The sequence below is a fragment of the Acidovorax radicis N35 genome (assembly GCF_000204195.1).
Classification (GTDB): Bacteria; Pseudomonadota; Gammaproteobacteria; order Burkholderiales; family Burkholderiaceae_C; genus Acidovorax; species Acidovorax radicis.
On sequence record NZ_AFBG01000018.1, the window covers coordinates 445,311 to 557,121 of the forward strand.

Genomic DNA, 111,811 nt, shown 5'->3' on the forward strand with positions numbered 1-111,811 from the left:
GCCAGGCTGCGCAGCACCTCTCCCACCTGGGCGGCCAGTTCGCGCGTGGGCACCAGCACCAGGGAGCGCACGCGGCGCGGGCCGCTGGTGGCGCTCAGCTGCAGTTGCTGCAGAAGGGGCAGCGCGAAAGCGGCGGTTTTGCCCGAACCCGTTTGTGCTGCGCCCAGCAGGTCAGCCCCTTGCAGGATGGCCGGGATGGCGCCCGCCTGGATGGGCGTGGGCGCTAAAAAGCCCGCTTTTTCGGCAGCGTGGACAAGGGCAGGGGACAGACCGAGGGAGGCAAAGGGCATGGGTGCGGCGCTGGAGCGGCGTTGAAAAGGCAACGCACGACAGCGCGAACGGGAAAAGATGGAGAGATTGTCGCCGCAGTTGCCACTGTGGCCTGCGCATGGGGCCAGCAGTTGCCGCGCCGCTGGCGCATCGCGGGGTGTTGGGCTCACTGGGATTGGTTTTCGTCCTGTGCGGTCGCCACCGATAATCGAGCCACCGGCGGTTCGCCGACCTTTCCCCATTTTTCTACACCCATGGCTCTGACCCTCGACTCCTCTGCCATCACCCACGGCATCCAGCTGGCGGTGGCCCCTGTGTTTTTGCTCACGGCCGTGTCCGGCATGATCGGTGCCGTTGCGGGCCGCCTGGCCCGCATCATCGACCGGGCCCGCGTGGTGGAAGACCGCGCCCGCGCCAACACCGAGCCCGAGTTTCTGGCCCGCGCCTACAACGAGCTGGCCGACCTGCGGCTGCGCGGGCGGTTGGCAAACGGCTGTATCGGGTTGCTCACGTTCTGCGCGTTCCTGATTGGCACCACCATCATCCTGCTGTTCCTGGGGGAGACGACCGACTTTCAGTCCAGCCGGTTCGCCGTGGGGGGCTTTCTGGCAGGCGTAGCGTCGTTTTTGCTGGCGCTGGTGTGTTTTCTGACCGAGACGCTGCTGGCCACCCGGTTGCTCAACTTTCACATGTTGCAGCAAGAGGTGGAAGGGAAAAAGCCATGAAGTCGTTTGCCGACCTGGGCGGCCTGGTGTATTCCACCGAGTCGGGCCGCATGTGCCCCGGCTGCCGCCAACCCGTGGCGCAGTGCACCTGCCAGCAGAACCAACCCCTGCCCACGGGCGATGGCATTGTGCGTATCTCGCGCGAAACCAAGGGCCGTGGCGGCAAGGCCGTGACCTTGGTCAAGGGCGTGCTGGTGGACGGGGCCGCGCTGGAGCAACTGGGCAAGCAGCTCAAGGCCGCCTGTGGCAGCGGCGGCACGGTGAAGGACGGCGTGATCGAAGTCCAGGGCGACCATGTGGAGCGCGTGATGGCCGCCCTGCAGAAGCTGGGCCACAAGGTCAAGCGCGCGGGCGGCTGATGCGCGGGCTGCGTGAGAAGGCCCGCAAGGAGGCACCGTGATGGACACCGAAAAACTCCAGCGTCTGGTCACCCTGCAGATGCCCTATGGCAAATACAAAGGCACGGTGTTGGCCGATTTGCCGGGCAACTACCTGAACTGGTTTGCGCGCGAGGGTTTTCCCAAAGGCGAGCTGGGCCAGTTGCTGGCGCTGATGCACGAGATTGACCACAATGGTTTGTCAGACCTGCTTAAACCGTTGCGTGGGGCGCGCGGGCTGGAAAATTGATCGTTGGTTGCGCGGGGCGCGCGCCTGCGTGATGCACGATGCGCATCGGCCCGTGCCTTGGCCAGGGAACGCGGAGGATCTGCCAAGCCCGTGCAGGTCCTTGCACCAGCCACAGGCACCACGCGGGATGGGGCTGCGCGCCCGTCAGCCCTTTTGTTGGCCTGTGTTGCAGTACAAGCCAGCGTAGTTGATCGCAATGAGTTGCGCGATGGCGAGAATATCGGCGCGCGAGTGGTCGGCTCCGGGAAACAGATCCTTCGCCAGACTCTGGGCTTCTATCACCTGTTTCGTGGCGAGTTCGCTGGCGCGATAGAGCTCCCGCGCAAGGACGATGTCCGCGTTTTGGGTCATGCTGTTCTCCTGATTTTTTGAGAGCCTCAGTATGAACTCTCACCCGCGTTCGGGGCGTGGAGGCATGCCATTGGCGCCGCCGGTGGCGCGCTGCTGCCAGCTTCACGGTCTTGAGCTTTCGGGTCTCCAGTGCAGTCTGCATGCCGCCATAATCGCATCCCATACCAACTCACCACTCCGAGGGAATACACATGAAGGGCAATATTGCTGCGATCGTTCTGGTCGTGCTGGGCGTGTTTTTTCTGTTGACCAATCTCGGGCTGATCAGCATCAGCCTGCGCGAACTGCTGCGGGTGTGGTGGCCCGTGGCGCTGATTGCGGTGGGCCTGGCGTTGTTTTTCACACCGGGGACCAAGGGCAAATAGGCCTTGGCACAGGCGCGAAGATGTCGGCGGGGTAAAAGCCCCTTTGCCTTTCAGCCGTCCCGAGGCTGCGGCCCGTGCCCGTTGTCTTCGCTGAGGGGCGGCACAAACGCCGGATCGGTGCCAAAGTAGCCCCGGAACAGGTTGCGCGCAATCCCGTGTGCTGCCACTTGCAGGTCGCGCGCCACCTCGGGGGCAAACAGGCGGCTGGTGTGCTGCTGCCAGAGTCCCACCCAGGCGGCAAAGTGGGCGGGCGTGACGCCCTCCAGCGCCATGTGTTTGCCAAACACATCGCCTTTGAAGCTGCGCGTGCCCAGCGCTACCGTGCTCCAGAAGTCCACCAACCGCTGCAGGTGGGTGTCCCATTGGCCGTGCAGGGCTTTTTCAAACACAGGCCCCAGCAGCGGGTCCTGGCGCACATCGCCATAAAAACCATGCACCAGCCGCGTGATGCTTTCCACGCTGGGTGGTGCGTGTGCCCCAAGACCCTCGGGTGACGTGGTTTGCAGGTTCATGCCTGCAGTGTGCCCCCACCGCTGCAGGCGCAACCTGACGGACCGCAACCCTGCGAGGGGGCCGCGCTGGCTTCAAACTGGGGGAACAGCACGTTGTTTTCGAGGTGGATGTGGTTGATGAGGTCATCGCCCAGCTGGGCAATGCCCGCATACAGCGCGCGCCAGGTATTGCAGGCGCCTTGGGGGGGCGTGGCGTCGTTGGTCAAGGCGTTGAGCTTGTCCAGTGCTTCGCCGTGGTCCACATGTTCGGCGCGCATCATGCCAATGGGTTGGCCCACAAACGGGTTGCTGCCGGCCTTGAGCATGGGGAACAGCACCTGTTCTTCCTTGAGCATGTGCGACAGCAGTTCTTCGTGCATTTCTTCGAGGTGGTCGGCCAGCCCGGCCGGCACATGCGGGTTGTCGCGGTGCACGGCTTCCACGCGGCGGGCCATGCGGATCAGTTCGGGCAATTGGGCCCGGTGCACCTCGTGGTAGCGGACCAGGATGTGGTCGATGAGCGCGCTGGGCGATGCGGCTTCGGGCACGGCATCGCTGCGTTGCAGGGCTGCCAGTTCTGCCAGCACGGCGTTGGCATCCAGCCCCTTGTCGGCAGCCGCCTTGGCCAGGCTGACCTGGCCGCCGCAGCAAAAGTCGAGCTTGAGCCGCCGGAACACGGCGGTGGCGCCCGGCAGTTGCACCGCGATCTGGCCGATCTGCTGCTCGGTGCTGAGGGGGGCGGGGGCGAGAGGAGCGGCTTCCAGATGATCAACGCGGGCGTTCATGGTGGTCCTTTAAAGATTCATTTGATGTGAATATTTTATCCAATAAAATTCCAACGAGATACATCTTTTAATTGACCTGGGGCAAATTCCATGCGCCTGACCCAATGGACGGACTACACGCTGCGCGTGCTCATGTACTGCGCGGCCACCGAAGGCCGCGAGCAGCCGGTGACCATCACCGAGGTGGCCGAGGGCTACGGCATTTCGCGCAGCCACCTGATGAAAATCGTGCAGCAGTTGTCTGCACAGGGCCTGCTGGAGACCACCCGCGGGCGGGGCGGCGGCATGCGGCTGATGCTGCCCGCTTCCGCCATCAACATCGGTGCGGTGGTGCGCGCCACCGAAACCGATTTCAACCTGGTGGAGTGTTTTGACCCTGCCACCAACCAGTGCCGCTTGAGCAGCCATTGCCGCCTCAAAGGCGTGCTCTGGCAGGCCATGCAGGCCTATCTGGCGGTGCTGGATGGCGTGACGCTGGAGGATCTGATGGCCCCCCCTGCTGGGCCTGCATCGGCGGGCGGGGGCGCTGTGCGTGCCCTGCTGCCCACCGTGGCGCTGCCACGCAACGGCGCCACGCCGCGCCGGAGCTTGCCGGTGGCGGGGTTGTCATCGGCAGCATCAGAAATTGAATAAAAATGGCTGCTAGCGCTTGATGGATATGGGTTTTTAGCTATTTAATTTGTAGTTATCCACCGCTGGACGCAATGACCCCTGCAAAGGCCTGCCGATAGCGCGCGGGTGTCAGGCCCACGTGGCGGGCGAACTCGCGTGTGAAGTGGGGCTGGTCGGCAAAGCCGCAGGCGAACCCGATTTCTGCCAGGCCATGTGGGCTGTCCAGCAGCCACTGGGCCGCCAGACGCGCGCGTGCCTCGGTCACGATGTGGCGGCAGCTCAGGCTGCGTTCGGTCAGCGCCCGTTGCAGGCTGCGGCGGGCCAGGCCCGTGTGCTGGGCCAGTGCATCCACCGTGTGCTGCGCTGCCGGGTCCTGCAGCACATGGCGCGCCAGCTGGTGCGCCAGCGGCGGCCAGGGCAGGGCGTCGCACAGGTGGGTGGCGGGCTGGGGCTCCAGGGCGGGGGCGACGGGGGCCTTGCCTTCGTCTGTGTGCACTTCCCAACGCAAGGTCCAATGGCCCATCTGCCCTTGCGCGGCCAGCGGTGCCAGTTGCGCGTGCAGCTCGGTTGGCGCGGTGGCAGGGACTCCAATCCGCAGGTTCACGCGGTGGCCTGCGGCCTCGGGCGCGCCGATCTCCACCCGCAACCCGCGCTCGCCCAGGGCCCGGCTGGCACCCACCAGCACGCCGAGCACGGCGAGGCTTTCCGTGGGCAGGGGCGTTTCAAGCACGCCGGGGCGGGCATGGTGGTGCAGCGCCAGGGTGCCGGGTGCGCTGGCCAGGATGCTGACTTGGTGGCGCGAATGTACGTACCGTTCCAGCCGTTGCCAGCGTGTCAGCAGCTCGGGCACGCAGGTCGCGCCCAGCAGTGCGCGGTGCACGGGGTCGCCCGCGAGCAGGTCTACCCGCTGTGCCAGCTGGAGCAGTGTGCCCAGGCCGCCCTGGTGCAACACGGCTTCGACCACGCTGCGTTTGTAGACCAGCGGTACATGGCTGCCTTGCAGCCCGTCCAGGCCTGGCGGCGGCGGGTCCAGGCCCTGCGCGCGCATGGCGCGCACCAGCAGGCGGACCATGGCGGCGCTGGCAAAGTCTTGCATGGGCGGATTGTGCCGTTGCTTGTTGGGACGTTCAGCCGTGCGCGCCCAGGGCACGGAGTACATCCGCGCTGCGCACCGGCAGGCGGACAAAACGCACGCCGGTGGCGTCGCGCAGCGCGTTGGCGATCGCTCCGGCCCCGGCCACCATGGCGGTTTCTCCGGCACCGGTGGGCGGCGCGCTGCTGTCGATCAGGTGCACATGCAGCGGCGGAATGTCGCCCATGCGTGGCAGCGGGTAGTCGGCAAAGCTGGCGGCGGCCACGCCCGAGCGGGCGATGGGCAACTGCTCGTGCAGCACCATGCCCAGGCACCACACGAGGTTGCCCTCGGTCTGTGCGCGCACGCCGTCGGGCTGCAGCACCAGGCCGCAGTCGTGCGCGCACCACAGCGCCACCACGCGCACCTGCCCGGTGGCGCGTTGCACCTCCACATCGGCCACGGCGGCGGCGTAGCTCGCGCCCTTGTAGATGCCGCCCGCGATGCCGCGCCCGCGCAGGGTGGTGGCGTCGCTGGCGGGGCGCTCTGGCCATCTGGATTCAGCACCGGCACTGCGCAGCACCTGGGCCAGGCGTGCATCGGTGGTGTGTTGCAGGCGCCAGTCCAATGGGTCTGCCTCTGCGTGGCGCGCGCATTCGTCCATGGCGCTTTCCACCACCAGGGTGTTGGGCCCCGCACCCAGTCCGCGCCAGGGTCCGGTGTGCACGGGCAGGCGCTGGGCGGTGAACTCGATGCGCTGCTGGGGTACGTCATAAGGCAGTTGTGCGCCGCGTGCCACACCACTGTCGCCCACCAGGTCGGCCAGGTTCTGCATCCACACCGGCATGGCGGCGGGTGTGAACAGGATGTGGCTGCTGGCAAAGGCGTGCCACCAGTGCGTGATGCGCCCGCCTTGCACCCGTGCCCGCACGCGGTGGCTGGAGGGTGGGCGCTGAAAGCCCTGGGAAAACTCCTGCGCGCGGCTCCATTGCACCTTGATGGGCGCCCCCACAGCCTGGGCGAGCACGGCGGCTTCCAGCTCCACCGTGCACAGCGTGCGGCCGCCAAAGCCGCCACCGATGCGGCAGGCCTGCACATCGATGCGTTCCGCATCCAGTCCCAGCTGGCGTGCGAGCACATCGCGCATGTAGAACAGGTCTTGGGTGCCCGCCCATACCTTCAGGGCGATGCCCTCTTTGTCTGCGTCGGCCAGCCAGTGCGCCGTGGCGCTGCGGGGCTCGATGGGGGCGTGGGCGGCCAGGGGCACGTCCATGCGCAGGTCCAGCGTCCAGGTGGTGTCGGTGGGCAGGTCGTCCTTGCGCAGGCAGTGCTGCAGCGGGCCCCGGCGCAGGTGGGTGTCGATGTCGATGCGCTCGTCGATGGCGGCCTGCTCGAATGCGCTGCCATCTTCCACTTGCCATTGCACGGCCAGCGCGGCTTCGATGCGGTCGAGCGCCGAGGGGGTGCGGGCCACGATGCCGAGCCCCTGGCTGCCCATCTGCAACAGGCGCGGGTGCTGCACCACGGCTACGCAGGCGGGGTCGGCGCGGGCAGCGGTTTCGTCCCACGCCTGGGGGCGCGAGGTGATTTCGGCCGACACCGGTGCGCGCAGCACGCGGCCATAGAGCAGGCCGGGCAGGCGCGTGTCGCCCGCAAACAGCGGCTGGCCGGTGACGAGGGCGTGCAGCTGGCCCGGTGCCGCAGGCGTTGTTTTGGCCGCCCCGGTGCGCGGTTGCAGGCTGCGCAGCGCATTGGCCGGGATGTCATGCACGGCCAGCGTGCCCGTGGTCTGGCCTTGCGCCAGGGCCTCGCGCAGCGTTGCGCAGGCACGGGCCAGGGGCAAGGCAAAGTCCTGCACGCTGGCGCTGCCCACGGTGGCGCGCACGCGGGCGATGTGGCGGGTGCTGGGCAGTTGCAGATGCACCTGCGCGGGCGGCACGCCCAGCTCGGCAGCGGCCAGGCCCTGCAGCGCAGCACTGATCTGCTGGCCCATTTCGGCGCTGGGCAGCCACAGGGTGTAGCGGCCGTTTTCGTGCCGTATCCAGCCCAGCGCGTCATCGGCGGTGGAAGTGGGGCGCTTGGGGATCACCGGCACCAGGCTGCAGCCCGCGAGCGTGACGGTGAGTACCCCGGCGCCTGCCGCTGCCAAAAACTGGCGGCGCTTCATGGCTTCACACCCTCAGCAGCCTGGTGGATGGCCGCGCGCACCCGGTGCTGGGTGCCGCAGCGGCACAGGTGGGCCGACATGGCGGTGTCGATCTGCGCATCGGTGGGACGGGGGGAGGCGCGCAACAGGGCCACGGCGCCCATGATCTGGCCGCTCTGGCAGTAGCCGCACTGGGGCACGCGCAGGTCCAGCCAGGCCTGTTGCACGGGGTGCAGCGTGCCGTCGGGTGCCGCCAGGCCTTCGATGGTGGTGATGGAGTGCCCCTGCAGCCCGCGTGCCGTCTGCAGGCAGGCGCGCTGCGCCACGCCGTCGATGAGGATGGTGCAGGCGCCACATTGGCCCATGCCGCAGCCAAAGCGGGTGCCCGTGAGGCCCAGGGGCTCGCGCAGCAGCCAGAGCAGGGGTTCGTCCTCCCAGCCGGGGGGCACCGGCTGGGTTTGTTGGTTCAGGGTGATGTGCATGAGGCCTCCGTGGGTGTGACGGGGCCAGTGTGCAAAGGACGGGGGTGGCGAGTCTTGAAGATTTGCGCCAGACGCAGCGCGGGGCGCATCAGGGCATAGGGCGCCCGGCGGAGCAAAAAATAGTGGTCAAAATGGCCGTCTGCGCGCGTCCATCAAGCGCAAGCAGCTATTGTTTTGGAAGCAATGCATTCCACTGCGGCATGGTCTGCGCCCACCACAGCCGCAGGCGCATCGCCCATTCGGGCGTGTAGCCCGAGGTGGCAAACCGCACCTGGCCATGCGCGTCGATCACCACCAGCGCGGGCACGGAGCGCACGCCCCAGCTGCGCGACAGGGTGGCCTGCGGGTCCACCGCCGTGGGCCACGGCATGCCGCGCTGGCGTTGCACCTGGGCCACCCGCTCGGCGTTGCCCGACTGCATGGCCACGCCCAGCAGGGGCCAGTCGGAGGAGAGGCTGGCGATGCTGGGCTCTTCGAGCTTGCAGACTGCACACCATTCGGCCCAGAAGTGCACGGCCACGGCCTGGCCGGGGTGCTGGGCACGCCACTGGGCCAGGGTGGTGGGGGCGGCGGCGCCAGCGCTGGGGGCCATCACCAGCGCCACATCGGGCGCAGGGCCCTGGGGCAGGTCGCGCGTGCGCCAGGTGTCCATCGCCACGATGGCGATCCAGGCGAGCGCGAGGGTGGCCAGGTGCTGCCTCCAGCTTTTGCGCAAGGACTGCGCGGCACGGGTGGCAAGGGCCTTCAGCATGGCGGGGCTGTGGTGTTGCGAATCAGCGCAGCACTTCCAGCAGCCGGTCCAGCCCGCCCTGGTTGATGGCCACCTTGGCCTGCGCGCGCACGGCGGGCTTGGCGTGGTAGGCCACCGACAGGCCGGCCGCGCCCATCATGGGCAGGTCATTGGCTCCGTCGCCCACGGCAATCGCCAGCTGGGGCGAGATGCCCATGAGCGAGGCCACTTCCAGCAGCGTGCGGCGCTTTTCGGCGCCATCACAGATGTCGCCCCAGGCCTGGTCCACCATGCGGCCGGTGAGTTGGCCATCTTGCACTTCGAGCATGTTGGAGCGGGCGAAATCAATGCCCAGCCCGGCCTTCACGCGGTCGGCAAAAAAGGTGAAGCCGCCCGAGACCAGCAGCGTGGTCAGGCCTGCGGCCTTGGCGGCGGCGATCAGCTCCTTGGCACCGGGGTTGAAGCGCAGGCGCTCGGTGAACACCTGTTCCATGTGCTGCACCGTCACGCCCTTGAGCAGGGCCACGCGCTGGCGCAGGCTCTCTTTGTAATCGGTGATGACGCCCTGCATGGCCGCTTCGGTGATGGCGGCCACCTCGGCCTTGCGGCCTGCGGCGTCGGCGATTTCGTCCACGCACTCAATGTTGATGAGGGTGGAGTCCATGTCAAACGCGATGAGCTTGTAGCTCGACAGGGACAGCGGGGGCGTGATGCCCTGGATGACGAGGCCGGGGGCGAATTCGGTAGCGTGGGTCATGGCAGAACGTGGGGTTCGTTTTTATCGGGGGTGCACAACCCGCAATGGTATCGCCCGCGCCGATTGCCACAGGCGGCGGCGGGCGAAGGTCGGCATCTGCGTCCGGGTGCCCGCTACCTGCCCTTCGGTCTGCAATGTGTGCCCTGCTACAGCACGCTGGGCGGGAGCTTCAGGCGCAGCTCCAGGCGCGAAGCCCGTTCGCTGATGGCGCGGATGCGCTGGGCTTTCTCGGCCTCGGACAGGTCCTTGCTGCGATTGACCTGCTGCCACGCCACGAACATGTCGATGTCGCCAGCGGTGATGAGCTGGGAGTTTCGGGATTTTCTGAAGGCTGAAAGGTTGTTGACCTGTTTCAATACTTCCTCGTCCAGCGCATTGCGCTTCCCGAAAGAAGTAATCACCTGTTGAATCCTGCGGCGCAAATCCAGCGAAAGGGCTGTCGACCAGATCAACGGAGATTGTGGTATTACCGGCGATGTCCACAGGATATTCAGTTGACTGGCCAGGTCCGGATCTTTGGCCTTGAACATCTTGAGTTCTTCATCATTGGCGGTGGCCAGGTCCACCTTGCGTTGCGCGGCCAGGGTCAGATTGTCGATGTGGCTGCCGCGCCGCACCTCCTTGTAAAGGCTGGCCGGGTCGTTGATACCCCGCTTGACGAAGGCGTAGTACAGCGGCACCAGGTGGCCCGAGAAGCTCTTGGTCTCGCCATCGGCAAAGACCAGGCCCTTGCCGGGCTGCTGGGCCGCGTCCAGGGTCTTGAGGCCGCTGTCCTTGTGCGTCACGATGATGGCGTGGTAACCGGTACTGCCGGTGTCGGTCACCATCTGGGCAAAGACCTCGCCCACACCCCGCTCCACCACCGCCAGTGCTGCGGAGTTGCCCACCCAGGCCAGGTCGATCTCGCCATTGGCAAATGCGTTCGCCAACGCGGCTGAGTCGGGCGATACCCATGCCTTGAGGGTGATGGGCTGCCCCAGCTCCTGCGACACCCTTTTCACAAAGGATGTCCAGGCCGCCACAGCGGCGTCGGAGCCTCTGGGGGTGATCACTGCAAACACGAGTGGCGATTTGCGCGTGTCGCCTGTTGCAGCGGTGGCAGATGGCGACGATGGAGCGGCGTGGCCCCAAGGCGGCACCAACGACAACAGCCCGCCGGCAACCAGCCAGCGTCTGCGGCTCCAATGCGCGTCGACATGCACCATTGAAAATCTCCTCAAGATTATTTGCTGAAATCCGGCACGCCGGATAATGACTGCTTTAAATCCGTTGATCAGGTTTTTGGCATTGGTGTGGAATATAGTGGCAGTGGCGCCATGCGCGCAAATCGGTGAGAACCCTTGGATAATGGTTATCTTTCAATTGGCTTTCAATAATGCTTGGTATAAATACTGTGGTAAAGATGTTGGTGATTATGGGATTAATGATTGCCGCTCAATGCTGGCGGCGAGGGGGGCTGAGCGATTCGGCCGGGCTTGAGATCGACGCTGCGGACAGCATGTTTGTCAGGTAGCCTCAGCGGTGGTCCATGGGGGCCAGCCCCAATCAACCAACAAGCTAACAAGCCCCGATGAAGACCATTGACGAAATGCTGAACCTGGATTTGCTGACGAGCGAGCAGCACGGGGAGATCAGTGCATGGATCGCACGCTCTGCCTCGCCCGAAGAGATTCTTCAGATGCCCGCGCCGCTGTGGCAGGCCGTGGAGCGTGCCAGCCGGGTGATGGGCATCGACGAAGACCTGTTGCGCCCTCCGGCGCTGGATGCCGGCAGTCTGGCGCTGGGTTGACGCAGCCCGCCCTGTCGCTGGCGGGTTGACGCGCGCGCAGCGATACCGCCTGCCACGGGGGTATTCGCCACGTGGCTGTGGCCGTTTGCGCGGTGCTTTTGGCGGCAGGGCGGAGGTTTAGGCAGCCGCCGTTTCTGCTGGGGCATCGGCCGCTGCGAACACCTCGCGCGCCGCTGCCAGCCCGTTGAGTGCCGCAGGGAAGCCCGCGTAGACAGCCATCTGCATGATGACTTCCACAATTTCCTCGCGTGTGACGCCCACGTTCAGCGCCGCCTGCAGGTGCACTTTGAGTTGGGGTGCTGCGTTGCCGAGTGCCGTGAGCGCGGCCACCACCGCGATCTCGCGGCTGCGCAGGTCCAGCCCGGGGCGGGAATAGATGTCGCCGAAGGGGAACTCGATCAGATAGCGGGCGAAGTCGGGGGCAATGTCGGCAAGGCTGGCAATGACGTGCTCACCGGCTTGTCCGTCGATCTCGCGCAACTTGGCGAGGCCCTGGAGATAACGTGGATTGGTTTCGGGGGACATGGGTGCTTCCTTGGCTGGGTGACGGTTGTGGCGTGTGGCGAAGGGAAGCTTCCAGATCCCGGTAGTGCGCGATCTTGGCTTGAAGCGCCTGTGCGGCCTGCTGCATGGCACTGATCGTGGCGAGCACTTGCGCGAGATGCTGCTCCAGCAGCTCGCGCCGCTCGGGGGTGGTTGTGTTCCCTTCGCTGCGCAGCCGCGCGAAGGCCTGCATCTGCCCGATGGGCATCTGGGTCTCGCGCAGGCGCAGCAGGAATCCGATCCATTCCATGTCCGAAGCCGCATAACGGCGCTGGCCACCGGGCGCACGCGCTACGGGCGCGATCAGACCTGCGCGCTCGTAGTAGCGCAGGGTGTGCGCGGTCAGGCCGGTGCGTTTTGCGACTTCGGCAATGGTGAGGAGGGATGCCATGGGAACATTCTGAAAGTTGGAGTGCACTCTAAGTCAAGCGCTCATTGACGGCTTGTCCCGTCGCTGTCGATCAGCGTTGAGGGGGCACGGGGCCAAGTCTTCGTGACGGTGCAGGCAGTTGGCACAGCCGCTGCCCGGTGATTGCAGCCGCCAGAACAGGTTCTTACCGCAGCGCGGCTTCCAGGTCGCATGCCGCTTGCACACCCAGCGGCAGCACACACAGCATGACGCCGTCGAGCGTGAGCACCAGGCCCAGCTGGCCGCCCATCTGCACCACGCCGCTGGTGGTGGTGCGTGGAGCCACCGCGCCGGGCACGGCCATCGCGTGGAACCCCGCCAGCGCGCTGATCGGCGGCTGGTTGAGCATGGCCCACAGCGTTTGTGGGTCTCGCCATTGCAGTGACTGCAGGTAGCGCCGCAAAACCGTCTCTTCACCGGAGTCGATCTCGGGCTGCGGTGTGTCGCCCGACTGCCGCAGCCGCAGCAAGGCCCGCCGCAGTTGTTGGCGGCTGGCGGCCTCGGTCTTGCCGCTGGCCAGGGCGATCTCTGCATGGCTGGCCTCGAACACTTCGTGCAGCAGCACGGCGGCGCCCTCGGCCGGTGTCAGGTGGGCGGCCAGGTGGCGCAGCGCTCGGGTGGCCTCTTGCGCCAACGCTGCATCCTCTTCGGCAGAGGTGTGCGCGGGTTCAACGCCGTTGCGGGCATCGTTGGCCTCCGCCAGCCAATGCTGCATCCACTGGCGCCGCCGCAGGCGGTCGATGGACAGGTTGCGCACCACCGTGAGCAGCCAGGCCTGTGCGGCGTTGAGTTCAGGTGTGGCGCCCACTTCCAGTGCGCGGACATAAGCGTCCTGCACGGCATCTTCTGCCTCTGCCGGGCCCAGCAGGCGGGTGGCGGCACGCACCAAGCGGTGGCGGTTGGCTTCGATCAGGGGACGCAGGCGGTCATCGTGCATCGGCAAATCTTGCCATAGGCCAGCGGGCTGTGTGTCACGCAAGCCTCGTCTCGTTCGTCAAGGCAGTTCAACTCCCCGGACCTTTCCATGAACACCACCCCAGACACTCCCGAGCCATCCCGCAGCACCGAGCCACGCACGTCTTACCTGGAAGAAAAAGCCTTCAAGGCGCGCACCCTGTTGATCTTTGGCACCGTCACCGACGCCATGGCGGCGGATGTGACGCGCCGGCTCATTGCGCTGGACGCTGAAAGCGCCGATCCCATCGATGTTTTGGTGAGTTCGCCCGGAGGCCATCTCGAATCGGGCGATGCCATTCACGACATCCTGCGTTTTATCGCTGCGCCGGTGAACATGATCGGCACTGGCTGGGTCGGCAGCGCGGCCACCCATCTTTTTCTGGCGGCGCCCCGCGAGCGGCGGTATTGCCTGCCCAACACGCGCTTCCTGATCCACCAGCCCAGTGGTGGCACGGGTGGGCCCGCCAGTGACATCGCCATCCAGGCGCAGGAGATCCTCAAGGCCCGCGAGCGCATCGCACGCACCATCGCGCGCGAGACCGGCAAGCCGCTGGAAGTGGTGCTGGTCGATATCGAGCGGGACCGCTGGCTGCCGGCCGAGGAGGCGGTGGAGTATGGGTTGATCACGCGCATCATCGAGCGCAAGACCGAGCTGCGGGGCGCTTGAGCCCTTTGCCGCGTAGGAAATCGCTTGTCGAGGGTGTCCGCCGGCACGGTGCCATGCGGGGCCATCCGCAAGTCCCGTGTCCGTCTCGGCGGGCGTGGCCCAGGGCCGGTTTTGGCCGGGGCAGGGGCCGGGCGGCTCAGTCCTGCTCGGCCGCCGCCAGCAGGGCGGCGATGCGCTGCTGCAGCGCCAGGGCCGCCACGGGCTGGGCCTGCAGCCAGGCGTGCAGGGCGTGGCCCGCGCCGGGCAACTGGACCACATCCACGCTGCGTGCGGCGGTGGCGACCTGGCCGTAGCCTTGGATGACGGCGAGCGGGATCACCACATCCTGTGCACCCCAGACCAGCAGCAATCGGCCGCGAAAACGCCGCAATGCCGTCCAGGCCAGAGCGTCGGTGAAGTCCGTGGTGGTGCGCAGGGTTTGCTGGAAAGCCGGGCCGAAGGGCTGGTGCTCGGCCACCGGCGTGTAGGCCGCGGGGCAGAACAACACCAGGGCGCGGGGCCGCAGCGCATCCAGCAGTTGGCAGGCCGTGTGGCCACCCATGCTGGAGGCGATCAGGGCCAGGGGCGGTCGTGCGGCCCCCAGGTCCAGGTGGGCCGCCACGGCCTGCGCCTGGGCCTGGCGGTCGGCCAGGCTGGAGCCCAGCAGGCTGCCGCCCGTGGCGCCATGGCCCACGAAGTCGAAGGCTGAGCCGGCCCAGCCTTGGGCGGCCAGGGGCTGGAGCAGGTAGTCCATGCGGCGGTGGTCGGTGGCCGCACCGCCGCCGTGCAGGGACACCAGGCGCGGCACCGCAGCGGCCGTGCGGCCCCAGGTGCTGCCATGCAGCCAGTGGGCGCCATAGGCCACGGTAAAAGCCGTGCGCACGGCGGCTGGCGCAGCTGCCTCCCGGGCGTCAGTTTTTTTCGCCATGGAGGTACAGATCGTCCGACCAGGTAGCCAGCCATTCGGGCTTGAACGCCACGAACACTGCGCACAGCATGCCGGTGACCACCGCGTCCCCCCAGGCCATCAGCCAGCGCGCCACGAGCGAGAGCTGGCCACCCACGCCCGGCAGCGTGTGGCCGTTCCATTGCGACAGCGTGCCTGCCACGAACAGGCACAGCGCCGTACCCAGAAAGCCCCTCCCCAGCACATAGACGAAGGCGCGCACGCCCGCAAGCGATCGTGCCCCGGCCAGGCGGCGCAGCGCCACCCCCAGCAGCAGCGCCAGCGTGGCAGGCACCACGCCCTGCCACACGGCCATGCCCAGTGCATCCCACACGCCTAGGCCGGGTGAGACCAACGCCGCGATGGCGCCCACCGCCAGCAACGTCGGCACGGCCAGCGGCCAACCCAGCATGAGCAGCACCAGGCATGCGCCCGACCACTGCAGTTGCAGCGGCATGTGGTGCAGCGTGGGCAGGGCCCACATCCAGGGCAGAAACACCAGCGTGGCCAGCAGCGGTGTCCACAACGCAGATGGCGTGCCAAAGGCCTCGGGTGCCAGGGGCTTGCGGCTGGCCAATATGCGCCAGGGCCGCGCCGCCAGGGCGGCAACCAGAGCGACGAGGGCGAGGGCGGCTTCCAGCCACATGGTTCTGTTTACTACGCTATTGATAGCTAGCAGCGCTTTATGGATAAGCGCTAGAGGCCAATTTGATCCAAAAACCTTTAGACAGCAACCACCGGCTGCCCCAGCGACCGCAGGATGTCCCGCACCATCTGCGCGCGGTCCTTAGGCTCCTTCAGCTCGCGCTCGATGCGCAGCTTTTCGTTGCCCGCCAGCTTGATGTGCTTGTTCTTCTGGATGAGCTCGATGATGCGCATCGGGTCGATGGGCGGCTGGGGCTTGAAGGTGATGTTGATCACGCCCGGAGCGGCATCCACCTTCACCACGCCATAGGGCTGGCTCAGCACGCGCAGGCGGTGCACGTCGATGAGGGTCTGGGCCTGCGGCGGCAGCTTGCCGAAACGGTCCACGATCTCTTCGAGCAGGCCGTCGATCTGGTCGGGGTTCTTGGCGGTGGCCAGCTTCTTGTAGAACGACAGGCGCAGGTGCACGTCGCCGCAGTAGTCGTCGGGCAGCAGGGCGGGGGCGTGCAGGTTGATGTCGGTGGTGACCGACAGGGGCGAGAGCAGGTCCGGCTCCTTGCCGGCCTTGAGCGCCTTGACGGCTTCGTTGAGCATCTCGTTGTACAGCTGGAAGCCCACCTCCAGCATGTTGCCGCTCTGGTTCTCGCCCAGCACCTCGCCGGCGCCGCGGATCTCCAGGTCGTGCATGGCCAGGTAGAAGCCGCTGCCCAGTTCCTCCATCTGCTGGATGGCATCGAGGCGCTGGGCGGCGTGCTTGGTCAGGCCCTCGGTGTCGGGCACCATGAGGTAGGCGTACGCCTGGTGGTGGCTGCGGCCCACGCGGCCGCGCAGCTGGTGCAGCTGCGCCAGGCCGAACTTATCGGCGCGGCTCATGATGATGGTGTTGGCCGTCGGCACGTCGATACCGGTCTCGATGATGGTCGAGCACAAGAGGATGTTGTAGCGCTGGGCCACGAAGTCGCGCATCACGCGTTCGAGCTCGCGCTCAGGCATCTGGCCGTGCGCCACGGCGATGCGGGCCTCGGGCAATATCTCTTCGAGCTTCTGGCGCCGGTTCTCGATGGTCTCCACCTCGTTGTGCAGGAAGTAGACCTGCCCGCCGCGCTTCAGTTCGCGCAGTACCGCCTCGCGGATCACGCCCGTGCCCTCGTTGCGCACGAAGGTCTTGATCGCCAGGCGCCGCTGCGGCGCGGTGGCGATGACCGACAGGTCGCGCAGGCCTTCCAGCGCCATGCCCAGCGTGCGCGGGATGGGCGTGGCCGTGAGGGTGAGCACATCCACCTCGGCGCGCAGGGCCTTCATCTGCTCCTTGTGGCGCACGCCGAAACGGTGCTCCTCGTCGATGATCAAGAGGCCCAGGTTGTGGAACTTGGTGGATTCACTGAGCAGCTTGTGCGTGCCGACCACGATGTCCACCGTGCCGTCGCCGATGCCCTTGATGGCGGCGGTGATCTCCTTGCCCGAGCGAAAGCGCGACACCTCGGCCACCTTCACCGGCCACTTGCTGAAGCGGTCCACCAGCGTCTGGTAGTGCTGCTCGGCCAGCAGGGTTGTGGGCGCGAGGAAGGCCACCTGCTTGCCGCCCGTGACGGCCACGAAGGCCGCGCGCAGGGCCACCTCGGTCTTGCCGAAGCCTACGTCGCCGCAGACTAGGCGGTCCATGGGGCGGGGGCTGATCATGTCCTGGATCACCGCGTGGATGGCGGCGTTCTGGTCGGCGGTTTCTTCGAAGCCGAAGTCGTTGGCAAAAGTCTCGTAGTCCTGCGGGCTGTAGCGGAATGCGTGGCCTTCGCGCGCCGCGCGGCGGGCATAGATGTTGAGCAACTCGGCCGCGCTGTCACGCACCTGCTCGGCGGCTTTGCGCTTTGCCTTTTCCCACTGGCCGCTGCCCAGCTTGTGCAGCGGCGCTTCGTCGGCGCTCACGCCGGTGTAGCGGCTGATGAGCTGCAGCTGGCTCACGGGCACATAGAGCACGGCCTTGTCGGCGTATTCGAGGTGCAAGAACTCCTGCATGGCGGGCGTGCCGTCGGGGTTCTTATTGCCCACGTCCATGTTGACCAGGCCGCGGTAGCGGCCGATGCCGTGGGCGCTGTGCACCACGGGGTCGCCCACGTTGAGCTCGGCCAGGTCCTTGATCAACGCCTCGACGTCGCTCACCTGCTCCTGCTTCTTGCGCCGGCGCGTGGTGGGGCCGGCAGCGAAGAGCTCGGTCTCGGTGACGAAGTCGATGCCGTCCTCGATCCAGCTGAAGCCCACGGTGAGGCCGGCAGTCGCAATGCCCACCTTTTCGTCGGCCGTGCCCTGGAACTCGGCCAGCGAGTCGAAGGCCGGCGGGTTCACCCCGCTCGCGCGCAGAAAGTCGAGCAGGCTCTCGCGCCGGCCCGCGCTTTCGGCCAGCAGCAGCACGCGGTGCGGCGTGTTGCGGATGTGGGCATGCAGGCGGGCCAGCGGGTCTTCGGCGCCACGCACCACCGACAGGTCGCCCAGCTTCTGGAAGTGCGGGTTGTCGGCGATGTCCTCCACTCCGGGGCGGATGGACAGCTGGGCATGCTCCTTGGCGCGCGTGTAGAACTGGTCGGCCGAGAGGAACAGCTCTTCGGGCGGCAGCACCGGGCGCTCGGGGTCGCCCTGCACCAGGCGAAAGCGGTCTTTCGTGTCCTGCCAGAAGCGCTGGAAGGCGGGCTCCAGGTCGCCGTGCAGCACCACGGTGGCTTCTGACCCGAGGTAGTCGAACACCGTGGCTGTTTCATCGAAGAACAGCGGCAGGTAGTACTCGATGCCCGCGGTGGCCACGCCCGCGCCCATGTCCTTGTAGATGCGGCTCTTGGTCGGGTCACCCTCGAGCATCTCGCGCCAGCGGCTCCTGAACTTGGCGCGCGCGTCGTCGTCCATGGGGAACTCGCGCCCGGGCAGCAGGCGCACTTCGGGCACGGGGTACAGGCTGCGCTGGCTGTCGGGGTCGAAGGTGCGGATGCTGTCGATCTCGTCGTCGAACAGGTCCACGCGGTACGGTACCAGCGAGCCCATGGGGAACAGGTCGATCAGCCCGCCGCGCACCGCGTATTCGCCGGGGCTGACCACCTGCGACACGTGGCTGTAGCCCGCCAGCGTGAGCTGGGCCTTGAACTTGGCTTCGTCGAGCTTTTGCTTGACCTTGAAGTGGAAGGTATACCCCGCCAAAAAGGACGGCGGCGCCAACCGGTACAGCGCCGTGGTGGCGGGCACCAGCACCACGTCGGCCCCGGTGTCCTTGTCCTTCTGGCTGATGCGCCACAGAGTGGCCAGCCGCTCACTGATCAGGTCCTGGTGCGGCGAGAAGGTGTCGTAGGGCAGTGTCTCCCAGTCCGGGAACAGCGCGCAGCGCAGCGATGGCGCGAAGAACGCCATTTCCTCGATAAGGCGCTGCGCATCCGTGGCGTCGGCCGTGACGATGGCGGTGGTGCGTCCTGCGGCCTTGTCACGTTCGGCCAGGCGGGCCAGCAGCAGGGAGTCGGCACTGCCCACGGGGCGGGGCAGGGTGAAGCGTTTTCCGGGGGAGAGTTTGGGCAGTTCCATGCGGACGGTGTGTGTCGTCTGGGCCCGCCGCATCCCCAGGGGCGCAAAACGCGCACGGGCTGGATGGGTAGGCAACGGGAGATTTTAGAATGAGCGATCCATGACTGCTCCCTTGTTGCACCCCCCGCTCGCTCCTTTGTCTGCCCACGGGCGATTTTGGGCGCTGGTGCCCTGCGCCGGCATGGGCTCGCGTGCTGTTCCGGCTGGCGCCGCTTTGATGGCCCCGGCGCCGGCTTCAGGCAATGCTGTGCCATTGACATCGACGTTGGCCGCTTTCTCGGCCGTGGACGCTGCGCCAACCACGGCCCCGGCACCCCTGCCCAAGCAGTACCACCTGGTGGCGGGGCAGCCCATGGTGCTGCACACGCTGGCGGCTTTTGCCGGCGTGGGGCGCCTGCTGGGCACCCTGGTTGCGGTGGCCCCTGGGGACCGGTTTCTGGATGCACATGCACACCCAGCGTTTTTTGTGGTGGAGTGTGGTGGTCCGACACGTGCTGACACGGTGCTGGGCGGTCTGCGGGCCCTGCTGGAGCGGGGTGCGCTGCGTGATGACTGGGTGCTGGTGCACGATGCGGCGCGCTGCCTGGTGACCGCCGACCAGATCGACAACCTCATTGACCAGTGTGCTGGCGACAGCGTGGGGGGGTTGTTGGCCCACAAGCTGGCCGACACGCTCAAGACCTCCATCGACGGCCCGGGCGGCGTGCGCGTGGCTTCCACGGTGGATCGCAGTGATAAATGGCTTGCGCAGACGCCGCAGATGTTCCGCATCGGGCCGCTCATGGATGCCATGGACAAGGTGGGTTCCAACGTGACGGACGAGGCCAGCGCCATGGAGGCGATGGGCCTGCACCCGCGTCTGGTGCAGGGAGGGGCGCAAAACTTCAAGGTCACCTACCCGGACGATTTCGCGCTGGCTGCCGCCGTGCTTGCTGCGCGTGCGCACGGAACGACGCTGGAGCGTTTTGGTGGCGACCGGGGCCAGGTGACCACCGCCCCTGGCAAGAAGAATCTGTTTTAGAACCGTTTCCTCCGGTTCATCGACCCCGGCCTCACGGCGCAGTCAGGGGCGCAAGGCAACACAACGCCGCAAGGCACCCACAAACAAAGGCAAACGGATGAATTTCAGGATTGGTGAAGGCTGGGATGTGCATGCACTGGTCCCCGGCCGCCGTCTGGTGATTGGCGGCGTGGAGATTGCCCATCCCATGGGTCTGCTCGGCCACTCGGACGCCGACGTGCTGTTGCATGCGATTACCGACGCGCTGCTGGGCGCAGCTGCCCTGGGCGACATTGGCAGCCATTTCCCCGACACCGATGCAGCCTTTCGTGGCGCCGATTCCGGCGTCTTGCTGGCCGAGGCCGCGCGGCGCGTGCGTGCGGCCGGGTACGAAATCGGCAATATCGACAGCACTGTGGTCGCGCAGGCACCGCGCCTGGCCGCGCACATTCCCGGCATGCGGGCTGCCATTGCACGTGCCGTGGGCATCGCCGAGGGGCAGGTCAATGTGAAAGCCAAGACGGCCGAGCGCCTGGGGCCGGTGGGGCAGGGGCTGGCGATGGAGGCACGGGCTGCGGTGCTGATCTACGCGGCTGAACTTCAGCGCTGATCGGGCCGGGCGGCACGGCTTGTTCGCAACCCCGCGCGGGAGCCCCCGGCCGGGGGGATGTTGGCCTTGCCCACATTGCGAGGAGTGTGGGGCCTGAACCACCAGGAGAGAGCCGCGCACTCCACAAGCCGGTATCGAGAACGAAGTAAGAACGCGGGGCTGCATTGCACCCCCGCGTTCCCTCCCGCTTACGGTGCGACGTCACTCCATCGTGATCTGGGATGTCGTCACGATATCGCGGTACAGCGTTGCCTGCGGTCTGATAAATTTCTTGAATTCAGGTCCACTCAAGTAGGCGACCGTAATGCCTGCTTCCTGCAGCTTCTGCCGCAACTCGGGCTGTGCAAGAGCTTCCTGCAGTGCCTTGTCGGTGGCGTTCACCGTCGCTGCGGGGGTGCCTGACTTCATGAAGAGGCCTTGCCACAATGGCAGTGCCACGTTGGAGAATCCGTCCTCTTCGCCAATGCGTTTGACATCAGACAGCTGCGGCACCCGTGCGGTGTCGGAGACCGATAGCGCCCTGATCTTGCCGTCCTTGAGAAATGGCATGGCCGTGGAGAGCACCAACACGGCGCTGTCCACCTGTCCGCCGACCAGGTCGTTGGTGATGTGGGTGCCACCACGGTAGGGTACGTGCAGCATGGACACCTTGGCCTGCTTGTTGATCAGTGCGCCGTACAGATGCTGCATCGTGCCGATTCCCGGTGTGGCGAAGTTGATGCTGTCCTTGCCACCCTGGCGCAGCGCGGCAACAAGGTCTTGCAGGTTGGAGTAGGGCGACGCCTTGCGCACGGCAAAGATCATCGGGACGGTGGTCATGCGCCCCACCGGAATGAAGTCATTCTCCCAGTCGAGTTTGACCTTGGGGTTGACCATGGGCACGACCACTGTGTCGGTGCCTCCCATGTAGATCAGACTGCCATCGGCCGGTCCGTTGAGCACCCGCTGTGCGGCCAGCATGCCGCTGGCGCCCGCCACGTTCTCGATGATGACGGTACGGCCTAGCCGCTTGCCCAGCTCGGTCGCAACAATGCGCGCGACAAGATCTGCGCTTCCGCCAGCGGAATAGCCCACGATCAGTGAGATGGGTTTGGTATTGCCGCTGTCGCTCTGCGCCTGCGCGGTGTGGGTGACAAGGGTTCCCGTGCTCAGGATTGTCATCGCGGCGGCCTGACAGAGGAGTTGTCTGCGTTGCATGTGGTGACTCCTGTTCAGAATGTGTGCTTCACGCCAAAGTCGATGGCTGTGGTGCGTGTGAGGCCGTCGCGCTTGGCTGTGCCGAGGTTGGTGTAGAGCAAGGTGCGTTTGCTCAGGTCGTACTGAAGACCCGCGCCGATCATCTGCGAATCGAGTTGGGTGGCGGGTTTCAAGTGCCCAACCATGAGGTAAGTACGACCAAAACTCAGCGGCACCATGGCCGACACGCTGTAGGCCGTGGCATCGCCATTGACCCCGCCTTTGGCGCGGCTGTAGCTGGCCTTGGTGTGCACCACGCCGAAGTCGTACCCGCCTGCCACCAGAGCCAGGTGGGTGCTGGAGTCAAGCCGGTCGAACGCTGCGCCCACCCACACAGACCCACTTTTGTACTGCAAGTTGCCTGAGGTGGCGTTGCTCCGCGCGCCTTCGCCAAAGGCGCCAGAAATCTCCATGCTCACGCCAGAGATCACGGGCGATTTGTAGCCTACGGCGTTTGCCCAACGGATGTTGGATGCTTCTACGGGAGCCGCCACAGGCGTGTAGTTGGCATAGGTGTAAGCGGAGCCCAGCTGGCTCACGTAGCTCCAATAGGTGGGGTCCGCATTGAGGGCCACTGTGTAGGCTGCCGAGTATTCACGGCCCGCGTACACCTCGCCCCACTGGCTGCTACCCACCGCCACCACCGAGCGGCCGAGCCAGTAGATGTTGGCATTGCTTGGTGCGCCCGTGTCGGCGGCGAAGCGGTGCTCGATCTGAAAGCGCGAATAGAGACCGCCGCCCATGTCCTCGCGGCCCATGAAGCCCAGGCGCGACGTATTGCCCGCCTTCAGGGTCCAGACCTGTGGCGTCACGCCGCGCCCGGGCAGCAGGGCGCCGGGGGTGGTGCCGCCGTTGGCGCGGGCCAGGCCCTGGTCGACAATTCCATAGATGGTCAGCGAGGACTGGGCCTGCGCCGCGGTGCAGGCCCCGACGCTTGCCATGAGAAAGCTTAGTAGTGCGATGTGGGGTGCTGTAGCGGGTGGGCAAGCCTTGCTTGCCAGGAAATGCCGTGTCATGAGTTTGTCTCCGTCGATGGTTGTTTGGCAGTGGTTTTTGAATTGTATGTATTGAATTTGATTGATGCAATACAATGCAATCGAGAGAATTGCGTAAGTCCGGCTGAGAGGGCGGGGTAAAACGGAGATTTCTCCTCGATGGACAACGCGATACAACACAAATCTACGGATAAACCCGTAGTTGTATGGATGGAGTACACATGGCGATCGGTATGTTCGAATCTTTCATCACGGGTCACTGGTTTAGTGCGCCCGCAAAGGCCATTTGGAGCGACTCGGCCACCCTGCAGGGCTGGTTGGACGTGGAGGCTGCCCTGGCCCGAGCGCAAGCGGGGCTGGGAGTGATCCCGGCTGAAGCGGCGCAAGTGATCGCCACACACGCGAAGGTGGAACTGTTCGATCTACCGCAGTTGGCACAGGCGATCGCTTTCGCACAACATCCGCTGGTACCGGTGCTGCACCGGTTCGAGGAGCTGTGCGGTGAGCCTGCCGCCGGTTTCATCCACTGGGGTGCGACCACGCAGAACATCTTCGACACCGCCAGCGCATTGCAGATGGTGCGAACGCACCGGCTGCTGGCGGGGCACCTGGATGCTGCCATCGCCGCGCTGTCCGCGCTGGTGGTGGAGCACCAGTGCACGCCGATGGCAGGCCGCACGCATGGCCAACACGCACTGCCGATGACCCTGGGCTTCAAGTTCGCGGGCTGGGTCGATGAACTGGACCGTGGCCGCCGCCGCCTTGCTGAGCGGCTTGCACCCTCGTTTCCGGCCAGCATGGGGGGCGCCATCGGCACCTTTGCTGCCACAGGGCCACTCGGGCCCGCAGTGCAGGCGCTGATGGCGCAGCAACTGGGCTTGCTGTCGGCCGGTATGCCGCTGCGGTCGTCTTATGACCGGGCCAGCGACTATCTGGCCGCACTGGGTCTGCTGGCGGGCACGGCACAGAAGATCGCGCAGGACGTGGTCTTCATGCAGCGCACCGAGATCAGCGAAGTGGCGGAAGCCTTTCACATCGGGAAGGTGGGCAGCTCCACCATGGCGCAAAAGCGCAACCCCTCCACGGCACTGCTGCTAGTCAGTCTGGCGCGCATGCTGCGTACGCGGACTCAGGCCGCGCTGGAGACCATGGTGCGCATGGACGAGGGTGACTCATCGGCCACCAACGTGGCCGACACGCTGCTGCCCGAGATCGCCATCGTCGCCACTTCGGTGGCCGAGACACTGGCGCGGCTGGCTCAAGGCCTGGTGGTCAATCCGCAGGCGATGTCCCGCAACCTGGAAATGACGCGGGGGTTGATCGCCTCTGAGGCAGTGATGATGCGGCTCACCCGCCTCATGGGCCGACATGAGGCGCATCGCCTGCTTTACACGGCAGCGCAACGCTCGCAGTCAGAGGATGTGCCTTTCATCGATGCGATCCGCGCACAGCCGCCCTTCAATGGCGGGGCCCTGCCGGATGAATTGCTCCAGGCGCTGGATGCGCAGGCCTATGTGGGCGAATCGGCGCGGCTCGCGGTGGACACCGTGGCGCGCGTGGCACCCGGCTGCGTGGAGCCATAGCTACCGCGCAGGGGCTGCTACCGATGTGCCCGCACGGTGCGTCACCGGCGTCAGGCGCACGCCGTAGGGTGTCCCGGCATTGGCCCAACGCGTCGTGATGGCGCGGTGCAGGCCATCGACTTGGTCGGCCACGCTGCAACCGATAACCTCGAAAAAGTCAGCATGCTCGCTGGCCAGGTCTGTGCGGCCGAGCAATACCACGCTCAGCTGCGCGGGCACCGCAATCCCGCTGTGGGCCAGCAGGCGCTGGAATAGGGCGCCATCTTCGATGCCCCAGGCCACCAGGGCGGTGAAGGGCAAGGCACCCGCGCTGTCGGCACCGTTCGTGTGGGCCAGGACCTGTTCCACCAGCCGGGCGGTGTAGTCCTCGTGCGGCAGCGTGTCCAATGTGATTTCCTGGAGCCCCACGTCGGGCAGCGTGGCCTGCAAGTATTCGAAGCGCCGCCGTCCGAGTTGGGTGGCCAGGAAGGGGTGCGAGGTGCAAGCGTAGGCGATGCGCCGGTGGCCTTGCTCTATCAACAGGGCGATGGCGGCGGCCAGCGGCTCGCCCCACTCGGTACCCACAGCCTCGATATCGGCACCGACCAGCGCTGCACCGTCCACGGCCAGGACATCGCACTTGTCGCGCAGAGCAGCCAGCAGGGCGATGGGAATGGCCTTGAAGGTGGATTGCACCACGCAGGCATCGAAGCGCGGCAAGCCCTTGAGCACCGTGAGCGCATGGTCCGGGTCGGTGTACGCCAGCTCCAGCACCCGGTGCCCCTCGGCAGCCAGGCGGTGCTGCAGGCCTTCGATCAGCACGCGCCCGCGCGCAATGCTGATGGAGCGGCGCAACAGCAGCACCGATTTCACAGAGGAGGTGGCTGCCGCGGGGGCTCTGGGATGCGTACCCTTACTCGGGGGGAGACTCGTTTCAGTAGCCGTCGCAAGTTGTGAGCCTGCGCCCAGGAAATAGGTGCCCCGACCCACCTGGGCATCAATCAGACCTTTTTCCTTGAGGCCTTGGAAAGCCCGCTGAACCAGCATTTGCGATGCATCAAAGCGCTTCATCAGTTCGCGGATGGTCGGGAGTCGGTCGCCCGGACGGGCTTCGTGGGCGAGTTGGTCCAGGAACTGTTCGAGATCTGGCGAAGGGCTGCTGCGCATGGTGTTCATACAATACACCACAAATTGAACGGTATCGGGATGTGGCGAAACGCCAGAGTGTCCAGCTTGGAAGCCCTGCTGATGGAGGACTACCTGTTATGCGCTCTCGCGCTCAATGATCGAAAAACCGATGTCCACCACAGGCTCTGCCACTGGCTTGCCTTCGGCACGATCGGCAATGAAGCCTGCCGCCGTTTGGCCCATGCGGGTGCCGTCGATGCGCACGGTGGTGAGGCTCGGGATCACGGTCTGGGCGAACTCCAAGTCTCCAAAACCGACGACGGCCAATTGGTCGGGGACTGCCATTGCGCGCGCATGCGCTTCGGTGAGCGCCCCCAGGGCCAGCATGTCGGAGCTGCAGAACACAGCGTCGATATCTGGTTGCACCGCCAGCAATGCGGCCAGGCCTGCACGCCCTTCGGTATGGGATGTGGGAGACTTCTCCAGCTGTAGCGCTGGCTCGCGCAGGCCCAGCCGGTCCGCTTCGGCGTAGAAACCCTTGCGCCGCCGCGCGGCGCGTTCATCGTCTCCGCTGAGCAGCGCCAGCCGGCGCCGTCCTTTGGCATGCAGGTGCTTGCACACGGCGGCGCCCAGTTGTTCGTGCGACAGCCCGACCAGCATGTCGATGGGGGTGGGGGTGAAGTCCCAGGTTTCCACCACGGGGATGCCGGAGGCCTGCAGCAGGCGCCGCCCCTCTGGGGAATGCATGATGCCGGTGAGCACAATGCCATCGGGCCTGCGGCCCACGATGGCGCGCAGCAGTTCGTCTTCACGCGAATGTGCATAGCCCACCTGGCCCAGCATCACCTGGTAGCCACGCAGCTCCAGGGCATCGGTGAGCGATTGGACCATCTCGCCGAACAGCTGCCCCGTGGTGGTGGGCACGAGGGCCGTGACCAGATGGCTGCGTGCTGAACGCAGGCCCCCTGCAATGAGATTGGGCACATATCCCAGGCTGGAGACCGCTGCCTGCACCCGGGTGCGCGTAGGCTCCGACACCTGGTTCGGCGTATTGATCGCGCGGGACACGGTGATCATCGACACCCCCGCCTGTTCTGCCACCTCGCGCAGCGTCACTACGGGCCGGTCGCGGGTGGCTGACGATGCGGACGCGCGGGGGCTGGAGGGGTTAAGCGGCATGCGTCGAGTCTATATAAGGCAAAGGCCTTCAAGACCGCACCCCCAACCGGTGACCGAGGTCGCCGTAAAAAGCCTCCAGACCGCCACCAGGGTGTTTCGGAAAACGCCCCTCTTGCGTTGTGGAGTTACTTGGCTTCGTGCAGATAGGCCTCGAACAATTGTTGGTGCAGGGCGGTCGGGGTGGGCGTGACCTGCGGATTGCCAAGGTCATAGGGGTAAGTGGGCAGGGCGGTCAGGCCCAGACGCAGGAACCACTGGCGGGTCTCGTCGAATGTCCCGCCGTAGCAGCACTGGGTCAGGATGGCGCCAGCGATGTTTGAAGTTCCGCACAACGAGAACTGCCCTTCGCTGTCCAGTTGCACCACCACGCTTTCAGCAATGGGCTTCAACGACGGCTCACGCCAGTAGCCAAAATAGTTGCCTTCATCATCGGCCACCACAAAGGCAACGTGGCGGCAGACCTCGGCAATGGCCCGGATGTTTGCCGCAATCTCGGGGTCAGTCCGCTCGGCTTCAGTCAGGTAGCTGGTGTCCAGCCACGGCGTCCACTGGGGCTCTGCGCTCATCCGGACGCCCGTACGGCGCTGCAGTTCCTCCTGATGCAGGACAAGGACCGCAAGGTCCTGCGGCAGAGGTTCGCCTTGCAATCTGAGAAGGGAGAACTGTGTGTGGATGCTCATGGGCTGGGGTGTGCTGATTCAAGCCGAGCGTAACGCAGACCGCAGGCCCGATCACGCGAAAGCCCCATGAACGAGCCACCGGCATGGCTTTTGTTATCTCATGACATAGGGTTATCCACTATGTCTGATTGATTTGTTAACGTTAACATTTGACATATCTGCTGTTGTTAACAGGTTTTGAAATGAGTTCAGAGGCTGTTTACATGCCCAGGCTCCTGGGATAGGCGGCTTGTATGACCTCTTGATTTTCGCGGAACCGGTTCTATTGCGTTGGTTCCCGTTCGTTTGTGACCCCTGACCTGTTGATCTGACTGAATGACCATGAACCCGCAAGAACTCAAATCCATCATGGGCTCCGGCCTGCTGTCCTTCCCCATCACGGACTTCGACGAGCAGGGTGAATTCCGCCCCAAGACCTACATCGAGCGCCTGGAGTGGCTGGCCCCCTACGGCGCCAGCGCCCTGTTCGCCGCCGGCGGCACGGGTGAGTATTTCTCGCTGTCCGGCCCCGAGTACGGCCAGGTCATCAAGACCGCCGTGGATACCTGCCGCAGCAAGGTGCCGATCATTGCCGGTGCCGGTGGCCCCACCCGCACGGCCATCGCCCATGCCCAGGAGGCCGAGCGCCTGGGCGCCCACGGCATCCTGCTCTTGCCCCACTACCTGACCGAAGCGGGCCAAGAGGGTTTGATCGAGCATGTGGCGGCGGTCTGCAAGAGCGTGAAGTTTGGTGTGATCGTCTACAACCGCGACCGCACCAAGCTCACGGCCGATTCCCTGGCCATCCTGGCCGATCGCTGCCCGAACCTGGTGGGCTTCAAGGATGGCGTGGGCAACATCGAGACCATGTCTTCCATCTTCATGAAGATGGGCGACCGCTTCTCCTACCTGGGCGGCCTGCCCACGGCCGAGGTGTATGCAGCGGCCTACAAGGCGCTGGGCACGCCGGTGTACTCGTCGGCGGTGTTCAATTTCATCCCCAAGACGGCGATGGAGTTCTACAAGGCCGTGGCCAGCGACGACATCGCCACGCAGCACAAGTTGCTCAAGGAGTTCTTCATGCCTTACCTGGCGATTCGCAACCGGGTGGAAGGCTACGGCGTGAGCATCATCAAGGCGGGCGCCAGGATCGTGGGCCACGACGGTGGCCCGGTGCGGGCTCCGCTCACGGACTTGAAGCCCGGCGAGATGGAAGAGCTTGCCGCGTTGATCAAGAAGCTTGGGCCGCAGTAAGGACTACTCCCTCTCTGTCTGCCCCGCGCATCTCTTTGAACAAGGCCCCACAAGAGGGCCATCGAACACCCCCATCACCTCCGGAGACATCCGCCATGTTCCTCAAGAAACAACTGCTGCTGGTTGCCAGCGCCTGCACCCTGGCTTTTGCCGCAACGGCGCAGACCATCCCCTGGCCCGAGAAGCCCGTGACCATCGTCGTGCCGTTCCCAGCCGGCGGCTCCACCGACATGGTGGCCCGCGCCATGGCGCAGCACATGGGCGACAAGCTGGGCCAGAACTTCGTCGTGGACAACCGCCCCGGTGCCACAGGCACGCTGGGCGCGGGCATGGTCAAGCGTGCGCAGGCCGATGGCTACACGTTGCTGGTGTCTTCGCTGGGTGCCTTCGTCGTGGCGCCGCACCTGCTCAAGAGCGTGCCGTATGACGCGCTCAAGGATTTCGACTACATCACCGTGCCCGTGCAGGCGCCCAACGTGCTGGTGGCCGCGCCCAACCAGAAGGCCCGCACCGTGAAAGAGGTGATCGCCCAGCTCAAGGCCAACCCCGGCAAGGTGAGCTTTGCGAGTTCGGGCAACGGTTCGTCGGACCACCTCTCGGCCGAAGTGTTCTGGCAGCAGAGCGGCACCGAAGGCTTGCACATCCCCTACAAGGGCGGCGCACCGGCCATCAATGACCTGCTGGGCGGGCAGGTGGAGTTCTCGTTCCAGAACGTGAACGCCGTGCTCGCACACATCCGCGCCGGCAAGCTGCATGCGATCGCCGTCACCGGCGACAAGCGCAGCCCCGTGCTGCCCGATGTTCCCACTCTGGCCGAGGCCGGCGTGGCCGGTGCCGAGGTCTACTCGTGGCAGGGCATGGCCGCGCCCAAGGGCCTGCCGCCTGCGCTCAAGAAGAAGCTGTCGGACGCCGCCGTCGCCGCCATGAACGACCCTGCGGTGAAGAAGCGCATGCTCGACCAGGGCCTGGAGATCGTGGCCAGCACGCCCGAAGCCTTCACCGCCTACCAGGCACGTGAGTTCGCGCGCTGGAAGACGGTCATCGAAACCCGAAAAATCACTGCCGATTGATTCGGTACAACCCCCTGAGTCGCTTCGCGCCTTCCCCCTTCTCTCGAACTACTGCGTAGTTCGAGAGAAGGGGGACACCTCCAGCGCGGCGGGGCGGCCCTTGCGCGGCGGTCCTAGCTTGGGCTGCGCGTATTTTCACCAGACCCGCCTTCTGACTTGGCAATTGAAGACCACCATGACCACCTCTTCCATCCCTTCTGTCACCAGCACCCCCGTCGTCACCGAGCTGCGCGTGGTGCCCGTGGCGGGCCACGACAGCATGCTCATGAACCTGAGCGGCGCGCACGGCCCGTTCTTCACGCGCAACCTGATCATCCTGCGTGACAGCGCGGGCAACACCGGCGTGGGCGAAGTGCCCGGCGGCGAGAAGATTCGCCAGACCATCGAGGATGCACGGCCGCTGATCGTGGGCCGGCCCATCGGCCACCACAACGCCGTACTCAACGCCATGCGCGCCCAGTTCGCCGACCGCGATGCGGGCGGGCGCGGCCTGCAGACGTTCGACCTGCGCATCACCATCCATGCCGTGACGGCGGTGGAGTCGGCCTTCCTGGATCTGCTGGGCCAGCACCTGAACGTGCCCGTGGCCGCGCTGCTGGGCGATGGCGTGCAGCGCGATGCGGTGCAGATGCTGGGTTATCTGTTCTACGTGGGCGACCGCGCAAAGACCGACCTGGCCTACCGCACCGAGCCCGGTGCCGACAACGACTGGTTTCGCCTGCGCAACGAGAAGGCCATGACGGCCGACGGCATCGTGCGCCTGGCCGAAGCCGCGTACGAGCGCTATGGCTTTGCCGACTTCAAGCTCAAGGGCGGCGTGCTGCGTGGCGAGGAAGAGGTCGAGGCCATCCGCGCGCTGCACGAGCGCTTCCCGGAGGCGCGCGTGACGCTGGACCCCAACGGCGGCTGGCTGCTGAAAGATGCGGTGCGCATCACGCGCGACCTGCACGGCGTGATGGCCTATGCCGAAGACCCCTGCGGCGCCGAAGGCGTGTTCTCGGGCCGTGAGGTGATGGCCGAGTTCCGCCGCGCCACAGGCCTGCCCACCGCCACCAACATGGTGGCCACCGACTGGCGCGAGATGGCCCACAGCCTGGCCCTGCAGTCGGTGGACATCCCTCTGGCCGACCCGCACTTCTGGACCATGGCTGGCTCGGTGCGCGTGGCGCAGATGTGCCAGGCCTTCGGCCTGACCTGGGGCTCGCACTCCAACAACCACTTCGACGTCTCGCTGGCCATGTTCACCCACGTGGGCGCTGCCGCGCCGGGGCGTGTGACGGCGATCGACACGCATTGGATCTGGCAGGACGGCGAGCGCCTCACCAAGGAGCCCTTCCAGATCAGGGATGGCTACATCCAGCTGCCCAAGAAGCCCGGCTTGGGCGTGGAGCTGGACATGGACGAGGTCGAGCGTGCCCACCGCCTGTACCTGCAGCACGGGCTGGGCGCACGCGACGATGCGGTCGCCATGCAGTACCTGATCCCTGGATGGAAGTTCAACAACAAGGCGCCTTGCATGGTGCGGTGAACTTCGCGGTTTAGCCGTGCGGATGGGGAACGACCCCACCAAATCAAAAAGCCCCGACGGACGGGGCTTTTTGCTGGGTGGTGGTTCGCGGCGGCTGAGCGCTCAGGCTGTCCGGTCTTCGGCCCGGCGTCGGGGCAACTGGCGTTTGATGGAGGGCCGCTGCAGTCTCTGCTTGGGGTCCGCGCCATCGGGCAAGTCGGTGGCGCGCTGCAGTTGCAGGTGGGCCACCAGGCCGCCCGTGCTGGAGTTGGCCAGCGCAAAGATGCCGCCCATGCGCTGCACGGTCTTGTCCACGATGGAAAGCCCCAGCCCCGCGCCTGCCGCTGCGGTGCGAGCAGAGTCACCGCGAAAGAAGGGCTTGGTGAGATTCGACAATTGCTCGGGCGGCACGCCGGGGCCATGGTCGCGCAGCTTGATCAGCACCCAGTTCTCGCGGCCTTTGGCGGCAATGTCCACGTTGGTGATACCCGTGTCCTCGGCTTTGCCGTAGCGCCGCGCGTTCTCAAGCAGGTTGGAGATGACGCGGGCCAGTTCCACTTCGTCGGCCAGCACATTGAGGTCTTCGGGCACGGACATCGTGATCTGCAGTTCGCGATGGTCTTGCACGGCATAGACGCAAGACGACACCACGGCATGCAGGTTGACGGGTGTCAGCGTGACGTGGTCGGGCCGTGCGTAGTCGAGGAATTTGTCGATCGTGGCATCAAGCTGAACGATGTCGGCCACCATGTGCTCGCGCGCCACTTCATCGGTCACGCTCATCTCGGTTTCCAGCCGCAGGCGGGCAAGCGGCGTGCGCAGGTCGTGCGAAATGCCAGCCAGCATCACGGCGCGGTCTTGCTCCAGCTTGGCCAGTTTTTGTGCCATGCGGTTGAAGCCGATATTCACTTCTCGGATTTCGCTGGTCACCACTTCTTCGTCGAGGTGACTGGCTGCAAAGTCGCCGTCCTTGACGCGGTTGGCGGCGTAAGAGAGTTGCTTGAGCGGCCGGTTGATCAGCCGCGCAATGGCCGCAGCGCCAGCCAATGACAGCGCCCCCGCCGTGATCAGCCAGATCAGCCAGGTGCGGCCGCCCGCCGGGCTGAAGCGTGAGCGGTCCATCAGAAGCCAGTTGGGGTCGCCATTGATGTTGAAGCCGACCCACAGGCCGGTCTCTCCATTTACGTTTTGCGCCACGATGGTGTCGGGCCCCAGGCGCTGCGTGAGTTCGTCGGTCAGGCGGTTGCCCAGGGCCGTGCCCTCCAGCAGCTCGAACTTGTCGCGTGGTTCACGCGGCAGGATGCGCACGCCTTCCTGGTCGGCCATGGTCTTGATGAGCGACACGCGGGCAATGGCGTCGGAATGCACCAGCGCCGCGCGGCTCAGGTTTACCAGCGATGCGATCTGCTGCGCGGTGTGGAGGGTGCGCGGTTCGAACTCCAGCGCCCGCAAAGTTTGCAGCCACGCCAGAATGCTCCCCACCAGCAGCAGTGCCAGCAGGAAGAAAGTGCGCCAGAAGAGATTGAGGCCCACACGCGCCCGCTGCTCCCGAGCCTGTCTCAAGGACTCCAGAGGGGCGGGGCTGGTGGCGTCGGGGGAAGCGGTCACGGACTGCCGGAACGATGATGATCTCGACCTCGGATTGCCGTCGGAATTGTGCATACAGACAAGGAGAGGGGGTCAGCTGGTTCCGTCCGGCACGAACACGTAGCCCACTCCCCACACGGTCTGGATGTAGCGCGGTGCGGCTGCATCCACTTCCACCAGCTTGCGCAGGCGCGAGACCTGCACGTCCAGGCTGCGGTCAAACGGTTCGAACTCGCGGCCACGGGCCAGCAGGGCCAGCTTTTCGCGCGACAGGGGCTGGCGCGGGTGGCGTACCAGCGCCTTGAGCATGGCAAATTCGCCGGTGGTCAGGGGCAACTCTTCGCCATTGCGCTGCAGTGCGCGGGTGCCCAGGTCGAAGGTAAAGGGGCCAAAGGTCACGACCTCGTTGTCGCCCGACGGTGCGCCAGGCGCTTCCTGCGCGGGGCGGCGGCGCAGCACAGCGTGGATGCGCGCGAGCAGTTCGCGGGGGTTGAACGGCTTGCCCAGGTAGTCGTCGGCACCCACTTCCAGGCCCACGATGCGGTCCACGTCCTCGCCCTTGGCGGTGAGCATGATGATGGGCGTCCGGTCATTGGCGGCACGCAGGCGGCGGCAAATGGACAGGCCGTCTTCGCCCGGCATCATCAGGTCGAGCACGATGATGTCCACGGTCTCGCGCAGCAGCAGGCGGTTGAGCGCCTTGCCGTCTTCGGCGACCATGACTTCAAAGCCTTCCTGCGTGAGGTAGCGGCGCAGCAGATCACGGATTCGTGCATCGTCGTCCACCACCAGAACTTTGTCGGTGCGATTGGTTGTTGTGGCCATCTTGATCCCAAGTCCAATTTGTAACAGAGCCGATTCTGACCACTTGGAACGCCGAAGTTCGGGTTTTGGGGGTGGGTTTGACCAACTGTTACAAGTTTTGCCCAGCTTCGCACGCGCGGTGGAGGGGCTTCATCGCAGTGGGCGGGCAGTGCGGTTAAGGTGGTGCCCCGCATGGCCCGGCCCCGGACCGTGCACCGATATCAAGGACACCTTTGTGATGAAAATTACTACTAAATTGATAGCTGTCAGCGCATTGATTGCATGCGCTGGAGCTTCTTTTGCACAAAATTCACCAACCACCGAACTGCGCAACATCGTTCAGTTGTCGGCCACGGGCACGGTGGAAGTGCAGCAGGACCTGCTGGTGCTCAATCTGGCTACCAGCAAGGAAGCCGCCGACGCTGCCACGGTGCAGGCACAACTCAAGCAGGCGCTGGACGCGGCCCTGGCCGAAGCCAAGCGCAACGCCCAGCCGGGCCAGCTGGATGTGCGTACCGGCCCGTTCGGGCTGTACCCGCGCTATGGCAAGGACGGGAAGATCAACGGCTGGCAGGGCCGTGCCGAGCTGGTGCTGGAAGGCCGCGACTTTGCGCGCATCACGGCCACGGCCGGCAAGATCCAGACCCTGGCCATCAGCAATGTGGCTTTCGGCCTGTCGCGCGAGGCCCGGGCCAAGGTGGAGGGCGAGGCCCAGACCCAGGCCATCGAGCAGTTCAAGGCCCGCGCTGCCGAGCTGGCCAAGGGTTTTGGTTTCAGCAACTACAGCCTGCGCGAGGTGGCGGTGAACAGCAACGAGATGGTGCCTGGCCCCCGTCCGCGCATGATGGCCATGGAGGCCAAGGCGGGCTCGTTCTCCGATTCCGCCGTGCCGGTCGAGGCGGGCAAGGCCCAGGTTATCGTGAACGTGTCGGGTTCTGTGCAGATGCGCTGATTCTTGAGAAAAATTGGCTACCAGCGCTTATTCAACAAGCGCTGGTAGCTATCAATTTTATAGTTCCCTGCAGCGCCTGAACTGGCACGTCCCCGCCCAGCAGGTGCCGCGCAAGGGCCGCCAAGCAGCGTATGCGGCGCAGCCGCTCAGGGGGTTGTTGCCTTCATTGCGCTGCCCAGCCGCCGTCCATGTTCCATGCCACGCCACGCACATTGTTGGCGGCGGGGGAGCAGAAGAACACGGCCAGTTCGCCCAGTTCTTCGGGCGTGGTGAACTGCATGGAGGGCTCCTTTTCGCCCAGCAGCAGCTTTTTGGCGTCTTCGTTCGACAGGCCGTGTTCGGCCGCCTTGGCATCCACCTGCTTTTGTACCAGGGGTGTCAGCACCCAGCCGGGGCAGATGGCGTTGCAGGTCACGCCGCTGGTGGCGTTCTCCAGCGCGGTGACCTTGGTCAGACCCACGATGCCGTGTTTGGCCGCCACGTACGCGGCCTTCTGTGCCGAGCCCACCAGGCCGTGCACCGAAGCCAGGTTGATGATGCGGCCCCAGTCGGCGCTTTTCATGGCCGGCAGCGCCAGGCGCGAGGTGTGAAAGGCACTTGTGAGGTTGATCGCGATCACCGAGTCCCAGCGTTCCACGGGGAAGTCCTCCACATTGGCCACGTGCTGGATGCCTGCGTTGTTCACCAGAATGTCCACGCGCCCAAACTGCGCGGCGCTGTACTTCATCATGTCTTCGATGTCGGACACGCGGCTCATGTCCGCACCGTGGTAGGCCACTTTGGCACCAGCAGCTTCGCCAGCCGCCAACACCTCGGCGCGGGGGCCATCCACATCACCAAAGCCATTGAGCACGATGTTGGCGCCCTGGCGGGCCAGCGCCTTGGCGATGCCAAGGCCAATGCCGCTGGTGGAGCCGGTGACGAGTGCAGTTTTGCCTTTCAGCATGAGAGTCTCTCCGAATGAATTACGATGCAACGCAAGGAAAAGTCGGCTTGCATGGCCTGGCGATGCGAGCCGACTTTCACTTGCATTATCAAGCGCTGCCCCCCGGATTTCGCACCCATGATTGAACCTACGCTGAACTACGTACTGTGCCCTGGCCCCGGGGCGCCTGTGGTGTCTTCCGGTAACTCTTCCACATCCGAGGCTACACACCACCGCGTGGCGTATTGGGAGTGGAATGCCACGGGCAACCCGGCGCATCCCCACGTGGTGGTCTGTGTGCATGGCCTCTCGCGCCAGGGGCGCGACTTCGACACCCTGGCGCGTGCGTTGAGCCAGCATGCCCGTGTGATCTGCCCCGACGTGGTCGGGCGCGGCCAGAGCGATTGGCTTGCCGACCCGATGGGTTACCAGATTCCCCAGTACGCCGCCGACATGTTGGCCCTGCTGGCCCAACTGCACCAGCAAGCGCCTATCACCACCCTCGACTGGGTGGGTACCAGCATGGGCGGGCTGATCGGCTTGGCCATCGTGGGGCAGCCAGGTTTGCCCTTGCCGGTGCCCGTGCGCAGGCTGGTGCTCAACGACGTGGGTCCCGTCATCCAGTGGGAGGCCCTGCAGCGCATCGGCTTGTACCTGGGGCAACTGGCGCGGTTTGAATCGCTGCAGCAAGCGGCTGATGCCATGTGGGCTATTTCCAGCAGTTTTGGCCCCCACTCGCCCGAGCAGTGGCTGGATTTGTCGCGCGCCATGGTGCGTGCGGTGCCGGAAACTGCCGGTGGCGGCATCACGCTGCACTACGACCCCGCCATCGCTGTGCCGTTCAAGACACTGACGCAAGAGTCTGCGGTGGCGGGCGAGGCCATGCTGTGGCAGCTGTATGACCACATCACGGCGCGCACCCTGTTGCTGCGCGGTGCGCAGTCGGACCTGCTGTCGCGTGAAACCGCTTTGGCCATGGCGCAGCGTGGGCCCCGCGCGCAAGTGGTCGAATTTGAAGGTGTAGGGCATGCGCCCACGCTGGTGGCGGTCGATCAGGTGGCTGCGGTCACGGGCTTCCTGCTGGCGGCGGAAGGTGCTGTGGCCGGATGAAAACCTACCCTCCCGCACAGGCGTCCCACACCCCTCAGACCGACGCCGTCCCCCAGCTCATTGCCGCCACCGCGCACACGCTGCCCGAGCAGGTGAACGCGCTGTCGCGTGCGCGAGCCTTTGCTGAACCCCTGATGGCCGGCGAAACGCTGGATTCCGGCGAAAACACACTGGCCCACGCCGATGCCGTGGCCGCCATCCTCAAGGGCATTGGCGGCTCGGAGGCCATGCAGGCCGCCAGCTATCTGGTGCATGCGTGCATCCACCTGAACAAGCCCGAAGAGGTGATTGCCAAGGCCTTCGGCGCAAATTTTGCGGCACTGGCGGTAGAGACCACCAAGCTCATGCGCGTGCAGCAGCAGGCCCGCACCGCCGAGCACCTGGAAGACCCTGCTGTGCAGACCGAGAACGTGCGCAAGATGCTGCTCGCTTTCTCGCGCGACCTGCGTGTGGTGATGCTGCGCCTGGCCTCGCGCCTGCAGACGCTGCGCTTTCATGCGGCGAGCAAACGCCCGGTATCGCCCAGCCTGGCGCGCGAGTCGCTGCAGGTGTTTGCGCCGCTGGCCAACCGCTTGGGCATCTGGCAGGTCAAGTGGGAGCTGGAGGACCTGTCGTTCCGCTTCCTGGAGCCCGACACCTACAAGGAAGTGGCTCGCCTGTTGGATGAAAAGCGCGGCGAGCGCGAGGTCTACATGGAGCAGCTGCGCGCCCGGCTCGAAGCTGACCTGCGCGCGCGCAGCATCAGCGCCAGCGTGCAGGGGCGCCCCAAACACATCTACAGCATCGTCAAGAAGATGCGCGGCAAGTCGCTCAACTTTGACCAAGTGTTCGACATCCGTGCGCTGCGCGTGGTCGTGCCCACAGTGAAGGACTGCTATGCCGCCCTGAGCTGGGTGCACGAGCAGTTCAAGCCCATTGTGGAGGAGTTTGACGACTACATCGCCAAGCCCAAGCCCAACGGCTACCAGTCGCTGCACACCATCGTGCGCGACGACCACGGAAAACCCATCGAGATCCAGATCCGCACCCAGGCCATGCACGACCATGCCGAACATGGCGTTGCGGCGCACTGGGCCTACAAGGAGGCGGGCAGCAAGGGCTATGCAGGGGTTTCGGCCACGGGCGAATACGACGCCAAGATTGCGGTGCTGCGCCAGTTGCTGGCCTGGGAGCGCGATCTCTCGGGCGCCTTGCCCAACCGGGGCCTGTTTGAAGACCGCATCTATGTGCTGACCCCAGACGCCGCCGTGGTGGAGCTGCCCCAGGGCGCTACACCGGTGGACTTTGCCTATGCCGTGCACACCAGTGTGGGGCACCGCTGCCGGGGCGCCCGGGTGGATGGCGCGATGGTGCCGCTCAACACACCGCTGCAAAACGGGCAGACGGTGGAGATTTCCACCGTCAAGGAGGGCCGCCCTTCGCGCGACTGGCTCAATGCCGAGCTGGGCTACCTCACCAGCAACCGCGCCAAGGCCAAGGTGCGCGCCTGGTTCAACGCCCAGGCCACCCATGAAACCGTGGCCCGTGGCCGCGAGGCGGTCGAAAAGCTGTTGCAGCGCGAGGGCAAGACCTCCGTCAAACTGGATGACCTGGCGGTGCAGCTGGGCTTCAAGTCCGCCGATGCTTTGTTTGAAGTGGTGGGCAAGGACGAGTTCTCGCTGCGCAACATCGAAACGGTGCTGCGCCCGCCAGAGCCGGTCCTGCAACCCGACGACTACCTGCTGCTCAAGAAGACACGCACCAACGATGCCGCCCCCAAGGGCGGTGTGCTGGTGGTGGGCATCGATTCGCTGATGACCCAGCTGGCCAAGTGCTGCAAACCCGCTCCTCCTGATCTGATCCGTGGGTTTGTCACGCGTGGCAAGGGCGTGAGCGTGCACCGGGCCGACTGCAGCAACTTTCGGGAAATGACGGCACGCAGCGGCGAACGCGTCATCGAGGTGGAGTGGGGCGCCTCCAAGTCGGCGGCGGTTGCGGCCGTGTACCCCGTGGACGTCGCTGTGGAAGCCGCCGACCGCCAGGGCCTGCTGCGCGACATCTCCGAAGTGTTTGCGCGCGAGAAGACCAATGTGATCGGCGTGCAGACCCAGTCGGTGAAAGGCACGGCGTGGATGACCTTCACCGTGGAAGTGGCTGACTCGGGCCGCCTGAACAAGGTGCTGGGCATCGTGGCTGGCGTGTCTGGAGTGCGCTCCGCGCGCAGGCGCTGAATTTCTGCTTCAGGGGGATGGGCAGCGCGCCGCAGGCAGTCTTTGCCATGTAGTGTTCTATTTTGAATGGAGCCTCGATTTTTATGGCTATAATCGAAAGCTAAACAACGACAGGCGCGTAGCTCAGCTGGTTAGAGCACCACCTTGACATGGTGGGGGTCGTTGGTTCGAGTCCAATCGCGCCTACCAAACATCGCAAGCTAAACCAGGGCTTGCAACAAAAATGCCCGCTAACAAGCGGGCATTTTTGTTTGTTCATGCGGAAAAAGTACGGAAAAATGCATTCCTCTCAAGGGGCCGCTTTACTTTTCTGTGTGCCTGTCAGCTAGAGTTTTTCGCATATCTGGGGCGGCGGGTGACCAAGCGCTGTACGACCTCTGTGAGACCCAACACCAAGTAGGCCAGGGTATTTAAACCACCTGCTTGAAGATTTCTAACGCCTGTCCGATGTCATGCCCTGTGACATCCGTATGCCTGACAAAGCGCGGGGTATATAGGCCAGTACAAAGAAGCCCGGCCTCCTTGAGGCGAAGAACGAGGGTTTCCGTGCGGTTCTTGGGGGCGTCAACAAATACGATATTGGTCTGGCGGTTGGTGGGTCACTTCTGCGTGGAAATCAACAGTTCTCCTTGACCGCCGAATTTAGTTCCAGCCCAGGGGAAAACCTCCGCTGCTTGGTGCGTCTTACGCCCCGTCCCTCGTACCTGCCCCTGGGCAGGTCGTATGAATGGCGAAATTAGGGTAAACGCCTATGCCGCAATTGCCGGATATTGATCACGTCCGGCAGCCATCAAAACCTATCGTTCAGCGGTCGTTCGGCGCTTTCGAGGTGCCGTCGTTTTTGACCTCTGGACACCATGACTTCTCCTTACCCCTCGCTGGCCTTGCATGTGGCCGGCCATTGGATTGACCGCACCAGCGGTGGCTTTCGCCCCGTCATCAACCCTGCCACCGGCCTGGAGCTCGGGCTGTTGCCGCTGGCCGGCCCGGCTGAGCTGGCGGCCGCCGCCGAATCGGCACAGCGCGGCTACCAGGCCTGGCGCCGGGTGCGCCCGCATGACCGCTATGTGGTCTTGCGCCGCGCTGCCGAGCTGCTGCGCCAGCGGGTGGATGCGATCGCCACCGTGCTCACCCTGGAACAGGGCAAGCCGCTGAGCGAGGCCCGGCGCGAGGTCACGCTGTCGGCGGACATCATCGATTTCCAGGCGGAAGAGGCCAAGCGCCTGTATGGCCGGGCGGTGGCCCCCCGGGTGGAAGGCATTCTTTCGCACACCGTCACGCGGGTGCCTGTGGGCCCGGTGGCGGCCTTCACCGCGTGGAACTTCCCGGTCAACCTGCCCAGCCGCAAGCTGGGTAGCGCGCTCGCGGCGGGTTGCAGCGTGGTCATCAAGCCGGCCGAGGAAACACCGGGCAGCTGCATGCTGCTGGTGCAGTGCTTCCTGGATGCCGGCGTGCCTGCCGATGCGATCAACCTCGTGTGCGGCGACCCGGCGCAGGTTTCGTCCTTCCTCATCGAGCGGCCGGAGATCGCCAAGGTGTCCGTCACCGGCTCGGTGGCCGTGGGCAAGCTGCTGGGAGTCCAGGCGGCAGCGCATGTGAAGCGCTTCACGGGCGAGCTGGGCGGACATGCGCCGGTCATCGTGTGCGAGGACATGTGCCAAGGCGGCGCGATGGATTTCGTGCTCAAGCAGGCGGTGGCCGCCAAGTACCGCAATGCCGGCCAGGTGTGTGCTTCGCCCATCCGCTTCTACGTGCCGCGTGCGCACCTGGGCACTTTCTCCGAGCGCTTCAGCGCGGCGGCGAAGGCCCTGCGCCTGGGGCCGGGCATGGATGCCGCCACGCAGATGGGGCCGCTGTCCCACGCGCGCCGCATCGAAGACATGGAGCGCTTTGTGGACGATGCCGTCAGCCAGGGCGCGCGCCTGCTCACCGGCGGCCATCGGGTCGAGCGCCCCGGTTTCTTCTTTGAGCCCACGGTGTTTGCGGACGCACCTGCCAGCGCCCGCCTGATGCAGCAGGAGCCGTTCGGCCCGATTGCGGTTATCCAGCCCTACGACACCCTGGAAGGTGCTATCGGCCAAGCGAACGCACTGCCCTATGCGCTGGGCGCCTATGCCTTCACGCGCGACCTGCATGCTGCGCACCAGCTGGGCGAGGGCATCGAGGCCGGCATGGTGGGCATCAACCATTTTGGCGTCTCTCAGCCCGAGCTGCCCTTCGGTGGCCACAAGGAAAGCGGCCTGGGGCAAGAGATGGGGGCCGAGGGCCTCCTGCATTACACAGAGATCAAGACCATCACGGTAGGCACGCCGTTCTGAAGAAAGTAAGCACCATGACCAGCACCATCGAACAACTCAAGGCAGACAGCGGCCGCCATCTCTGGCACCCCATGGCACACCCGGCCGCCATGAAGAAGAACCCGCCAGACATCGTGGCACGCGGCGAAGGCTGCTGGATCTGGGATGTGGACGGGCACCGGATGCTTGACGGCGTCGGGGGCCTGTGGAGCAGCAACCTGGGGCACAGCGCCAAACCCGTGCGCGATGCCATCGTGGCCCAGCTCGACGAGCTGCCCTTCTACAACGTGTTCCGCGGCACCACGCACCCGCGTGCCATCGAGTTGTCGGCCCGCATGGTCCAGCTGATGGAGCCTGATGACGTGTCGGCCGTGCTGTTCTCCAATGGCGGCTCCGATGCGGTCGAGGGCGCCCTGAAGATCGCGCGGCAGTATCACAAGTTGCGCGGGCAGGCCGACCGCTTCAAGTTCATCAGCCTGCGCCAGGGCTACCACGGCGTGCACTTTGGCGGCATGAGCGTGAACGGCAACACCAACTTCCGCCGCGCCTACGAGCCGCTGTTGCCCGGCTGCTTCCATATCGACACGCCCTGGCTCTACCGCAACCCGTACACCGAGGACCCGGTCGCGCTGGGAGAGATCTGCGCCCAATTGCTGGAGCGCGAGATCATCTTCCAGGGGCCCGATACCGTGGCGGCCTTCATCGCCGAGCCTGTGCAGGGCGCCGGCGGCGTGATCGTGCCACCGGCCAACTACTGGCCTGCAGTGCGCCGGATCTGCGACAAGTACGGGGTGCTGCTGATCGCTGACGAGGTAGTAACCGGCTTCGGGCGCACCGGCCATCTGTTCGGCACCCGGCTGTGGGGCGTCAACGCCGACCTGTGGTGCCTGGCCAAGGGCATCAGCTCGGGCTACGTGCCCTTGGGAGCAACCGCCATCTCCAGCAAGGTGGCCAGGGTGTTCGACGAGGACACAACCGGCCAGGCCGCCGTGAGCCATGGCTACACCTACAGCGCGCACCCCGTGGCCGCCGCCGCGGCACTGGCCACGCTCGACCAGATCGAGACCCTGGATGTGCCGGGCAACGCCGCCCGCGTGGGCGCCGTGATGCAGGAGCGCCTGCGCAGGCTGGAGCAGACCTGCAGCTTTGTCGGCAACGTGCGCGGCGTGGGGTTGATGCTGGGCATCGAGATGGTGCAGGACAAGGCACTGCGCACGCCCATGCCGCGCAGCAGCGACATTCCGGGCCGGGTGGCCCGGGAGGCCTACCGGCGCGGCCTGATGGTCCGGATCTCCGGGCCCAACCTGATTCTCTCGCCGCCCCTGGTGATATCGCTCGAAGAAATCGATCACCTGTGCTCCGTGCTGGAGGCCGCGTTCGCGGCGGTGGAGGCCGCATTGTGAACCCGGCGCCTGCAGGCCGTGCGCCGGTCATCCTGCTGATTGGCACGGTGGATACCAAGAGCGAGGAGATCGCCTTCCTGCGCGAATCGGTCGAGCACTGTGGCGCCAGGGCCCTGGTGATGGATGTCGGGGTGCTGGGCCGCGGCGGCTTCACGCCGGACATCCTCAACAGCGATGTGGCGGCCGCTGCGGGCATGACGCTGCGCCAGGTGATGGACAGCGGTGACGAGAACACCTCCATGCGGCTCATGGCCCGTGGTGCATCGTTGCTCGCCACCCAATGGCAGATGGAGGGACGCTTCGATGGCGTGCTGATCCTGGGCGGCACCATGGGGACCGACCTCGCATTGGACGTTGCCAATGCACTGCCCCTGGGCTGCCCGAAGCTGGTGCTGTCGACCATCGCCTACTCGCCACTGATCCCGCCGGAGCGCATTCCCGCAGACCTCATCATGCAGTTGTGGGCGGGCGGCCTGTATGGGCTGAACCGCCTGTGCAAGTCGGCACTGGGCCAGGCCGCGGGGGCCGTGGTGGGGGCATGCCGGGCGTGCCCGGTGGCGCCAGACCCCCGGCCCGTGGTGGGCATGACGTCGCTCGGCTCCAGCGCGCTGACCTACATGAAGCGCCTCAAGCCCGAACTGGAAGCGCGGGGGTACGAGCTGGCCGTGTTCCACACCACCGGCATGGGCGGGCGCGCCTTTGAAGACCTGGCGCGGCGCGGCTACTTTGCCTGCGTCATGGACTTCAGCCTGCAGGAGGTGGTGAACCACCTGGCCGACAGCTGCGTGAGCGCTGGCGGCGACCGCCTGCTGGGCGCCGGCAGCGCCGGCATTCCCCAGATCGTCGCCCCGGGAGCGACCGACATGGTGGACTTCGCGGCCTGGACGCGGCGACCTGACGGGTATGCAGGCCGGCCGGTGCATGAGCACAACCGCCTGCTCGCGTCGGTGGGTGCCAAGCACGACTTGCGTCGCCGGGTCGCGCGAACCGTTGCGGAACGCCTGGCGCAGGCATCCGGCCCCACCTGCCTGCTGCTGCCGGCGCGCGGTATCGAGGAGTGGGACCGGCCCGGCGAGCCGATGCATGACCCGGCAGGCCTTGCCGCATTCATGGAGGAAATGGTGGGCGCGGTATCCCCCGGCACATCGGTCCGCTGCGTGGATGCCCACATCAATGACGAAGCCTTCGTGCGGGCTGTGCTCGACGTGTTCGACACCTGGGTGCGCGAGGGGCGGGTCGCGCCCGGCGTTCTGGCTGCAGCGACGGCGGAGGTCACGGCATGACCGCATCGGCCCTGGTGCTGGATTTTGGCGGCGTGGTCAGCCGCATGCTGTTCGAGACGCACGACCTGACCGAGAAGGCCCTGGGCCTTGCCCCTGGCGTGCTGACCTGGCGCGGCCCCTTCGATCCGGCCAGCGATGCGCTGTGGCAGGACATGCAGGCCGACAAGCTCAGCGAGCGCGACTACTGGATGGCCCGCACCCGCGAGGTGGGGCAGCTGGTGGGCGAGGAGTGGAGCCTGATGGAGACCTTTGTGCAGCGGGCGCGCGGCACCGATGTGCAGGCGGTGATACGCCCCGAAGCCGTGGCCGCCATCGGGGCGGCCCAGGCGGCCGGAAAGCGGCTTGCCATCCTCTCCAACGAACTCGATCTGTTCTACGGTGCCGACTTTCGCAGCCGCTTGCCCTTGCTGCAGGCGTTCGAGGTGATTGTGGACGCCACCTACACCGGTGTCCTCAAGCCCGATCCGCGCGCCTATGCGGCTGTGACAGAGGCACTCGGCGTTCCCGCCAGTGAGTGCGTCTTCGTGGACGACCAGTTGCGCAACGCCCATGGTGGCCAGCTTGCCGGCCTGCAGGTGGTGCATTTCGACGTGCTGCAGCCCGCAGCATCGTTCGGCAAGGCGCTGGACCTGCTGGGCGTGGCACGCCCCGGTTTGCTGGCAGCCTGAGCTGGCAGGCCTTCACATCCATCCTTTCTTTCTTGATCGAACCCATGACCGATACTGTTTCAGGCGTGTCCGCCCAACGCATCGCGCAGCTGATGCAGGCCGAACAGGCCCGCTACGCCACCACCCATGCCCGTTCGGGCGAGCTCTATGCCCAAGGCAAGAACAGCTGGCTCTATGGCGCGCCATCCCACTGGATGCGCCGCTGGATCGGTGGCTGGCCGGTGTACATAGAGGACCTGCAACGCCCCTATGGGGTGCGCTTTTCGGACGTCGATGGCAATGAGTACGTGGACTTCTGCCTGGGGGACACGGGCGGCATGTGCGGCCATGGGCATCCTGCAATCGTCGAGGCCATGGCCCGCCAGGCCCGTGTGGGTACGTCCCTGATGCTCCCCAATGGCGACGCCGAATGGGTGGGCGAGGAGCTTGCGCGCCGCTTTGCGCTGCCGTACTGGAATCTCACGACATCTGCCACCGACGCCAACCGCGCCTGCATCCGCCTGGCGCGCATGGTCACCAACCGGCCCCGCGTGCTCATCTTCTCGGGGGCCTACCACGGCAATGTGGAAGAGGCCCACGTCGAGCTGCGGGAGGGTGCGCTGCACATGCGCAATGGCCTGCACCACAACTTCTTTCCGCATGCGGACCTGTCGGTGGTCGTGGAGTTCAACGACGTGGCCGCGTTGGAGGCTGCACTGCGCAAGGGCGACGTGGCCTGCGTGCTGGCCGAGCCGGCCATGACCAACTACGGGATGATCGCACCCCAGCCAGGGTTCCATGCCGAGCTGCGCCGCCTGACGCGCGAGACGGGCACCGTGCTCGTGATCGACGAGACCCACACCATCTCCAGCGGCCCGGGAGGCGCGTCCCGCACCATGGGCCTGGAGCCGGACATGTTCGTGCTGGGCAAAGCCATCGCGGGCGGCATTCCCGCAGCGGCGTTCGGCCTGTCGCAGGCCATGGCCGAGCGTGTCTGGCAGGTGCTGCCACCCGTGCACCCGACCGTGCGCCAAAGCGCGCACGCGGGCATGGGCGGCACGCTGGCGGGCAATGCACTCACGGTGGCGGTGATGCGGGCCGTGCTTGGCGAGGTGCTGACCGAGGAGGCTTTCGAGCGCATGCTGGTACTGAGCGATCGCCTGCACCGGGGTGTGAACAACACCATTGCCCTGCATGGCCTGCCTTGGCATGCCACACGCGTCGGGGCGCGGGTGGAGACGTTGTTTGCTCCCGACGAGCCGCGCAATGCAAGCGAGGTGAAGTTGCACCGCAACAGCGATCTGGAAGCCCTGCTGCACCTGTACCTCATGAACCGCGGTGTGCTCATCACCCCGTTCCACAACATGATGCTGTGCTGCCCCGGCACCACGGTGGAGGATGTGGACCGGCACAACAGCGCGTTCGAAGGGCTGGTCGTGGAACTGCTGGCATGAGCGCAGCGGACCGGTTTCGGCTCGACGGGCGTGTGGCCCTGGTGACCGGTGGCGGGCGCGGCATCGGCGCGGCCATCGCCCAGGAGTTTGCGCGTGCCGGCGCCTGCGTGACGATCGCCAACCGCACCGAAGCAGCGGGCGAGGGCATTGCCGAGGGAATCCGTGCCGAGGGCTTGCAGGCCCTGGCCATGGCATGCGACATCGGCCGGCGCGCCCAGGCCGAGGCGGCCGTCGCAGCCACTGTGGCGCAGTGGGGGCGCCTCGACATCGTGGTGCACAACGCCGCCATCAACCCTTGGTGCGCACTCGAGTCCGTGGACGATACGGACCTGGACCAGACTCTGGCGGTCAACCTCAAGGCCTGCTTCTGGCTCACGCAGGCCGCGCTGCCGCATCTGCGTGCGGCGGGCCGGCGCGGCGGCGGGCGGGTTCTGGTGACATCGTCCGTCACCGGGCCGCGCGTGGCCATGCCGGGCAGTGCACCCTATGCCGCGAGCAAGGCCGGGGTCAACGGCTTTATCCGCAGTGCCGCGCTGGAGCTGGCTGGCGACGCCATCACGGTCAACGGCGTGGAGCCGGGCTACATCGCCAAGCAGGGCGGTTCGCTGCTCTCCGATCCTGCGCGGGCCGCGCGCATCGCCAGCTTCATCCCGGCGGGCGCACTGGGTGAGCCGCAGGACATTGCGCATGCCATGCGCTTCCTGGCCAGCCCCGCGGCGCGCTACATCACGGGGCAGACCATCGTGGTCGACGGCGGATCCACCCTGCCGGAGAGCCCGTTCTTCAACCACCCACCGGCACCCGGATAGCCCTTGGTTGCCGGTTTCGGGGAGAACGCATGGACCGAACAGGAGGTATTTGTGTTGGATAAGCCCGTGATGGAGCCACGCTTTGCTGGAAAGGTGGCCATGGTGAGTGGTGCGGCCAGCGGCATCGGCGCCGCCCTAGTGCAGCGCCTGCGCGCCGAGGGTGCCCAGGTCGTTGCCGTGGGCCTGCAATGGGATCTGCTGGCCCGGGTCGCCGCCGATTGGGGTGGCACCGCGTTGCCATGCGACATCACCGATGAGGCGCAGGTGCAGGCGGCGGTGGCCCACGCACTGGCCCTGCACGGGCAACTGGACGTGCTGGTCAATGCCGCAGGCATGGTGCTCAACGACGATGCGGCCAGCATCACCGACGAGGCATGGATGCGCACCCTGGATGTCAATACCACGGGAACCATGCGCCTGATGCGGGCCGTACTGCCCGGCATGCTGGCCCGCAACAGCGGCGCGGTGGTGAACATCGCGTCCGTGGCGGCCTTCAACGCCGGTGCCGGCATGGCGAGCTACGCCGCCAGCAAGGCGGCCGTGGTTGCGCTCACGCGGTCCGCGGCCACGTCGTGCGGGCCCCGGGGCGTGCGGGTGAATGCGCTGTGCCCTGGATGGGTGCGCACGCCCATGAGCGAGCGCGAGCTGCACGACATGGCGCAGGCCTGGGGCGTCACCCAGGCGCAGGCCGAGGAGCGCACGGTCGCGCGCATCGCCCTGGGCCGGATGGCGAGGCCGATGGAGATGGCGGCAGCCTGCGCCTTCCTTGCCAGCGACGACGCCTCGTTCGTCAACGGCGCTGTGCTGGTGGCGGACGGCGGTGCGCGCACCCCTGCCACAGCCCGCGCGCATTGAACGCCGCAGCGGGCGGTCGCTGCCGTGCAGCACGGGTGCGATGCGCCGCAGCCGGTCGATTGAGCGCTGCAGCCTGGCGGCGCTGGTCTGCCTAGGCGCCGGGCCGCAGTCCAAGCCGACCTGGAGTGGGATCGCCTTGTACCTCGCCGAAATACAGCGCAAAGGTCTGCTTCCAGCTTTCCACTTCGGCGCGGTTTTCCATGAAGCGGGGAAAAGCTTCGAGATTCGCGTTCGGGTATTCCCAGATCGGCCGCAATCCGCCTGCAGGCTGGACATCCTTTCGGATGGACCAGCCATTGGAAGACTCCTTCTGGCGCTCCGCGGACAACTGCCAGCTGACGTAGAGTTTGGCGGCACTCGTATTCCTGGCGCCGTTCAGGATGGCGACCCGCTGTCCCCACGCCATGAACGGGTGGTCCTGCGCCACGGCCCAGCGAACGGGCTGGTTCGTCGCGGTCAGCGACCCGGAGCCACCGATGCCGATGGCTCTGTGCTTGCCTGCCACGGCCAGTCTCGGGGTGTGCGATCCGCGCGCAAACTGGATGTCCTGCGATGCCAGGGCCTTCACCCAGTCCCAGCCATAAGCTTCTGCATAGAGCTTGTAGAGGAAAAGCACCGCATCGTCGTCGTGTGGATAGGACGATGCCATCTTGCCGCGCCATTGCGGTTTGATGAAATCAGCGGGGCTGGCGGGGCCGCCAGCCGACACGTCGTGCATGTAGCTGAAGGCGATGATGCCGACCGCATTCCAGGCGCCGTCCGGGTCCTTGAAAAGATCGTGGACCTGCTCGAAGCCCTCGGGCTTGAACGGCAGCAGGCGACCTTCCTTCTTCCAGCGCGTGAAGTCCTGCAAGGTCTGCAACTGCACGACATCGGGCACTGCCCCTCCGGTGGCCAGCTGATTGTCGATGCGTACGTCATGGAACTTGCTGTAGTCGACGACGATCTTGATGTCCACGTCCGGGAACCGCTTCAAGAACGCCGCCTTGGTCGCGTCCTGTTGCTGGGGTGTGTCGCCGCCTGCATACACAACCAGCTTGCCGCCCTCCGCCTTGGCGGACCGGTACAGCCCGTCCAGTGATCGTGTTTCCTGGTCTGCGCCAAAGACGCGGCTGGTGCCCAGAACGGACGGTGCAGCTACTGCTGCTGCCAAAACGGATCGGCGTGAAATCAGCGGTTCAGGTGTGGTCAAAGTCATATGGGGTTCCACGATGCGTTGGGGTTAACTTGGCAACTCAATCAGCCTGTTGGGACGATCAAGCACTGGAAGGTCTGCTCCTTGCGCCAGGAAGAGGTGGCGTGAAGGCATGATCAAACCTCCGTGAACACCTCTCCATGGGAAAGTTGTGCTACGGAAATGTAGTGATACAAAATAACTAGTTTTGGTTCCACTCCAGCGTCGAAATTTGACGATGGGCCCTTGCGCGTTGGTGGTTTGCGGTTGGCATGAGCGCTATCGGTATCGCTCACGGCTCCTCCGCTGCCTGGCTGGACGAGGGCTTTTGGAGGGGCCGCAGATTCCGGCCAAGTCACTGTCGATCCCGACCCGCCAGGGTCACGGAAGGGGTCGGCATCAGTAGCTGATCCAGTCGTGGTGGGCGATGCGCCACTTTCCGTCGACCAGGCGCATCGGCAGCGCGCTGCGGTTCAGGGCATGCTGTCCGTTGGCGCCGACGTGGAACGGCTTGTCCATCATGCCGCCGCGCCATGCCGGCATGCGCTCCAGTGCCTGGGACACGGAGGCCCGGGTGATCGGCCCCTCCATTCCCATCATCACGTGCACCAGTGCACGGGCGGCGATGTAGCCCCCTTGGGACAGCGAGCTGGGCTCCACCTGGCGCGAGACCAGCAGCCGCCGCCAGTCCGCGGTCTGCATCGAGCTGCTGGACCAGGGATCGAATTCCGCCATGGCATAGATGCCCTCGCCCGACCAGGCGCTCAGCGCCCTGGCGGTCTGGGAGGTGTAGGACGCGGTGAGCAGGATGATCGGTGTCTTCGCCATCGCCGGGTGGCTGGCCTTGATCCAGTCGAGCGATGGCCCTTCCGGACCGGTGTAGACCAGCACCTGGCATTGCCGGGCGCTGACGCGTTGCACCACGCCGGGCAGCGGGTCTTCAAGGCGGTAGACGTCCAGCGATGGCGCGGGTGCGGACATGCGCCGGGCCCAGTCCTGCACGGTCTGCTCGAAGGCTTCCGTCATGCCTGGCAGGGCCGGGGAGACGACGCAGATCCGCTGGTGCTGCAGCACCCGGTAGGCAAAGGTCAGCGCATTGGCGGTGGACACGTAGGGGCCGGCATTCATGGGCGCGATGTGCGTCGACGAAAAGCAGGCCGGGTCCACGCCGGCGCCTGGAAGGTTGAACAGCCTGGCCTGGGCATAGCGGGCATGGTTGACGCCGCACTCCAGCACGCTGGAACCCCCTGCCAGCGCGACCACGCGAGCGTCGTCGATGAGTCGGGAGGCCCCCTTGTGGGCGCTCTCGGGGTTCATCTGGTCATCGACCACGGTGTACTCGATGCGACGCCCCTGCACGCCTCCAGCGGCGTTGATGGTGTCGAAGTAGGCCCGGGCGGCCTGCACGCTGGTCGCGGACGCTCCGGGGCCGCTGAGGCTGCTCACGGCGCCCACCACGATAGGGGGCTTGTCGCTGGCCTGGGCGCAGGCGCCGCTTGCGCACAGCACCAGCCCCGCGGCGAGCATGGGCCGCTTCATGGTGCCACCCGCCTGGCCGTGCCCATGGGGGGCCACAGACCGATGAGTCCGCGGGGCGCCAACAGGCTCACCGCCATGGCCACGCAGCCCATGGCAATGAGGTACCAACCCCCGGAAATGCCCAGCGAAGCTGCCAGCAGCTCCCGCAGGCCGAACCACACCAGGACGCCGACCACCGGCCCGGCGATCGTGCCGATGCCACCGATCATCGTGGCAAAAAGCATCATCACCACCCAGTTGATGTCGAATGCCGAACCAGGCACCACGAACATGCCGCCCATGAAGTACACCGCGCCGGCCAGCGAGCATACGGCGCCGGAGATGACGAAGGTGATCAAGCGCACGCGCTGCACATCGATGCCGATGCTGCGCGCGGCCACCTCGTTGTCACGCACGGCGGTCACGGCCAGGCCCAGCCGCGACTGCATCAGCAGGTACAGGCCAGCGACGGCACCGATGCCCAGGGAGCATGCCAGCCAGAAGCTCACCTGGGCAAACTGCTCGATGTCCTCCAGCATGGACATGTCCAGCGTCAGGCCGGCACTGCCGCCGAGCGCCGGTGTCTTGGAGACCAGCAGCGTGACGATCTCGGCCACCACCCAGATCCCGATGGAAAAATACGCATCGCGCAGGCGGAACAGCGCCGGCGCGACCACCATCGCCGCCAGAGCCCCGAGCACACCCGTCACCGGCAGCACCAGGTAGGGCGAGAGGCCCGTGCGTTGCGTGAAATCAAAGAGGGCGTAGGCCCCGATGCCGATGAACAGCTGGTGGCCGAGGGACAGCAGGCCGCCGTACCCCGCCAGCAGGTTCCACATCTGGGCCATGCAGATGGCCAGAAGCACTTCGCTCACCAGCCGCATCATGCCGGCGTCCAGCCAGCGCGGCGCCAGTGCGGCCACCAGGGTGCATGGCACCAGCCACGCCAACACCAGGAGCAATGGCTTTTTCATTTGCGTCCCCCCGCCAGGCCGTTGGGCTTGAACACCAGGGTTGCCAGAAACAGCAGGTGGGCATACAGGGAGCCGGCGTTGGAGTCGATGCGCTGCCCGAAGAGCTGCGCCACGCCCAGCACCAGTCCCCCAGCCATGGCGCCCCAGAACGAACCGAGCCCCCCGATGATCACCACTTCAAAGGCGATGAGCATCCGCTCGACGCCCGAGAAGGGGGTGAACAGCGTGCGCTGCGCCAAGAGGTAGCCCGCGCCCATGGCAAACGCCGCAGCCAGCCCCATGACCTGGCAGAAGACCCGTTCGGGCTTGACGCCCATGAGCCGCACCATGTCGGGGAAATCGGCCGTGGCGCGCACGATGCGGCCGAACTCGGTGCGCTGCAGCACCCATTGGAGGGTGGCGAACATGGCCAAGGCCAGGCCCAGCATGAGCACCGGATACAGCCCCACGGAGATGCCCAGCAGGTCCATGCTGGCGCTGCCCAGGCCGCCGGCGTCCACGGCGCGCGAGTCTGCACCCAACAGCTCGACCATGCCATTGCGCAGCAGCACCGACAGTCCGAACGTGAGCACCATGGGCGTGAGCACATTGCCCATTCGTACGGCGCGGTTCAGCACACAGGCCTGCAGCAGCCACCCGAACAGGTAGCCGATGACCACCACCGGCACCAGCATGGCCCAGACGGGAACCTGGCTGAACCAGCCGATCAGGAAGAAGCCGGCATAGGCGCCCAGCACGATGAACTCTCCGTGCGCCAGGTTCACCACCCGCATCACGCCGAAGACCAGTGCCAGCCCCAGCCCGAACAGGGCATACAGCCCCCCCAGCAGCAGGCCGTTGATCAGTGTCGAAATCCATTCCATGTTCATTCATTCCCCGAAGTAAGCGGCAGTGACCTGGGCGTTGCTGACCGCAGCACTGGCCCCCTGCAGCGTGACCTGCCCCTTGAGCAGGCAGGCCATCTGATCGGAGACGGCGCAGGCGCGGGCCACGTCCTGCTCCACCAGCACGATGGACAGCCCCTCGCTGCGGATGCGCGAGAAGGTGCGGTAGATGTCTTCGACGACCAGGGGCGCAAGCCCCAGCGAGAGTTCGTCGCAAAGCAGCAGGCGCGGGTTGCTCAGCAGTGCGCGGCCGATGGCCACCATCTGCTGCTGCCCGCCCGACAGCTGCGTGGCGTTTCGGTGTCGCAAGTCCTTGAGGACCGGAAAGGTGTCGTATACGGCGCCCAGCGTCCACGGTCCGGTGCGGCGGGTGAGGGTGCCCATCTGCAGGTTCTCCTGCACCGTCAGTGACGGGAACAGCATGCGCCCTTCCGGCACCATGGCGATGCCCAGCCGGGCCAGTGCCTGGGCAGGCATACCGGCCACATCGGCACCGTCAAAGCGGATGCGGCCCTGGCGCGGCGCCATCAGCCCCGTGATCGAGCGCAGCAGCGTGGTCTTGCCCGCGCCGTTGGCGCCGATGAGGGCCAGCACTTCGCCAGCCTCGAGGGAAATGCTGACGCCCGAAAGCGCCTGGAAGTCGCCGTAAAAGACGTTCACCGCGTCGATGTCAAGCAGCGGCATTGGCAGGCACCCCCATGTAGATTTCGCGCACGATGGCACTGTCCATGACCGTGGCCGGGTGGTCCTCCAGCAGCTTGCGCCCGAAGTGCAGCACCATGATGCGGTCGGCCACTGCCCGCAGCGCCTGGGCGATGTGCTCGATCCAGACGATGGCATAGCTTTGCTTGAGTTCATGGACCAGCTCCACCATCTGGTGCACCTCGCGCTCGGTCAGGCCGCCGGCCACCTCGTCGAGCAGCAGCAGCCGGGGTTGGGCGGCCACCGCCTTGGCCATCTCCAGGCGCTTGCGGTCCAGCAGGGGCAGCGCCCCGGCCGTTTTCTGGGCCATCTTGTCCAGGCTGCAGCGTTGCAGGGCCGCCATAGCCGCCTGCGCTGCCGCGTCGCCGCGCAGCCCGCCCGCAAAGGTCGCTGCGGCCAGCACGTTGTGGAAAACGGTGAGGTTGCCGAACGGTTGTGGTACCTGGAAGGCGCGTGCCACGCCCAGGCGCGCACGCTGGTGGGCCGGCAGGCCGGAGATCACCTTGCCGTCGAGCGCGATGTGCCCTGCGTCTGCGCCCACGGTGCCCGTGAGCAGGTGAAAAAGGGAGCTTTTGCCGGCCCCATTGGGCCCGATCACGCCCAGGCACTGGCCCACCGACAGATCGATATCGATCGCATCGGCCACCACCACCTGGCCGTAGGCCTTGCACAGGCCTCTGACTTGAAGCGTCACGTGGTGTTCCCTCAGGAGAGTTGCGACAGCAACTCGAGCCGGCCACCCAGCGGCAAGCCGGGCGCCAGTGCGTTGTTGACCACCGTCAGTTCATAGGGAGACTTGGCACCTGCCGCGGCGCGGCGCCACTGGCCTCCCGCCAGTGCGGTCTTGGCCACGCTCTTGATCGGGCTGCCCTTGAAGTCCACGCGGCCCACCAGTGTTTCCAGCGTGGTGTTCTGGATGGCATCGCGCACGGCCTTGCGGTCGAAGGGGTTGCTGGCGGTCTTGAGCGCATGCAGGCCCACCTCCCACAGCGCGTGGGCGTAGCCCAGTGGCTGCGTCCACTGGTTGCCGGTGTCCTTCTCCCACTCGCCCGCGAACTCGGCGGCTGACTGCCCGGTGAGCGACGATTTGTAGGGAAAGCTCGGCGACCACCACACCTCGGTGGACATGCCGTTGCCAGCCGTGCCGAGCGCCTTGAGTGCACTGGGGAACAGGAAGGCACCTGCGACGGTACAGATCTCCGGCTTGAAGCCCTGTTGCTGGGCCTGCTTCCAGAAGGTGGCGAAATGACTTTCGTACATGAAGCCCGAGACGATGTGCGCGTCAGCCTTCTTGAAGCCCGTGATCTGGTTGCTGAAGTCATCGGTGGCGACCTTGAAGAACCCGCCGTTGGACTCGCGGTAGCCGGCCTTGCTCAAGGCCGGGGGCATGCCCATCAGCGGGTCGGCGAAGGCCGCGCCGGGGGGGTTGTCGATGTAGAGCGTTCCCACTGCACGGTTGGTCTTCACGCTGTCCCACAGCGAGACGAAGGTCTTGACCACGTCGTCCGCACCCCAGAAGAAATGGAAGGAGAACGGAAAGCCCTTGCTGATCTTGCCGTTGCGCGCGAACAGGAAGGCCTGCCAGGGCGACATGGTGCTGACCATGGGAATACCGTGCACGTCGCACAGCTGGCCCGCCGGGGTGGACGCATCACCGTCCTGCACGAGCATCAGGTCGACCTTTTCGCGCAGCACAAGCTCGCTGGCCACCTGCACCGAGCGGTTGGGGTCGGACTGGTTGTCGCGCAGCAGGATCTCCACGGGTATCGTCTGTCCACCGATGTCGAGCCCGTTCTTGAGCCGTTCGCGCAGCTTGGCAAGGTGCCACTGGTCGGCGACGCCAAAGGGCGCGCGCGGTCCGGAAAGGGCCGTGATGTAGCCGATGCGCAGGGTCTTGGCCTGCGCGATGGCAAAGCCCGGAATGCTGCTGGCAGCGGTCCATGCCAGCGAGTTCTTCAGGAACTGGCGGCGCGGCGCGGCAGAGGGGGTGGGGGTGGTCAGGTCGTTCATGGTGAGGCTCCAGGGATGGCAATCAGGGATGCGAGGGAATGGGAAAGGCGCCGGTGAATTTCGACAGCGTGCGGGCGATCAGCCCAGGCTCCATGCCTTGTGTGATGAAGACCAGGAGAGAGCGGCGGTCCGCGCCGGGCCAGGCCGGCAGCGACTCGGGCGGATGGATCAGGTGCTGGGCGGCATGCACCACCCGTGGGCGCTCCGGGTCTTCGGCGACGTGGATCAGGCCCTTGAAGCGCAGCATCTGTTCGCCGCGCAGGGCCGCCAGCAGTTCGAGCCAGTGGCTGAACGCTGCGCCCTGCACCGGCTCGTCGATGGCGAAGCATTCGGTGGTGATGTCGCTGGAGTGGGACAGGTGCTGGCGGGATGGGGCGGCAAGCCGCGCGCCACCACGGCCTGGGTTGCCCAGCAGCAGCCAGCCAGGGCGCTGGCCCCGGGGGGCGTGCAGGCGGTCTTTCAGCGCCAGGAACTCGTGCCCCAGGTGGAACAGGTGCTCGGAGTCCAGTTCACCGCGCACCACCCGGCGCAGCGGCGCACTCGCGTTGATGCGTGCGAGCTGCTGTGTCAGGGGTTGAAGGTCGCGTGCGCCAGCCAGATCGGTCTTGGTCAGCAGCAAGGTGTCCGCCATGGCCACCTGCCGGCGGGCCTCTTCGTGCCGCTGCAGCGTGGCGGCGCCGTTGCAGGCGTCCACGGTGACGGCCACGCCCTCCAGGCGGAAATGGCCGGCCAGAGCCTCGTGTGTGGCCAGGGTGTGCAGCAAGGGCATCGGGTCCGCCAGGCCCGTGGTCTCCACCACCACCCGGTTGAACCGTACTGCGCCCTGCTGGCGACGTGCGTGCAGATCGGCCAGGGTGCGCGCCAGGTCCTCGCTGACCGAGCAGCACACGCAGCCGTTGGGCAGCACCTGCACATTCGGCGCCACGTGCTGTACCAGCAGGTGGTCCAGGCCCATTGCTCCCAACTCGTTGACGATGACGGCGGTGTCCTGCCATTCGGCACGCTGCATGAGCTGGTGCAGCAGCGTGGTCTTGCCGCTGCCCAGAAAGCCCGTCAGCACGATGACGGGAACGCGCGGGTCGTCCGTCATGCGGTCGCTCCATGGACACAGCGGCCCTCGAACCAGGTCTGCAGCACCTCCGTGGCACCCAGCTGGCCCGGGTCCACGTCGAACAGCAGGGTGTCCAGGATGGCCAGGTCGGCAGACTTGCCCACTTCGATTGAGCCGGTCAGGTGCGCCAGGCCGGTGGCCTGCGCCGCCTGGATGGTGTAGGCCCTGAGGGCTTCTTCCACGCCAATCGCTTCTTCGGGACACAGGGCGCCGTCCAGGCGGCCCGTCGGATCACGGCGCGTCACCATGCCTTGGATGGAAGGCCAGGGACTGGGGTCCGGGACCACGGGCCAGTCGGATCCCCCGGCGACCAGCGCGCCGGCGTCGATGAGCGAGCGGATCGGCGCGATCCGGTCCACCAGCGGTTGGGGCACCGCGCTGCGGATGGCCTCGATGATCACGCTGGGAAACCACAGCGGGGGCGACAGATCGGCCACCACATCGAGCTCGGCAAAACGCGGGATCTCTGCCGGATCGACGAAGCTGGCGTGGGCGATCTGGTGGCGCAGGCCGGGACCATTGAAGCTGCGCAGCACATCGATGGCATCGAGCGCAGCACGCGTCGATGCGTCACCCGTGCAGTGGATCTTGACGCGGATTCCCCGGCGCTCACTGTCGGCCAGCACCTTGGCCAGCTGCGGCACGGTCAGGGTGGTGCCGCCGCGAAAGCAGCAGCCGTGCACGGCGTCGGGCAGGTAGGGTTCCAGCATGGCGGCGGTGCGCGAAGTGGGCACGCCGTCCAGGAAGATCTTGCCCGCATCGGGCATGAAGTGCCTGCTGCGGAACTGCTCGCGCAGGGCCAGCAACTCTTCGCCGGCTTCGCCGGGTGCCAGCGGCGCTTCGGTCACGGGTACGGAGCCCACGACCCAGGCACTCAGGCGCCCCTGGTCTTCCAGCGCTTTCACCGCGCGCAGCACCGCGCGGGTGGTGAGGGCTTCCTGCATACCGGTCACGCCGCAGGCGTTGAGCCGCTTGATCGCGTGTGCGGCAGCCTCCACGTCCAGATGCGGGGTCGCATCCATGGCCTTGGCAAGCGCGATCTCCACCAGGCTGCAAGCGGCTTCCAGGAGCAGCCCGGTGGCCGCGCCTGTGGCCGGGTCGCGCACGATCCGGCCGTTGGTCGGGTCCGGCGTGTCGTCCTGTATGCCGGCGGCCTCCAGGGCGGCGCTGCTGACGAATCGGTTGTGGTGCGAATCGTCTCGCAGCATCACGGGGCGGCCGCCGGCCGCTTCGTCGAGCCGTTGGCGGGCCTTCTGGTCGAGCTGGTCCATCAGGGACGAGCCCCAAATGCCGCCCACGATCCATTCCCCGGGGGCCTTGCCCGCGGCCGCACCGCGCACGGCTGCCAGCACCTGGTCGAGGCTGAAAAAGGGCGGCACGAACATTTCGTACAGCTCCGCGCGGCCAGCCCAGACGAAGTGGTTGTGCACGTCCAGCAGCCCGGGGACCACCATCGCGCCAGGCAGGTCGACCACCTGTGCGTCGGGCAGTGCGGCCTGGGCCTCCTGCAGCGTCCCGACGGCGACGATGCGGCCCTCCTGCACGGATATTGCTTCGGCCCAGGGGCGGCTCGCCGCCATGGTGAAGATGCGGGGATGGTGAAGGATCAGCGTCGGCAAAGGGGTGGCGTCGGTGGTCATGGATGGTTGGGGGGTCTGGAGGTCAATGGAATGAAACGAGGGAATCCACCGTTGCAAGCCCTGGGGCGTTCGGTACGCTCTGGGCTGTCGATGGCTGCTGGCCGGCGCGCGGTGCCGCCGGCGCTGTGTACGAATTCATGGCGCCTGGCGTCGAGAAACTCTTCTTATGCGTAATGGCCCTTCCGCCTACCTGAGCAAACCCGATGAGCTGCTGTTGGACCTGTATGCCAGTGCGGCGCAGCCATCGCGCTGGACCCAGTCGCTCGACAGGCTGTGCGCCACCACGGGGGCCTGCTCTGCGGTGGTGCAGGCCTTCCGCTTCGAGCAGGGCCAGGCCCACATCCTCTGGACCGCGCGAGATTCCCGCACGCTGGCGGGGCTGGCCAACGAACCCCAGGGCCTGGCCGATGACAATCCGCGGCTGAACCATCGCCGCGCATTGCGCGGGCTGGACCGGGTAGCGGGCGACGAAGTGCTGTTCGAACCGGGTGACGAGGCGCGGCCCATGCTCCAGCAGCGGCTGGCGACCTTGGGGCTGGGCCGCTTCATCGGCACGCTGCAGGACGTGGGCCGGGGGATGTACCTGGGCCTGGCCTTGCACCGATCCGTGACGGACTTCGAGGATTTCAACGAACAGCACGCCAATCGGCTGGCCGATCTGGCGCCGCATCTGGGGCAGGCGTTTCTGCTCACGGAGCAGCTCACCGCATCGGTGGAGCGGGATGAGCGCCTGCGCGAGCTGATGGACTGCCTGCGCTTTGGCATCGTGCTGAGCGACGACAAAGGCTGCGTGCAATGGTCCAATCGCCACGCCTTGGCCTTGCTCGGCGCCGATTCGGCACTGACCCTGCGCGGAGAATCCCTGCATGGCCGCAATGCCGCAGAAACCCAGCGGCTGCTGGCCGAGCTCGCCAGGCTGCGGGTTGCCCCCGCCCAGACCGTTGGTTACCTGCGCATGGGGCAGGGCACCGGTGCCTTGCACGTGGCGGCCCAGGCATCGGGTGGCGCCGGGGCGCTGGTGCTCGTCATCTCCGCAGCGGACCAGGCACTGGACTTGCCCCTGGGGGCGCTGGAGAACCTGTTCGGGCTGACGCCGACCGAGGCGCGCCTGCTTGGTGCGTTGGCAACGGGCAGCTCCGTCGAGGACTACGCGCTGCAGCGTGGCGTATCGGTGGGGACAGCGCGCGTGCAGCTCAAGCAGATACAGGCCAAGACGGGGCAGCATCGCCAGTCCGATCTGGTCCGCCTGGTGCTTTCTTCGGCAGCTGCGCATCTGTCGGGCTCTGGCAATTCGAGGGGGCGCTGAACTCAGAAAGTCCAGGCTGCGCGCACGGCAAACTGCGTACCCTGTGCGCGGTTGCGCGCGCCGAACTCCTTGTAGACATGGGCCCAGATCAGCGGCCAGTCGGAACCCAGTTCAAAGAAGCTGACGGTGGGGCCCAGTGCCACCACACGCGAGCGGTTGCCATCCTGGAAGCGGGCTCCGTTGGCCTTGTCATCCGTCAGTTGCTTGTACAGATAGCCGCCGACTCCGAAGGTCCAAGCCCCTGCATGCTGGCCCACGGCGAAGTCGTGCTGGTACTCCATGCCCGAGCGGTACTGCGTGTCCTTGTTCTTGCCGTGCACATTCACCTGGATGTTGGACGACACCTCGAACCCGCCCGGTGTGATGTAGGTGAATGCAAAGGTCGGCGAGGCCGTCCAGTGGTTGGTGCCGGCGTTGATGATCCGGGTGCGGTCATAGGAGCCGGTGGGCAATTGCAGTTCCACCCGCGCGTTCATGAACACGCCAGGCGAGGGGGTCCACTTGACGATCACCGGCGCGACCTGCACATCGCCGATCGCGCGGTTCTCCCCCCGCAGGTCCAGCGGTCCGACGGGCGTGGGGACCGTCAGGCGGTTCTGCATGTCCAGGTAGGGCACGACCGCGGAGAAGCCGTAGGTACCGCCCAGCAGCGGGGTGTCGGTCATCTTCACCACGGCGGCACCGACGCTGCTGGCGCGGATCTTGATCCCCACGGGGGCTGCGTTGCCGTTGGTGTCCTTCAGCCGTGTGGCGCTGTACTGGGCTGCCCGCACGCCCACGGTGGCCACGTCGGAGGGCGGAGGCAGCATGCCGGCGCCGAACTCGAATACACCGATGGGTGTGATCGGCGCGCCGTTCTCGACGGCGTGTGCCGCACAGGCCAGGCTCAGGGCGCTGGCAGACACCAGGGTTTTGCGCAGGGTCAGGGATGCGATTTGCATGGAAGTCGTCTCTTCGTTCAGGGGTGGATGAAAGCGTTTGTCTGGGGTTTGAGGTTAGGGATCGGGTGCCGCGGCATCACCTACCAAACGGGATAGAGCGCGCTAAGGGTTTGTTCGGGTGCAGCCGCTCAGCGCCAACGCCGTTGCCCTGCGCTGGTGCGCGCGCGTTGAACCCAGCGGGTGAGAGGGGCTCAGTTCGGTGCGGTGCAGCCCGATGCCTGCCCTGGCGCGGTGCATGGATTGGCATTGCGGCGACCCGCAATCACGCTTGCGCAGCCTGGGGAAAAGGGGCTCGCATGGATCCGGAAGACGCCGCACTCAGGCCACCAGGACGTCAGGAAGGAATGCGGCCAGGCGCACAGTGCAGACCACACTGGCGCGGCCATGAAAAAGCCATCGCCGATTGCGGGCGATGGCCATGGGGGGGGTCGAATGCCTGGCCTGTCAGTCCAGGTAGAAGCCGGATGCCTTGACGATGGGAGCCCATACCGCAGCGCCGGCTTCCTGGGCCGTGCGCAGTTCTGCCGGGGAGCTTGGTTTGGGCTGCAGGCCAATGGCCATCAACCGCGCATACACATCACGCTCAGCCAGCACCTTGCGCAGCGCGGTGTTCCACTGCGCAATGGCTGCAGGCGATGTGGCGGCCGGTGCATACAGACCGTACCAGCCTTTCACCTGGGTTCCCGGGTAGCCGCTCTCCGCAAAGGTCGGCACATCCGGGAGAAGCGGCGCGCGCTCGCGGCCTGACACTGCCAGCACCTGCACCTTGCCGCTGCGGTGCATCTCCAGCATGTCACCCAGGGTGTTGATGCCTGCTGGAACATGGCCGCCTGCCATGGCGGTGACCAGGGGTGCACCGCCCTGGAAGGGCACGTGCACCATCGGCAACTGCGTGACCTGGCCCACCAGCAAGCCGAAGAAGTGCAGGGGGCTGCCTGCCGCAGGCGACCCGAAGCTGGCGCGCTCCGGTGACTGGCGCGCCCACTTCACGAAGTCTGGCAAGGTCTTGGCGCCAGCGACACTGCCGGCCGCCAGGACGTACGGAAACTCCGCCACCATCGAGATGGGAGCGAGATCGGACACCGTGTATGCGAGCTTGCGGAAGACCAGGGGGTTGGTGACCGTGAGCGCTTCGGGCGCCAGCATCACCACGCTCCCGTCGCTCGGAGCGGACTTGAGCGCGGCTGCGGCGATCCGCCCGCCTGCGCCCGGCCGGTTGTCAACGATCACGGGGCGGCCCAGTTGGGCCGACAGCTTTTCGGTGAGCAGGCGCGCAACGGCGTCGGCCGAGCCGCCAGCCGGGAAGCCGACGACGATGCGGGCGGGCGTATCTGTCGACTGCGCCCAGGCGGCTGGCGCGGCGCATGCCGCAGCCAGTGCGATGACCAGGCTGCGGCGCAGGCAGGGGAGGAGAGTGGGATCGGGCATGGCACTGTCCTTCGCTGTAGGGGTGGGGCTGCAAGCTGCATGGCAGCGTGGCCGGGGCCCAGGTTATTCCTGCGAAGAACGCACCGTTATCGAAATCCTGCAAATGTGGTTGCGTCTGTTGCAAGTGCGCAGAACCCCCGCCTGCACGCTTGCGGCGGCTTGTACGCGGGGCTACGCTGGGTTTCCGCACTGTCTGCGCCATCCCTTGCCATTGCCATGAACTGGACATCGCCCTATCCCTCGCACCGCACGCCGACCCTGGCGCGCAACACCGTCACCACCACGCAGCCCCTGGCGGCCCAGGCCGGGCTGCGTGTGCTGCAAGCCGGGGGCAATGCCGTGGACGCGGCATTGGCCGCCGCCATCACGCTCACGGTGGTGGAGCCGATCATGAATGGCATAGGCGGTGATCTCTATGCGATGGTGTGGGACCAGGGGAGGCTGCACGGCCTGAACGCGACGGGCGCTGCGCCCGCCGCGTGGAACCCTGAGCGGTTTGCCGGCCTTGCGCAGATGCCGCGCAACGGTTGGGATGCGGTCACCGTGCCAGGCCAGGTATCCGGCTGGCGCGCCCTGTCGGAGCGGTTTGGTCGCTTGCCATTCGCGCGGCTGTTTGAGAGCGCCATCGACTATGCGGACAACGGATTCGCGGTGTCGCCTTTCATCGCCTCGGTCTGGCCTCTGCTGGCCGACCTGGTGCGCGGCCAGCCCGGCTTTGACGCGGCCTTCCTGCGCGCAGGACGCGCACCGGTGGCTGGCGAATGGTGGCGCTTTCCCGACCAGGCCAGGACACTGGCTGACATCGCAGCCACGGGCGGCGATTCCTTCTATCGCGGAGCCTTGGCCGAGCGCATTGCTGCCCATGCACGCGCAACGGGCGGTGCACTGACCGAGGCAGACCTGGCTGCCCAGCAGCCGCAGTGGGTGACACCTGTGGCACAGCGCTACCGTGGGCTCACCTTGCATGAGATTCCCCCCAACGGGCAGGGCATCGCCGCACTCATGGCGTTGGGAATGCTCGAGCACTTCGACATGCGCGAGGCAGGCCTGGACACCGCGGCAGCAGCACACCTGCAGATCGAGGCCATGAAGCTTGCCTTTGCCGATCTGCATGCCCATGTGGCCGACCCCGCGCACATGCAGTGCACCACCGCGCAACTGCTGGACCTGGACTACCTTGCGCGGCGCGCACGCCTGATCGACCCGCACCGCGCCCAGGCGCCAACGCCCGGTGCGCCCAAATCCGGGGGTACCGTCTATCTCGCTGCAGCAGATGCCAATGGCATGATGGTCTCGCTGATCCAGTCCAACTACTATGCCTTCGGGTCGGGGGTGGTGGTCCCGGGAACCGGGATAGCACTGCACAACCGGGGCTGGAACTTCAGCCTGGAGCCGGGCCACCCCAACCAGGTGGCGCCAGGCAAGCGCCCCTTGCACACCATCATCCCGGGTTTTGTCACCGACTCCGCGGGTGAGCCCTTGATGGCGTTCGGGGTGATGGGGGGATTCATGCAGGCCCAGGGGCACGTGCAGATGCTGTCGCGCCTGGCCGACTTCGGGCAAGCTCCCCAGGCCATGAACGATGCGCCGCGTTTCATGGTCTCGCCGGTGGACCATAGCGTGAAGCTGGAGACCCACATGCCCGAGGCGGTCGCGCAAGGCCTGCAGGAGCGGGGGCACGCCGTGCAGGCGCTTCCCACGGGGCACCTGGACTTTGGCGCGGCCCAGATCGTTCAGCGTGCGCAGGGCTACTACGTCGCTGCTTCCGATGGCCGCCGCGATGGCCAGGCGGTGGGCTATTGAAGGGCCGCCTGCCCGTGTGCCGGCGCGATGTGCCAGCGCTTCAGGAGCAGGCTGTAGTCGGGTGCGCCTTGAAGGTCGTGGATGAACGCATTGAGTTCCGCGCGCATGGTGTCGGCTCCGGGGTCGCCGCAGACCCCCACCGTGTAGTGGAACACCGGGTCGGTGGGTGCAGCCGCCTGCACCTCCAGCCGGCCCGTCCAGGGGCTGTCGGGTGCTGCGCAGACCCAGCCGGCCATGGTCTGCTCCAGCAGCAGGGCATCCACCCGCCCCGCGCACAGCGCATCGAACACTTCGGTGAGCGATGGAAAGACCAGCAGGTTCTTCAGCCGGTGGGCATCGGCCTGCGGCTTGTCGCGGCCCCAGTGGACACCATGGGCATGCAGGAGATCGGGCACGGCCGGGTCCGGCATGGCCCCCAGCGTGTACCCGGCCAGCGAGCCGATGTCGGTGAAGCGCGCCTCGCCTCGCCTGCGAACCAGCACATAGCGAAAGTGCACATAGGGCTCGGAAAACGCCACGCGATGAAAGATGGGGGCGGGCACCAGGGCGCTCCACATGACGTCTGCTGCAGCGCCCGCGGGCGCGCCGGCCATGAGCAGCCAGGGACATTCGAGCCACGGGCGTTCCACGAACTCCACGGCCACCCCCAGCCTCCGGGCGAATGCGTGTGCCAGGTCGACGTCCAGGCCCCGTGGCTGGGATGCACCCCGGGCGCGAAAGCTCATGCCCCAGGCACGCGGCTCGATGGCGACCCGCAGCACGCCCCTGCCCCGCACGGAATCGAGCACGGAGACGCTGCTTCCTGTGGGCGCTCCGATCCGCTGCGCCGCGGCTGCCAGCGCACGGGGGCCGTGGCAGGCCTCTTGCATCTGCGTGCAGCCTTCGCCGGCAATCTCCAGCACACGGCGGCCTCGCTCAATGGCGTCGCGCGCATTGGCCAGCATGTCGGGTATGGCGCGCGTGTGCGCCTCCATTTCGTCCATGCGCTGCGCCATCTCGCTCTGGCTGGCAGACACGGAATGGAGTGCGCCGGATATGCGCTGGTCGGCATCGCCGATGCTGTGCGCCAGCGTGGTGTTGAACTGCGCGAAGCTGGCGCGAAACGGAGAAAAGTCCAGCAACTGGGCCACCTGCCGGGCGTCCAGCGAGGATCGCTCTGCCAGGTTGCGCATGCGGGTGGCAAGCACACCGAAGGCCCGGCCAGCCTCGCCGCCGTGCGCGGCCTGTATGCCGCTGTTGATGGCCAGCAAGGACAGCTCGCTGCTCGAGCGCTCTATGGTTTCCATGACCGCACCAATGCGTTCCATGCGCTTGTCCAGATCGGCTGACAGTTGCGTGAGCGAGCCAATGGTCTGGTGCGAGAGCGCGGAGAGGCGCTCGGTGCTGGCCAGTGTCTTTTCCTGCGCAGCTTGCCGGGACTGCTCCATCGTGGTGCGCATCGCCTCGAGTTCCTCGATCACCGTCCGGGAGCGGCTGTCTATTTCGGTGAACACGTCGCCCAGGGCATCGTGGCTGTCGGCGGTGTACTGCAGGAGCGCCACGGTGCGTCCCAGCGCCCGCTCCAGTTGGCCACCGAGCCGGGAGCCGGGCGCGCCCGCGGGATCGGGGGCCGTGGAGGGCTCGCGCACGGCGCTGGAGCGGGAAAAGAAGGGCATGTGCACGGCGAATGGAGTGTAGGAAGCGGAGGGCAAAGCCTGGCGGAACGCCGCGATGGGTATCGCTGCGTCCTCGACGATAGGTGCGGCCCCTGTGCTGGCGCTATCGAATTCCTGCAATCTTGCCGAGGACGTGGACAGGGCAGGGCCCGGCTGGCACAGCCCGTGCATTGGTTCACGGCACTTCCCGCCTGTTTCGGCACGCGGTTGTGCCGCCGGGGACTAGGGTTTGCGCGAGGTGGTTCTTGCCACACCTTCCCTGATATTTCAGCCGGCAGTGCCTGTGACCAGGCAATCCTGCTCAGGAGGCCATTGTGGCAAGTACCCCTTTCGAGAACTGTTCCGTCCCCGATGAAAAATTGCCGCCCGCTGCGTGGCATTGCTGTGCCGACACGGCGGATGTCGAAGAGCATGCGGGTTCGCTGCCGGAGTGGGCATTGCAGTACGAGCAGCTGTCGGAAGGCGCCTTCCATGGCCGTGTGGAACAGATTCACCTGCCTGGTGCCTACATGGTCAAGGAAACCATGAACCGATCGGTGCGCCAGCGTGGCGAGATCGGCCGGGACATGTATGGCTTTGCCCTGGTGCTGCAGCCCGATGGCGAGGCTATCTGCAACGGTCAACGCCTCGACGCGAACGCGCTGCTGGTAGGGCGTGGGGACGACCTGGATCTTTGCAACACCACTGCCTCTCAGATCGGTGCACTGTCTGTGGACTGCGACTACGTCAATGAGGTATCGCTGCGAATCTTCGACCGCCCTTTGGCATCTTGGCTGAACCAGCAGGTGGCGGTTTGTGTGGGGCGCGAAGTCGCTGACGGGCTGCGCGCTCGTCTCAACAGCGTGCTGTCCAATGCCGAGTCCAACTTTTGCAGTGCCGAGAACAGCGAATCTGTCCTGGAGCGGGTTCGGGACGATATGTTGCTGGCGTTTCTGGATGCGCTGCCGTGGGAGACGGACACTTCTCACCTGAAGTCGATCGCTTCACGCCGCCGCATCGTCAACCGCGCCCGGGAAATGATGCTGGAAAGAGCCGATAGCCCGCCATCGCTAATGGAGGTGTGTAGTCATGTCGGAGCCAGCCACCGCAAGCTCAACTATTGCTTTCAAGAGATTCTGGGCATGAGTCCCGCACGGTATTTGAGGGTGCTACGCCTCAACGGCGTGCGACGCCAACTTCGATCGGAACTGGATTTGCGTGTTGGCGTCCAGGATGTCGCAGCGTTGTGGGGTTTTTGGCATTTGGGGCAATTCTCGGCGGACTACAAGCGCCAGTTCGCGGAACTCCCCTCGCATACGCTCAAATCCAGCAGAATGCGCGTCCTCCCTGGGTGCAGATCATCGGTCTCCTGACGGCGGCTTCATCCGGGTCTTCTAGCCTGCTGCGCTGGCATCCACCATGGCAGTGCTGGTGGTGGCGTCAAGATAGGGTACTGAGTGAGCTAGCGCGGGCCGGTCAGTGGTTTCGCAGGGGTGGCATGAAGCGCAGCTCCGTGGGGGGCTTGCATTGCTCACCTTTGGCGGGCTAGGCCTGACGAGTGTGCGGATCTTGTTGGCGCTTGAGCGCCAGGGACAGTTGCTGCGCTGAACAGGCTTTTTTTTCTTGGTGACGCCGCCGAGCGGTCATGAAAACCTTCAAGTCGACACGCGCTGCGGCAAAGCTACGCGAAAAGCTGCTGTCGCGGCCGCGACAGCAGCTTCCAGTCCACGATCAGGGTATTCCTTTGCCGCTGCCGTGGCGCACTCTCCCTAGAATGTGCTGCACTGCAATACATGGGTTCTGAGCCCGAGGAGTTCGTTGTGTCCGAACAGAAAAGCGCTGCATCCAAGTCGGTCCAGCGTGTCATCAAGAAGTATCCCAATCGCCGTCTGTATGACACAGACACCTCCACCTACATCACCTTGGCTGAAGTGCGCCAGCTTGTCATGGCCAACCAGCAGGTGGTGGTGCGCGACGCCAAGACAGGGGAAGACCTCACACGCAGCATCTTGCTGCAGATCATTCTGGAAGAAGAGGCCGGTGGCGCGCCGATGTTTACCGAGGCTGTCTTGGCCAACATCATCCGTTTTTATGGCCATGCCATGCAGGGCTTCATGGGCGCCTATCTCGAGAAGAACGTGCAGGCCTTCACCGACGTGCAGGCCAAGCTGGCCGAGCAGTCACAAAGCGTGACGCCGGAGATGTGGGCGCAGTTCATGAACCTGCAGTCGCCCATGCTCAAGGGCATGATGGGCAACTATGTGGAGCAGTCGCAGTCCATGCTCACGCAAATGCAGGAGCAGATGCAAAAGCAGACGGAGCAGATGTTGGGCGCTTTTGGCTTAAAAAGGTAACCACAGGGTCGCTTCGCGGCTTCTCCTCCCAAAGGGGGCGCCGTCCGTGCGGCGGGGCGGCCCTTGCATGGCGACATTGGCTTTGATCGTGCTCTTTTCTGGGTCTGCAAGGCGCGGTAGTCACTGCGGTGAAGGGGCAAACCCACGGTTCAACGCCGGAACTGGGACAATACGGGGATATGAGCGAAGTACTGTCCCCCACGAAAACACCCAAAGTCGGATTTGTCAGCCTGGGCTGCCCAAAGGCGCTGACCGATTCCGAACTGATCCTCACGCAACTGAGCGCTGAGGGTTACGAAACCTCCAAGACGTTCCACGGTGCAGACCTGGTCATCGTCAACACCTGCGGTTTCATTGACGACGCCGTCAAGGAAAGCCTGGACACGATTGGCGAGGCGCTGGCCGAGAACGGCCGGGTCATCGTCACTGGCTGCCTGGGCGCACGCACCGGTGAAGACGGTGGCAACATGGTGCGCAAGATGCACCCCAGCGTGCTGGCTGTGACCGGTCCGCATGCCACGCAGGAAGTGATGGATGCTGTCCACCTGAACCTGCCCAAGCCCCATGATCCGTTTGTGGATCTGGTGCCCGGCGGCTTTGGCATTGCCGGCATCAAGCTCACGCCCAAGCACTACGCCTATCTCAAGATCAGCGAGGGCTGCAACCACCGCTGCACCTTCTGCATCATCCCGTCGATGCGCGGCGACCTGGTGTCGCGACCCATCGGCGATGTGCTCAGCGAGGCCAAGGCCTTGTTCGAAGGCGGCGTGAAGGAGCTGCTGGTGATCAGCCAGGACACCTCGGCCTACGGTGTGGACGTGAAGTACCGCACCGGCTTCTGGGACGGCAAGCCCGTGAAGACGCGCATGCTGGAGCTGGTGCAGACCCTGGGCGAGATCGCCGAGCCCTACGGCGCCTGGGTACGCCTGCACTACGTGTACCCCTACCCGAGCGTGGACGACGTGCTGCCCCTGATGGCCACGGGCCGCGTGCTGCCCTACCTGGATGTGCCGCTGCAGCACAGCCACCCCGATGTCTTGAAGCGCATGAAGCGCCCCGCCAGCGGCGAGCGCAACCTGGAACGCATCCAGCGCTGGCGCGAGGTCTGCCCCGAGCTGGTCATCCGCAGCACCTTCATCGCCGGCTTCCCCGGTGAGACGGAAGAAGAATTTGCGCACCTGCTGGACTTCGTGCGCGAGGCTCAGATCGACCGTGCCGGCTGTTTCGCCTACAGCGATGTGAGCGGTGCCGCCGCCAACGAGCTGCCTGGCATGCTGCCCATGGCAGTGCGCGAGGAACGCCGCGCCCGCTTCATGGCCGTGGCCGAAGAAGTGTCGATTGCCAAGCTGCAGCGCCGCGTGGGCGCCACCATGCAGGTGTTGGTCGATTCCGCCCCAGGCCTGGGCCGCAAGGGGGGCGTGGGCCGCACTTATGCCGATGCGCCCGAGATCGACGGGACCGTGCAGCTGCTGCCGCCTGAGAAGATCAGCAAGACGATGAAGGTGGGCGAGTTCACCAAGGCCCGCATCGTGGGCGTGCGGGGGCACGATCTGGTGGCGCAACCCATCTGATTGCTGCGTAATTGATAGCTGCAGGCGCTTTATGAATAAGCGCTGGCGGCCAAAATCAATAAAAAAGGCTTCCCTCGGGAAGCCTTTTTTGTGGGCGTTCTCCCGACAGGGAGAACTGCACAGGGGGAATTACACGCGCTTGCGGTATTCGCCGGTGCGGGTGTCGATTTCGATCTTGTCGCCTTGGCTGACGAACAGGGGCACAGGCACTTCGAAGCCGGTGGCGATCTTGGCGGGCTTGAGCACCTTGCCGGACGTGTCACCCTTGACGGCAGGTTCCGTCCAGGTGATTTCGCGCTCGACGCTGGTGGGCAGTTCGACCGAAATGGCCTTGCCGTCGTAGAACACCACTTCGAGGGCCATGCCGTCTTCCAGGTAGTTCAGTGCGTCGCCCATGTTTTCGGCTTCGACTTCGTACTGGTTGAACTCGGTGTCCATGCAGACATACATGGGGTCGGCGAAATAGGAGTAGGTGCACTCCTTCTTGTCCAGGATCACGTTGTCGATCTTGTCGTCGGCCTTGAACACGTTTTCCGTGCCGAAGTTGCCGATCAGGCTCTTGAGCTTCATGCGCACGGTGGCGGCACCGCGGCCGCCGCGGGCGTATTCGGTCTTCAGGACGACCATGGGGTCCTTGCCGTGCATGATGACGTTGCCGGCGCGGATTTCTTGAGCGATTTTCATAGCATGTTGCTTGGGTTGGGGCCGCTCAACGCACGGGCCGGCAAACTGGCGGATGGATCTGCTGGTTTGCCCTGCCGATGCATGTTCCGCGGCGGGAATGCGCGGGGTGGGGGCACTGACATGCCGTACCTGTTTTGCGCAAAGCCTCGGATTTTACCGTTTTTCGGCGACAAAGCCCAAAAGTTGTGCAACGAGGTTGTCCTGCGTCAGCAGGCGCGCGCGGGCAGCCTGAATGCATGCCGTCCACTCGGCCAGGGTGTCGTCGTCGGGCCATTGCAGCGGCGCGGTGTCCAGCCCGTTCCAGGTGGCGTGGAATTGCCGAAGGGACGCGGGGGCCTGCAGCCAGTCCAGAAACGCCCAGAGCTTATCGTGGTGGGCGTTGTCGTGCTGCGGGTAGATCTGCCAGACCAGCGCCTGCCCGGCCCAGAGCGCACGCACCAGCGAGTCTTCGCCACGCACGGCATTGAAGTCGCAGGCCCACAACATCTCGTCAAACGCGGGCTGGGGGCGGGGGGGGAGGTATGAAATCAATAGCTGCTCGCGCCCGCCAGATAAGCGCTGGTGGCCAATTTGTTTCATATTTTGGACGCCGTGCTCCGCCAGCGCTGCCCGCACGGCGGCCGTGGGGCGGCCCGGTGTCACCAGCAACTGCGTGGGCTGTGCCTGGCAGTGCCACAACAGCTCCGGCAGGGCGGCGGGTTCGTAGCAGAACAGCGAAACCCAGCGCTGCTCTGGGCCACCATCGCCCAGCCCGAACGCCGACGCGTGCTTTGCGTGCCAGGCGCTGCGGTCAAACGCCTCGCGCCGTGCCATCAGGCCGCGCTCGCGCAGCAAGCCGCCCGTGGCGGGCGTGAAGCCCGGGTAGAAGAACCAGCGTGTCCAGCCTGCACCGGGGCCGGACGAGAGCAGCGAGGACAGCTTGTGATGGCGCTCCACGTAGCTTTCGGCCGACAGGTATTCCAGGTTGATCCAGACAGGTTTTCGGTCTTTTTGGCCTCTAGCGCTTGATTGGTAGGCGCTGTAAGCTATGAATTCAGGAGCAATGTCGCAACCGAAGGCCTCCACCATCACATCGGGCGAGGCCTCATCGGGGCCGGGCGGTGGCGAACCCCAGGCGCGCAGCTCCACACCCGGGCAGCCTGTGGGCGCCATCCACTGCAGGGCCGAGGCATCGTCAACCCACAGGCGCACGCGGTGACCCCGTGCGGCCAGCTGCGCCACCAGGCGCCAGCACACGCCGATGTCGCCAAAGTTGTCGATCACGCGGCAGAACACATCCCACTGCAGGGGCGGCAGAGGATGGTTCATAGGGAGGGCGTCGGTGGCTGCGAGCGCAGGTGCTCCACCAGCAGCCGGGCAACGCTGGAGAGCGATTCTTCGGACCGCACACACAGCGCCAGCCGCCGCTGCGCCCACGGCTCGTTCAGCGTGATGGTGCGGATGGCCAGCGTGCCCTGGTACAGGGCGGCACTGCCACGGGGCAGCACGCCCACGCCCAGGCCCGCGTTGACCATGAGGCACAGCGCGTCGTAGCTGGTGACCTGCATGCGCAGGCGCAGTGGCAGGCCCGCCTCGGACGCCGCGCGGGTCAGCTGGTTGTTGATGGCGCTGCCCGGGTGTACGCCCACAAAGTCGAAGGGCAGGGCGTCTGCCAGCCGCACGGACTTGCGCCGTGCCAGCGCGTGGCCTGTGGGCACCACCAGCACCAGTTCGTCGGTGCGGTAGGGCAGCAGCGTCACGCGTTCGCCGTAGTTGCCTTCATTGAGGATGCCCACGTCGGCCGCGTTCTCGGCCACTGAATGGGCTATTGATGTGCTGATCTGCTCCTGGAGCCGCACGTCTACCTGCGGGTGTTGCGCCAAAAAGCTCTGCAGCTCGGCTGGCAGAAACTGTGTGATGGCCGAGATGTTGGCCACCACGCGCACATGGCCGCGCACGCCGGTGCCGTATTCGCGCATCTGCGTGGCGATGCCGTCCAGGTCGTTGAGCACGCCACGCGCCAGGTTCAGCAACGCAAAGGCAGCGGCGGTAGGCTCGGTGCCTTTGTTGCTGCGGGTGAACAGCGCCACCTGCAGCGCGTCTTCCAGGTCGGCCAGGCGGCGGCTCACGGCCGAGGCGGCCAGGTGCTCGCGCGCGGCAGCGGCAGCGATGGTGTTTTCTTCCATGACGGCCACAAACAGGCGCAGGGAGACGGGGTCGAGTTTCATGGATCGTGGATGTTACCCCCGCCATGCCGGTTTGCGATGGCAGCTTCGTGCTTGAGCGATTTACGGCGCCGCGCGTGCTGCGCATGATTCGCACCGAACCGCCTCTGTGCGAGGCCTGCAGGAGACACACATTTCCATGGATTCCATTGCTTCCCCCGCCGCACTGCAAGGCGTGCGTGTCATCGAAATGGGCCAGCTCATCGCCGGGCCGTTCTGCGGCAAGACGCTGGGCGAGTTTGGCGCCGACGTGATCAAGATCGAGGCCCCGGAGACGGGAGACCCGCTGCGCAACTGGCGCCTCATCAAGGAAGGCACCTCCGTCTGGTGGCAGGTGCAGTCGCGCAACAAACGTTCGGTGGCGTTGGACCTGCGCCAGAAGGAAGGCCAAACAATAGCCCGCCAGCTGATTGCCGAGGCCGATGTGCTGGTCGAGAACTTCCGCCCCGGCACGCTCGAAGGCTGGGGCATGTCGCCCGAAGAGTTGCACGCGCTCAATCCTGGCTTGGTCATGTTGCGCATCTCGGGCTACGGCCAGACGGGCCCCTACCGCGACCTGCCGGGTTTTGGTGCCATCGGCGAGGCCATGGGCGGCCTGCGCCACCTGACGGGCGAGCCCGGCCGCGTGCCGGTGCGTGTGGGCGTGTCCATCGGCGACACGCTGGCGGCACTGCACGGCACCATCGGTGTGCTCACGGCGCTGTACCACCGCAAGGTCAACGGTGGCCAGGGCCAGGTGATCGACGTGGCGCTGCACGAGGCCGTGTTCAATGTGATGGAAAGCCTGATCCCTGAGTACAGCGCCTTCGGCGCCGTGCGCGAGGCCGCAGGCAGCGCGCTGCCGGGCATTGCACCGAGCAACGCCTACCCCTGCCAGGACGGCTGGGTGCTGGTGGCGGGCAATGGCGACAGCATTTTCAAGCGGTTGATGGATGCGATTGGCAGGCCTGACCTGGGCGCCGCGCCCGACCTGGCCAACAACACCGGCCGCGTGGCACGTGTGGAAGAGATCGACGCTGCGATTGGCGCCTGGAGCGCGCAGCGCACCGTGCAGCAGGTGCTGGATGCATTGGGCGCCGCCCGCGTGCCTGCAGGCAAGGTCTACACCGCCAAAGACATTGCCGAAGACCCGCACTACCGCGCCCGCGACATGCTGCTGACCCAGCAGACGCGCGATGGCTACAGCGTGGAAGTGCCTGGCATCGTGCCCAAGCTCTCGGCCACGCCGGGCAGCATCCGCAGCAGCGCGCCGCACCTGGGCGACGACACCGATGCAGTGCTGGCCGAGGCTGGCCTCACGGCCGAACAGATTGCGCTGTTGCGCAGCAAAGGGGTGATTCAATGAGCGCATCCAAGACGGTGTGGCAGGGCGCAGGCCGCCGCATCTACATGCAGGAAGTCGGTCTGCGCGACGGCCTGCAGATGGAGAAGGCCTTTGTGCCCACGGCCGACAAGATCGCGCTGTGCAACGCACTGTCGGCGGCGGGCCTGTCCAAGATCGAGGTGACCTCGTTCACCTCGCCCACGGCCATCCCTGCGCTCAAAGACGCCGAGATCGTGATGCGCGAGATCACGCACAGCCCTGGCACGGTCTACACCGCGCTGGTGCCCAATCTGCGCGGTGCGGAGCGCGCCATCGAGTCGCGCACGGACGAGCTGAATCTCGTCATGTCGGTCAGCGCCACGCACAACCTGGCCAATCTGCGCATGACGCAGGAACAGTCGTTTGCGGCGTTGGCGCAAGTGGTGGCCCTGGCGCAGGGCGCCAACGTGGCGGTGAATGTGTCGCTGTCCTGCGTGTTCGGCTGCCCCATGGAAGGCGATGTGGCCCAGGCCGATGTGTTCGGCTGGGTGCAGCGCTTTGTGGACCTCGGCGCGCGTGGCATCACGCTGTGCGACACCACGGGCATGGCCTACCCCACGCAGGTGCACCAGCTCACGGCGGCGGCCCGCGCACGCTGGCAGGGGGTGGAGTTCACCCTGCATTTCCACAACACGCGCGGCATGGGGCTGGCCAATGTGCTGGCGGCCATCGACGCGGGTGCGGACCGGTTCGATACCTCGCTGGGCGGCCTGGGCGGCTGCCCCTATGCGCCGGGCGCCAGCGGCAATGTGTGCAGCGAAGAGATCGTGCATGCGCTGGCGCTGATGGGCTATGACACCGGGGTGGATCTGGCACAACTGGTGGCCGCTGCGCAGCAACTGCCTGCGTTCATTGGCCACGACATTCCCAGCCAAATCGCCAAGGCGGGCCCGCGCCTGGCGCTGCACCCGGTGCCTGCGGATTTCGAAGCCATTCGCGAAAGGGCGCTTGCCCGCTGAATGCGGGCGAGCCTGCATTCATACATAACACCAGGAGACAAAAGCCATGACATTTCAAACGACGCTGTCCCGCCGCATCTTTACCGCCGCCGTGCTGTGCTCCGCTGCTTTGGCTGCGGGCGCGCAGGACAAATACCCCTCCAAGCCCATCACCGTGGTCGTGCCCCAGGCCGCTGGTGGCGCCAACGACGCCATTGCGCGCGTGGTGGCGCAAAAACTCAGCGAACAACTGGGCCAGAGCGTGATCGTGGACAACCGCCCTGGTGCGGGCGGCACCCTGGCCACCGGCGCCACGGCCCGCGCGCGCAATGATGGCTACACCCTGCTGCTGACGGCCGACAGCGCCCATGTGATCGGCCCTGCGCTGTACAAGAACCCGGGGTTCGATCCGGTCAAGGACTTCGCACCCGTGGCGCCCGTGGCCACGGCGGGCTATGTGCTGGTGGCGCATCCATCCTTCCCGGCTAATACCGTGGCCGAAATGGTGGCTTTGGCCAAGGCCAGCCCCGGCAAATATTCGATTGCCTCGGCGGGCAACGGCACGCTGAACCACCTGATTGGCGAGATGCTGCAGAAGGCGGCAGGCATCCAGCTGCAGCACATCCCTTACAAAGGTTCGGCGGCAGCCGCCACCGATGTGGTGGGCGGGCAGGTGCCGCTGTCGGTGCAAAGCCTGCCGTCGGCCATTGCCTTCATCAAGGCGGGCAAGCTCAAGGTGCTGGGCGTGGTCAACGAAAAGCGTGTGGCCGCGCTGCCCGATGCGCCCACCATTGGTGAGACGATCAAGGGCTTTGGCCAGGCGCCCTGGTATGCGCTGTTTGCCCCGGCCGGCACGCCCGCGCCCATCGTGGCGCAGTTGCAGGCCGAGGTGGCCCGTGCGCTGGAGCACAAAGACGTGGTGGACAAGCTGGCCACCGTGGGCTGCGAGCCCTTCAAGGGTACGGCGGCGCAGCTGGCGGCGCTGGTGCAGTCCGACCTGCCCAAGTGGAGCCGTGTGGTCAAGGACACGGGCGCGACGGTAGATTGAGCGGTGCACGACTGTCGAACCCTGCTGCCTTTTTGATACTCAGACCTTTCACAACAACGACAACGGAGACATCGCTTTCATGAAAACCACCCGCAAACAGTTCACCACCCTGGCCCTTGCCGCACTGGCCGCCATCAGCTTCATCGGCCACGCAGCGGCGCAGGGCGCTTACCCGTCCAAGAACGTGACCCTGGTGGTGCCCACCGCCGCCGGTGGCACCACCGACCTGTCGGCCCGCATGCTGGCGCAGGCGCTTGCGCCGGTGCTGGGCCAGTCGGTCATCGCAGACAACAAGGGCGGGGGCAACGGCAACATTGCGGCCAGCGCCGTCAAGCGGGCCGAGGCCGACGGCTACACGCTGCTCATGCAGTACTCGGGCTACCACGTCATCTCGCCCCACATCACCAAACAAAAGCAGTGGGAGCAGAGCGACTTTCAGCCTGTGGCCAATGTCATCTCGGCTCCGCAGATCATCGTGGTGCGCAACGACCTGCCGGTGAAGACGCTGGCTGAACTCATCGCTTATGCCAAGGCCAATCCCGGCAAGCTCAACTACGCTTCGTCGGGCAATGGATCGTTGCAGCATGTCACGGGTGCCATGCTGGAGCAGCAAGGCGCCATCAAGATGGTCCACGTGCCCTACAAAGGCACGGGCCCCGCGCTGCAGGACCTGCTGGGCGGCCAGGTGGACCTGACATTCGGCACCGCGCCCCCCTTCATGCCCCACATCGCCAGCGGCAAGCTGCGCGTGCTGGCCGTGACGGGCAAGCAGCGCCTGCCCAGCCTGCCCGATGTGCCCACCACAGCCGAGGCGGGCTACCCCAAGGTCGATGCCACCTCGTGGTTTGCGGTGTTTGCCCCCGCCGCCGTACCCAAGGCCGTGGTGGACAAGCTCACGGCCGACATCCGCACCGTGGTGCAGAACCCGGCCTTCCAGCAAAAGGCACAAGAGCAGGGCGCCACGGCGGACTACCAGACCCCCGCGCAGCTGGGTGACAAGGTGAAGGCCGATCTGGCCAACTGGGCCACGGTGGTGAAAACCTCCAAGATCGAGGCGGAGTGATCCGGAGGATTCGGAAAATTGAATTAAAAAGCCTGCTGGCGCCCGCTGGATAGGCGCTAGCAGCTATTTATTTGATAGTGAGTGGGGCAGGCTGCGCGCGGGGCCACAATACGCGCCATGTCTGATGTGCATTCCGAAGAACTCCTGGCGCAGGTGGCTGCGCTGCCCGCGCTGCCGGGTGTGTACCGCTATTTCGACGCGCAGGATGCGCTGCTGTATGTGGGCAAGGCGCTCAACCTCAAGCGCCGGGTGTCCAGCTACTTCCAGAAGAACCATGGTGGCACCCGCATTGGTCACATGGTCAGCAAGATCGTGCGCATGGAGACCACGGTGGTGCGCTCCGAGGCCGAGGCGTTGCTGCTCGAAAACAACCTCATCAAGACGCTGAACCCCAAGTTCAACATCCTGTTCAGGGACGACAAGAGCTATCCGTATCTCAAGATCACCGGCACACCCGCGGCCAGCGGCAACGCGCCCGGCCAGCTGTTTCCGCGCATGGCGTATTACCGGGGGGCGGTGGACAAGCGCCATCGGTATTTCGGCCCGTACCCCAGTGCGTGGGCGGTCAAGGAAACCATTCAGCTGCTGCAGAAGGTGTTTCGACTGCGCACCTGCGAAGACACCGTGTTTGCCAACCGCACGCGGCCCTGCCTTTTGTTCCAGATCAAGCGCTGCACTGGCCCGTGTGTGGACCTGATCTCACCCGAGGCCTATGCCGCCGACGTGTCGCATGCCGAGGCGCTGCTGCGCGGCGAAACGCAGGAGGTACTGCAAGCCATGGAGGCGCGCATGATGGCGCACTCCGACAAGCTCGAATTTGAGCAGGCCGCCGAGGTGCGCAACCAGATCCAGGCGCTGTCGCGCGTGCTGCACCAGCAGTCCATCGAGATTGCGGACGACAAGGATGTGGACATCCTGGCCGTGCGCGTGCAAGGCGGCCGTGCCTGCGTGAACCTGGCCATGGTGCGCGGTGGGCGGCATCTGGGAGACCGGCCGTATTTCCCGGTGCATGTGGAAGACGCTGCTGCCGTGTTTGAGGAAGAGGGGGGCGAGGGTGCTGAGGTTTTCGATGAAAATGCGCCGGCCAGGCCCGTTCGCCGGGTCGAGGTGCTGGTGCTTGAGGCCTTCATCGCCCAGCACTACATCGGCGTGCCGGTGCCGCCGGTGCTGGTCACCAGCGAACCGGTGGACAAGGCGCTGCTGGAGGCACTGGGCGACCAGGCCGGTGTGCGCGTGACCGCGATCCACCAGCCCCGCGAGCAACGCCGCGCCTGGCTGGACATGGCGCAGAAGAACGCCGACCTGCAACTGGCCCGGCTTCTGGCCGAAGAAGGCTCGCAGCAAGCCCGCACCCGTGCACTGGTAGAGGCGCTGGACCTGCCGCCCGAGGACATCGACCAGCTCACCATCGAGTGCTTCGACATCTCGCACACGGCGGGCGAATCCACCCAGGCATCGTGCGTGGTGTTCCACCACCACAAGATGCAAAGCAGCGAATACCGCCGCTACAAGATCGAAGGCATTACCGGCGGCGACGATTACGCCGCCATGCGCCAGGTGCTGACGCGCCGCTACAGCAAGGTGGCCGAGGCGGCGCGTGAAGCCGGTGGCATCGACTTTGCGGCCAACCCCGCGCCGGGAGGGGACGAACCCCCTAAGCCCAAAGGCGTGGCGCGGCTGCCGGACCTGGTGCTCATCGATGGCGGCAAGGGCCAGGTCGGCGTGGCGCGCGAGGTGTTTACCGCGCTGGGGCTGGATCTGACGCGCATTGTGGGTGTCGAGAAGGGCGAAGGCCGAAAAGTGGGCCTGGAAGAGCTGGTGTTTGCCGATGGGCGCGAGAAGGTTTATCTGGGCAAGGACTCGGCTGCGCTGATGCTGGTGGCGCAGATCCGCGATGAAGCCCACCGCTTCGCCATCACGGGCATGCGCGCTGCGCGCGCCAAGGTGCGCGTGGGCGGTGGCCAGCTCGAAGAAATTGCGGGGGTGGGGCCCAAAAAACGGGCGCGGTTGCTGCAGCGTTTTGGGGGAGTGCGTGGGGTGGCGTCGGCCAGTGTGGAAGACTTGGTTACGGTGGATGGCATCTCGCGCGAACTGGCGGAAGAAATTTATAGGGCGTTGAGATAAGCCTTATCCACAGCGCCGCTGCCGCGCCGTGACACAATCGCCGCCATGTTCTGGACTATCCCCACCTTGATGACCTGGACGCGCATCGTCGCGATACCTTTGATCGTGGGAGTGTTCTACGCGCCGCTGGACCCAGCCACACGCAACCTGATTGCGACGGTGATGTTCGTGGTGTTTGCCGCCACCGACTGGCTGGATGGCTACCTGGCGCGCAAGCTCAACCAGACCTCGTCCTTTGGAGCCTTCCTCGACCCGGTGGCTGACAAATTTCTGGTGTGTGCATCGCTCCTGGTGCTGGTGCACCTGCAGCGTGCCGATGTATTTGTGGCCCTCATCATCATCGGGCGCGAGATCGCGATCTCGGCCTTGCGCGAGTGGATGGCGCAGATCGGCGCGAGCAAGAGTGTGGCCGTGCACATGATCGGTAAGGTCAAGACCACGGTGCAGATGGTGGCCATCCCGTTCCTGCTGTACGACGCCCGCCTGTTTGGCGTGATTGACACGGGGGTGTGGGGCACCTGGTTGATCTGGGCATCGGCGGTGCTCACGGTCTGGTCCATGGTGTATTACCTGCAGAAGGCGCTGCCAGAAATCCGGGCGCGTGTGAAATAGCACGGGGTGGATGCCGCATCCCCCAGCGCTTCGGCGTGTAAATACTGGGTGCAATCGCCCTCGCTGCATTGTCGGAACTGGGGTGTCAATACGGAGTGCTGCCCATACGGCGTGTTTGAGACAAAAACGCCCCACAAGCCCTGTCGCAGCGTGAAATACGACTAGAATTCATCCCAACGCTGCGCCAAACCAGCGTGTTGTATTGACACCCGGAAACTCGATGGCTTTAATCTGATGCAGCAGCCACTGCTGTGTATGCCAGTCATTCCCCCGTCTGTTTTCAACCAGCCTTCGGCTGCGCTTTCGGACGTGTGAAGACCAGATATCCGCGAGACATTCCATCAACTCTTTTCCGAGAGGCTTCTTGTGAACAAAACCGAACTGATTGAGCACATCGCTACCAACGCCGACATCTCCAAGGCCGCTGCTGCTCGTGCCCTGGAATCCACGATCGAGGCCGTCAAGAAGACCCTGAAGAAGGGCGGCACCGTTTCGCTCGTCGGTTTCGGCACCTTTGCGGTCGGCAAGCGTGCTGCTCGCACGGGCCGCAATCCCCGTACGGGCGCTACGATTAAAATCAAAGCTGCTAAAGTTCCGAAGTTCCGTCCTGGCAAGGCATTGAAAGATGCCTTGAACTGAGGATCAGTTTAGGTGGGGTCCTTAGCTCAGTTGGTAGAGCGGCTCCTTTACACGGAGTAGGTCGGCGGTTCGAGACCGTCAGGACCCACCATCACCGAACAAAGGCGAACGCAAGTTCGCCTTTTGTTTTTTGCCTTCTGAAAGATCGACCATGTTTGAATCCATCCGCAAGCACTCCAAGATCGTGATGATCTTATTGTTCTTGCTGATCATTCCATCGTTTGTGCTGGTAGGCATTGACAGCAACTACTTCTCTGAAAAGAGCCCTGTGGTGGCACGTGTCGATGGCGACAAGATCAACCAGACCGACTGGGACAACGCGCATCGCGTGGAGACTGACCGCATGCGTGCGCAGTCTCCCTCGGTCGATCCCAAGCTTCTTGACTCGCCACAGGCCCGCTACGCCACGCTGGAGCGTCTGGTACGCGACCGCGTGTTGGCTGCTGCGGCGAAGGAAATGCACTTGGTGACGAGTGATGCGCGCCTGGCGCGCAGCCTGCAGGAGATTCCCGCCATCGCCGGGCTCAAGCGTGCTGACGGTACGCTGGACGCAGAAGCCTACCGAGCATTGGTGGGTACGCAAGGTTTGACGCCTGAAGGTTTTGAGGCCAATGTGCGCCGCGACTTGTCGATCAATCAGGTCATCGGTGGCGTGATGGGTACAGCGTTCAGCACCAATACCCAGGTCAAGCTTGCACTCGACCCGCTTTACGAGCAGCGAGAAATTCAGGTAGTACGTTTCAAATCCACGGACTTCTCGACCAAGGTCGCGACCACGGATGCGGATCTGGAGGCCTATTACAAGGCGCATCCCGCCCAGTTCCTGCAGCTGGAGCAGGCTGCGGTGGAATACGTAGTACTGGACCTCGACAGCGTGCGTTCGGGAATCACGCTCAATGAAGACGATCTGCGCACCTACTACAAGGAAAATGTGGCGCGGATGGCCGGCAAAGAAGAACGTCGGGCCAGCCACATCCTGATCAATGCCCCCAAGGATGCCTCTTCTGCGGACCGCGAGAAGGCCAAGACCCGCATCACGGAACTGCTGGCGCAGGTGCGCAAGGCGCCAGCCACGTTTGCGGACGTGGCCAAGAAGGCTTCGGACGACAAGGGTTCGGCCACAGCAGGCGGGGACCTGAATTTCTTCGGGCGTGGTGCCATGGTCAAGCCGTTTGAGGAGGCCGCCTTTGCCCTCAAGAAAGGCGAAATCAGCGATGTTGTGGAGACCGATTTTGGCTACCACATCATCCAGTTGACCGACATCAAGGCTCCGCGCCAGCCTTCCTTCGAAGAACTGCGTCCCACCATGGAGGCAGAACTCAAGCAGCAGCAGGCCCAGCGCAAATTTGCGGAAGTGGCCGAGGCGTTCACCAATAGCGTGTACGAACAGTCAGACAGCCTCAAGCCGGTGGCCGAGAAGCTCAAGCTCAAGGTGCAGACTGTTTCCGGCGTTACCCGGGCGCCGGCGCCCGGTGCAGTCGGACCGCTGGCCAACCCCAAGTTTCTGGAGGCACTCTTCTCTTCGGATTCGTTGCAGAACAAGCGCAATACCGAAGCCGTGGAAGTAGGTCCGAGCCAGCTGGCTGCGGGCCGTGTGGTGCAGTACACCCCCGCCAAAACCCTGCCCCTGGACGAAGTGCGTGCTCGTGTGCGTGAGCTCCATATCGGGCAGAAGGCTTCGGAGCTGGCCCGCAAGGAAGGTGAAACCAAGTTGGCTGCGTGGAAGGCCACCCCGGCAAGCGCCAGCGGCTTGGGCGCTCCTGTGCAGATTTCACGGGAACAGGTTCAGAACCTGCCTCGGCCCTTGATTGATGCCGCATTGCATGCGCCAGCCGCGGATGCCCTTCCTGCCTGGGTCGGTGTGGACCTGGGGGCCGACGGCTATGCCGTGGTGAAGGTGAACCGCATCGTGCCTCGTCCCGCCCCTGAAGGACAGCGCGCGCAGCAGGAGCGCCAGCAATACATGCAATGGTGGGCGTCCGCTGAAGGGCAGGCGTATTACGAGATGCTCAAAAAGCGTTTCAAGGCCGAGATCAAGACACCTCGGCCTTCAGCCACCGTACAAGCGGCGGCAGAAAATTAAGTAAATTGGCTGTAGGGATCAAAATCCCAAGCTATAATACAAAGCTACGGTGGCTGTAGCTCAGTTGGTAGAGTCCAGGATTGTGATTCCTGTTGTCGTGGGTTCGAGCCCCATCAGCCACCCCAAATCAGAAAAAGCGCCGCAACAATTGTTGCGGCGCTTTTTTGTTTTGGGGCTTCAAAATAAGGGCGCTCTAAGGGCAATGACCATCTGGCCAATCCGCGATCTGCATTTCTTTGATGTGATTCGGGTTGTGCACGGTGGAGTGCATGGTGCACAGCGCATACTGTGCCTTAAACCTTTTTGGAGCCTTCAATGAGCCTTGTGATCCGCGATGCGTCGCCCAGTGAGAAACGTGGCAACGCCATGTCTGCAGCCCTTGCCAAGGAGCAGCTCGAATACGCGGTCCAGATCGTGCGAGAAGTTTTGCCCCAGAGTGCAAGTGATGGCGCCCTCATTGGAGCAGTGGTGCAGGCCATTGCCATGAACTACGCGGCAGTCCCGCAGCCAAACCGGTAGTGCCTCGGGTGTTCTGGTGCGCGAGTTAGTGCGCCCAGGTAACTGGCTCTTAAAAAGCGTTGGCTGTGTTGCCGTTGCTTTTTGAAGCGTGTTGCGCGGTTGGGTTGGGAAAAGCGGTTGGCTCCGCTGAGCGGGGGGAGCTGGCCTGCCCGGAGGGACTCGAACCCCCGACCTATAGCTTAGAAGGCTATTGCTCTATCCAGTTGAGCTACGGGCAGTAAACAGGCTTTCGGCGAAGATGTGCTTACTTGCTTTGCGGAGCGTTCCGCAACCGCGCCGTGGCGCAGAGCGCGAATCATAACCTGCGGCCGGAGCCTTCCCTGCGATGACCATCCTGATATTGGCAGTAGCAGAAGCACGGCGGATGCGGGTATAACAAGGTCACATACCCACCAACGTTTTTCCTTGATCCGTCGCCCGCACCATGCCGCACAGCGTCACGCTCATCCATACCATCGCTGCCGCGCTCGGGTTGGCCCTGGCGTTGGGTTTTGTGGCGGCTCGGTTGCGGTTGCCGGCGTTGATCGGGTATCTGCTGGCGGGCGTGGTCATCGGGCCATATACGCCTGGCTTTGTGGCAGATGCCGCCATGGCGAGCCAGTTGGCTGAAATTGGTGTGATGCTGCTGATGTTTGGCGTCGGCCTGCATTTCTCTTGGGGTGATCTGCTGGCCGTGCGCAAGATTGCGGTGCCCGGGGCTGTGGTGCAGATGATGGTGGCCACAGCGCTGGGCATGGCTTTGGCCAGTTGGTGGGGCTGGGGGCTGGGTGGCTCCCTGGTGTTTGGTCTGGCGCTTTCGGTGGCCAGCACGGTGGTGCTTTTGCGTGCCTTGGAAACCCTGGGCATTCTGGACAGCCACACCGGCCGGATTGCCGTGGGCTGGCTGGTGGTGGAAGACCTGGCCATGGTGCTGGTGCTGGTGTTGCTGCCGCCGCTGGCTGGTTGGCTGGGGAGCGTGGGAGGCGGGGACGGCGCCACCACCCAGGGTGTGGATGGTGCGGTGCTGTGGCAGACCCTGGGATGGACGTTGCTGCAGGTCGGGGGCTTTGTTGCGCTGATGCTGCTAGTGGGCCGCCGCCTGTTTCCGTGGGTGCTCTGGCAGGTGGCACGCACGGGTTCGCGGGAACTGTTCACGCTGTGTGTGGTGGCTGCTGCGGTGGGGATTGCGTTTGGGTCTGCAGCGCTGTTTGGCGTGTCGTTTGCGCTAGGGGCGTTTTTTGCCGGCATGGTGATGCGCGAGTCGGAGTTCAGCCACCGGGCTGCGCAAGAGTCCCTGCCGCTGCGCGACGCTTTTGCCGTGCTGTTCTTTGTCTCGGTGGGCATGCTGTTCGATCCCGCCGTGCTGTGGCACCGGCCGTTGCAGGTGCTCGCGGTGGTGGCGATCATCATGCTGGGCAAGACACTGGCCGCGGCGGCGCTGGTGCTGGCATTCCGCTACCCGCTGAACACGGCGCTCACGGTCTCGGCGAGCCTGGCCCAGATCGGGGAGTTTTCTTTCATCCTGGTGGCACTGGGTGCATCGCTGGGGCTGCTGCCGCCCGAAGGGGCCAGCCTGGTGCTGGCAGGGGCGCTGATTTCGATGGCGCTCAATCCGATGCTCTTTCATGCCATTGCACCGTTGCAGGCTTGGCTGCGGGCTCGCTCGGCACTGGCGCGGCGGCTGGAGCAGCGCGACGATCCCCTGGCCGAACTGCCCATGAGCACTGACGCCCGCTATCTTGCACGGCAGGTGGTTTTGGTGGGGTACGGCAGGGTGGGGCGCCGCGTTGCCAACCTGCTGGTGGCCAACGACATCCCGTTTGTGGTGGCCGAGCAAAACCGTGAACTGGTGGAGTCGTTGCGGGAGTCTGGCATCGCGGCAGTTTTTGGGGACGCCGTGGACCCTGCCGTCCTGATACAGGCGCATATCGCCCGGGCCGCCATGCTGGTCATTGCAACGCCAGATACCCTGAATGTGCGGCAGATCATCACCACCGCGCGCACACTGAACCCTCATATCGAAACCGTGGTGCGCAGCCACAGCGGAGATGAAGCGCGGCGGCTGGCACAGGAGTGCGACAGCACGGTGTTTCTGGCCGATGAAGCGCTGGCCCAGGCCATGGCCCACCATGTGCTGGAGCGTACCGAAGCACGCCGTGCGCGACACACCAGCCCTGCATCGCTACACAGTCGGGTCTGAATCCCAGTGTTTTTAGCCGCTGGCGCTTGATAGGTAAGCGGCAATAACTACTATTTTTATAGTGACTGTCGATGGTGACTGTGATTGCACGCTCAATCTGGCCGGCCCAGCTCCTGCGCCTTCCCGCACGCGTGCCGCAACACCTTGCGTGGTTCGTCGGTCAGGGGCGTGCGCAAGTCTCTGGCTACTTCCAGCCCGCGTTGCACGGCGGGGCGCTGCATCAGCACGTCGAGCCATCGGTTGGGCCGCGTGCGTGAAGTTCCAGAACGTCCTAATTGGTATCTTCAAATACCAGGGCGGGGGGCGCCATGACACGTGCGGTATTCGCCAGCTCATCGATCAGGTGGTTGGCGAAGTAGCTGTTCTGCGTGTCGGGTTCGAGCGCGGCCACGGCCAGGTTGGCGCGGGGCTGGTTCAGGGGCACGTAGAAGCTGCCGGCTGGCACGTCGATGGCGCTGCGTACGGGCGACACCTGCACGCGCACGATGCCCGTACCGCCTGCGATGGTGCCGATCACGTCCTGCCGGTCACCGGAATCCCGACCCGTTTCGCGGTAGATGTCGGCCAGCGCAGAACCTGGCTCGGCCACGCGCATCACCTGCAGGCCCAGCAGCCTCAGGCGCTCGACGGCGGCGGTAGAGCTGGCCGACAGCCAGTAGCCACACGGCCGGGCACGGGTTTTTGTCGGGCGCAAGGTGAGGGATGAGTTCCAGTCCACGCGGATCAGGCGGTCTGCGCCTGTCTCGGGGTCGAGGAAATCCAGTTCGCGCTGGGTGGGCGTGGCGGCGGCCTCGACCACCACCTGGTCGCGGCAAGCCTGGGCGCTCACGTCGCGCGCCACAAACGAACGAACCTGCTCCAGGTTGGCCGCCCGCTCGGCGGTGCTGCGCAAGGCGCTGGTGATGGCCGTGACCTGCGAGTGCACGCGTCGCTGGATGTGCATGCGCCCGATGCCCACGCCACGTGTCTCGATCAACAGGCTCACGGTGTTTTTCAGGCCATTCACGTTGCGGCCGGTGTCGGGCTGCGTGCCGCCCATGGAGACGCGCTTGTCGTCTGGAAGGGTGGAGGTGGTGTAGTACCAATCGCTTGTCAGTCCCTGGGTCTTGAGTGCCGCGACCATGGGCTGGTGGTACCACTCCTGCGAAGCCTTGGTCAAAAACTCGGGGTAGTTGGCCGTGGTGGTGTACTGCAGCAGTGCGTCGTAGCGCTGGATGGCGTTGAATTTTTGCAGGTAGCGGCCCACCACCGTGTACTCATGGGCATCCACCACCAGGATAGGGCGGTAGTCGTTCACCACCTTGGCCAGCGCACGGGCCTCGGGGGTGTTCAGCAGCAGGTGGTCGCGGTTCATGTCCACGCCATTCGCTGTGACCCGGGTGCCCACGGCCGCACCATCGGGGTTGGCACGGGGCACCACCACCACGTTGATCCTGTCCAGCAAAGGTTCAAGCAGGCCCTGCGTCAGTTCGCGGCTGATCACCAGCAGCGCCTCGCTGCCTGCGGGCTCGTCTCCGTGCTGCTGGCCGATCATGACCACCGTGGGCCGACCGCTTGTGTCCAGGTTGGCGGGCTCGGTGCCCGTGGCGCGGGTGACCAGCAGGCCCAGAATGGGTTCTCCGCGTTGCGACGTGCCTAAGTTGAGCAGCTTCGTGCGCGTGGAGCTGCGGGGCGCAGGGTCGGCCAGCGCATGCAGCCATTGGCCGAGTTCGGCATTGGTGGTGAAGGCCCTGCGGTCCGGCCCCAGGCCGGGCGTGCTGTATGCCATGGGTGGATCGGGGAACCGAGCCGCCACCGCCGCGCCATAGGGGGGCGCCATGGGGCCTTCGTTTTGCACCACCAGCGGGGCGGGCGGCGGCAAGGGGCTGGCTACCGCACCCTGGCGCTGCGCCTGAGCCTGGGGTGCCTGGCCCAAGGGCGCGGGCACTACCGTACCTGGTTGTACGCGGGGCAACGGGGCCGGTGCGCTCGTTCGTGTTGCGGGCGTGGATGGCCATGGGGGCAGCGGAGTACTGGAGCACGCCGTCAGCAACGCGGCTGCCAGCAGTGCAGATGCCTTCCACGGCATCCGCAGCCGGTGGGCGTGTGGGGGCTGGGCCGAAGAGGCTTCTGGTGAGGCGCTGTGGCGGGTGGAGTGCATGTTCATGGTGATCTTTGCCATTGGGCCCTGGTGGGACGGCTTTGTTACGTGGATGTTACCTGCCCGCCAATGCCATGCCGTGTCAGCGTACATCCCGTTGCAAACCCATGATGAAGGAGCCAAAACCCTCTACAGCGTCACAATTTTGGGGCAGGAGGGAGTGGGCTGGTGGGCTGGGTCGCAGCCGCCGTGGCGGGGGTGGGCGGCGTGGGTAAGGGATCCGTCTGCGGCGCCATCTTCAAGCGCAGCAGTGCGCGCACGAAGCCGTGGTCCGAGCGGGTGCGATCACGCCCTTCGTGGAGGTGGTCGTTGAAATAGTCCACGCGCCTCACATCGCCCACGCTGTTCCTGCCGTTGTGCACGAACTCCTCGCTCACCAGTATCTGGTCGAGCACGCTGGGCGAGCCCTGGTGAATGTGTGAATACGCCACGTCCTTCTTTAGTGCCGCATCGCCCTGCAGATCGTAGGCATTAAACAGCGCCACATCGCGTGCCGAGCGGTCATAGGCGATCTCATTGGTGGCGCAGATGAGCTGTGTGGTGACGCTGTCGGGCGTGTCATTGAAGTCGCCCATGACCACGAGCGGCACGCTGGTGCGGTGCAGCAGGTCAATGACCAGGCAGCGCAGTGCCATGGCCTCGGCGCCCCGCATGATCAGGGAGCGCAGCGATGCCAGTGCCATGACCTTGCGGTCGTCCCGGTCTTCGGCCGGGTTGCCCTGCGCATCCTGCAGAAACTTGGGTCGCTTGGATTTGAGGTGGGTCGTCAGCACATTCAGGCACTGTCCATGCTTCATGCGCAAGGTGGCAACCAGTGGCGGCCGTTCGAAGCGCGTATGCAGGCCCAGGCCTGGAACGTCCACCTGGAAGCCCGGTGGAAACTCCGCAAACGATTGCAAGGCATCCACTTTCAGCCGTGTGGCGATGCCCACGCGGGGGGTACCCTGTGCACCGCCATGCGTGACATCGTTCTCCGCCCCGGGAACCTCCACGAAGTCATAGCGCAGGCCGCTGCGGCTGAGGGCGCCCTTGAAGGCGGCGTCGTCCCACACCTCCTGTACGGCCAGCACATCGGCATTGAGCATGCGAAACCGGTCGCCCAGCCAAGTGAGCTTGCGATCAAACTCTGTCTGGCTGTAGGGGTCCTGATTCTCGTAGAACAGGCGGCCGGGATTGGCCAGGTTGAGCACATTGCAGGTGGCCACCATCAGAGTGGCCAGGGGCTGGGGTAGGTCGTTGGGGCGCATGGGCCACAGCATCGCACAAGGAGCTGCTGCAGCCCGGGGCCAGGCGGCAAATCAGAAGGCCTGTAGTGCGCTGCCTGATAGCACGTGCAGCCCGGCCGGGCGTGTCTGTACAGCATGGACCAGGGCTCGGGCCACATCGACACCCGGGCGGGCACGGTAGTTGGCAGGGATCAGTGGGTCCAGCAGCTTGAAGGCCTTGATGGACAAGGACTCTGCGGGGCGCGCGGCCTGGCCCAGGGCTTGGCGTTCGCCCAGCAGGAGGGAGGGGCGTGCGATCACCAGCGTGGTGAAGCCCAGGCTTTGGAGCGCCTGCTCGACCTCGCCCTTGACGCGGTTGTAGAAGATGCGGGAGCGGGCGTCGGCGCCCATGGCGGTCACCACGCCGCAGCGGGAGGCACCAGCCGCCAGAGCCGTGCGCGCGGTGGCGATCACCGCATCCTGGTCCACGGCGCGAAAGGCCTGCTGGCTGCCGGCCGCTGCAATGGTGGTGCCGAGCGTGATGTACACGTCGTCCACATGCGGCAGGCCACGCAGGGCGGGCTTGGCCGCCAGTGCTGCAAAGTCCACGGCGTGCAGGTGCAGCCGTGGGTGTTGGATATCCGGCGTGCGCCGACCCAGGGCATGCAGTGCATGCACCTCAGGCGGCAGCGCCTCGTTGCAGGGCGCTGCGCTTACGTTGATTGTGCTTTCGGATGCTGACGGATCAGCGGCCAAAAGAGCCGCGAGAACCGCCCGGCCCACGAGACCCGTTGCCCCTGCCACCAGAACCACCCGTGCCGCCTCCGCCATAGCCGCCACCTCCACCGTTGCCACCCCGATAACCACCGCCACGGCGACCGCCGCCGCCCATGCTGTCCACGCTCGTGCGCATCGGGTCGGGTTGGCCGCCAGCGCCACCGCCGGCATGGCCGGAGTTGCGGTGGCCCGGGTTTGCATGGCCCATGTGCGTGCCCAGGTGGGCATTGGCGCGTGGGGGTTGCGAATCATCGTAGCGGTTGCCGCCTTCATAGCCGCCACCGCCACCGTTGCCACCGCCGCCGGAACGGCCGCGTGCAGGAGCCTGGCCGCCAGCGCGTGCGCCGCCGCCCTGGCCGCCGCCACCCGCACGGCCGCCACGCGGACCATTGGCACCACCACCGCCGCCGGCTGCGGCACCGCCGCCAGCGCGGCCGCCACGGCCACCACCACCATTGCCACCGCCGGCAGGGCGGGGGCCGCGATCACCGCCACCACCTCCGCCAGCACCCTGGCCTGCCTTGTTGGTGCGGATGCGTTCCATCATTTCGCTGCGGGCGGCCTTGGCGGCAGCCTGCATCACGTCGCGGCTCGGGGGCTTGCCTGCGCCGCCCCAGATGGTCTGGCGGCCCATGGCGATGGGCTCGGCCTTCTCACCGGCGTCGGGGCCGAAGCCTTCGATGATCTGGACGGGGATCTGCTGCTTGGTGAAGCGCTCGATGTCCATCATGAAGCCTTCTTCGTCCATGCAGACCAGGCTCACGGCTTCACCGCTGTTGCCGGCACGGCCGGTGCGGCCGATGCGGTGGACGTAGTCTTCCGAGACGTTCGGGATTTCGTAGTTGACGACGTGTGGCAGCTCGTCGATGTCGATGCCGCGTGCCGCGATGTCGGTAGCCACCAGGGCGCGGATGTCACCGCTCTTGAAGCCGGCCAGGGCCTGCGTGCGGGCGGACTGGCTCTTGTTGCCGTGCAGCGCCATGGCGTTCACGCCGTTCTTGGTCAGGAACTCGGCCACATTGTTGGCGCCGAACTTGGTGCGGGTGAACACCAGCACCTGGCTCCAGTTGTGCTGCTGGATGATGTGCAGCAGCACTTGCTTCTTCTTGCCGCGGCCCACGGGGTGGATCACCTGGGTGATGCGCTGCACCGTGGTGTTGCTGGGCGTGACCTGGATGCTCTGGGGGTTCTTGAGCAGCGTGTTGGCCAGGTCGCGGATCTCGTCGCTGAAGGTGGCCGAGAACAACAGGCTCTGCTTTTCGCGGGGCACCAGGGCCAGCACCTTCTTCACGTCGTGGATGAAGCCCATGTCCAGCATGCGGTCGGCTTCGTCGAGCACCAGCACCTGCACGGTCGACAGGTCCAGGAAGCCCTGTTGCTGCAGGTCCAGCAGGCGGCCGGGGGTGGCCACCAGGATGTCCACGCCTCGCTTGATGCGGTCGATCTGCGGGTTCATGCCCACGCCGCCGAAGACGACGGTAGAGTTGATGTCGAGGTATTTGCCGTATTCGCGCACGGACTCTTCCACCTGGGCGGCGAGCTCGCGGGTGGGCGTCAGCACCAGGGCACGGATGCCCTTTCCGCCGAACTTGTTCTTGGGCGCAGCGCTTTGCGAAAGGCGGTGCAGCAGGGGCAGGGTGAACGCGGCGGTCTTGCCGGTGCCAGTCTGCGCGCCGGCCAGCAGGTCGTGGCCTGCAAGAACGGCGGGGATGGCCTGGGCCTGAATGGGCGTGGGGGTTTCGTAGCCCGTTTCGTGCACGGCCTTCAGGATGGCAGGAGCCAGGTTCAGTTCGTCAAATGTCATGTCGTTGAATGCGCCCATCCGGGGCGCTGGGTATCGGCCTGTCGTACAACCGGGGGGTTGCCGAGCCAGTCTCAAGCCGACGAGGTTCAAGGGTGGGAGCCTGGAAGCTGATGCTTCCTTCGTCCCCAGCAGTGTGCTGATGTGGCAGGCAACTGGAGCCCGCTACGGTGGGTATTGTCGCATGGCCCGATAATCTCGGTTTGCACGCAGAATTTCTGCTCACTTTTGCAGGTTTGACACTCAATGGCCCAATACGTTTTTTCCATGAATCGCGTCGGCAAGATCGTGCCCCCTAAGCGGCAGATTTTGAAAGACATTTCCCTGAGCTTTTTCCCAGGTGCCAAGATTGGCGTGTTGGGTACCAACGGTTCGGGCAAGTCCACCCTCCTGAAGATCATGGCGGGCCTTGACAAGGAAATCGAAGGCGAAGCCATCCCCATGGCGGGCCTGAACATCGGTTACCTGCCCCAGGAACCCCAGCTCGACCCCACGCAAACTGTGCGCGAGAGCGTGGAAGCGGGCATGGGCAAGCTATTTGCCGCCAAGGCCCGTCTGGAAGAGGTCTACACCGCCTACGGCGCCGAAGATGCGGACTTCGACGCGCTGGCCGCCGAACAGGCCGAGCTGGAAGCCATCATTGCCACCGCCGGTACCGACTCGGAACACCAGCTTGAAATTGCTGCCGACGCGCTGCGCCTGCCTCCGTGGGACGCCAACATTGGCGTGCTCTCTGGTGGTGAAAAGCGCCGCGTGGCCCTGTGCCGACTGCTGCTGTCCAAGCCTGACATGCTGCTGCTCGACGAGCCAACCAACCACTTGGATGCCGAATCGGTAGACTGGCTTGAGCAATTCCTGCAGCGCTACTCGGGCACCGTGGTGGCCATCACCCACGATCGTTACTTTCTCGACAACGCCGCAGAGTGGATTCTGGAACTGGACCGGGGCTCCGGCATCCCGTACAAGGGCAATTACTCCGACTGGCTGACCCAGAAGGGCGCCCGTCTGGAAGCCGAACAAAAGGGTGAAGAAGCCCGCGCCAAGGCCCTGAAGAAGGAGCTGGAGTGGTCGCGCCAGAACCCCAAGGCCCGCCAGGCCAAGAGCAAGGCCCGTCTGGCCCGCTTTGAGGAACTGAGCGACTACGAATACCAGAAGCGCAACGAAACCAACGAAATCTTCATCCCTGTGGCGGACCGCTTGGGCAGTCAGGTGATCGAGTTCAAGAACGTCACCAAATCTTTTGGCGACCGTGTGTTGATCGACAACCTGAGCTTCAACATTCCTGCAGGCGCCATCGTTGGCATCATCGGGCCCAACGGCGCCGGTAAGTCCACGCTGTTCAAGCTGATCGCCGGCAAGGAAAAGCCGGATTCGGGTGAGGTCGTCATTGGCTCCACCGTCAAGATGGCCTTCGTGGACCAGCACCGTGATGACCTGTCCAACGACAAGACAGTGTGGGAAGACGTGTCCGGCGGACTCGACATCCTCAACGTCGGCAAGTTCCAGATGGCGAGCCGCGCCTATTGCGGACGTTTCAACTTCAATGGCGGCGATCAGCAAAAGAAGGTCGGCATGCTCTCCGGGGGGGAGCGCGGTCGCCTGCACTTGGCCAAGACCCTGATTGCCGGCGGTAACGTGCTGATGCTGGATGAACCCTCCAACGATCTGGACGTGGAAACTCTGCGGGCTCTGGAAGATGCGTTGTTGGAATTTGCCGGCACCATGTTGGTAATCAGCCACGATCGCTGGTTCCTGGACCGGATCGCCACACACATCCTGGCCGCCGAAGGTGACAGCCAGTGGACGTTCTTTGACGGCAATTACCAGGAGTACGAGGCCGACAAGAAGAAGCGACTGGGTGAAGAGGGTGCAAAACCCAAGCGAATGAGGTTCAAAGCCCTCAAATAAGGCGTCAGGTCAAGTAGCATTGCATCTGGAAACCTGTCGTCCGATCGATTCCTCCCCACCATGTCCCAGTCCGCTTCTCGTTCGAGAACTGTTTTTCGCGCCTGTGTCGTCAACGCCGTGCGTGGGGGCGAGGCGTTGATGCAGGAGCTGGTCAAGGTTACTCAAGGGGCCTTGACCGGCGAGGAGTCTGTCGTCCGCAATATCCAGCAGCGCAATCTGGTCAGCGACAGCCTGAGGTTTCTGAACCAGCACGAAGCGGCGTTGGTCAAGGGCTACCCCATGGCCCTGCTGGAGATCTTTGCCGAAGGCCCGTCTACGGCCAAAGGCCGCAGCTCGGCCGAAGACACTGGGATGGACTTTGGCGAGCTCTCGCTCATGGATGAGAACGAGATGCAGGCGCAGGTGGAGCTCTCCAAGGCGCAGCAGTCGGCGCTGCATGCCACCGATGCAGTGCTCGCAGAACTCAATACCCTGGTGAGTTCCGCGCAGGGGCTGCGCAGTGTGCAGCCCGAGCGCAATCCACTGCGTCCCGAAAGCTATATCCGCGCCCTTCAGCAGGTTGTTGGCGATACCGGTGTGTCGCCGGAAGTGCGCCAGCTGTGGATGCAGCACATGCGTGACCTTTTGGGCAAGCTGCTGGTGGATGAATACAAGAAGACGGCGGCGAGCCTGCGCGAACACGGGGTGCAACCCGTGGGTTACGCCGTGCTGGGAACTCCCGCTGGCAATTCTGGCCGAGGCGGCGGCTATGGCGGCGCCGGCCCGAATACCGGGATGGGCACCGGCTATGGTGGCGGCTACTCAGGCTATGGCAACTCCATGGCTACGCCAATGGGTGACTATGGCACCACCGGGTACGGTCGGGGCGTCGGCCCATCGACAGGCTGGAGCGGCGACTCCATGCAATCGCAGATGGGGCCTGGCGCAGCTGCAGAAGAAGCACTGCTGACGGTGGGAATTCTGCGCCAGATGTTGGCAGGCGGCGATCCCTTTGACCCGCGTGCATATGGTGCCATGCCATCACAGCCGGTAGCGCTGCAGCCCGTCTGGGTGGCGCCCGCTGGCGCGGGCGGCGCGCAAGTGGCGGCCCATGGTGGCTATCTTCCTGCGGGGGCTGCTGCAGAAGCCATCGAGGACATGGCCCAGCTCGAACGCCTGGTGGGCAGGCTGGCCAGTGGCAGCCAGGCGGCTTCGCTGTCGGCACCTTTGACGGGGTGGCGGGGACCTGGCGTGGCCCCCGTGGTTTACGCCGCGATGCCGATGGAGGCGGCCACCCAGTCACCGGCGATGGCCATGGAAGTGGTCGGCCGCATGATGCAGAACATTGCCCAGGATGCCCGCCTGTTGCCGCCCGTGCAGCAGGCCGTGAAAAGCCTTGAGCCCGCGCTCAAGCAACTGGTGTCACACGACGGGCGGTTTTTCACCGATGGATCTCATCCTGCACGCCGTTTGCTCGACGAACTGACGCAGCGCAGCCTGGCCTTCACTGCCGAGTCCACACCAGGGTTCAGCCGCTTCATGCGACTGGTCCAAGGGGCGGTGGATCACCTGACCGCCAACGAAATCAAGGATGCAGGGCCTTTCGATACCGTACTCAAGGCCCTGCAGTCTGCCTGGGAGACCCAGGAACAGAAGATCAAAGCCCATCAGGAGGCGCAGCAAAAAGCCCTGTTGCAGGCGGAGCAGCGGGAAATGCTGGCCGAAAAAACGGCGGCAGACATCCGCAGGTTGCCAGACCTGGAGAACGTCCCTGCCGACGTGCTCGATTTTGCTGCCGGCCCCTGGGCTGACGTGATCGCTTTGGCGCAGGTGTTGAAGGGGGGCGATGGCCAGGACGAAGATCCCGGCGGTTACCTGGCGCTGGTGCCGGTGCTGCTGTGGAGCTCACAACCCAACCTGACCCGCCAGGAGCCAGACCGCCTGAACGAGGCCATCCCCGGCCTGCTGGCCAAGCTGCGCAAGGGGCTCAAGACCATCAACTACCCCGCAGTTCAAACCAGCGCGTTTCTGCAACGGCTGGTGGGATTGCACCAGTCGGCCTTTGAAAAGCCTGCCCCCGCGCCAGTGCCGGTGCCACAGCCAGAGCCCGAGGTGGTGGTCGAAGCCGCACCTGCAGAAGCACCATCTTCTGCCGCTGCCCCTGAAGACAGCGCCCAGGTGCCCGTGGATGCACCGGATCCCTATGCTGATTTTGTGATTGGCGCGTGGGTCGAGCTGGTCACCAATGGCAGGGTCGTGCGCACGCAACTCACCTGGGCAAGCCCGCACGGCACGTTATTCCTTTTCACCGCACCCGATGCAAGCACGCAGTCCATGACCCGGCGCATGCGAGATAAGCTGGCTGCGGATGGCTCCTTGCGGGTGGTTCCGGCTGTGCCCACGACAGCCCGTGTTCTGGACGCTGTTGCGGCAGGATCGTCCCGGAAGGCGGCCAGCGGCGCCCCTTCCTCCAAAGTGGCTTCGCTGGGCTCCAAGTCTTTCAAGACCCGCTAGTGCGGGCGCCCTCCAGGCGTTCCGAAATCACGTTGACGGTTCGCACCACCTGCTGTCCCGAAAAGAGGCGCTCAATCCACCGATGCGCCTTGGTGCACTCAGCTGCGGAGCAACTTTTTGCGCACCAGGTGGATGTGATTGCGCAGCGCGTACAGCTCGTCTGCGTAGGACAACGGTACGCTCACCTTTTCGGCCTGTGCCTCCAGTGCATTGAGGGCCTTGAGCAGTTCTGCGGAATCTGCCTTGCCAGCCTCCATGTCGTTTTCAATCTCACGAAGCCGGCCATACCAGCGGAAAACGCGTGATCGCACCCTGAACTGGTACAGCGGTGGCACGACGCGCGACAGTGGCAGCATGATCGCCAGCAGGATGCCCAGCACCAGCCACATGCGCTCGATCAGGTTTGCCATCCAGAACGGCAGGTAGCGCTGCAGCATCGGCACCGGCTCGTTCATGGCCCGGTCGCCTTCCTTGGCCATTGGCAGCTCGCTGTTGCGTGAGTTGGGGAACTCCCGGGCCCGGTTGAACCAACCCGATCCGCCATGCAGCTTCTGCGCGTTTTGCGCAAACAGCGTGAGCAGGGCCGGGTGTGTGGCATCGCGTGCCAGCAGCGAGGTGGTGGATGCCACCAGCCGCACATCCCGTGTGGGCACGTTGGCGGCCAGATCCACCACGCCGCGAGGCAGCGTGACGGGCGTCAGGAACGGAAAGCGCCGTGCATAGGCCTCGTGCTGGGCAAAGTCCAGCAACTGTACGCCGGGTGTCTGCAGCAGCATCTGCACCATCAGCGACTCCGGGGCCGATGCAAACACCAGCGCATCGAGCTTGCCTGCCAGAAAATCCACGGTGGCGGGCGTCTGCTCCAGTCGGAACATCTGCACGGAGCCTGGCGACACCTTGTTGGCGTCGAGCAGGCGCTCCATCAATTTGGGCACGCCACTGCCGTCCGAGCCTACATTGACCCGCCAGCCACGCACCTGCCGCAGGCTGTCTATGCGCGGTGTGTTGTACGCACGTTCGGCGGAATCCGTGCGGTAAAACAGCCACACGGGTTCTACAAAGAGGCTGCCCAGGGATACCAGCTGGTCGGCGTCATCGGGCTGCAATTCGGCTGTGCCTCCCTGCACAAACGCCACATCGGCCTTGCCTTCCCGCAGTAACTGGAGATTGTGCGAAGAGCCGTCGCTGGGCAGTAGCCGCACTTCGATGCCGTCCACGGCCAGCGCTTTCTGGTACCGCTTGCCAAATTCCTCGTAGGCGCTTTGCGCCGGGCCCGTGGCCAGTGTCACGGTTTTTGGCGGATTGGGGTTGAGCCACCAGTAAGCCAGCACCAGCAAACCCACTGCCAGAAATGCGAGAGGACCGGCTGACACGATCAGATCGCGCAGAGAAAGCAGTGTGTTGCGGAAAGCCTGGGACATGGAATAAGTGCTGAACATGGGGTGGAGCAACCACGAGGCCTCTGTGACCATCCGAGGCCCCGTGGTTGCTCATGCGGCTGTGGCGTACGCCCTCCAGGCACATTAGGCCAGGAGCGACAGGGGTTCCTGAGATCTATGGCTTGCTGCCGCGCCGCTGGCGCTCGTAAGCCACACATTCCGGAAGGGAGAGCTGGTCGTCCTGATCGGTATCTGCCGCGTCGAAATAGGCCATGCGGCTTTCAACGACTTCCTTGAATGACAGCTTGCCGTCGCTGTCCGTGTCAACGGCTGCAAGTCGCTTCAGGCGGCCTTTGCCCATGCGCGGCACCTGGGCCAGGTCGGAGAGCTGGACATGGCCTGTCGCATCGGGCGAGAGGTTGTGCCAGCCTTGCACGATGTCCCGGTGAAACTCCTCCAGAGACACCTTGCCGTCGTGGTTCATGTCAGCAGACGAGCAGATCGCCTGGAGCCGGTTGGCGCGCGATGGTGCTGCTGGCTTCTGGGCCGTGGTGGTCACCTTGGGTGGGGATGTGGGGGAAGACACCGGGGCATCCGCTGCCTGCGCGGCGGATGCACAAGCCAGAGCGAAGGTGCCTGCCGCTGCTGCACTGCACAGCAAACGCATGGTGCGCAGAGCGTGTGGGGTTTGGGTTGTGATCATCATTGGGCCCTCCTTACCACCACCAGCGTTGGCTGGGGCTACGGTTGCAGGGCCAGACCATGGTGTGTGCGCCCTGGCGGACCCGGCCATCCTCCACGTCCAGGCATTTGCCGGTGAGCTGGCTCACGATCTGGCCGCCCCGGGTGGCCCAGCTTTGGCTGCGCGAGCCTGAGCACGACCACAGCACCACCCGTGCGCCATCGCGCGGGTCTCCACGGTCCACGTCCACGCACAGGTCGCGCACCCGGATCTCACCCCCGCGCCCCACAGCGAACCGCTGGGACGCGGTGCCGTTGCATTCATACACCTGCAATGTGGTGCCTGGCTGGAACTTGCCTCCCCGCACGTCCAGGCACAGGCGGCCGTCCACGCGGACTTCTCGCCCCCAGTCGCCACCTTGGCCGGGATAGTCCGGGTACTCGGGTTGCCGGTCGTTGTCGTGCCGGTTGTGGTTGGCCAGCAGCGCAAGGCCCGCGATGGCGGCCACCGCGGCCACAGCTGCGCCAGCGTTGGACCCACTGCTGTTGCCAGAGGCGTAGCTGCGGGTAATCTGGAAGCGGCCGCCGCAACCCCCGTTGGTCCACAGCTCCCGATTGGTCAGGTCATAGCCCCAAGTGCGGTTGAAACGGCATGCGCCCTGTGTCTGTGCGCTCAGGTCCACCTGGGTGGTGTCGTCCGGCAGGCGGTAGGACGTGTAGCCGCCGTTGGACTGCAGGTCCACAAACTGGTCCTGGGCCAGCGCTGTCTGGGCGTTCAGGAGCAAAGGCAGGCACAACAACCAGCTGTGCCGCAAACGGGTCCGATTTTTCATGGATTCTCCTTGTCGCGATAGGTAGATGGGCAAGAGGCATCAGGTGTCAGCTGCCCTGCGCGCTGTGCCACAGAAGTGGTCGAGCCAAGCCATTGCGGTCCGAGTTTTCCCTCTGTGTCTGCATCATATGGGCTCGTTGCTGGCGCGACCGAGACCCTCTGGCTGGCCCCCGAGGTTGCTGTTTACCCCAACTCTCCGGCCCACGGCAAGTACAAACCTTCTGCCGTGGTGATCGAGCGGGCCGCCCGCGCTGCACGTGCCGTGGCAATCGCTGTGGCTTCGGCAGCCATGGTGGCCAGCACCATCATGCCCAGGGTCTTGCCCGCGCGGCCGGTACCCAGGCTGAACAGGGTGTCGCCGTCGGACATGGTGTGCACAGGGTTGATGCTGCGGGCCAGGCCGTCGTGCGCTGCCACCGCCAGGCGGTGGGCCTGCACCTTGGTGACAACCGCATCGGTGGCCACCACGCCGATGGTGGTGTTGGTGCCCGCCAGCAGGGGCTGGGGCGGGTCGCCGCGCAGCAGGGCGCGGCGCGTGTCGCGCAAACGCAGGCCGTCGTCGGTGCGGGCGCCTGCAATCACCTGGGCGGTGTCGGGGTCGATCACATCACCCAGGGCATTGCAGGCGATAAGTGCGCCCACCGTGATGCCATCCACCGTGACGGATGCGGTGCCAATGCCTCCCTTCATCGCACGCTGGATGCCGAAGATCTTGCCCAGCGCCGCGCCCGTGCCAGCGCCCACATTGCCTTCGGCCGGGTCGGCGGTGGATGCCGCATCGCACGCCGCGTAGCCCGCAGCGGCATCGGGGCGGATGCGCATGTCCCCCACCAGCAGGTCAAACAGCACGGCGGCAGGCACGATGGGCAGGCGGCCCACGGCCACGTCAAAACCCACGCCACGCTCTTCCAGCCAGCGCACGGCACCGGTGGCGGCATCCAGCCCCCAGGCGCTGCCCCCGGCCAGCATGATGGCGTGCACCTTGTCCACCAGATTGGAGGGGTCGAGCAAATCTGTCTCGCGCGTGCCCGGCGCGGCACCACGCACGTCCACACCGGCCACGGCGCCTTCGCGGGTGATGATGACGGTGCAGCCCGTAGGACGGCGGGTTTCGGTGAAGTGGCCCACCTCGATGCCCGCCACGCGGGTGATGCTGCCAGCGTCGCCAGCCAGAACGTGTTGAGAACTCATGGCCGGTGATTATGGTGCCCGGGCGCCGTGCTGGGATTGCTTCGCGTCAGGGGTTCCACTGCTTGGCATGCCGGGTTTCAAGGCGCCTTTTCGATCCGTGTCACCTGGTAGGCACCGCTGACCTGTTCTGCGCGAAAGCGCACCTTGTCGCCTGGCTTCAGGTCGCCCACCAGGCCCGCGTCCTGAACGCGAAACACCATGGTCATGGGGGGCATGTCCAGGTTCTTGAGCTCGCCGTGGCGCAGCGTGACCCGCAGGGTGCGGGGGTCCCAGCGGGTGATTTCACCCTCGCTCAACGGGCTGGATTCTGTCGCAACGGCGGGAGCTGCGGTGGTCGCAAGGGCGGCAGGCTGGGCCAGGGCCGTGGTGGAGGCGCCGGCCAGCAACAGGAGGGCCAGCACTGGGGCGGCGGGAGTTAAGAGGGGTGGTGCCTTTTTCATCATGACGTGGCCTTGGGTTTGCTGGAAGTGTTGTAGCTTTTGAAGACGCGGGTGCTGCCGTCGCGGGCCACCAGCAGCACGTCGTAGGGGTCGCGCCGGTCGCCATACACGGCGCCGTCCATGCCGGGGGAGCCGACCGGCATGCCCGGCACCGCCAGGCCCAGGGCCTTGGGTTTCTGTTGCAGCAGAGCGCGCACGTCGCTGGCAGGGACATGGCCTTCGACCACATAGCCGCCGACGAGGGCGGTGTGGCACGAGCCCAGCTTTTGCGGCAGGCCCAGGCGTGCGCGCACGGCGTTGTTGCCGGTGGCGTGCACCTTCACGGCAAAACCATTGGCCTGCATGTGGTCCACCCAGTCCTGGCAACAACCGCAGTTGGGGTCTTTCCACACCTCCAGCGGTGTGGGGGCCGCGGCCGTCGCTGCAAAGGGCAGGGCGCTTGCGGCCAGCAAGGTCACGCTAGTGGTCAGCCACGTGCGGCGGCTGCTTGTTGATGTTGTCGTCGTCGGGTATGTCATGGATGCCTTTCTTCGCTCTTTGATGTCTTTGTGGTTCACGGCTCTGTGGTCCGTCCCCAGCCGGTGGAAACCGGCATGGCTCTCGTCAGTGCCACCGTGGAACTGGCTTTGCCAGGCCACCGGTGGCGTCCCCCTCGGGGGGGCGGCGCGCAGCGACTCAGGGGGGGCTCACCGTGATCGTGCCGGTCATGCCGGCCTGGTAGTGGCCGGGGATCAGGCAGGCAAAGTCAAAACTCCCGGCGCGGTTGAAGTGCCACACGATGTCGCCGGTCTTGCCTGCCGCCACGTGGGCCATGTAGGGCTCGTCGTGTTCCATGCCGGGGTGCTTCGCCATCATCTCGGCGTGCTGGTCCAGCTCGGCCTTGGTGCCGATCACGATCTCGTGCAGCACCTTGCCCTTGTTGGTGGCGCGCAGCCGCACGGTGTCGCCCTCGCGCACTTCGATGTGATTCGGCGCAAAGCGCATGTCGTCGGTCATGCGGACCGTGATGGTGCGGCGCACGGCCTTGGCGTCGCCCGCGATGCCCCAGTCCTTTTGCTCCTTGACCACCGGGCTGTTCGACGCGGTGTGATGGGCGTTTTCATGGCCAAAAGAGGTGCTGGCACTTATCCATAAAGCGCAAGCAGCTATCAATTTAATAGTTTTCATGGTGTGTGCTGATGTGAAGGTTCAGTGCTGGTGGCCGCTGGCAGCGGGCTTGCGGGCATTGGCGGCGCCGGGTGCAGTGCCCGGGGTGTCAGCGCGCGCAGGGCGTGGCGTGCTGGCGGGGGTGCCCTGCCATTCGTAGGCCACCGCGCCCGCAGGTTGCTTGAAATCACCGGGGTCGCGGTAATCGCCCGCACGCTGGTCGGCCCGCACCTTGAGCGTGGTGAACATGCCGCCCATCTCCAGCGGGCCGAAGGGGCCGGTGCCCGTCATCATCGGGAAGGTGTTGTCGGGCAGCGGCATTTCCATGGCGCCCATGTCGGCCATGCCGCGCTCGCCCATCACCATGTAGTCGGGCACGATCTTCTGGATCTTGCCCACCAGGCCCCGGTGCTCCACGCCGATCATGGTCGGCACGGCGTGCCCCATGGCACCCATTGTGTGGTGGCTCTTGTGGCAGTGCAGCGCCCAGTCGCCAGGCTCGTCGGCGATGAACTCCACCTGCCGCATCTGGCCCACCGCCACGTCGGTGGTTACCTCGGGCCAGCGCGCGCTTTTGGGCACGGGGCCACCGTCGGTGCCGGTCACTTCAAATTCGTGGCCGTGCAGGTGGATGGGGTGGTTGGTCATGGTGAGGTTGCCCACGCGGATGCGCACCCGCTCGCCCTGGCGTGCCACCAGCGGGCTGATGGCGGGGAACACGCGGCTGTTCCAGCACCAGATGTTGTGGTCCAGCATGGTGTTGACCTTGGGGGTCTTGCTGCCGGGTTCCACATCAAAGGCGTTGAGCAAAAAGGCGTAGTCGCGCTGCACCTTGGCAATCTGGGGGTGCGTTGCCCCCTTGCCCACATTCGGGTGGGTGATCCACAGGCCCATCATGCCCATGGCCATCTGCACCATCTCGTCGGCATGCGGGTGGTACATGAAGGTGCCGGGGCGGCGTGCCACAAACTCATACACGAAGGTCTTGCCGGGCTGGATGGCGGGCTGGGTGAGGCCGCCAACGCCGTCCATGCCGTTGGGCAGGCGCTGGCCGTGCCAGTGGATGGTGGTGTGCTCGGGCAGGCGGTTGGTGACGAAGATGCGCACGCGGTCGCCTTCGACCACCTCGATGGTGGGGCCGGGGCTTTGGCCGTTGTAGCCCCACATGTTGACCAGGAAGCCGGGCGCCACCTCGCGCACCACGGGCTCGGCCACCAGGTGGAATTCCTTGACGCCTGCATTCACGCGCCAAGGGGCGGTCCAGCCGTTCAGGGTGACCACGGGGTGGTAGGGGCGGCCCGTGGGCGGGTGCAGCGGCGGGGCGGTGTCGGCGCTGGTCTGCATGGCGGGCTCGGGCAGCGCGGCCAGGGCCACGCGGCTCACGGAAGCAGCGGCCACGGCCGTGGCGGCGCCGGAGAAGAAATTGCGGCGGTTCATGTCAATGGCCTTGTGGGGTGGAGGAGGCTGCTGCGCCCGAGGTGAGGCCCTGCAGGGCGCCCGGCGATGTGCCGGTGAGGGCCAATTGCAGGTCGGTTTCGGCCAGCCAGAAGTCGCGTTGCGCTTCGATGGCGTTGGCCACGGCCTGGGTGCTGTTGCGGGCTTCGGCCAGCATGTCCCACACGCTGGCCAGCATGCCGTTGTAGCGCAGCGTGGTCTCGTCGCTGATGAGCTGGCGCAGGGGCACGACCTCGGCCTGCTGCTGGCGCGCCAGGTCGAGCGCGGTGCGGTAGGTGAGCCAGGCGGCGCGTACCTCGCTGCGGGCGCGTACGGCGGTGTCTTGCAGCTGGGCGGCGCTTTGCTCCACCTCGGAATGGGCACGGGTGCGGGCTGCGCCGCCCCAGTCGAACAGGGGCAGGGGCAGTTCCAGCTCCCAACCGCGTGTGATCTCGCGGTGGCCACTGTCGCGCTCGGTGGTGGTGTTCCGGCTGTACGCCAGGCCGATGTCGCCAAACATGGCGCCTGCACGGCTCCAGCCCTGGCGGGTGGCCAGGGTGTCGAGTTGGCGGCGCGCCGCCTGCACATCCAGCCGTTCGCGCAGCGCGGTGGCCTCAATACCGTCTGCGGGCAAGGCGGTGGTGGGCAGTGGCGGCAGCTGGTTGGCCAGCTGGTATTGCGTCTGCAGCCCCCACACGCCCATGCGGCGGTTGAGCTGTTCGCGTTCGGTGGCGGCGGCCAGCCGGGCGCGGGCGCGCTGGCGGGTGGCCTCTTGCAGCACGGCCTGTTCGCGGGCCTGCTGCAGGCGGCTCCAGTTGCCCACCTGCACCATGCGGCGGGCCAGTTCGGCCCCGGCCTCTGCGGCTTCGACCATACGGTCATGCGTGGCAGCCACCTGCTCGGCGGCCACGGCCCGCACCCAGGCGCGGCGGGTATCGGCGGCGAGTGACACCACGTCTTGCGCGGCTTGCAGCGTGGCGATCTGCAGGCGCTCGGCCTGCCGGGCGGTGCGCCAGGGCAGGGTGATGAGGTCGAGCAGGCTGAAGGCCAGGGTGCGCTCGATTTCGCGCTCGTGGCCGTTCGTGAATCGGCCCAGCGCAAGGTGCGGGTTGGGCAGGGTGATGGCCTGCACGCGCTCTGCATCGGCCACACCCAGTGCGGCCAGGCGGGCTTGCAGTCCGGGGTTGTTGAGCAGGGCAATACGCACGGCCGCGTCCTGCGTGAGGGGTTGGGCCAGCCAGCCATCAACAGACTGCTGGGCTTGCTCACGGGCACCCGTATGGGTGGCTGGCAGGGCAGCTTCGATGCCTGCGGTGCGACCTGCGGTGAGTGCGGCCACGTCGCTGCGCAGACCGTCGGGGGAAACGCTGGCGCAGCCTGCCAGCACCACTGCCGCGCCCAGCAGAGACAGACGCAGGGGACGGTGCAGCGGCCTGCTGCCCGGTGCGACAGGGCATTGCAATGTGTTCATGGCTTGCTCCCTGCTTCCGGGGGGTGGTGCGGAGGATTTCCGGGCTTGCCACCTCGGACCTCATGGCTGCCGTGGTGGTCTTGATGCGCATGACCTGGCATGGCCCCGCGCGGTATGCCTGCGGTGGGCGGCTTGGTGCCTTCGCGGGTTTCCCACGCCAGGATGTCGGCATGGCCGCGCGGGAAGGCCGCGACGGATTCATTGGCTTCGTGCCAGGTGTGGGGCGAAGGCTTGGAGTCGGCCTGAGGAGCGGGCAATGCCACCGGCGGGTGAATCAGCCGGGCTGTAGGTGCCGCGGGTTGTGCTGCGTCAGTCCCGATGACCAGACGGCCTGCTTGATTGGGGGCCTGGGCCAGCGAGGGCAGGGGTGAAAGCGCAGGCGTCAGCAGCGCAAGGCATGCAGCTCTCCGCCGCAATGACAATAGGAAAGGTGAGACAGGGGCGCGCACGGCGATCTCCAGACAACGAACGAACAGGACATGGCGTTGCGGCCTGAAAGCCCCTTGGTCGAGGGGGTTCAGGCGACGGCAGACGCACTTCGGGCGTCGGAGGTCAGGCGATGGGTGGTTTGATGGCCAGCGCCGCAGGGGCACTGTCAAACTGCGCGGCGGCCAGGGGCTGCGGGGCCGCTGTGGAGAGGTGGGTTGGTGTCAGCGCGGCAGGCGCGTCCAGCATGGAAGAGTGGCAGATTTCGCAAGCCGAGCAGGCTGCGGAGTGGTGGTCGTGCGCGGTACAACCTTCCACGCCGCCATCGCACGGGGACGCTGCCGCAGCATGCTCGGCATGGTCATGGTCCGAAGCGGGTGTATGTCCACTGTCCGGTATTCCCGCATCCATGGCCAGTGTGGACTGGAGAGTTCCCTGCATGGGTGGGGTGGCGTGCGCCTCGCCAGGGACTGGGTGGTGGCTGTGTTCTTGCGACTGCAGCACCTCGATGGGCTGTAGAGGAGGCAATACCCCGGCGGCCATGGCGGAGCCAGCAAGGCCTCTGAGGACCAGCACCACCATCAACATGAAATACAAGCCGCGACGCATACCTCCATGATACGGCGGCAGGCGACAAGGTTCCCTGCAGGTTGTCTACCCCGCGTCTGACGGCATTGCCCACGTCGCTGGGCACTCCGGGCAAATAGGGAGGCGGGCTGGGGCAGATCGGCTTACGATGTAACAATGCGTTAGGTGCACCCCTCGGCCCGGTGGTGCACCGGTATGACTGTGTAGGGCTGGATGGCCAGCGTAGCTCTCTGCGGTCGGTGGTGTGCGGCCTCTGGTGGTCCCCCGCGTTGCTTTTCTTGCCCATGGCTCAGTGATAGGGTGCAAAAAATGACGCCTTGTGGCCACCCCATCCGCGCTGCCGCTGGTGTGGGCGGGTTGTGCAGGCCATCCCAAGACGAAAGGTCGGTATGCCTTCCTGGCTGGTGGGAACCTGGAGTACGTTGTCTGCGCGTATCCGCTGGCTGGTCCTGGTGGCGACGCTGCCTGCTGTGCTGCTCGCGGTCTACCAGGCGCGGGCGCACCGCATGGACGCCATTGCCGCTGCCGAAAATCAAGCCTTGAGCACGTTGCGGGCCGTGGCAGCCAGCCAGCAGCGCCTGATACAGAGCACGCGCGATTTCCTGCAAAAACTCGCCGCCATGCCCCAGGTGCACCGGCCGGGTGACCCGGATTGCGGAAAGTACCTGGCCGAGGTGCTCTCGCTCAACGCCACTTACGTGAACATCGGCGTGCCGCAGGCCAATGGGGAACTGCTGTGCAATGCGCGGCCGCTGAAGGCCCCCGTGAACGTGGCGAACCGGCCTTATTTTCAGCATGCCATCACCGCCCGGGAGTTTTCGGTCGGGGCTTTTCAGATCGACCGGGCTGCCCAGGTGGCCAGCGTCAATTTCGCGGTCCCGGTCATTCCACCGGGTGGCCAGGAGGTGGTGGGTGCCGCAGTGGCCGTGGTGTCGCTCGAGTGGTGGAGCCTGCGGCTCGCAGACCTGAGCCTGCCCCCAGGCGCCGTGGCGCGTGTGACGGACCCCGATGGGCGCGTGGTGGCGCGTTTTCCGCCCGATGCGGGTGAGCTGGGAACCCAGTTGGCCGATGCCGATTTCAGCGCCGCGCTGCAACGCTCTGCCGAAGGGGTTTTGCAGCGCAGCAATGCCGCAGGCTCGCACCAGCTGATGGTGTTCCAGCCCCTGATCGAGTCGGGGGGGAAAACGGTGGCCACCATGAGCCTGACCGTGCCCTTGGACCAGCTCTACGCCACCGCCAACCGCAACATGTGGACCGAGGTGGCTTTTTTGCTGGCGGGCCTTGCGCTGTCCTTCCTGTTGGCCCAGCAGGGTGTGCGGCGTGGGGTGATGAAGCCGTTGCGGCGCCTGTTGGCTGCTACGGACGAACTGGCCCAGGGCCACTATGCGCCCCAGGCCCCGGCCACCGGCCTGGCAGAGCTGACCGAGCTGGGCCGGCGTTTTGACCGCATGGCGCTCACCCGCCAAAGTGCCGAGGCACAGTTGCGCGAAAGCGAGGAAAACCTGGCCATCACCCTGCATTCCATTGGCGACGGGGTGGTGGCCACGGATGCGCAGGGCTTCGTCACGCGCATGAATGCGGTGGCCGAGCGCCTGACGGGCTGGCCGTTGCCCGAAGCGCGTGGCAAGCCGCTGACCGACGTGTTTCGCATCGTCAATGCCAGCACGCGGGCACCCGTGGTCGACCCGGTGCGGATGGTGGTGGCCAAGGGCGAGGTGGTGGGGCTGAGCAACCACACCACCTTGCTCGCACGGGACGGGGCGGAGTACCAGATCGCCGACAGTGCGGCGCCCATTCGCAACGCACAAGGACAGATCGTGGGTGTTGTGCTGGTGTTCAGCGATGTATCGGAGTCGTACCGGGTGCGCAAGCAGCTGGAGGACAACGAAGCGCGCTTTCGCACCCTGACCGTCCTGTCGTCTGACTGGTACTGGGAGCAGGATGCCCAGTTCCGCCTGACCCATGTGGACGGTAGCGACAAGGACCGCTTGCTGCAGGAGGCGGCGGTGCACATGGGCAAGACGCGTTGGGAGCTGGCGGCGCCTGGGGTGAGCGAAGCGCGCTGGAAAGAGCACCGCGAACTGCTCGAGCGCCACCAGGAGTTCCGCGATTTCGAGTTTCAGCGCAAGGACCTTTCCGGCCGGCTTCACTGGTTGTCGGTGAGCGGCACGCCGATCTTTGACCTGAGCGGCACTTTCTGCGGTTACCGGGGTGTGGGCAAAGACATCACGGCGCGCAAGCGCGACGAAAACGAATTGCGCATTGCCGCGATTGCCTTCGAGTCGCAGGAAGGCATGGTTGTGACCGACCGCGAAACCGTCATCTTGCGCACCAATCGGGCGTTCGCCAAGATCACAGGCTACAGCGCCGAAGAAGCGGTGGGCAAGCGCTCCAGCCTGCTCGCCTCCGGCCACCATGACAAGGTTTTTTTCGATGCCATGTGGGACAGCCTCGCAAGCACCGGTGAATGGAAGGGTGAGATATGGAACCGCTGCAGAAGTGGCGAGGTCAACCTGCACTTCATGAGCATTACCGCCGTCACCGATGGCGGAGGCGAAGTCACGCACTATGTTGGTACGCTGAGTGATATCACCCAAAGCGCCCAGGCTGCGCGCGAGATCGAGCACCTGGCCTTCTACGACCCGCTGACGCACCTGCCCAACCGCCGCCTGATGCTGGACCGCCTGCAGCAGGCGTTTGCCACCAGCGCGCGCACCGGTCTGCACGGTGCGCTGTTGTGCCTGGACCTGGACCATTTCAAGACCTTGAACGACACACTGGGCCACGACATGGGCGACGTGCTGCTGCAGCAGGTTGCGCAGCGGTTGGCGGGTTGCGTGCGCGAAGGCGATACCGTGGCCCGCCTGGGGGGGGATGAGTTTCTGGTGCTGCTGGAAGATCTGGATGAACTTGCCACCGATGCCGCAGAGCAGACCCAGAATGTGTCCGAGAAGATACTGGCCGCGTTGAACCAGCCCTATCAGCTGGCGTTGCACCATGTGCACAGCACAACCAGCGTGGGGGCGGTGCTGTTCAGCGGCCAGAGCCAGACGGTGGAAGACGTTGTCAAGCATGCCGACCTGGCCATGTATGCCGCCAAGACAGCCGGGCGCAATGCGATCCGCTTTTTTGACCCCATGATGCAGGCCGCCATCTCGGCCCGCGCGGCATTGGAGAACGACCTGCGCACGGCGCTGGCGGACGGGCAATTTCTGCTGCACTACCAGATCCAGGTGGGATGTGGTGCACGCACCGTGGGAGCCGAGGCACTCATCCGCTGGAGGCACCCGCAGCGTGGCATGGTGTCGCCTTGTGAATTCATTCCGCTGGCCGAAGAGACGGGGCTGATCCTGCCCATTGGCCTGTGGGTCCTGCAAACTGCCTGTGCCCAGTTGCGCCGTTGGCAGGGCAACCCCGACATGGAGCAGCTGCAGTTGTCCGTGAATGTGAGCGCGCGGCAGTTCCGCCAGCCCGACTTCATGGAACAGGTCCGCACCGTGTTGCTGCAAACCGGCGCACGGCCCGACCGCTTGAAGCTGGAGCTGACGGAAAGCCTGGCGCTGGACAACGTGGATGACACCATTGCCAAGATGAGCGCACTGCGTGCACTGGGCCTGAGTTTTTCGCTGGATGACTTTGGGACGGGTCAGTCATCGCTGTCCTACCTCACGCGCCTGCCGCTGGACCAGCTCAAGATTGACCAGAGCTTTGTGCGCAACATTGGCATTCAGCACACCGATGCGCTGATCGTGCAGACCATCATCGGCATGGCGCAGAGCCTGGGGATCGACGTGATCGCCGAAGGCGTAGAGACCGACGCGCAGCGGGCGTTTCTGGAGCGGCACGGTTGCATGCTCTGGCAAGGTTATCTGTTCAGCCGGCCCGTGCCGATCGAGGAACTGGAGCAGTACCTGCTGGCAAGGGCAACATCGGCCTGAGGTCAGCACTGGGGTCGGTTGACTCCGGCTCACACCGCCATGTAGCGCCCGGGCCGGTGGTTCATCGCCAGGACCAGGTTGAGCGCCACGGCCCCGGCGATGGACCAGGCAACGCGCAAGGGTTCCACCGTCCACAGCGCCAGCAGCACGATGCAGCAGTCCACCGCCATCTGGACCTTGCCCGCGCGCCATCCGTACCGGTCTTGCAGGTAGAGCGCTGCAATTCCCACGCCGCCCAGACTGCAGCGATGGCGGAATAACACCAGAAACCCCGTGCCCGTGATCAGACCCCCAGCGATGGCTGCATACAAGGGTTGCAATTGCGCAAACTGCACAAACTGCGACTGCAGTTCGGTCAGCAGCGACAAAAGCAGCACGGCAAGAAAGGTCTTCACCGTGAATGCCCGTCCCAGCTTGCGCAAGGCCAGCCAGTAGAAAGGCAGGTTTAACACAAAGAAAATCTTGCCAAAGCCGATGCCGGTGGCGTAGTGCAGCAGGAAAGCCAGGCCTGCCGTCCCGCCGGTCAGCAGACCTGCGCTGGTGAAAAAAGCCACACCCACGGAAATCAGCAGTACACCTGTGAAGATGGCCACCGCGTCTTCTGTGTGCGTGTGTGGAATGGCCACAGGGGCTGCGCCAAGCGCGGGGTTTGGGGCAGCGGGGGCGGAAATGGCGGGCGGGGTGGACATGGTGACAACAGGCGGGCAGGGCGATGGCGCATGCGCCAAGGAGGAAGCGCGAAGTCCATTGAACCATGCAAACTCCGTGCCGGACTTGTCCGCCGTCAAGAAGGCGAGGAATCCGCAGGGCGTTCTCCCCAAGGGCAACCCCCCGAAATGCCCTTTGTCGGTGGTGCCTTTCACTAGCTGGAGATGTAACACCTGCAACGCAGGGCGCCGTGGGGCGGAGTCGGCGGCGTTCCTGCGAAAATAGTCGGTTTTGCCCATTGCGGGGAGCTGCTCCCTGAAACCTGTGCCTGCCTCAAGGACGCAGCTGCAATGGGATGGCCCAGACCGATGTACCAGCACCACCGACTCAACAGCTCCAGACTTGTTCTCCTGCTCCAGCAATGGGCGCAGGCGCACAGCGGGCCGGTGCGCCTGGATGTGGCGGAGCAGCTGAGCCAATGGCTGAGCACGGTGGATGCGGTCAAGCTCAGCCGGGCGCTGCACGCCCTGGAGGCCAGCCAAATCCCGTCCGCATCGGTGGGGCTCGGCGCAGGGGCGGTCGATGTCCGCGCCCTGCAAGCCAGCCTTCAGACCGCCAGGGCCGACTTGACGGACCTGGTCACGGCCAAGGCAGCGCCCACCAAGCCCATGCGTGAGCGCGCCGACAACACCCCTGTCGACGCCCCGGACCCCGAGGCCGGTGCGGATTTCGCAGCCCACGCAGCGCGCTATCTGGCGCTGCAAAAGCAGATGGATACCCGGCTGGCTACCTTGCGCGCGCAGGTTCGGCAGACCTTGTCGGTGGGCCCAGAGGGGCTGCGCCGCCTTGCCATGCTGGACGCGGTGATGGAGCAGATGCTGGGTGTGCGCGAGCAAAGGCTGTGGGCGTCTCTGCCCGGCCATCTGGAGCGGCGGATGACCCATTTGCGCGCAGCCCACCAGCAGCAGCTGGCGGCTGCAGGGCGCGACGATGAGCCGCAGCGCTGGGCTTTGCCTGGCGGCTGGCTGTTTGCTTTCGAGCAGGACCTGCGTGCGCTGCTGCTGGCCGAGCTGCAGGTGCGTCTGGAGCCCCTTGCGGGTTTGCTGGAGGCGGCCCAAAGCCATGAACGCCATCCCAGCACCCCCCACCGCCCCCCTAAAACCAACATGAGCCCGGAACAGGTAACAGGAATGATCGAATGAACAAGAATGTGATAGCCGCCATCTTTGCGGTGGGCTTGGCGGTGGTGGGCTGGGTGGGGTGGGGATTTGTCGGGTCCAGCCCCCTGGCGCTCGCCATGACGGCCGTGATCGCCGCCGTCTACGTGCTGGGGGCCTATGAACTGATGCAGTTTCGGGCCGCGACTTCCTCACTGTCCACAGCGCTGGCTGGGCTGCCACAGCAGCCCCTGGAGAACCTGGGCGGCTGGCTGGAGCGCCTGCATCTGTCCCTGCGCAACCCGGTTCGCCAGCGGATCGATGGGGAGCGTGTGCCCCTGCCGGGGCCTGCGCTGGCGCCGTACCTGGTGGGGCTCCTGGTCATGCTGGGCATGCTCGGCACCTTTCTGGGCATGGTGGTGACCTTCAATGGCGCGGTGTTCGCGCTGGAGGCCTCGTCCAGCCTGGAGTCGATCAGGGCTGCGCTGGCGGCACCCATCAAGGGGTTGGGCCTGTCGTTTGGTACGTCGGTGGCGGGGGTGGCTTCGTCGGCCATGCTGGGGCTGATGTCGGCCCTGTGCCGCCGCGAGCGGCTGGTGGCATTGCGCATGCTTGATGCACGCATTGCCGGCGTGCTGCACCCGTTTTCGGCGGCCCACCGGCGCCAGGAAATGTTCGAGGCCTTGCAGGCCCAGGCGCAGGCCATGCCGCTGATTGCGGAGCGCCTGCAGGGGCTGATGGAGGGGCTGGAGCACCGCCATGCGCAGTTGAACGGCCAACTGCAAGATCAGCAGCAGGTGTTTCACCGCGAGGCGGCGGCGGCCTACACCCAGCTGGCCACCAGCGTGGGGGCATCCCTGCACGACAGCCTGGGCGCCAGCGCCCGCATGGCGGGTGAGACGATCCGCCCGGTGGTGGAACAGGCCATGGCAACGTTGGCGCAAGAGGCCGAGCGCACGCACCAGCAGCTGCGCGAGGCCACCGGCGCACAGATACACGCACTCACGGCCCAATGGGAAGGCACAGCCCGCCAGGTGGCTGACACCTGGACGGAGGCCCTGCACCGCCATGCGCAGACGCAGGACCAGCAGGCGGTGCAGCTGGGCAGCGCGCTGCAGTCCATCACGCAGACGCTGGACCAGCGCACCACGGCGCTGATGGCCACGTTGCAAGAGACGGTGGCCCAATCGCAGGCGGCCCAGCTGGCAGCCGACCAGCAGCGCCTTGCAGGCTGGAGCCAGTCCATGGAAGGAATGGCCAGCACATTGGCGGAGCAATGGCGGCTTGCGGGTGAACAAACGGCGCAGCAGCAGCGCGGCGTCTGCCAGGCGCTGGAAGGCGCTGCCACCCAGCTCGACCAGTCACTGCAGACGGTGTCGCAGGCCTTCGAGCAGCGCACCACGGCGCTGCTGGCCTCCTTGCAGGAGACGGTGGAGAAATCACAGGCGGACGAGGCGACGGCTGACCAGCAGCGCCTTGCGGGCTGGACCCGGTCCATGGAGGGCATGGCGAGCACGCTCGCGCAGCAATGGCAGCGTGTGGGTGAACAAACGGTGCAGCAGCAGCGCGGCGTGTGCCAGGCGCTGGAGGGCGCTGCGGCGCAGCTCACCGAGCGCATGACCGAGCAGGTCCACCAGGCCCTGGGCGGTGCCGCCCGGTTGATGGACCAGTCGGACGCACTGTTGCACACGCGCATCGAGGCCGAAGCCCAATGGGCGGAAACCCAGTCCCAGCGCATGGATGCGTTGGCGGGCGTGTGGCGCACGGAGTTGGTGGCACTGCGGGATGCAGAGGCGGCACGCGGTCAGGCTGCTGTAGAGCGGCTCGATGCGCTGCAGGCCGCCGTGGCCGGACACTTGGCCACGCTGGGGTCTGCGCTGGAAGCCCCGCTCACGCGATTGCTGCAGACGGCTTCGGATGTGCCGCAGGCCGCTGCCGAGGTGATCACCCAACTGCGCCAGGAGATGGCCCACCTGAGCGAACGCGACAACGCGGCCCTGGCAGAACGCACGGCCATGATGGAACAGCTGGGTGTGCTGCTCCATTCGGTGAACGAAGCCGCCGGGCAGCAGCGTGCGGCCATTGAATCGCTGGTGGGGTCTGCGGCCTCGGTGCTGGAGCAGGCCGGGCAGGAGTTTTCCCAGGCGCTTGGCGCGCAGGCGGGCAAGGTGGATGAAGTTTCGGCGCACGTGGCAGCCAGCGCGGTGGAGC

General features: G+C 65.5%; 97 protein-coding genes and 4 tRNA genes (2 of these 101 only partly in view). 46 read left to right on the plus strand and 55 right to left on the minus strand.

What is annotated here, in order from left to right; genetic code table 11:
- A protein-coding gene (locus tag ARADN35_RS0107655; protein ID WP_010460765.1) for a DEAD/DEAH box helicase crosses the window boundary here: on the minus strand, positions 1-290 show its 5' portion. 991 nt of this gene lie to the left of the window's left edge; only the first 290 of its 1,281 coding nucleotides appear in the window; the start codon lies at positions 288-290; its stop codon lies off the left edge, out of view.
- Positions 291-524: 234 nt separating this feature from the next.
- Here ARADN35_RS0107655 and ARADN35_RS0107660 point away from each other — a divergent pair, with 234 nt between their 5' ends.
- From ARADN35_RS0107660 to ARADN35_RS0107670, 3 genes are read left to right on the plus strand one after another with little or no spacing between them, the layout of a single operon-like run.
- Complete coding sequence (locus ARADN35_RS0107660; protein ID WP_010460766.1) at positions 525-995, plus strand: DUF2721 domain-containing protein; 471 nt, start codon at positions 525-527, stop codon at positions 993-995.
- On the plus strand, positions 992-1,354 hold the full coding sequence (locus ARADN35_RS0107665) for a translation initiation factor Sui1 (protein ID WP_010460769.1): 363 nt from the start codon (positions 992-994) through the stop codon (positions 1,352-1,354). The genes ARADN35_RS0107660 and ARADN35_RS0107665 overlap by 4 nt, the downstream gene beginning before the upstream one ends.
- 40 nt (positions 1,355-1,394) lie before the next feature.
- Positions 1,395-1,622: a DUF3820 family protein gene (locus ARADN35_RS0107670; protein WP_010460770.1), complete on the plus strand. Its 228-nt coding sequence runs from the start codon at positions 1,395-1,397 to the stop codon at positions 1,620-1,622.
- A gap of 144 nt (positions 1,623-1,766) precedes the next feature.
- Here ARADN35_RS0107670 and ARADN35_RS0107675 read toward each other — a convergent pair whose 3' ends face one another.
- Positions 1,767-1,973 carry a hypothetical protein gene (locus ARADN35_RS0107675; protein WP_010460772.1) on the minus strand — a complete coding sequence of 69 codons (207 nt, stop codon included), beginning with the start codon at positions 1,971-1,973 and terminating at the stop codon, positions 1,767-1,769.
- A gap of 191 nt (positions 1,974-2,164) precedes the next feature.
- On the opposite strand from ARADN35_RS0107675, the gene ARADN35_RS28260 reads away from it, so the two are divergent.
- Positions 2,165-2,338 carry a LiaI-LiaF-like domain-containing protein gene (locus ARADN35_RS28260; RefSeq protein ID WP_010460774.1) on the plus strand — a complete coding sequence of 58 codons (174 nt, stop codon included), beginning with the start codon at positions 2,165-2,167 and terminating at the stop codon, positions 2,336-2,338.
- A 50-nt stretch (positions 2,339-2,388) separates the two neighbouring features.
- Here the strand turns inward: ARADN35_RS28260 and ARADN35_RS26035 are convergent, their stop codons facing one another.
- Both ARADN35_RS26035 and ytfE read right to left on the minus strand, forming a co-directional pair.
- Positions 2,389-2,850: a group III truncated hemoglobin gene (locus tag ARADN35_RS26035; RefSeq protein WP_010460775.1), complete on the minus strand. Its 462-nt coding sequence runs from the start codon at positions 2,848-2,850 to the stop codon at positions 2,389-2,391.
- A complete protein-coding gene (ytfE, locus tag ARADN35_RS0107690; protein ID WP_010460777.1) occupies positions 2,847-3,614 on the minus strand; it encodes an iron-sulfur cluster repair protein YtfE in 768 nt (255 codons plus the stop codon). Before ytfE ends, ARADN35_RS26035 begins: the two co-directional genes overlap by 4 nt.
- A gap of 90 nt (positions 3,615-3,704) precedes the next feature.
- On the opposite strand from ytfE, the gene ARADN35_RS0107695 reads away from it, so the two are divergent.
- Positions 3,705-4,247: an RrF2 family transcriptional regulator gene (locus ARADN35_RS0107695; RefSeq protein WP_010460779.1), complete on the plus strand. Its 543-nt coding sequence runs from the start codon at positions 3,705-3,707 to the stop codon at positions 4,245-4,247.
- A 52-nt stretch (positions 4,248-4,299) separates the two neighbouring features.
- On the opposite strand, the gene ARADN35_RS0107700 is transcribed toward ARADN35_RS0107695, so the two are convergent.
- The 6 genes from ARADN35_RS0107700 to phnD all read right to left on the minus strand — a co-directional run bounded on the left by ARADN35_RS0107700 (position 4,300) and on the right by phnD (position 10,618).
- Entirely contained in the window at positions 4,300-5,322 is a 1,023-nt protein-coding gene (locus ARADN35_RS0107700) for a helix-turn-helix transcriptional regulator (RefSeq protein ID WP_035197345.1), read from the minus strand.
- Between the two features lie 31 nt (positions 5,323-5,353).
- The gene (locus ARADN35_RS0107705) at positions 5,354-7,465 is read right to left on the minus strand and encodes a xanthine dehydrogenase family protein molybdopterin-binding subunit (protein WP_010460783.1); all 2,112 of its coding nucleotides are present in this window, start codon (positions 7,463-7,465) and stop codon (positions 5,354-5,356) included.
- Positions 7,462-7,926, minus strand: a complete 465-nt coding sequence (locus ARADN35_RS0107710; protein ID WP_010460785.1) for a (2Fe-2S)-binding protein — start codon at positions 7,924-7,926, stop codon at positions 7,462-7,464. The genes ARADN35_RS0107705 and ARADN35_RS0107710 overlap by 4 nt, the downstream gene beginning before the upstream one ends.
- Positions 7,927-8,092: 166 nt before the next feature.
- Complete coding sequence (locus ARADN35_RS0107715; protein ID WP_010460788.1) at positions 8,093-8,677, minus strand: redoxin domain-containing protein; 585 nt, start codon at positions 8,675-8,677, stop codon at positions 8,093-8,095.
- A 22-nt stretch (positions 8,678-8,699) separates the two neighbouring features.
- Complete coding sequence (gene serB, locus ARADN35_RS0107720; protein ID WP_010460790.1) at positions 8,700-9,413, minus strand: phosphoserine phosphatase SerB; 714 nt, start codon at positions 9,411-9,413, stop codon at positions 8,700-8,702.
- A gap of 146 nt (positions 9,414-9,559) precedes the next feature.
- On the minus strand, positions 9,560-10,618 hold the full coding sequence (gene phnD, locus ARADN35_RS0107725) for a phosphate/phosphite/phosphonate ABC transporter substrate-binding protein (protein WP_010460791.1): 1,059 nt from the start codon (positions 10,616-10,618) through the stop codon (positions 9,560-9,562).
- Positions 10,619-10,983: 365 nt separating this feature from the next.
- Here phnD and ARADN35_RS0107735 point away from each other — a divergent pair, with 365 nt between their 5' ends.
- Positions 10,984-11,202 carry a hypothetical protein gene (locus tag ARADN35_RS0107735; protein ID WP_010460793.1) on the plus strand — a complete coding sequence of 73 codons (219 nt, stop codon included), beginning with the start codon at positions 10,984-10,986 and terminating at the stop codon, positions 11,200-11,202.
- 117 nt (positions 11,203-11,319) lie between these two features.
- Here the strand turns inward: ARADN35_RS0107735 and ARADN35_RS0107740 are convergent, their stop codons facing one another.
- The 3 genes from ARADN35_RS0107740 to ARADN35_RS0107750 all read right to left on the minus strand — a co-directional run bounded on the left by ARADN35_RS0107740 (position 11,320) and on the right by ARADN35_RS0107750 (position 13,091).
- A complete protein-coding gene (locus ARADN35_RS0107740) occupies positions 11,320-11,727 on the minus strand; it encodes a carboxymuconolactone decarboxylase family protein (protein WP_010460796.1) in 408 nt (135 codons plus the stop codon).
- Positions 11,654-12,136, minus strand: a complete 483-nt coding sequence (locus ARADN35_RS0107745) for a MerR family transcriptional regulator (RefSeq protein ID WP_010460798.1) — start codon at positions 12,134-12,136, stop codon at positions 11,654-11,656. Before ARADN35_RS0107745 ends, ARADN35_RS0107740 begins: the two co-directional genes overlap by 74 nt.
- A gap of 163 nt (positions 12,137-12,299) precedes the next feature.
- Entirely contained in the window at positions 12,300-13,091 is a 792-nt protein-coding gene (locus ARADN35_RS0107750) for a sigma-70 family RNA polymerase sigma factor (protein WP_010460801.1), read from the minus strand.
- An 87-nt stretch (positions 13,092-13,178) separates the two neighbouring features.
- On the opposite strand from ARADN35_RS0107750, the gene ARADN35_RS0107755 reads away from it, so the two are divergent.
- Positions 13,179-13,778: an ATP-dependent Clp protease proteolytic subunit gene (locus ARADN35_RS0107755; protein ID WP_010460803.1), complete on the plus strand. Its 600-nt coding sequence runs from the start codon at positions 13,179-13,181 to the stop codon at positions 13,776-13,778.
- A gap of 136 nt (positions 13,779-13,914) precedes the next feature.
- Here ARADN35_RS0107755 and ARADN35_RS0107760 read toward each other — a convergent pair whose 3' ends face one another.
- The 3 genes from ARADN35_RS0107760 to mfd form a co-directional block, all read right to left on the minus strand.
- The gene (locus tag ARADN35_RS0107760) at positions 13,915-14,685 is read right to left on the minus strand and encodes an alpha/beta hydrolase (RefSeq protein WP_081474580.1); all 771 of its coding nucleotides are present in this window, start codon (positions 14,683-14,685) and stop codon (positions 13,915-13,917) included.
- Positions 14,669-15,349 carry a hypothetical protein gene (locus ARADN35_RS0107765; protein WP_010460808.1) on the minus strand — a complete coding sequence of 227 codons (681 nt, stop codon included), beginning with the start codon at positions 15,347-15,349 and terminating at the stop codon, positions 14,669-14,671. The genes ARADN35_RS0107760 and ARADN35_RS0107765 overlap by 17 nt, the downstream gene beginning before the upstream one ends.
- A 77-nt stretch (positions 15,350-15,426) precedes the next feature.
- On the minus strand, positions 15,427-18,903 hold the full coding sequence (mfd, locus tag ARADN35_RS0107770) for a transcription-repair coupling factor (RefSeq protein ID WP_010460810.1): 3,477 nt from the start codon (positions 18,901-18,903) through the stop codon (positions 15,427-15,429).
- A gap of 100 nt (positions 18,904-19,003) precedes the next feature.
- Between mfd and ARADN35_RS0107775 the strand changes: the two genes are divergently transcribed.
- Complete coding sequence (locus tag ARADN35_RS0107775) at positions 19,004-19,924, plus strand: IspD/TarI family cytidylyltransferase (RefSeq protein ID WP_029413674.1); 921 nt, start codon at positions 19,004-19,006, stop codon at positions 19,922-19,924.
- A gap of 97 nt (positions 19,925-20,021) precedes the next feature.
- The gene (gene ispF, locus ARADN35_RS0107780; protein ID WP_010460815.1) at positions 20,022-20,513 is read left to right on the plus strand and encodes a 2-C-methyl-D-erythritol 2,4-cyclodiphosphate synthase; all 492 of its coding nucleotides are present in this window, start codon (positions 20,022-20,024) and stop codon (positions 20,511-20,513) included.
- A gap of 201 nt (positions 20,514-20,714) precedes the next feature.
- Here ispF and ARADN35_RS0107785 read toward each other — a convergent pair whose 3' ends face one another.
- Both ARADN35_RS0107785 and ARADN35_RS0107790 read right to left on the minus strand, forming a co-directional pair.
- Entirely contained in the window at positions 20,715-21,674 is a 960-nt protein-coding gene (locus ARADN35_RS0107785; protein ID WP_010460817.1) for a Bug family tripartite tricarboxylate transporter substrate binding protein, read from the minus strand.
- Between the two features lie 50 nt (positions 21,675-21,724).
- Positions 21,725-22,690 (minus strand): porin, encoded by a 966-nt coding sequence (locus ARADN35_RS0107790; RefSeq protein ID WP_010460819.1) that lies wholly within the window; start codon positions 22,688-22,690, stop codon positions 21,725-21,727.
- 275 nt (positions 22,691-22,965) lie between these two features.
- Here ARADN35_RS0107790 and ARADN35_RS0107795 point away from each other — a divergent pair, with 275 nt between their 5' ends.
- Positions 22,966-24,327, plus strand: a complete 1,362-nt coding sequence (locus ARADN35_RS0107795) for a class-II fumarase/aspartase family protein (RefSeq protein ID WP_010460821.1) — start codon at positions 22,966-22,968, stop codon at positions 24,325-24,327.
- On the opposite strand, the gene ARADN35_RS0107800 is transcribed toward ARADN35_RS0107795, so the two are convergent.
- The 3 genes from ARADN35_RS0107800 to ARADN35_RS26925 all read right to left on the minus strand — a co-directional run bounded on the left by ARADN35_RS0107800 (position 24,328) and on the right by ARADN35_RS26925 (position 27,293).
- Positions 24,328-25,482 carry a GntR family transcriptional regulator gene (locus ARADN35_RS0107800; protein ID WP_081474582.1) on the minus strand — a complete coding sequence of 385 codons (1,155 nt, stop codon included), beginning with the start codon at positions 25,480-25,482 and terminating at the stop codon, positions 24,328-24,330.
- Positions 25,483-25,569: 87 nt separating this feature from the next.
- A complete protein-coding gene (locus tag ARADN35_RS0107805) occupies positions 25,570-26,613 on the minus strand; it encodes a LacI family DNA-binding transcriptional regulator (RefSeq protein WP_029413678.1) in 1,044 nt (347 codons plus the stop codon).
- Between the two features lie 125 nt (positions 26,614-26,738).
- Positions 26,739-27,293 (minus strand): hypothetical protein, encoded by a 555-nt coding sequence (locus ARADN35_RS26925; protein WP_139019180.1) that lies wholly within the window; start codon positions 27,291-27,293, stop codon positions 26,739-26,741.
- 321 nt (positions 27,294-27,614) lie between these two features.
- Here ARADN35_RS26925 and kdgD point away from each other — a divergent pair, with 321 nt between their 5' ends.
- From kdgD to gudD, 3 genes are all read left to right on the plus strand, one after another.
- Positions 27,615-28,526 carry a 5-dehydro-4-deoxyglucarate dehydratase gene (kdgD, locus tag ARADN35_RS0107815; RefSeq protein ID WP_010460828.1) on the plus strand — a complete coding sequence of 304 codons (912 nt, stop codon included), beginning with the start codon at positions 27,615-27,617 and terminating at the stop codon, positions 28,524-28,526.
- Positions 28,527-28,621: 95 nt separating this feature from the next.
- Positions 28,622-29,596, plus strand: coding sequence for a Bug family tripartite tricarboxylate transporter substrate binding protein (locus ARADN35_RS0107820; protein ID WP_010460830.1), 975 nt, complete (start codon positions 28,622-28,624; stop codon positions 29,594-29,596).
- A gap of 175 nt (positions 29,597-29,771) precedes the next feature.
- Complete coding sequence (gene gudD, locus ARADN35_RS0107825) at positions 29,772-31,124, plus strand: glucarate dehydratase (protein WP_010460832.1); 1,353 nt, start codon at positions 29,772-29,774, stop codon at positions 31,122-31,124.
- 102 nt (positions 31,125-31,226) lie between these two features.
- On the opposite strand, the gene ARADN35_RS0107830 is transcribed toward gudD, so the two are convergent.
- Both ARADN35_RS0107830 and ompR read right to left on the minus strand, forming a co-directional pair.
- The gene (locus tag ARADN35_RS0107830; RefSeq protein WP_082606731.1) at positions 31,227-32,765 is read right to left on the minus strand and encodes an ATP-binding protein; all 1,539 of its coding nucleotides are present in this window, start codon (positions 32,763-32,765) and stop codon (positions 31,227-31,229) included.
- Positions 32,766-32,783: 18 nt separating this feature from the next.
- Entirely contained in the window at positions 32,784-33,515 is a 732-nt protein-coding gene (gene ompR, locus ARADN35_RS0107835; RefSeq protein ID WP_010460834.1) for an osmolarity response regulator transcription factor OmpR, read from the minus strand.
- A gap of 217 nt (positions 33,516-33,732) precedes the next feature.
- Between ompR and ARADN35_RS0107840 the strand changes: the two genes are divergently transcribed.
- A complete protein-coding gene (locus tag ARADN35_RS0107840) occupies positions 33,733-34,446 on the plus strand; it encodes an SIMPL domain-containing protein (RefSeq protein ID WP_029413684.1) in 714 nt (237 codons plus the stop codon).
- A 163-nt stretch (positions 34,447-34,609) separates the two neighbouring features.
- On the opposite strand, the gene ARADN35_RS0107845 is transcribed toward ARADN35_RS0107840, so the two are convergent.
- A complete protein-coding gene (locus tag ARADN35_RS0107845) occupies positions 34,610-35,392 on the minus strand; it encodes a 3-hydroxybutyrate dehydrogenase (protein ID WP_010460836.1) in 783 nt (260 codons plus the stop codon).
- A 117-nt stretch (positions 35,393-35,509) separates the two neighbouring features.
- Between ARADN35_RS0107845 and ARADN35_RS0107850 the strand changes: the two genes are divergently transcribed.
- From ARADN35_RS0107850 to ARADN35_RS0107895, 10 genes are all read left to right on the plus strand, one after another.
- Positions 35,510-36,481: an alpha/beta fold hydrolase gene (locus tag ARADN35_RS0107850; protein WP_029413685.1), complete on the plus strand. Its 972-nt coding sequence runs from the start codon at positions 35,510-35,512 to the stop codon at positions 36,479-36,481.
- The gene (locus ARADN35_RS0107855) at positions 36,478-38,691 is read left to right on the plus strand and encodes a RelA/SpoT family protein (RefSeq protein WP_010460838.1); all 2,214 of its coding nucleotides are present in this window, start codon (positions 36,478-36,480) and stop codon (positions 38,689-38,691) included. Before ARADN35_RS0107850 ends, ARADN35_RS0107855 begins: the two co-directional genes overlap by 4 nt.
- Positions 38,692-38,803: 112 nt before the next feature.
- A tRNA-Val gene (locus ARADN35_RS0107860) sits at positions 38,804-38,880 on the plus strand.
- Positions 38,881-39,548: 668 nt separating this feature from the next.
- Complete coding sequence (locus ARADN35_RS0107865; RefSeq protein ID WP_010460841.1) at positions 39,549-41,009, plus strand: NAD-dependent succinate-semialdehyde dehydrogenase; 1,461 nt, start codon at positions 39,549-39,551, stop codon at positions 41,007-41,009.
- Positions 41,010-41,023: 14 nt separating this feature from the next.
- A complete protein-coding gene (locus tag ARADN35_RS0107870; RefSeq protein ID WP_010460842.1) occupies positions 41,024-42,391 on the plus strand; it encodes an aminotransferase class III-fold pyridoxal phosphate-dependent enzyme in 1,368 nt (455 codons plus the stop codon).
- Entirely contained in the window at positions 42,388-43,674 is a 1,287-nt protein-coding gene (locus ARADN35_RS0107875) for a Tm-1-like ATP-binding domain-containing protein (RefSeq protein WP_010460844.1), read from the plus strand. Before ARADN35_RS0107870 ends, ARADN35_RS0107875 begins: the two co-directional genes overlap by 4 nt.
- A complete protein-coding gene (locus ARADN35_RS0107880) occupies positions 43,671-44,342 on the plus strand; it encodes an HAD-IA family hydrolase (protein ID WP_010460845.1) in 672 nt (223 codons plus the stop codon). The genes ARADN35_RS0107875 and ARADN35_RS0107880 overlap by 4 nt, the downstream gene beginning before the upstream one ends.
- 44 nt (positions 44,343-44,386) lie before the next feature.
- Positions 44,387-45,775: a transaminase gene (locus tag ARADN35_RS0107885; RefSeq protein WP_010460846.1), complete on the plus strand. Its 1,389-nt coding sequence runs from the start codon at positions 44,387-44,389 to the stop codon at positions 45,773-45,775.
- Positions 45,772-46,584 carry an SDR family oxidoreductase gene (locus ARADN35_RS0107890; protein ID WP_010460847.1) on the plus strand — a complete coding sequence of 271 codons (813 nt, stop codon included), beginning with the start codon at positions 45,772-45,774 and terminating at the stop codon, positions 46,582-46,584. Before ARADN35_RS0107885 ends, ARADN35_RS0107890 begins: the two co-directional genes overlap by 4 nt.
- Positions 46,585-46,635: 51 nt before the next feature.
- Positions 46,636-47,439 (plus strand): SDR family NAD(P)-dependent oxidoreductase, encoded by an 804-nt coding sequence (locus ARADN35_RS0107895; RefSeq protein WP_244265858.1) that lies wholly within the window; start codon positions 46,636-46,638, stop codon positions 47,437-47,439.
- A gap of 91 nt (positions 47,440-47,530) precedes the next feature.
- Here ARADN35_RS0107895 and ARADN35_RS0107900 read toward each other — a convergent pair whose 3' ends face one another.
- From ARADN35_RS0107900 to ARADN35_RS0107940, 9 genes are all read right to left on the minus strand, one after another.
- Complete coding sequence (locus ARADN35_RS0107900; protein ID WP_010460852.1) at positions 47,531-48,637, minus strand: ABC transporter substrate-binding protein; 1,107 nt, start codon at positions 48,635-48,637, stop codon at positions 47,531-47,533.
- Positions 48,638-49,012: 375 nt separating this feature from the next.
- Entirely contained in the window at positions 49,013-50,152 is a 1,140-nt protein-coding gene (locus tag ARADN35_RS0107905; protein ID WP_010460854.1) for an ABC transporter substrate-binding protein, read from the minus strand.
- Positions 50,149-51,105 carry a branched-chain amino acid ABC transporter permease gene (locus ARADN35_RS0107910; protein WP_010460856.1) on the minus strand — a complete coding sequence of 319 codons (957 nt, stop codon included), beginning with the start codon at positions 51,103-51,105 and terminating at the stop codon, positions 50,149-50,151. The genes ARADN35_RS0107905 and ARADN35_RS0107910 overlap by 4 nt, the downstream gene beginning before the upstream one ends.
- Positions 51,102-51,968, minus strand: coding sequence for a branched-chain amino acid ABC transporter permease (locus ARADN35_RS0107915; RefSeq protein WP_010460858.1), 867 nt, complete (start codon positions 51,966-51,968; stop codon positions 51,102-51,104). The genes ARADN35_RS0107910 and ARADN35_RS0107915 overlap by 4 nt, the downstream gene beginning before the upstream one ends.
- Before the next feature lie 6 nt (positions 51,969-51,974).
- Complete coding sequence (locus ARADN35_RS0107920) at positions 51,975-52,673, minus strand: ABC transporter ATP-binding protein (protein WP_010460860.1); 699 nt, start codon at positions 52,671-52,673, stop codon at positions 51,975-51,977.
- Positions 52,660-53,385 (minus strand): ABC transporter ATP-binding protein, encoded by a 726-nt coding sequence (locus ARADN35_RS0107925; protein WP_010460862.1) that lies wholly within the window; start codon positions 53,383-53,385, stop codon positions 52,660-52,662. The genes ARADN35_RS0107920 and ARADN35_RS0107925 overlap by 14 nt, the downstream gene beginning before the upstream one ends.
- 11 nt (positions 53,386-53,396) lie before the next feature.
- Positions 53,397-54,701, minus strand: a complete 1,305-nt coding sequence (locus ARADN35_RS0107930) for an ABC transporter substrate-binding protein (protein WP_010460864.1) — start codon at positions 54,699-54,701, stop codon at positions 53,397-53,399.
- A gap of 22 nt (positions 54,702-54,723) precedes the next feature.
- Positions 54,724-55,791 (minus strand): CobW family GTP-binding protein, encoded by a 1,068-nt coding sequence (locus ARADN35_RS28680; protein WP_010460866.1) that lies wholly within the window; start codon positions 55,789-55,791, stop codon positions 54,724-54,726.
- Positions 55,788-57,452, minus strand: coding sequence for an amidohydrolase (locus ARADN35_RS0107940; protein WP_010460867.1), 1,665 nt, complete (start codon positions 57,450-57,452; stop codon positions 55,788-55,790). The genes ARADN35_RS28680 and ARADN35_RS0107940 overlap by 4 nt, the downstream gene beginning before the upstream one ends.
- A 166-nt stretch (positions 57,453-57,618) precedes the next feature.
- Here ARADN35_RS0107940 and ARADN35_RS0107945 point away from each other — a divergent pair, with 166 nt between their 5' ends.
- Positions 57,619-58,758: a helix-turn-helix transcriptional regulator gene (locus tag ARADN35_RS0107945; protein WP_010460869.1), complete on the plus strand. Its 1,140-nt coding sequence runs from the start codon at positions 57,619-57,621 to the stop codon at positions 58,756-58,758.
- A 2-nt stretch (positions 58,759-58,760) separates the two neighbouring features.
- Here the strand turns inward: ARADN35_RS0107945 and ARADN35_RS0107950 are convergent, their stop codons facing one another.
- Entirely contained in the window at positions 58,761-59,699 is a 939-nt protein-coding gene (locus ARADN35_RS0107950) for a SphA family protein (protein WP_010460870.1), read from the minus strand.
- 444 nt (positions 59,700-60,143) lie between these two features.
- Positions 60,144-61,127: a tripartite tricarboxylate transporter substrate-binding protein gene (locus ARADN35_RS0107955; protein WP_010460871.1), complete on the minus strand. Its 984-nt coding sequence runs from the start codon at positions 61,125-61,127 to the stop codon at positions 60,144-60,146.
- Positions 61,128-61,343: 216 nt separating this feature from the next.
- Between ARADN35_RS0107955 and ARADN35_RS0107960 the strand changes: the two genes are divergently transcribed.
- Positions 61,344-62,930, plus strand: a complete 1,587-nt coding sequence (locus tag ARADN35_RS0107960) for a gamma-glutamyltransferase family protein (protein ID WP_010460872.1) — start codon at positions 61,344-61,346, stop codon at positions 62,928-62,930.
- Here ARADN35_RS0107960 and ARADN35_RS0107965 read toward each other — a convergent pair.
- On the minus strand, positions 62,924-64,585 hold the full coding sequence (locus ARADN35_RS0107965) for a methyl-accepting chemotaxis protein (RefSeq protein ID WP_010460873.1): 1,662 nt from the start codon (positions 64,583-64,585) through the stop codon (positions 62,924-62,926). The two genes, ARADN35_RS0107960 and ARADN35_RS0107965, sit on opposite strands and share 7 nt — an antisense overlap.
- Positions 64,586-64,899: 314 nt before the next feature.
- Here ARADN35_RS0107965 and ARADN35_RS0107970 point away from each other — a divergent pair, with 314 nt between their 5' ends.
- From ARADN35_RS0107970 to rimO, 3 genes are all read left to right on the plus strand, one after another.
- The gene (locus ARADN35_RS0107970; protein ID WP_139019181.1) at positions 64,900-65,937 is read left to right on the plus strand and encodes a helix-turn-helix domain-containing protein; all 1,038 of its coding nucleotides are present in this window, start codon (positions 64,900-64,902) and stop codon (positions 65,935-65,937) included.
- Between the two features lie 420 nt (positions 65,938-66,357).
- Positions 66,358-66,918 carry a polyhydroxyalkanoate synthesis repressor PhaR gene (phaR, locus tag ARADN35_RS0107975; RefSeq protein ID WP_010460875.1) on the plus strand — a complete coding sequence of 187 codons (561 nt, stop codon included), beginning with the start codon at positions 66,358-66,360 and terminating at the stop codon, positions 66,916-66,918.
- A gap of 179 nt (positions 66,919-67,097) precedes the next feature.
- Positions 67,098-68,489, plus strand: a complete 1,392-nt coding sequence (rimO, locus tag ARADN35_RS0107980; RefSeq protein WP_010460877.1) for a 30S ribosomal protein S12 methylthiotransferase RimO — start codon at positions 67,098-67,100, stop codon at positions 68,487-68,489.
- Positions 68,490-68,618: 129 nt separating this feature from the next.
- On the opposite strand, the gene efp is transcribed toward rimO, so the two are convergent.
- From efp to ARADN35_RS0107995, 3 genes are all read right to left on the minus strand, one after another.
- A complete protein-coding gene (gene efp / locus ARADN35_RS0107985) occupies positions 68,619-69,173 on the minus strand; it encodes an elongation factor P (RefSeq protein WP_010460879.1) in 555 nt (184 codons plus the stop codon).
- 153 nt (positions 69,174-69,326) lie between these two features.
- Entirely contained in the window at positions 69,327-70,481 is a 1,155-nt protein-coding gene (earP, locus tag ARADN35_RS0107990; RefSeq protein ID WP_010460881.1) for an elongation factor P maturation arginine rhamnosyltransferase EarP, read from the minus strand.
- The gene (locus ARADN35_RS0107995; RefSeq protein WP_010460882.1) at positions 70,478-71,380 is read right to left on the minus strand and encodes a LysR family transcriptional regulator; all 903 of its coding nucleotides are present in this window, start codon (positions 71,378-71,380) and stop codon (positions 70,478-70,480) included. The genes earP and ARADN35_RS0107995 overlap by 4 nt, the downstream gene beginning before the upstream one ends.
- Before the next feature lie 136 nt (positions 71,381-71,516).
- Between ARADN35_RS0107995 and ARADN35_RS0108000 the strand changes: the two genes are divergently transcribed.
- The 11 genes from ARADN35_RS0108000 to ARADN35_RS0108050 all read left to right on the plus strand — a co-directional run bounded on the left by ARADN35_RS0108000 (position 71,517) and on the right by ARADN35_RS0108050 (position 81,766).
- The gene (locus ARADN35_RS0108000; RefSeq protein ID WP_010460884.1) at positions 71,517-72,722 is read left to right on the plus strand and encodes a CaiB/BaiF CoA transferase family protein; all 1,206 of its coding nucleotides are present in this window, start codon (positions 71,517-71,519) and stop codon (positions 72,720-72,722) included.
- The gene (locus ARADN35_RS0108005; RefSeq protein WP_010460886.1) at positions 72,719-73,699 is read left to right on the plus strand and encodes a hydroxymethylglutaryl-CoA lyase; all 981 of its coding nucleotides are present in this window, start codon (positions 72,719-72,721) and stop codon (positions 73,697-73,699) included. The genes ARADN35_RS0108000 and ARADN35_RS0108005 overlap by 4 nt, the downstream gene beginning before the upstream one ends.
- A 46-nt stretch (positions 73,700-73,745) precedes the next feature.
- Positions 73,746-74,726, plus strand: a complete 981-nt coding sequence (locus ARADN35_RS0108010; protein ID WP_010460888.1) for a Bug family tripartite tricarboxylate transporter substrate binding protein — start codon at positions 73,746-73,748, stop codon at positions 74,724-74,726.
- A 79-nt stretch (positions 74,727-74,805) separates the two neighbouring features.
- A complete protein-coding gene (locus ARADN35_RS0108015; protein ID WP_010460891.1) occupies positions 74,806-75,789 on the plus strand; it encodes a Bug family tripartite tricarboxylate transporter substrate binding protein in 984 nt (327 codons plus the stop codon).
- Positions 75,790-75,906: 117 nt separating this feature from the next.
- Positions 75,907-77,913: an excinuclease ABC subunit UvrC gene (gene uvrC, locus ARADN35_RS0108020; protein WP_010460893.1), complete on the plus strand. Its 2,007-nt coding sequence runs from the start codon at positions 75,907-75,909 to the stop codon at positions 77,911-77,913.
- A gap of 45 nt (positions 77,914-77,958) precedes the next feature.
- Entirely contained in the window at positions 77,959-78,525 is a 567-nt protein-coding gene (pgsA, locus tag ARADN35_RS0108025) for a CDP-diacylglycerol--glycerol-3-phosphate 3-phosphatidyltransferase (protein ID WP_010460895.1), read from the plus strand.
- Positions 78,526-78,891: 366 nt separating this feature from the next.
- Positions 78,892-79,164 (plus strand): HU family DNA-binding protein, encoded by a 273-nt coding sequence (locus tag ARADN35_RS0108030; RefSeq protein WP_008906675.1) that lies wholly within the window; start codon positions 78,892-78,894, stop codon positions 79,162-79,164.
- Between the two features lie 15 nt (positions 79,165-79,179).
- Positions 79,180-79,255, plus strand: a tRNA-Val gene (locus ARADN35_RS0108035).
- A gap of 60 nt (positions 79,256-79,315) precedes the next feature.
- Positions 79,316-81,247, plus strand: a complete 1,932-nt coding sequence (locus tag ARADN35_RS0108040; protein WP_010460903.1) for a SurA N-terminal domain-containing protein — start codon at positions 79,316-79,318, stop codon at positions 81,245-81,247.
- A gap of 49 nt (positions 81,248-81,296) precedes the next feature.
- A tRNA-His gene (locus ARADN35_RS0108045) sits at positions 81,297-81,372 on the plus strand.
- 190 nt (positions 81,373-81,562) lie between these two features.
- On the plus strand, positions 81,563-81,766 hold the full coding sequence (locus tag ARADN35_RS0108050; protein ID WP_010460906.1) for a hypothetical protein: 204 nt from the start codon (positions 81,563-81,565) through the stop codon (positions 81,764-81,766).
- Between the two features lie 141 nt (positions 81,767-81,907).
- Here the strand turns inward: ARADN35_RS0108050 and ARADN35_RS0108055 are convergent.
- Positions 81,908-81,984, minus strand: a tRNA-Arg gene (locus ARADN35_RS0108055).
- Between the two features lie 206 nt (positions 81,985-82,190).
- On the opposite strand from ARADN35_RS0108055, the gene ARADN35_RS0108060 reads away from it, so the two are divergent.
- Complete coding sequence (locus tag ARADN35_RS0108060; protein WP_010460908.1) at positions 82,191-83,945, plus strand: cation:proton antiporter domain-containing protein; 1,755 nt, start codon at positions 82,191-82,193, stop codon at positions 83,943-83,945.
- A gap of 271 nt (positions 83,946-84,216) precedes the next feature.
- Here the strand turns inward: ARADN35_RS0108060 and ARADN35_RS0108070 are convergent, their stop codons facing one another.
- The 4 genes from ARADN35_RS0108070 to ARADN35_RS0108085 form a co-directional block, all read right to left on the minus strand.
- Entirely contained in the window at positions 84,217-86,091 is a 1,875-nt protein-coding gene (locus tag ARADN35_RS0108070; protein WP_029413690.1) for a M14 family metallopeptidase, read from the minus strand.
- A 131-nt stretch (positions 86,092-86,222) separates the two neighbouring features.
- The gene (locus ARADN35_RS0108075) at positions 86,223-87,332 is read right to left on the minus strand and encodes an endonuclease/exonuclease/phosphatase family protein (protein ID WP_050812485.1); all 1,110 of its coding nucleotides are present in this window, start codon (positions 87,330-87,332) and stop codon (positions 86,223-86,225) included.
- Between the two features lie 51 nt (positions 87,333-87,383).
- Positions 87,384-87,968 carry a Rossmann-fold NAD(P)-binding domain-containing protein gene (locus ARADN35_RS0108080; protein WP_242421392.1) on the minus strand — a complete coding sequence of 195 codons (585 nt, stop codon included), beginning with the start codon at positions 87,966-87,968 and terminating at the stop codon, positions 87,384-87,386.
- A 67-nt stretch (positions 87,969-88,035) separates the two neighbouring features.
- Entirely contained in the window at positions 88,036-89,871 is a 1,836-nt protein-coding gene (locus ARADN35_RS0108085) for a DEAD/DEAH box helicase (protein ID WP_029413693.1), read from the minus strand.
- A gap of 243 nt (positions 89,872-90,114) precedes the next feature.
- Here ARADN35_RS0108085 and ettA point away from each other — a divergent pair, with 243 nt between their 5' ends.
- Both ettA and ARADN35_RS0108095 read left to right on the plus strand, forming a co-directional pair.
- Entirely contained in the window at positions 90,115-91,776 is a 1,662-nt protein-coding gene (gene ettA / locus ARADN35_RS0108090; protein WP_010460919.1) for an energy-dependent translational throttle protein EttA, read from the plus strand.
- 60 nt (positions 91,777-91,836) lie between these two features.
- Positions 91,837-94,269, plus strand: a complete 2,433-nt coding sequence (locus ARADN35_RS0108095; protein WP_029413694.1) for a DUF1631 family protein — start codon at positions 91,837-91,839, stop codon at positions 94,267-94,269.
- 98 nt (positions 94,270-94,367) lie between these two features.
- Here the strand turns inward: ARADN35_RS0108095 and ARADN35_RS0108100 are convergent, their stop codons facing one another.
- The 10 genes from ARADN35_RS0108100 to ARADN35_RS27860 form a co-directional block, all read right to left on the minus strand.
- Entirely contained in the window at positions 94,368-95,690 is a 1,323-nt protein-coding gene (locus ARADN35_RS0108100) for a TAXI family TRAP transporter solute-binding subunit (RefSeq protein WP_029413695.1), read from the minus strand.
- A 133-nt stretch (positions 95,691-95,823) separates the two neighbouring features.
- Entirely contained in the window at positions 95,824-96,354 is a 531-nt protein-coding gene (locus ARADN35_RS0108105; protein ID WP_010460925.1) for an EF-hand domain-containing protein, read from the minus strand.
- Between the two features lie 10 nt (positions 96,355-96,364).
- Positions 96,365-97,162, minus strand: coding sequence for a lectin (locus ARADN35_RS0108110; RefSeq protein WP_010460927.1), 798 nt, complete (start codon positions 97,160-97,162; stop codon positions 96,365-96,367).
- Between the two features lie 182 nt (positions 97,163-97,344).
- The gene (locus ARADN35_RS0108115) at positions 97,345-98,352 is read right to left on the minus strand and encodes a P1 family peptidase (RefSeq protein WP_010460930.1); all 1,008 of its coding nucleotides are present in this window, start codon (positions 98,350-98,352) and stop codon (positions 97,345-97,347) included.
- 77 nt (positions 98,353-98,429) lie between these two features.
- The gene (locus ARADN35_RS0108120; protein WP_100199400.1) at positions 98,430-98,795 is read right to left on the minus strand and encodes a copper-binding protein; all 366 of its coding nucleotides are present in this window, start codon (positions 98,793-98,795) and stop codon (positions 98,430-98,432) included.
- Positions 98,792-99,310, minus strand: a complete 519-nt coding sequence (locus ARADN35_RS0108125) for a DUF411 domain-containing protein (protein WP_050812486.1) — start codon at positions 99,308-99,310, stop codon at positions 98,792-98,794. The genes ARADN35_RS0108120 and ARADN35_RS0108125 overlap by 4 nt, the downstream gene beginning before the upstream one ends.
- Positions 99,311-99,467: 157 nt before the next feature.
- A complete protein-coding gene (locus ARADN35_RS0108130) occupies positions 99,468-99,959 on the minus strand; it encodes a cupredoxin domain-containing protein (RefSeq protein ID WP_029413698.1) in 492 nt (163 codons plus the stop codon).
- 21 nt (positions 99,960-99,980) lie between these two features.
- A complete protein-coding gene (locus tag ARADN35_RS0108135; RefSeq protein WP_010460939.1) occupies positions 99,981-101,375 on the minus strand; it encodes a multicopper oxidase family protein in 1,395 nt (464 codons plus the stop codon).
- 1 nt (position 101,376) lies between these two features.
- Entirely contained in the window at positions 101,377-102,843 is a 1,467-nt protein-coding gene (locus ARADN35_RS0108140) for a TolC family protein (RefSeq protein WP_010460941.1), read from the minus strand.
- Positions 102,844-103,395: 552 nt separating this feature from the next.
- Positions 103,396-103,878, minus strand: coding sequence for a hypothetical protein (locus ARADN35_RS27860; protein WP_139019182.1), 483 nt, complete (start codon positions 103,876-103,878; stop codon positions 103,396-103,398).
- A gap of 368 nt (positions 103,879-104,246) precedes the next feature.
- Between ARADN35_RS27860 and ARADN35_RS0108160 the strand changes: the two genes are divergently transcribed.
- Positions 104,247-107,795, plus strand: a complete 3,549-nt coding sequence (locus ARADN35_RS0108160) for an EAL domain-containing protein (protein ID WP_010460946.1) — start codon at positions 104,247-104,249, stop codon at positions 107,793-107,795.
- A 29-nt stretch (positions 107,796-107,824) separates the two neighbouring features.
- On the opposite strand, the gene ARADN35_RS0108165 is transcribed toward ARADN35_RS0108160, so the two are convergent.
- On the minus strand, positions 107,825-108,484 hold the full coding sequence (locus tag ARADN35_RS0108165) for a YitT family protein (protein ID WP_181147532.1): 660 nt from the start codon (positions 108,482-108,484) through the stop codon (positions 107,825-107,827).
- 309 nt (positions 108,485-108,793) lie between these two features.
- Between ARADN35_RS0108165 and ARADN35_RS0108170 the strand changes: the two genes are divergently transcribed.
- Entirely contained in the window at positions 108,794-109,645 is an 852-nt protein-coding gene (locus ARADN35_RS0108170; RefSeq protein ID WP_244265859.1) for a DUF3348 family protein, read from the plus strand.
- Positions 109,642-111,811, plus strand: the 5' portion of a protein-coding gene (locus ARADN35_RS0108175) for a DUF802 domain-containing protein (RefSeq protein ID WP_010460952.1). The gene runs 257 nt beyond the window's last position; the window shows 2,170 of its 2,427 coding nt (coding positions 1-2,170); its start codon is at positions 109,642-109,644; the stop codon falls past the right edge of the window. The genes ARADN35_RS0108170 and ARADN35_RS0108175 overlap by 4 nt, the downstream gene beginning before the upstream one ends.

Excerpts from the sequence above, each read along its gene's own strand:
- ARADN35_RS0107660 (WP_010460766.1), top strand. The coding sequence starts at position 525 with ATGGCTCTGACCCTCGACTCCTCTGCCATCACCCACGGCATCCAGCTG.
- ARADN35_RS0107665 (WP_010460769.1), top strand. The coding sequence starts at position 992 with ATGAAGTCGTTTGCCGACCTGGGCGGCCTGGTGTATTCCACCGAGTCG.
- ARADN35_RS0107670 (WP_010460770.1), top strand. The coding sequence starts at position 1,395 with ATGGACACCGAAAAACTCCAGCGTCTGGTCACCCTGCAGATGCCCTAT.
- ARADN35_RS0107675 (WP_010460772.1), bottom strand. The coding sequence starts at position 1,973 with ATGACCCAAAACGCGGACATCGTCCTTGCGCGGGAGCTCTATCGCGCC.
- ARADN35_RS28260 (WP_010460774.1), top strand. The coding sequence starts at position 2,165 with ATGAAGGGCAATATTGCTGCGATCGTTCTGGTCGTGCTGGGCGTGTTT.
- ARADN35_RS26035 (WP_010460775.1), bottom strand. The coding sequence starts at position 2,850 with ATGAACCTGCAAACCACGTCACCCGAGGGTCTTGGGGCACACGCACCA.
- ytfE (WP_010460777.1), bottom strand. The coding sequence starts at position 3,614 with ATGAACGCCCGCGTTGATCATCTGGAAGCCGCTCCTCTCGCCCCCGCC.
- ARADN35_RS0107695 (WP_010460779.1), top strand. The coding sequence starts at position 3,705 with ATGCGCCTGACCCAATGGACGGACTACACGCTGCGCGTGCTCATGTAC.
- ARADN35_RS0107700 (WP_035197345.1), bottom strand. The coding sequence starts at position 5,322 with ATGCAAGACTTTGCCAGCGCCGCCATGGTCCGCCTGCTGGTGCGCGCC.
- ARADN35_RS0107705 (WP_010460783.1), bottom strand. The coding sequence starts at position 7,465 with ATGAAGCGCCGCCAGTTTTTGGCAGCGGCAGGCGCCGGGGTACTCACC.
- ARADN35_RS0107710 (WP_010460785.1), bottom strand. The coding sequence starts at position 7,926 with ATGCACATCACCCTGAACCAACAAACCCAGCCGGTGCCCCCCGGCTGG.
- ARADN35_RS0107715 (WP_010460788.1), bottom strand. The coding sequence starts at position 8,677 with ATGCTGAAGGCCCTTGCCACCCGTGCCGCGCAGTCCTTGCGCAAAAGC.
- serB (WP_010460790.1), bottom strand. The coding sequence starts at position 9,413 with ATGACCCACGCTACCGAATTCGCCCCCGGCCTCGTCATCCAGGGCATC.
- phnD (WP_010460791.1), bottom strand. The coding sequence starts at position 10,618 with ATGGTGCATGTCGACGCGCATTGGAGCCGCAGACGCTGGCTGGTTGCC.
- ARADN35_RS0107735 (WP_010460793.1), top strand. The coding sequence starts at position 10,984 with ATGAAGACCATTGACGAAATGCTGAACCTGGATTTGCTGACGAGCGAG.
- ARADN35_RS0107740 (WP_010460796.1), bottom strand. The coding sequence starts at position 11,727 with ATGTCCCCCGAAACCAATCCACGTTATCTCCAGGGCCTCGCCAAGTTG.
- ARADN35_RS0107745 (WP_010460798.1), bottom strand. The coding sequence starts at position 12,136 with ATGGCATCCCTCCTCACCATTGCCGAAGTCGCAAAACGCACCGGCCTG.
- ARADN35_RS0107750 (WP_010460801.1), bottom strand. The coding sequence starts at position 13,091 with ATGCACGATGACCGCCTGCGTCCCCTGATCGAAGCCAACCGCCACCGC.
- ARADN35_RS0107755 (WP_010460803.1), top strand. The coding sequence starts at position 13,179 with ATGAACACCACCCCAGACACTCCCGAGCCATCCCGCAGCACCGAGCCA.
- ARADN35_RS0107760 (WP_081474580.1), bottom strand. The coding sequence starts at position 14,685 with ATGGCGAAAAAAACTGACGCCCGGGAGGCAGCTGCGCCAGCCGCCGTG.
- ARADN35_RS0107765 (WP_010460808.1), bottom strand. The coding sequence starts at position 15,349 with ATGTGGCTGGAAGCCGCCCTCGCCCTCGTCGCTCTGGTTGCCGCCCTG.
- mfd (WP_010460810.1), bottom strand. The coding sequence starts at position 18,903 with ATGGAACTGCCCAAACTCTCCCCCGGAAAACGCTTCACCCTGCCCCGC.
- ARADN35_RS0107775 (WP_029413674.1), top strand. The coding sequence starts at position 19,004 with ATGACTGCTCCCTTGTTGCACCCCCCGCTCGCTCCTTTGTCTGCCCAC.
- ispF (WP_010460815.1), top strand. The coding sequence starts at position 20,022 with ATGAATTTCAGGATTGGTGAAGGCTGGGATGTGCATGCACTGGTCCCC.
- ARADN35_RS0107785 (WP_010460817.1), bottom strand. The coding sequence starts at position 21,674 with ATGACAATCCTGAGCACGGGAACCCTTGTCACCCACACCGCGCAGGCG.
- ARADN35_RS0107790 (WP_010460819.1), bottom strand. The coding sequence starts at position 22,690 with ATGGCAAGCGTCGGGGCCTGCACCGCGGCGCAGGCCCAGTCCTCGCTG.
- ARADN35_RS0107795 (WP_010460821.1), top strand. The coding sequence starts at position 22,966 with ATGGCGATCGGTATGTTCGAATCTTTCATCACGGGTCACTGGTTTAGT.
- ARADN35_RS0107800 (WP_081474582.1), bottom strand. The coding sequence starts at position 25,482 with ATGAACACCATGCGCAGCAGCCCTTCGCCAGATCTCGAACAGTTCCTG.
- ARADN35_RS0107805 (WP_029413678.1), bottom strand. The coding sequence starts at position 26,613 with ATGCCGCTTAACCCCTCCAGCCCCCGCGCGTCCGCATCGTCAGCCACC.
- ARADN35_RS26925 (WP_139019180.1), bottom strand. The coding sequence starts at position 27,293 with ATGAGCATCCACACACAGTTCTCCCTTCTCAGATTGCAAGGCGAACCT.
- kdgD (WP_010460828.1), top strand. The coding sequence starts at position 27,615 with ATGAACCCGCAAGAACTCAAATCCATCATGGGCTCCGGCCTGCTGTCC.
- ARADN35_RS0107820 (WP_010460830.1), top strand. The coding sequence starts at position 28,622 with ATGTTCCTCAAGAAACAACTGCTGCTGGTTGCCAGCGCCTGCACCCTG.
- gudD (WP_010460832.1), top strand. The coding sequence starts at position 29,772 with ATGACCACCTCTTCCATCCCTTCTGTCACCAGCACCCCCGTCGTCACC.
- ARADN35_RS0107830 (WP_082606731.1), bottom strand. The coding sequence starts at position 32,765 with ATGCACAATTCCGACGGCAATCCGAGGTCGAGATCATCATCGTTCCGG.
- ompR (WP_010460834.1), bottom strand. The coding sequence starts at position 33,515 with ATGGCCACAACAACCAATCGCACCGACAAAGTTCTGGTGGTGGACGAC.
- ARADN35_RS0107840 (WP_029413684.1), top strand. The coding sequence starts at position 33,733 with ATGAAAATTACTACTAAATTGATAGCTGTCAGCGCATTGATTGCATGC.
- ARADN35_RS0107845 (WP_010460836.1), bottom strand. The coding sequence starts at position 35,392 with ATGCTGAAAGGCAAAACTGCACTCGTCACCGGCTCCACCAGCGGCATT.
- ARADN35_RS0107850 (WP_029413685.1), top strand. The coding sequence starts at position 35,510 with ATGATTGAACCTACGCTGAACTACGTACTGTGCCCTGGCCCCGGGGCG.
- ARADN35_RS0107855 (WP_010460838.1), top strand. The coding sequence starts at position 36,478 with ATGAAAACCTACCCTCCCGCACAGGCGTCCCACACCCCTCAGACCGAC.
- ARADN35_RS0107865 (WP_010460841.1), top strand. The coding sequence starts at position 39,549 with ATGACTTCTCCTTACCCCTCGCTGGCCTTGCATGTGGCCGGCCATTGG.
- ARADN35_RS0107870 (WP_010460842.1), top strand. The coding sequence starts at position 41,024 with ATGACCAGCACCATCGAACAACTCAAGGCAGACAGCGGCCGCCATCTC.
- ARADN35_RS0107880 (WP_010460845.1), top strand. The coding sequence starts at position 43,671 with ATGACCGCATCGGCCCTGGTGCTGGATTTTGGCGGCGTGGTCAGCCGC.
- ARADN35_RS0107885 (WP_010460846.1), top strand. The coding sequence starts at position 44,387 with ATGACCGATACTGTTTCAGGCGTGTCCGCCCAACGCATCGCGCAGCTG.
- ARADN35_RS0107890 (WP_010460847.1), top strand. The coding sequence starts at position 45,772 with ATGAGCGCAGCGGACCGGTTTCGGCTCGACGGGCGTGTGGCCCTGGTG.
- ARADN35_RS0107900 (WP_010460852.1), bottom strand. The coding sequence starts at position 48,637 with ATGACTTTGACCACACCTGAACCGCTGATTTCACGCCGATCCGTTTTG.
- ARADN35_RS0107905 (WP_010460854.1), bottom strand. The coding sequence starts at position 50,152 with ATGAAGCGGCCCATGCTCGCCGCGGGGCTGGTGCTGTGCGCAAGCGGC.
- ARADN35_RS0107910 (WP_010460856.1), bottom strand. The coding sequence starts at position 51,105 with ATGAAAAAGCCATTGCTCCTGGTGTTGGCGTGGCTGGTGCCATGCACC.
- ARADN35_RS0107915 (WP_010460858.1), bottom strand. The coding sequence starts at position 51,968 with ATGGAATGGATTTCGACACTGATCAACGGCCTGCTGCTGGGGGGGCTG.
- ARADN35_RS0107920 (WP_010460860.1), bottom strand. The coding sequence starts at position 52,673 with ATGCCGCTGCTTGACATCGACGCGGTGAACGTCTTTTACGGCGACTTC.
- ARADN35_RS0107930 (WP_010460864.1), bottom strand. The coding sequence starts at position 54,701 with ATGAACGACCTGACCACCCCCACCCCCTCTGCCGCGCCGCGCCGCCAG.
- ARADN35_RS28680 (WP_010460866.1), bottom strand. The coding sequence starts at position 55,791 with ATGACGGACGACCCGCGCGTTCCCGTCATCGTGCTGACGGGCTTTCTG.
- ARADN35_RS0107940 (WP_010460867.1), bottom strand. The coding sequence starts at position 57,452 with ATGACCACCGACGCCACCCCTTTGCCGACGCTGATCCTTCACCATCCC.
- ARADN35_RS0107945 (WP_010460869.1), top strand. The coding sequence starts at position 57,619 with ATGCGTAATGGCCCTTCCGCCTACCTGAGCAAACCCGATGAGCTGCTG.
- ARADN35_RS0107950 (WP_010460870.1), bottom strand. The coding sequence starts at position 59,699 with ATGCAAATCGCATCCCTGACCCTGCGCAAAACCCTGGTGTCTGCCAGC.
- ARADN35_RS0107955 (WP_010460871.1), bottom strand. The coding sequence starts at position 61,127 with ATGCCCGATCCCACTCTCCTCCCCTGCCTGCGCCGCAGCCTGGTCATC.
- ARADN35_RS0107960 (WP_010460872.1), top strand. The coding sequence starts at position 61,344 with ATGAACTGGACATCGCCCTATCCCTCGCACCGCACGCCGACCCTGGCG.
- ARADN35_RS0107965 (WP_010460873.1), bottom strand. The coding sequence starts at position 64,585 with ATGCCCTTCTTTTCCCGCTCCAGCGCCGTGCGCGAGCCCTCCACGGCC.
- phaR (WP_010460875.1), top strand. The coding sequence starts at position 66,358 with ATGGGTTCTGAGCCCGAGGAGTTCGTTGTGTCCGAACAGAAAAGCGCT.
- rimO (WP_010460877.1), top strand. The coding sequence starts at position 67,098 with ATGAGCGAAGTACTGTCCCCCACGAAAACACCCAAAGTCGGATTTGTC.
- efp (WP_010460879.1), bottom strand. The coding sequence starts at position 69,173 with ATGAAAATCGCTCAAGAAATCCGCGCCGGCAACGTCATCATGCACGGC.
- earP (WP_010460881.1), bottom strand. The coding sequence starts at position 70,481 with ATGAACCATCCTCTGCCGCCCCTGCAGTGGGATGTGTTCTGCCGCGTG.
- ARADN35_RS0107995 (WP_010460882.1), bottom strand. The coding sequence starts at position 71,380 with ATGAAACTCGACCCCGTCTCCCTGCGCCTGTTTGTGGCCGTCATGGAA.
- ARADN35_RS0108000 (WP_010460884.1), top strand. The coding sequence starts at position 71,517 with ATGGATTCCATTGCTTCCCCCGCCGCACTGCAAGGCGTGCGTGTCATC.
- ARADN35_RS0108005 (WP_010460886.1), top strand. The coding sequence starts at position 72,719 with ATGAGCGCATCCAAGACGGTGTGGCAGGGCGCAGGCCGCCGCATCTAC.
- ARADN35_RS0108010 (WP_010460888.1), top strand. The coding sequence starts at position 73,746 with ATGACATTTCAAACGACGCTGTCCCGCCGCATCTTTACCGCCGCCGTG.
- ARADN35_RS0108015 (WP_010460891.1), top strand. The coding sequence starts at position 74,806 with ATGAAAACCACCCGCAAACAGTTCACCACCCTGGCCCTTGCCGCACTG.
- uvrC (WP_010460893.1), top strand. The coding sequence starts at position 75,907 with ATGTCTGATGTGCATTCCGAAGAACTCCTGGCGCAGGTGGCTGCGCTG.
- pgsA (WP_010460895.1), top strand. The coding sequence starts at position 77,959 with ATGTTCTGGACTATCCCCACCTTGATGACCTGGACGCGCATCGTCGCG.
- ARADN35_RS0108040 (WP_010460903.1), top strand. The coding sequence starts at position 79,316 with ATGTTTGAATCCATCCGCAAGCACTCCAAGATCGTGATGATCTTATTG.
- ARADN35_RS0108050 (WP_010460906.1), top strand. The coding sequence starts at position 81,563 with ATGAGCCTTGTGATCCGCGATGCGTCGCCCAGTGAGAAACGTGGCAAC.
- ARADN35_RS0108060 (WP_010460908.1), top strand. The coding sequence starts at position 82,191 with ATGCCGCACAGCGTCACGCTCATCCATACCATCGCTGCCGCGCTCGGG.
- ARADN35_RS0108070 (WP_029413690.1), bottom strand. The coding sequence starts at position 86,091 with ATGAACATGCACTCCACCCGCCACAGCGCCTCACCAGAAGCCTCTTCG.
- ARADN35_RS0108075 (WP_050812485.1), bottom strand. The coding sequence starts at position 87,332 with ATGCGCCCCAACGACCTACCCCAGCCCCTGGCCACTCTGATGGTGGCC.
- ARADN35_RS0108085 (WP_029413693.1), bottom strand. The coding sequence starts at position 89,871 with ATGACATTTGACGAACTGAACCTGGCTCCTGCCATCCTGAAGGCCGTG.
- ettA (WP_010460919.1), top strand. The coding sequence starts at position 90,115 with ATGGCCCAATACGTTTTTTCCATGAATCGCGTCGGCAAGATCGTGCCC.
- ARADN35_RS0108095 (WP_029413694.1), top strand. The coding sequence starts at position 91,837 with ATGTCCCAGTCCGCTTCTCGTTCGAGAACTGTTTTTCGCGCCTGTGTC.
- ARADN35_RS0108100 (WP_029413695.1), bottom strand. The coding sequence starts at position 95,690 with ATGTCCCAGGCTTTCCGCAACACACTGCTTTCTCTGCGCGATCTGATC.
- ARADN35_RS0108105 (WP_010460925.1), bottom strand. The coding sequence starts at position 96,354 with ATGATGATCACAACCCAAACCCCACACGCTCTGCGCACCATGCGTTTG.
- ARADN35_RS0108110 (WP_010460927.1), bottom strand. The coding sequence starts at position 97,162 with ATGAAAAATCGGACCCGTTTGCGGCACAGCTGGTTGTTGTGCCTGCCT.
- ARADN35_RS0108115 (WP_010460930.1), bottom strand. The coding sequence starts at position 98,352 with ATGAGTTCTCAACACGTTCTGGCTGGCGACGCTGGCAGCATCACCCGC.
- ARADN35_RS0108120 (WP_100199400.1), bottom strand. The coding sequence starts at position 98,795 with ATGATGAAAAAGGCACCACCCCTCTTAACTCCCGCCGCCCCAGTGCTG.
- ARADN35_RS0108125 (WP_050812486.1), bottom strand. The coding sequence starts at position 99,310 with ATGACATACCCGACGACGACAACATCAACAAGCAGCCGCCGCACGTGG.
- ARADN35_RS0108130 (WP_029413698.1), bottom strand. The coding sequence starts at position 99,959 with ATGAAAACTATTAAATTGATAGCTGCTTGCGCTTTATGGATAAGTGCC.
- ARADN35_RS0108135 (WP_010460939.1), bottom strand. The coding sequence starts at position 101,375 with ATGAACCGCCGCAATTTCTTCTCCGGCGCCGCCACGGCCGTGGCCGCT.
- ARADN35_RS0108140 (WP_010460941.1), bottom strand. The coding sequence starts at position 102,843 with ATGAACACATTGCAATGCCCTGTCGCACCGGGCAGCAGGCCGCTGCAC.
- ARADN35_RS27860 (WP_139019182.1), bottom strand. The coding sequence starts at position 103,878 with ATGCGTCGCGGCTTGTATTTCATGTTGATGGTGGTGCTGGTCCTCAGA.
- ARADN35_RS0108160 (WP_010460946.1), top strand. The coding sequence starts at position 104,247 with ATGCCTTCCTGGCTGGTGGGAACCTGGAGTACGTTGTCTGCGCGTATC.
- ARADN35_RS0108165 (WP_181147532.1), bottom strand. The coding sequence starts at position 108,484 with ATGTCCACCCCGCCCGCCATTTCCGCCCCCGCTGCCCCAAACCCCGCG.
- ARADN35_RS0108170 (WP_244265859.1), top strand. The coding sequence starts at position 108,794 with ATGGGATGGCCCAGACCGATGTACCAGCACCACCGACTCAACAGCTCC.